Here is a 113774-nt window from a genome sequence, read left to right as displayed (position 1 = left end):
CCGGCGCGCTAGACGGGCCAGGGGAAGCGGCTGAGGACCCCGACCCTGCGGGAAATGCTGAGATAGACCCCATCTCGGCACGCCTCAGCGCCTTGATCGGGGGCATCGGTGCGGCGGCTACGAAGCCACCGGTCAGCGAGCCCCGCGATGCGACGTTCACGCCCGACCGGAATCTACAGCTCGATCCCTCATTTCCCCCTGAACTCGTCGGGGAAGCTCCGGACGATCCCTACGCGGGGCTCACTGACGAACCACCACCTGAGTTCGACGACGCGCGCGACGGTGCCGATCCACTGAATGGCGCGGGCACCGGAACACGCACCGAACACCGTGAAAGCCCGTCGTCGGGTCAGGCACTGGCGCAGGCGGAAACCGTCTCAAAGCCTGATCCTCCGGAGGCGCGGCCGATGACGAACGCCCCGACTTTCACACGGTACGGGGAGTCGGTCGTGCGCGAGGTACTCGGCGCAAAGTTCATCGAAGAGATTCCGCTCTCGAAACAATATGACAGTTAAGGCGAGGTAACTCATGTACGACGGCATCGTGCAGGATCTCATCGATGAGTTTGGCCGTTTGCCTGGCATCGGACCAAAGTCGGCGCAACGCATTGCGTTTCACATTCTGCAGACACAGAACTTCGACGTCACTCGACTGGCCGAACTCCTCACCGACGTGCGCGAACGGGTGCATTTCTGTGAGGTGTGCGGCAACATTACCGAGCAGGTGCGGTGTTCGGTGTGCCGCGATCCGCGCCGCGATCCGACGATGATCTGTGTGGTGGAGGAGCCGAAGGATGTCGTGGCGATTGAGCGCACTCGCCAGTTCCGGGGGCTCTATCACGTGCTGGGCGGCGCGATCAGTCCGATAGACGGCATCGGTCCCGATGACCTCAACATCGCCTCGCTGATGCGTCGACTGGGCGAGGCCGAGATTCGGGAAGTGATTCTCGCCACGGATCCGAATCTTGAGGGGGAAGCCACGGCCGCCTACCTCTCTCGGCTCTTAAGCGCCATTGAGGTACCGGTTTCGCGACTCGCGTCGGGGCTTCCTGTCGGGGGAGACCTTGAGTTCGCCGATGAGGTGACGCTGGGTCGAGCGTTCGAAGGGCGACAGCAGGTCTAGCGCCCTGGCCCCGGTTGCCGCGCTCAACGCGACAGAACCCTGGTGGAGCTGGCGTGAGGAGGGGCTGGACGCTTCCCCATGCGGGTCGCGGTAAGATGGTCGTTGGTGCAAACCCGAAATTTTTCCCCGACCGCATGCAGGAGGTCCCACCCGTGGCATTGATCGTGCAGAAATTCGGCGGGTCTTCTGTCGCTGATGCCGAGAGCATCAAGCGCGTTGCGAAGCGAATCGTCGAGACCCGGCGCGCCGGTAATGAGGTCGTCGTTGCCGTCAGTGCCATGGGTGACACCACCGATGAGTTGCTCGATCTCGCCGCCGAGGTCACCCCGATTCCGGCTCCGCGTGAGCTCGACATGCTCCTCACCGCTGGCGAGCGCATTTCGATGGCGCTGCTTGCGATGACGATCAAGGGAATGGGCGTCGAAGCGCTCTCGTTCACTGGCAGCCAGGCTGGCATGATCACGACAGCCGAGCACGGTGCTGCGAAGATCGTTGATGTCACACCCAAGCGCGTGCGCGAGGCGCTCGATCAGGGTGCGATCGCGATCGTCGCGGGCTTCCAGGGTTTCAACCGCGGAACGGGTGACATCACCACCCTGGGACGCGGTGGATCCGACACCACCGCAGTCGCGCTCGCCGCCGCGCTTGATGCCGACGTGTGCGAGATCTATACCGATGTTGACGGGATCTTCACCACCGACCCGCGAATCGTTCCGCTCGCGCGCAAGATCGATGCCATCACGTCTGAGGAGATGCTCGAGCTTGCCGCTTCCGGCGCGAAGGTGTTGCACCTGCGCGCGGTCGAATACGCACGCCGTCATGGGGTCGTGCTGCACGTCCGATCCTCGTTCTCGAACGAAGAAGGCACGATCGTCTACGACCCCGCGAAGGGGCACCCGAAGGGAGTTCAGATGGAAGAGCCGATTATCACCGGTGTCGCCGCTGAGAAGAACGAGGCCAAGGTCACGGTAGGCGGAGTGCCCGACGTGCCCGGCAAGGCCGCACAGATTTTCGAGTGCGTCGCGAAGACGAACGCCAATATCGACATGATCGTGCAGAACATTTCCGCTGCCGACACGAATCGCACCGATATCTCCTTTACCGTGCCGCTCGCCGAGGGCCGCAAGGTTGTCGAGGCGCTTGAGGCCGACCGTGATGAGCTGGGCTTCACGAGCCTGCTCTATGACGATCAGATTGCGAAGGTTGCCGTCGTGGGTGCGGGGATGCGCACAAGCTCCGGTGTCTCGGCGCAGCTATTCCGCGCACTCTTCGAGGCAGGCATCAACATCGAGATGATCTCCACCTCCGAGATCCGCATCTCTGTGGTGACTCACGCTGACGCGATGGAGAAGGCGGTGCGAGCCCTCCACACCGCGTTCGGCCTCGATGCAGAGTCAGAGGCCACCGTATACGGGGGAACTGGGCGCTAGCGTCCGCGCACAACCTTTTGCTGGTGGATCGCCAGGCGTGATCCACCCCCACCTCACAGGCAGGGTGACCGCACGGGCACCTCCTCACACGCAGACAGGAGCCTACGATGGCTGAGAGACAGAGTTTAACCGTTGCCGTAGTTGGCGCCACCGGCCAGGTTGGTGGCGTGATGCGTCGCCTGCTTGACGAGCGCGACCTGCCCTTCACGACGCTGCGTTTCTTTTCGAGCGCGCGCTCGGCGGGAACCACCATTGAGTTCCGCGGCGAGCCGATCGTGGTGGAGGACGTCGACACCGCCGATGTCTCGGGCATCGATATCGCCCTCTTCTCCGCTGGTGGCACCGCTTCGAAGCAGTACGCCCCGAAGTTTGCCGCCGCAGGTGCGGTGGTCATCGACAACTCCAGCGCCTGGCGTCTTGATCCCGAGGTTCCGCTCGTAGTGAGCGAGGTGAATCCGCACGCAATCGACGAGGCGCTCGCGGAGGGTGCCAAGCGCATCATCGCCAACCCCAACTGCACCACCATGGCTGCCATGCCGGTACTCAAGGCGCTTGACACCGAGGCCGGGCTGGAGCGACTCGTTGTGACGACCTTCCAGGCTGTCTCGGGCTCGGGCCTCGCCGGGGCAAAAGAACTCGCCGGGCAGGTCACCGCTGCGGTCGAGGCCGGGGGAATCGAGGGCCTCGTGCACGACGGGCGAGCCGTATCGATGCCGGAGCCCACGATCTACGCGAAGCAGATCGCGTTCGACGTGGTGCCGCTCGCGGGTTCGATCGTCGACGACGGCCAGGGTGAGACCGACGAAGAGAAGAAGCTGCGCAACGAGAGCCGGAAGATTCTCGAGCTGCCGGAGCTTCGGGTCGCTGGCACATGCGTGCGCGTGCCCGTCTTTACCGGACACTCACTGGCGATCAACGCCGAGTTTGCGCGCCCGCTGTCCGCGGCGCGCGCGACTGAGGTGCTGTCTGCGGCGCCGGGGGTCGCGCTCAGCGAGGTGCCCACGCCGCTTGAGGCAGCCGGGCAGGACCCGAGCTTTGTGGGTCGCATTCGCGAAGATCAGTCGGCTCCCGAAGGGCGCGGAATTGCGCTCTTCCTCTCGAACGATAACCTGCGCAAGGGTGCCGCGCTGAACGCAGTACAGATCGCGGAACTGGTCGCGCAGAAGCTCCTCGTCGCATAGGTAGGAGCCCCACTGGCAGTGCCCCCGGCAGTGCCAGTGGGAACGCCGCTGTCCCGATTTCGAGTGGCGTGTTTTCGAGTGGGCGTGAATGGTTGGTTCGCGAGTCCGGAAGCCACCATACGCGCCCACTCGAGGCTGAGCAAGTGGCAGGGCAGCACGAGCACAGGGTGCCGGTGCGCGAGCGGCACACGGGCGAACAGCGCACGGCTGTGCGAGGGGCAGGGCTGTGACGAAGCGCTAGTCGCGCACGGCTTCCAGTGTGATGAGTGAGGCCTCCGGCCGGCATGCGAATCGAATCGGTGAATAGATCGAAGCGCCGAGCCCGGCGCTGACGTTCAGGAACGCCGCCCGCTCCGCGTCGTACCAGACGCTCAGGCCGCGTGCCTGCTCGGTAGGGAGATCGCAGTTGGTGGTGAGAGCTCCCACCCCCGGCATGCGAACCTGACCGCCGTGCGTGTGGCCCGCGAAAATGAAGTCAGCACCCTCGTCGAGTAGATCGTTGAGAGCGGCCTGGTAGGGAGCATGCACCACTCCGAGCCGCGGTTGCTCTGAGGGCACTGGTGAACCCGGGGAATCTGAGGCGTCTGCTTCACCTACTGCTGTCGCGCCCGCGCCGCCGACGTCACGCAGCGCGGCGAGCGACGCGTGCATTTTCGCCGCGTCGTTGTAGCCAATGTGCGGATCGCCGAGTCCGAAAACCTCGAACGTGGTGCCGCGTAGCGTGAGCGACGTGGCCGCGTTGTTGAGGTTCACAAACCCCAGGTCATCGGTCAGGCCCCGGGTCAACGCTGCTGTGTCGATGTCTGGGGTGCGTGAACCCTTGCGGCTTGGCGCCCGCAGGTACTTTAGTGGGTTCTTCACAATGGGGCTGTAGTAGTCGTTCGAGCCGTGTACGAAGACACCGGGGATCCCCGCCTCGGACAATGTTTGGAGGGCGTGCAGCAGTGGTCCACGGGCTCCTCGATGACCCATCTGGTCGCCGGTGAGCACCACGAGGTCTGGCCGCAACTCGGCAAGGCTTCTCACCCAGTTGATCTTGCGGTGTTGCCAGGGCGCGAGATGCAGGTCAGACAGCTGTAGCACGCGCAGGGGAGCGTGCCCGGCGGGGAGAAGCGCAACCGTGTGACGCCTCAGGGTGAATAGCTGCGGTTCGACGGCGGTCGCCCAGAGGGCGACCGCACCCACGGCCAGGCCGAGGGCAGCGGCGGCCTTGCTGCCACCGCCGCCCGAGGCCTGACGCACTCTCAGGTGGGCTTCAGACGAGCCAGCACGACCACTCATGAACAGTTGACCGTAATACGCACCTGGTTGTCGCGCTTCGCTTCGGTGCCCACGCCCGGATCAACCGATACGAAGGGTTTGCTGCCAGGGTTGCCGGTATTGCCGGTGTCGCAGCGCAGGGAGACATCCGAGAACCCTGCGGTCTGCAGGGTTGCCCGGGCCGCATCGCCTGTGCTGCCAGCGGGGATTTCAGGAATCGTCGACATGCTCCCATTGCTTCGATACACCGTAATCGTGGAACCAGCGATTGTTTCCGCACCACCGCCTGGGTTTGTCGCTGACACAAAGCCAGCGGGCACCGAGGAATCTTGCTCGCCCCCATCTGTCACGTCAAACCCGGCCGAGGTCAGCAGCTGTTGTGCCTCTTCGAATGTCTTTCCCCGCACCTCGGGTACCTGGGAGGTCGTCACCTTGAGCGCCGACTGAGGGGGTGCTGGGAATGCCTCACCGCCGTACTTCGAATCCGCTACGTTCATGATCGCGGGCCAGATGGTCTGGTCAGCGACCATGATGCCCGTGAAGCGTCCGAACAGCATTGTTGATACCTTGCCGGTGACGTTGCCCACCCACGTCGCGGTCGCAACCCGGGTGCTCGATCCCACCGTCCAGTTGTCTACGACGTTGTCGGTCGTGCCGGTCTTAGCAAGGTGGGGAACGCCGATCGCCGAGCGCGCGTGAGTGGCGAGACCACTATTTACCGTGTACTCGAGGGCATAGGAGACGCCGGCCGCAACCTCAGGGGAGATGCCGCTCTGGCACTTGCTCTTGGTGAAGAGGACCTCTTCACCCTCCGGCCCGGTGATCGAGTCAATGGGTACCGGCGTGCAAACCTGGCCGCCGCCAGCAAATGCCGCAAATGCGCCCGCCATCGTGATCGGGGCGATCTCGTCGATGCCGCCGTACACGTTCGAGGGAACAATGGTGAGATCCGTCGTCCCGGTGTTCGTGAGCCCAGGCAGGGTCTGTGGGCTCGCCCGATGGATGCCGAGGTTCTTTGCGGTCTCGAACGTCTCGCACAGATCCATTTTCTGCTGCATAGAGACAATGCCGCCGTTGATGGACTGGGCAATCACGTTCAGCACCGACTGGTTGCCCCGCTGAGTGCCCTGGTCGTTCTGAAACTTGAAGGAACCAGTGCCGTAAATGCCGCCCAGACACTCGGCTCTGAAGGAACTTTCCTGAACGGTTCGGCCGTTCGCGTTCACAATGTCGCGTACCGAGTGGCCAGTGCGGAGCCACTCGGCCAGGGTGATGGGCTTGAAGGTCGAGCCGACCTGGAACCCGCTCGATCCGCCGTACTCGAAATCGGTGTTGTAATTGATGCTGGTATATCCGGGATTCGCTTCGAGCACCGCTGGGTCGTTGCTAAACGGACGATTCTGCACCATCGCAAGCACGCGACCGGTACCGACCTCGACGCTCGAACTCGCCGAACCGATGTCAATACCGTCCATTTGAGCCGGAACCACCGACTGCACCGCAGCCAGGCCCGCGGCCTGCATGTCGAGGTCAATCGTCGTCATGATCTTGTACCCGCCGCGCAGGAAGTTGAAGTTGCGCTCTTCGCCGGTGCTGCCGAAGCTCGGGTCGTTCTGAATGTAGAGCTGAACATAGTTGCAGAAGTGGCCGAGCCCGATGTTCTCTGCGACGGCACAACCAGAGGCGCGAGGGGTGATGACAGGTGTTACCGGAGTCGCCACCGCTTCGTCGTGCTGCGCCTGTGTGATGCGGTCCTCGCGAAGCATGGAGCCGATGATCTTGTCGCGGCGTTCCTGGTTGGCCGGAATGTTCTCAGAGAGGTCGATCTGGTAGCGCGAGGGGTTGTTGACGATTGCTACGAGGCTCGCGCCCTCTGCAATTGTCAGATCAGCCGCTGACTTGGCGTAATAATACTGAGCCGCCGACTCAATTCCATAGATTTGGCGGCCGAAGAGGGCGATATTCAAGTATCCGAGCAGGATCTCGTCTTTCGAATAAACTTTCTCGAGACTCACCGCGTAGCGCATTTCCTGCAGTTTGCGGTCGATCGACTGCTTCATCGCTGCGTCGTACGCGGCTTGGCTCTCTTCGGGGTCGGAGATTGCCTCCGCCTCTTGAATCAACACGTTGCGCACGTACTGCATCGTGATGGTCGAAGCCCCCGAAAAGCCCTGACCAGCAACGTTTTGCAGCACTGCGCGACTGGTCGCTAGCACGTCAACGCCGCCGTGCGTGTAAAACCGCGGATCTTCCTCCGCGACAGCGGCATCCTTCACGTACTGCGAGATCTGATCCCATCCCACCATTTCGCGATCCTGCGCGTAGAACGTCGCGATTTCGACTTCCGTGCCGTCTGACTGCTTGGCGTAGATGGTCGACGGCAGAGCCAGGCGGCCCGGATTGAGGTGGTTGGGGAGTTCTTCGAAGATGCTGATGGCGGAACTCGCTGCGGCGCCGCTAAGTGCGACGACCGGGGTGACGGCAGCAGTAAGGAGAATGCCAGCGACCACGCTCATGACGATGATGCCGAGGATTCCGCCGAGTGCACCGCCAGCGGTGCGAGGCTTTGCGGTGCGCAGGTTGCCGCGCTTCGCGCGCGATGATTGAGGTGACTGGGAGGCCATAGGATAAATCGTATGCGACGCACCTGATAATTCGTGCGCTGCGCACCTCAGGCGCCGAGCGCCGGGCATCACCTGAACCAGATCCACAGGAGGACATCGTGAGCGAAGGCCAGGAAATTGAACCGCAGCGCTGGGAGTACTTCGTGACCCCTCTCCTGCTTCATAATGAGGCACAGATCCTCAATAACTGGGGAGGCCAAGGCTGGGAATTGGTGCAGATCATCGCCGGCCCAGCCGGCGGCAATGTTGCCTACATGAAGAGAAAGGCCTGATCCATGGCTGTTATCGAAGATCGACTCCGCGAGCTTGGCTACGAAGTGCCGGTGGTTGCAGCTCCCGTGGCCGCCTATGTGCCCGCACTGCGCCGTGGAAACTTGGTCTACACGAGCGGTCAGCTGCCGTTCGTCGACGGTGCGCTGCCCGTGACGGGCAAAGTTGGCGATGGTGAGGGTCTCGTGTCCGCCGAGCAGGCAGAGGAGCTTGCCCGCCAGTGCGCTCTGAACGGTCTTGCCGCCGCACGTGGCGTGCTCGGTTCGCTTGACAAGATCAGCCAGGTGGTGAAAGTCACCGCATTCGTCGCGTCTGACCCCTCGTTTACCGGGCAACCGACGGTCGCAAACGGCGCCTCGGTATTCCTGGGGCGCGTGTTTGGTGACATCGGCATCCACGCGCGATCGGCTGTGGGCGTGGCCGTGCTGCCGCTCGATGCGCCGGTCGAGATTGAGTTTGTGTTCGAGGTCGAAGACTAACCTTTTTGCAGCAGAAGCGGGTGGATCACGCGCGGTGATCCACCCCCTTCTGCTGTGCGTGCCTCGTTACTGTACGGCCTGCTCGCTGCGCACCCGTTGCGAGATGACCTGCATCACGGAGGTGTCGGCAAGCGTCGTGGTGTCGCCGATGTCACGACCCTCGGCCGCGTCCTTGAGTAGCCGCCGCATAATCTTGCCCGAGCGAGTCTTCGGCAATTCGTTCACCACGAACACCTGGCGCGGGCGGGCGATCGCACCAATGGCTCCAGCGACGTGCTTCTTGAGCGCGGCCTCCGCATCGTCTTCGGTCAGCAGCTGCTGTTGTGACTTCAGGATCACAAATGCCACTACGGCCTGGCCGGTCGTCTCGTCATCGGCACCCACAACGGCCGCCTCGGCGACCGCATGATGCTCAACGAGTGCCGACTCGATCTCGGCGGTCGACAGGCGATGCCCCGACACGTTCATGACGTCGTCGACTCGGCCGAGAAGCCAGAGGTCGCCGTCCTCGTCCACTCGCGCGCCGTCGCCCGCGAAGTAGCGATCGTCGAATTTCGACCAGTAAGTGTCGACGAAGCGGTCGGGATCCCCCCAAATCGTGCGGACCATGCTCGGCCACGGGCGCGCGACAGAGAGCAGCCCGCCCTGGCCGCGATCCACCCGGTTGCCACCATCGTCAACGACATCGATCGAGATACCCGGCTGCGGAACCTGCGCGCTGCCCGGCTTTGCCGCAGTGAGTCCCGGCAGCTGGGCGATCATGATGGCCCCGGTCTCGGTCTGCCACCACGTGTCGACGATCGGGGCCTTGCCGCCGCCGATGACCTCGTGGTACCAGCGCCACGCCTCGGGGTTGATCGGCTCGCCCACGCTGCCCAGCACGCGAATGCTTGAGAGGTCGTATTGCTCGGGCACCTGGCGGCCGATCTTCATGAACGAGCGGATCGCGGTGGGTGCGGTGTACAGAATGCTGACGCGGTACTTTTGCACAATCTCCCACCAGCGACCCCAGTCGGGGGTGTCCGGGGTGCCCTCGTAGATGACCTGTGTGGCACCGTTGACGAGCGGCGCGTAGACGACGTAGCTGTGGCCGGTGATCCACCCGACATCGGCCGTGCACCAGTACACGTCGGTTTCGGGCTTCAGATCGAACACGTCGCGATGGGTCGTGCTCGTCTGGGTGAGGTAGCCGCCCGAGGTATGCAGGATGCCCTTGGGCTTGCCCGTGGTGCCGGAGGTGTAGAGGATAAACAGCGGGTTTTCGGCCGGGAATCCCTTGGGCTCGTGCTCGCCCTCGTAGGCGGTGATCTCCTCGTGCCACCACAGGTCACGGCCCTGCTGCATGTCGACGTCGTTTCCGGTGCGCTTCACGACCAGCACCTTCTGCACCGACAGCGGCTGACCGTCGCCTGCGAGCGCGAGGGCATCGTCGACCGTGGGCTTGAGTGCGGAGACGCGGCCCTTGCGGTAGCCGCCGTCGGCGGTGATGATGAGTTCGGCTTGCGCGTCGTCGATCCGTGAACGCAGGCTCTCGGCGCTGAACCCGCCGAAGACGACCGAGTGGGCCGCACCGAGACGGGCGACCGCGAGCATGGCGATCACGGTCTCGGGGATCATCGGCATGTAGATGGCGACGCGGTCGCCGGCTTCGACGCCCAATGCTGTGAGCATATTCGCGGCACGTTTCACCTCGTGGGTGAGTTCACCGTAGGTAATCGTGCGGGTGTCACCCGGCTCACCCTCGAAGTGGATCGCGACCCGGTCGCCCAGGCCGTTTGCGACGTGACGGTCGAGGCAGTTCGCGGTGACGTTCAGCTCGCCATCGGCGAACCATTTCGCGAAGGGAGGATTTGACCAGTCGAGCACGTCGGTGAATGGCTTGGTCCAGTGCAGCTTTCGCGCCTGATCCGCCCAGTACGCCTCGGGGTCTTCGGCGGCCTTCCAATAGATGGCCGGATCATTCTGGTTTGCTTGCGCCTTGAATTCGGCGCTCGGTGGGTAGGTCTCGACGTCGAGCGAGTGGCTTTCGATCTTGCCGTGGTCTGTCATGTCGGTCATGGAAGCCGTCATCCCATCTCTGTGATCCTGCACGTCAGTGTGCGCAGCGCACCCCGGTGTGCGTGTGCTCGAAGCTTAAAATATATTTCTCTTCGTAGCAACTTACCGAGGGCGGATCACCTCCGGTTGGGTGCGTTTGCGTGCGCTGATTGTGCGCTCACCGGGTGGAAATCCGGCAAGGTTTCCCTGACTTTTCCACAGATTCCAACTCTGGAGGCTGACGCGCCCAGAGGCTGATTGGCTGAGACAATGCCGGTCTTCAGCGACACATCTTCCCCCGTCACGCCCATTCGATCACCACCCGAGAGCCCACAGAAGAGATCCGCCGCGCTCTCGCTCGAGGCGCGGCGAGCGTTCGGCGGGCTCCTCCCGCTCATCGATGAGCCGGGGCTCCGAGACGTGCTGATCCAAGTTTCCGCGGGGGTTGGACGGCTCTGGATCGACGCGGGCGGAGCACTGCAGCGTTTGGAGAGTTGGCAGGTGGCACCCGACACCGTGCGGCGGCTCGCCGTGGCGCTGATCGCGGCCGGGGGTCGACATCTCGACGAGCTGAATCCGGCCGCGAACGTGCGCCTCGGCGACGGGATCAGAGTGCATGCGGTCTTGCCGCCGGTCTCGGCGCACGGAGCCGTGGTGTCGGTTCGCGTGCCGCGGCTGGAGCCACTCAGCTTCGACGCGCTCGTGCGGGGCGGCTTGTGTTCAGATAGGCACGATCGGTGGCTGCGACTCGCGGTTAGCCAGCGCAAGAACCTGCTCATTACGGGCGGGACAGGAAGCGGGAAGACCACGGTGCTGGGGGCGCTGCTCGATCTCGCTCCCGCGCACGAGCGCATCGTGACCATCGAAGACCTTGTCGAGTTGAGGCTTCGGCATCCTCACCATGTCGCGCTCGAGGCTCGGCAGTCAAATGCGGAGGGGGTGGGGGAATTTCCCCTCGATCGTCTCCTTCGGGAGTCGCTTCGGATGCGGCCCGATCGTCTGGTGCTCGGTGAGTGTCGTGGGGCCGAGATCGCGACACTTCTTGCCGCTCTCAACACCGGGCACGATGGAGGGGCAGGAACTCTTCACGCGAGCCGACTCGTAGACGTGCCTGCTCGACTCGAGGCGCTGGGTGCGATGGCCTCTCTCAGTCCAGAGTCGCTCGCCAGGCAGGTGGCATCGGCGCTGCACGCAGTCGTCCACCTTGATCGTTCCCCGGGGGGCGAGCACCGGGTGTCGGCAATCGGTCGCTTCGCCGTGCGCGAGGGGCTCCTGGCAGTAGACGACATTTCTGAGTCTGGACCCTGAATGATGCGCTCTCGCTTAGCTCAGACAGGAAGCCGCCTGCGCCGGATAGTTCTGCGAGGTGGATCGCGCGAATCTCTTCGCGCACCCCGTGGAGGCGCGAAGGATGCTGCGGCCGCAGAGAAACAGTGTTCTGCGGCGAGCCTACTCACGCGGGCGGTCTCCCTGCTCCGCGGAGGTGTGCCGAGTAGTCGGGTGTGGGCCGTACTCGCCGCAGACGGCATCAAGCCACCGAAACCTGAGGGCCCCGAATGGCGGGTGATTATGTCAGCGTGGCGACTAGCCGAGGAGAGTGGTGCGCCCCTCGCTGCGGCGTTGGAGCGACTCGCCGATGCACTTCGGGCGCTTGAACGGGTCTCCGAGCGGCGGGAGGTGTTGCTTGCGGGGCCGCGATCGACTGTTCGGTTGGTGGGGGCTCTCCCCGTCGTTGCCTTGGTCTTGGGGGCCCTACTCGGTTTCGACCCGCTCCCCGTGGTGTTGAGCCCATTGGGTGCGATCCTCGTCTCCCTCGGAGTGGGTCTCCTGGTGCTGGGAATCAGGTGGGCGAGAGCGCTCACAGCGAGCCTTGAGCGGGTGGACTGCGTCGCGGGCCTCGAGTGCGAGCTTGCGTGGATCGCGCTCGGTGGAGGTTCCCCGCCGTGGGTCGCGCTGCGACGCGTGGCGGACTGTGCTGACGCGGCCCGCGCTGAGTGGGTCCAGCTTGACAGGTTGCGCAGAGACGGCCCCGTTGCGGCCGTCTTTACTCAGTCCGAAGCGCTCGGCACCCCGGTTGGGCCCATGCTGCTGAGGGAGGCCGAAGACGCACGAGCACGAGCACAGGCAGACCTAGAAAGCGCCGCCGAGCGGCTCGGGGTGCAGGTGCTCCTGCCGCTCGCGGTCTGTGTGCTGCCGTCGTTCGTGTTGCTCGGAGTGATGCCCGTGCTGCTCGCGGTGTTGGGCGGAGTGCTGGAATAGCCCACATGCTCGTTCTCCGCGCACAGGTGCCGAGCCTCCGCCTCTTCTCCACAGATTCGGGTGGCACCGACAATCTGCCCGCACCACATCCTCTCGCCCGACACCATGGAGTGACCGGCAATCGCTGGGGCCGTGCCCGTTGAAAGGAAGCGACATGAGCACCTCACTCACCCTCGTGATTGACAATTCGGCGGCGGCGCGAAACGCCCGGGCTGAATCCGCGCCGGCCCCGGAGAGGGACCCGCGCTCTGCGCACCCGAGCAGTTCGAGCCGTCAGCGCCGCGCGCGCTGGCTGCAGAGCTCCAAGGTCTCACGGGTGGAGCGGTGGCGCATGGCATCTCCTCTGCGAGAAGAGCGCGGCGCCGTTACGGCAGAGTATGCGATCGTCATCATGGCGGCAGTCGCATTTGCCGGGCTTCTCGTGGCCATTATGCGGTCTGGCGAAATTCGCGCCATGTTGGTCGACCTCGTGCAGAACGCACTCGGCTCGGCAGGATGAGAGATGGCCAAGTGGGCCACATCTCGAGACCGTGATCACGACTCCGACCGTGGCTCGGTGACCGCCGAGTTCGTGGTGGTGTTGCCAGCTGTGCTGATCGTGCTCGTCATGATTATCGGGTCGATACTGATCGCGACTCAGCAACTGACGCTGACCTCGGCAGCGGGCGACGTTGCGAGGCTCGAAGCTCGGGGTGATGCCGCAGGGGCATCACTGCGAGTGTCGCAACTCATGCCCGGTGTCAGTGTCACCCGCCAAAGCCTCGGTCCACTGCACTGTGTTGCGCTGAGCGCTCAGCCTGGGGCGGGTCTGCTTGCCGCACTGCGCATCTCAGCCTCCGGGTGTGCGGCGCGAAGTGAGGCCGAGGCCGCGCCGAGCGCAGCGACGGTGAACGAACTGCGATGAGCGCACCGCTCCTCATCGCCTGCGCGGCCACAACACTCGCGCTCGGACTGCCGGTTCTCGGCGGGGCAAGCGCGCTCGAGACCCGGCACCGCGTCGCGGCGGCCGCCGATTCGGCGGCTCTCGCGGCGGCCGACGCTGCCGGTGGGTGGATCTCCGCCGACCCGTGTGCGCTCGCCGCCGAAGTCGCTGCAGCGACATCGGTCTCGCTTTCGGAGTGTTCGGTCGATGACAACACGGGCGTGGCGACGGTGGTCGTGCAGGCGAGCACGGTGCTCGGAGTCGTCGCGATCCACGCCCGTGCAGGGCCTGCGGGCATAGAGTAAGGGGGAGAACGCATCGCTGGTACATGCGCGGAAGACCGCGTGGCGGATCTTGACTGGCCGAACTTTCACCGTGTGGTGTGTATCGTGTCGAAGCAGAACCATCTTGTGTGCGAACCGAACCAGCGTCGGCGTGCAGGAACCCTACGTATGAATAAAGGAGAGCCGTGGCGGCCAAGAAGCTCGTGATTGTCGAGTCTCCCACCAAAGCGAAGACCATTGGTGGGTACCTCGGTGACGGCTATGAGGTAATCGCTTCCGTCGGGCACGTTCGAGACCTTGCCGAGCCCTCGGAGCTGCCGGCCGAGCTCAAAAAGGGTCCATTCGGAAAGTTTGCGGTTGACGTAGAAAACGGCTTCGCTCCTTACTACGTGGTCAATGCGAATAAGAAGAAGACGGTCAGCGAACTGAAGCGCGCGCTGAAGGGAGCGGACGAGCTGTGGCTCGCAACAGATGAGGACCGCGAAGGCGAGGCCATCGCGTGGCATCTGCTCGAGGTGCTGAGCCCGAAGGTTCCGGTTCGCCGGATGGTCTTTCACGAGATCACCAAAGAGGCCATCGAGCAGGCCAAAGCGAATACCCGCGACATCGATCTTGCTCTGGTGGACGCGCAAGAGACGCGACGCATTCTTGACCGTTTGTACGGCTATGACATCTCACCGGTGCTGTGGCGCAAGGTCGCTCCCAAGCTCTCTGCGGGTCGCGTGCAGTCCGCGGCAACGCGACTCGTCGTAGATCGCGAGCGCGAGCGACGCGCATTCGTGTCGGCCTCGTACTGGGATTTGACGGCCACGTTCCAACCTGACGCGAGCGCCCCTGATTCCACGAGCTTTGAGGCGCGATTGGTGAGACTCGACCAGTTGCGTCTCGCCACCGGAAGTGACTTCACCGATGTGGGTGAGTTGAAGCCGAAGGCACAGTCGGCGGGAGTCATTCTGCTGCAGCAGGAGCGCGCGGAGCGACTCGCCACTCTCCTGGCTGCGGGCACGGAAGCTCGAGTGCTCTCGATCGACACCAAGCCACACACACGTCGTCCGGCGGCGCCGTTCACGACCTCCACGTTGCAGCAGGAGGCATCGCGCAAGCTTCGCTACAGCTCACGCCAGACGATGTCGTTTGCCCAGTCACTGTATGAAAACGGGCATATCACCTATATGCGAACGGATTCGCCCACGCTGTCGCAGCAGGCGATTGCGGCGGCCCGCTCGCAGGCGGCCGAGCTGTATGGCGCCCAAACCGTGCCAGACGCTCCGCGTGTCTACACGGGCAAGGCGAAGGGCGCACAGGAAGCCCACGAGGCGATTCGCCCAGCGGGTGACACGTTCCAGCGCCCGAGCGAGCTCAAGAGCAAGCTCACCCAGGGCGAATTCGCACTCTACGATCTGATCTGGAAGCGCACGGTCGCGAGCCAAATGGCGGACGCGAAGGGATCGACCGACACGGTCACCCTTGGCGTCGCGCTTGACGAGCCGGGTCAGTCTTCACCGACCGAGGCCGAATTTACTGCCAGCGGCACCGTCATCACCTTCCCGGGATTCCTCCTCGCCTACGAGGAGGGGCGCGACGAGAAGCGCGGTGAGGCGGAGAAGAACGTGGCGCTGCCGCAGCTTTCCGAGGGTCAGAAACTGCGGGTCGTAGCACCCGAAGCAAAGGGCCACGAGACCAGCCCGCCGCCCCGGTTCACCGAGGCGAGCCTCACCAAGAGACTGGAAGAACTCGGCATCGGGCGGCCGTCCACCTACGCCGCGATCATCGGCACAATCAGCGACCGTGGGTACGTCACAAAGAAGGGGCAAGCCCTCGTTCCGAGTTGGATCGCATTCTCCGTGGTGCGTCTCCTCGAGGAGCACTTCTCTGCGCTCGTCAGCTACGACTTCACCGCCGAGATGGAGAGCGACCTCGACCGAATCGCCGCAGGAGAAGCCGACCGAAGCACGTGGCTGAACGAGTTCTACCACGGCCACGGCGATCATCCGGGCTTGCGAGGGGTCGTCGACAACCTGGGTGAAATTGACGCTCGGGCCATCAACACGATTCGCATCGACGACTCGATCTCGTTGCGAAACGGCAAGTACGGCCCCTATCTCGAGGTATTCGACGATAAGTGCGAGGCGGGCGAAGACGGGGCGCTCAAGCCGCGTAGCGTCAACATTCCCGAGGGGCTCGCACCTGACGAACTCACGACCGAGCGGGCCCACGAGCTTGCAGATGCGGAGCCCGCAGAAGATCGGGTGGTGGGGCTCCACCCCGAGACCGGGAAACGCATCATCGCGAAGATCGGTCGTTTCGGCCCCTACGTCACCGAACTCCCCGATGAGGGAGAAGAGCTGCCGAAGGGCGAAAAGCCCCGCACTGCGTCCCTCTTCAAGAGCATGGACCCAGCGACGATCGATCTCGACACCGCGGTGGCGCTCATCGGGCTGCCGCGCGTCGTGGGCATGGACGCCGAGTCTGGCGCCGAGATTACGGCGCAAAACGGTCGCTACGGTCCGTATCTGAAGAAGGGCACCGATACCCGGTCCTTGACCAGCGAGGACGAAATATTCTCAGTCGATCTAGCTGCAGCGCAAGAACTGTTCGCGCAACCCAAGTACGGGGCGCGCCGAGCCTCTAGCGCCCTGAAAGAATTCGACGCCGACCCGGTGAGTGGGAAACCCATCAAGGTCAAGGACGGTCGCTTCGGGCCTTACGTCACCGACGGCGAAACGAACGCCACGATTCCTCGGGGCGACAGCGTTGACGACATCAATTTCGAACGCGCGGTTGAGTTGCTCGCGATTAAGCGTGCGAAAGGTCCGGTGAAGCGCAAGGCCCCGGCGAAGAAGGCAGCCGCCAAGAAGGCTCCCGCGAAGAAGACAGCGGCCAAGAAAGCGTCGACCACAAAAATAGTGGATCCGGCCCGTTCGGCCGCGGCGAAGAAGGCAGCCGAAACGCGCAAGGCGAATGCGGCGGCGAAGGCCGCGGCTGCAGCTGAAGCCTGATCCACTTTCGAGATGATGACACGAAAAGAGAACCGGCAGTGAGCGGCATCTTCATCACCCTTGAAGGCGGAGACGGAGCCGGGAAGACGACGCAGGCCGAGTTGCTTGCGAGTTGGCTCGGGGAGCGTGGCCTGGAAGTGGTGCAGACACGCGAACCCGGGGGAACCATGCTTGGGGCATCGCTCCGCGAGCTTCTCCTGCACGGCGAGCACGTCGACGACCGCGCCGAGGCGCTGCTCTATGCCGCGGATCGCGCCCAGCACGTTTCCAAGGTCGTGCGCCCGGCGCTTGAACGCGGGGCTGCCGTGGTGCAGGATCGCTACATTGACTCGTCACTGGCGTACCAAGGTGCCGGTCGCCCCTTGGATCTCACCGAGGTTCGTCGCATCAGCGAATGGGCGACCGGGGGGCTCTGGCCGCACCTGACGGTGCTCTTGGATGTCACGCCCGAACTCGCTCAAGAGCGCCGCGAGGCCACGGGGGAGCGCGCGGACAGACTTGAGTCCGAAGCCGCCGAGTTTCATCGTGCGGTGCGCGAGGGGTTTCTCAGGCTCGCTGAGGCAGACCCCGATCGCTTTCTCGTGCTCGACGCTTCGCTCCCACGAGATGAACTCCACGCCGCGATTATCGCTCAGGTGGCGCCGCTGCTCGCATCCTAACGGGGCGCGCGCATGCGCCCGAGGCGATGCCGCCTGCGGCTATTCCTCCTGCGGCTACTCCGAGATCCCTCGGCCGAGACCGCTTCGCGCTGCCCGCCTGGCAGCCGCGTCGGTCGGGAGGTCGAAGGTGTCCTCGGCGATGATCGCTCCGAAGCGAGCCGGCAGCGTGTCGCGGTGTGCGGCACCGAGCTCAGCGAGCGGAATGGCGAAGCGATCTTGCACTTCGATCGCCTGCCCCACGGCATCGGTGACGCCGATCCGCAACGCCGGGTAGCCGCGACCCTCGCACAGCCCGCGGAACTTCACGTCCTCCTCCTGTGGCACCGAGACCAGCACGCGTCCCTGTGATTCCGAGAAGAGCGCCGCGGTTGCGTCGACCCCGTCGCGAGACAAGATTTCGTCGATCCACACGCGCACGCCCACGCCGAAGCGCAGCGAGCCCTCGGTCAACGCCTGCGCGAGACCCCCATCGGAGAGGTCGATCGCGGCCGACAGCAGGCCCTCCAGTGCGGCCGCGTGCAGCAGCTCTGCGAGGTTACGCTCGCCCGCGAGATCGACCTGAGGCGGCAGTCCGCCGAGGTGTGCGTGGATCGCCTCGGCCCAGGCCGAACCGTCCAGCTCATCGCGCGTTGTGCCGAGAAGGTACAGGTGGTCGCCCGCATCTTGCCAGCCGCTCGGCACGCGGCGCGCCACGTCGTCGATGATGCCGAGTACGCCGACCACGGGGGTCGGGTGAATCGGAACGTCGCCGGTCTGGTTGTAGAAGGAAACGTTGCCGCCGGTCACGGGGACCTCGAGTGCGAGGCAGGCATCGGAGAGGCCCTCAACCGCGCGCGAAAACTGCCACATCACCTCTGGGTTCTCCGGGCTGCCGAAGTTCAGGCAGTCGGTCACCGCCGTGGGAATCGCGCCCGAGGTCGCCACGTTACGGTACGCCTCGGCGAGCGCCAGCTGAGCGCCCGCGTACGGGTCAAGCTGGCAGTAGCGGCCATTCGCGTCGGTGGCGATCGCGACACCCAGCCCGGACTCCTCATCGACGCGGATCATGCCCGCCCCGTCGGGGAAGGAGAGCGCGGTGTTGCCCATGACGTACTTGTCGTACTGGTTGGTGATCCACGACACATCGGCCTGATTGGGTGACGCGGCGACCGCGATGACCTGAGCGCGAAGTTCATCGTCGTTCGCGGCCCGAGGCAGCGAAGCCGCCGAGTCAGCCTGCAGTGCGTCGATCCACGCGGGGTAGGCGACCGGACGCTCGTACACCGGGCCGTCGACGGCGACGGTCGAGGGATCGACGTTGACGATCTCTTCTCCGCGCCAGTTGATGATGAGTCGGTTGGTGTCGGTAACCTCGCCGAGCACGCTCGTCTCAACGTCCCACTTTGCGGTGACCGCCAGGAACGATTCAAGCTTCTCAGGCTTCACGATCGCCATCATGCGCTCCTGGCTCTCCGACATGAGGATCTCCTCAGCGGTGAGCGTGGGGTCGCGCAACAGCACGCTGTCGAGTTCGATGAACATGCCGCCATCGCCGTTCGCCGCGAGCTCGGAGGTCGCGCACGAGATGCCGGCCGCGCCGAGATCTTGGATTCCCTCAACCAGATCTCCCGCGAACAGCTCGAGACAGCACTCGATGAGCACCTTTTCGGCGAAGGGGTCGCCCACCTGCACGGCGGGGCGCTTGGTCGGGCCGCCCTCGCTGAAGCTGTCGGAGGCGAGAATCGAGGCCCCACCGATCCCGTCGCCGCCGGTTCGTGCGCCGAAGAGCACGACCTTGTTGCCGAGGCCCGAGGCGTTGGCTGTGTGCAAGTCTTCGTGCCGCAGCACGCCGACGCCGAGCGCGTTCACGAGCGGGTTCGCCTGGTACACGCCATCGAACACGGTCTCGCCGCCGATGTTCGGCAGGCCGAGGCAGTTCGCGTAGGAGGAGATGCCCGAGACGACGCCGTGCACCACGCGCGCGGTATCGGGGTCGTCGATGTCGCCGAAGCGCAGCTGATCCATGACCGCGACGGGGCGCGCACCCATCGAGATGATGTCGCGGATGATGCCTCCGACGCCGGTCGCCGCACCCTGAAACGGCTCAATGTACGACGGGTGATTGTGGCTTTCGACCTTGAAAGTCACCGCCCAGCCCTCGCCCACGTCGATCACGCCGGCGTTCTCGCCCATGCCCACGAGCAGGCGCTCGCGCATCTTGTCATTGACCTTCTGGCCGAACTGGCGCAGGTAGATCTTCGACGACTTGTAGGAGCAATGCTCCGACCACATCACCGAGTACATGGCGAGCTCGCCAGAGGTCGGGCGACGGCCCAGGATCTCGCGGATCTGCGCGTACTCGTCGGCCTTCAGGCCGAGAGCTTCGAACGGTTGTACGCGATCGGGCGTCGAGGCCGCGTCAGAGACGGTGTCGGGGCGGGGTTCAACGGGCGCTGCGGCAGTGGTGTCAGTCACCCCTCTAGCCTACCTTCGCAAATGAGTGCGTGGATCGCCCGGCGTACCGAAGCCACAACCACAGCCGACTCCGCTGCGCCAGGGGAAGCAATGCGGCGGGGTCGCTGGCGTTTCTCAGGCGCACCCACAAGACTGGGGGTATGACTACGCCGATTCACCCCCAGCCAGCCGCCGAGCAGCCGACCACTGAACTGCCGCCTCGCCTGGCAGACCCAGGAGCGGGAACCTCGCAGCCCTACCAGGCGGCGGCGATGCAGCACCGGGGGCTCTCTACTTTTCTCAAAGTGAGTATCATTTTGCTCGCTGCGCTGTCTCTTGCGTCGATTTCGCTGTTGTTTATCGGGGATTTCGAGGGCAAGTTCGAGCGGGTCTTTGCGACCTTCGTAGTCTTTGCGATCTTCGTGCTTCTCACCGCGATTGATACCCGCCGCGACCTGCGCAGCGACTGGTACGCGCCGGTGGCACTGATCGCGAACTCCTACATCCTCGCGCTGCTACTGATCGTCACCTGGATGACCCCGTTCGGTTTCTGGCTGGGCTGGGACATCTTCTGGAAGTCGCTGCTGGTCATCGCCGTCGTGCGCGCCGTCATTGGGTGCTGCCAGTTGCTTATTTCGATGGGTAACGGGCGTCCTGAGCCCCTCGTGCGCTTCGCTTTCATCACGAGCGTGCTCGCCGTGGTGGCTGGCATCCTCTTCACCGCGCCGGTGGCGATCGAGGTCTTCGACGTGATCGTGCCCGAACTGTACTGGCGCATCGCGGTGGCATCGCTGCTCCTGACCGCACTTGGCCTGGCGATTACCCTGCTGCTCCGGTGGTCATATGGTGCGAACGAGCGCGAGGCGGCGAGGAGCGCGCGGCAGGCACAGGTCGCCGCGCAGCAGTCGCAGCAGGCGCAGTCTCACCAGATGCAGGCGCAGGTGAGTGTGCAGTCGCAGCAGTTATTGCCGTGGCCCACCTTCCCCGACGGGCGTCCGCTGCCGGTCGGCCACGACGGTCAGCCCGACTTCTCAGCGTTGCGCGGACCGCAGGCCTGACCGGCCCGAACGAACTACACGTGCGCGGCGAGTGCGCGGATTGCGCTCGTGAAGATGCGCAGCCCATCAAGTCCCGAACGCATTGCCTCTGCGGTGTCTGGACCAAATCCGGGCTCGACCGCGTGCTCAGGGTGTGGCATCAAGCCAACAACGTTGCCACGCTCGTTGGTGAGCCCGGCGATCTCGTTCAGCGAACCGTTCGGGTTGACCCCGGAGTACCGGAACGCGATGAGCCCCTCACCCTCGAGCCGCTTCAATGTTTCGTCGTTCGCGATGTAGCCACCGTCGCCGTTCTTGAGCGGGATGATGATCTCTTCGCCGACCTCGAACTCGTTTGTCCAGTCGGTCCCAACGTTTTCGACGATCAGCTTCTGGTCGCGACGGATGAACTGCTGGTGTGCGTTGCGGATCAGGCCGCCGGGCAGCAGGTGTGCCTCAACGAGCACCTGAAACCCGTTGCAGATGCCGAGCACGGGCATGCCCGCGTTGGCGGCGTCGATGACCTCGGCCATGATGGGGGAGACCGCCGCGATGGCGCCGGGGCGCAGGTAGTCACCGTAGCTGAAGCCTCCGGGCAAGATGATCGCATCGACCTGGCGCAGGTCGTGGTCGCCGTGCCACAGCGCCACAGATTCGCCACCCGCGAGACGCACGGCGCGCTGCGCGTCGCGATCATCAAGCGAGCCCGGGAAGGTGATGACACCGAACTTGGGTGCCATTACTGGGCCGCCTCGCCCGTGCCGCCGAAGTCGATGTTCACCACGTCTTCGATGACCGCGTTCGACAGCACGTGCTCGGCGAGTTCGCGGATCTCTGCCCGCACCTCATCGGTGATGGGGCCGTCAACGGTGAGCTCGAAGCGCTTACCGATGCGCACATCATGAATCTTCGCGTGCCCGAGGCGCTTCAGCGCACCCGAGGTCGCCTTGCCCTGCGGGTCGAGCAACTCGGCCTTCGGCATCACATCAACAACAATCGTGGGCACCGGGGCCTCCGTCTTCGCGTCTCGACAGTCTCGACAGTGGATCGGGTGCGTGCGCACCCTCTCCCAGTCTACAAGCCCGGGAAGGGTGCCGAAGGCGCCCCGATCCACTGTAGGGGGAGACTACGCAGCGAGAACCCGCACCCGGTTGCGCCAGGGGTCAAGGAACACCAGCTCGTCGCCGTGCAGTTGGCGGTCGATGCCGCGTGACGCGAGGCGCTCGCTGAGCGCTCCGAGCGCGTCGCGCGCGGGCTGTGCCTCGGTGTCTGGCAACGCGATGGTGACCTCGCCGAGCCCGAGGGCCGGCGTGCGTTCGCCGGCACCGCGCGACTCCCACGTGTTCATGCCGAGGTGGTGGTGGTAGCCGCCGGCCGACACGAAGAGGGCCTGCGAGCCGAACTCGAAGGTCACCTCGAAGCCGACGGTGTTGACGTAAAAGTCCCGCGCCGCGGCGATACTGCCCACCTTGAGGTGCACGTGGCCGATCTCCGCGGGGGTGTCGGAAATCGCCTCCGCGCCCGCCTCGGTGAGGTGGGCGCGCAGGAACGCATTCGGGTCGAGGGCGAGGGTCGCCATCTGTACCTCGCCGTTCGGGCTGATCTGCCACTGGTCGCGCGGACGGTCGATGTAGAGTTCAACGCCGTTGCCCTCGGGGTCGCCGAAGTAAAACGCCTCGCTGACCAGGTGATCGCTCGAGCCCTGGAACTGGCCCGGGTACTGGCGCGCTACCGAGGCGACGACCGAGGCAAGCTCTGCGGCTTCGGGGAAGAGAAATGCCGTGTGGTAGAGGCCTGCCGCGCCCGCGGGGGCGTGGGCGAGGGTGCCGTCTTGATCGAGCACGAGCACCGGGCGGCCCTGGCGTCCGAGGGTGGCGGTGCCCTTGTCTTCCGCGAGGAGCTGCAGCCCCAGCCCGCCGCGGTAGAAGCCGATCATCTGGTCGAGGTCGCTCACCGCGAGGGTTACGGGGCCCATGCTGGTCGCCCCGGGGAGGAGATCCTGCGAGGTGGGTGTCTGGAGTTGTGTGCTCATGGGTTGGTGTCCTTTCCTGCTACCCCCATGATACTTTAACCTTCAACTAAATGGAAGGGTTGGGACGTCGCTAATTCGCCGCCGACACACTCGCTTCACCCTGCTGCCCCTCGTGATTGGGCGCAAACGGCTCTTTCGAGGGGCAGGAAGAAGCCACTCGCGCCCTACATAGGGGCTTATGGGAGCTTTGGGAGTGCCAGCAGTTGGGGGGGAGCTAAGTCGCAGGAACCTTCCCGGTCAACCGCGTGAACAGTTCGGCGTAGCGTCCGAGCGTGCGATCCACGATCTCGCGGGGCAGCACCGGCGGTTCCCCGGTCTTGTCCCAGTGTGCGGCCAGCCAGTCACGCACGATCTGCTTGTCGAAGCTCGCCATCTTCTCGGCGGGGGTGGATCCCGACTCGTACGTCGCCAAGTCCCAATATCGGCTCGAATCGCTCGTGAGTACCTCGTCGGCGAGAACCAGCTCGCCGGTGTGCGGGTCGCGGCCGAACTCGAACTTCGTGTCGGCAAGCACCAGACCCCGCGCTGCGGCGAGTTCACGAGCGCGGGTGAAGATCGCGAGCGAGACATCGCGCAATTGCGCGGCGACCTCGGAGCCCACAAGTTCCGCGCTGCGTTCGAACGTGATGTTCTCGTCGTGTTCGCCGAGCGGCGCCTTGTATGCAGGGGTGTAGATCGGCTCATCGAGCAGGTCACCATCGGTGATGCCTGCGGGCAACTTGATACCGCAGACGGCACCAGTCTCTCGGTACTCTGCGTACCCCGAGCCGGTGAGCGCGCCGCGCACCACGCACTCGATGGGATACATCTCGAGCTTGCGGGTGAGCATCGCGCGCCCACTCACCTCGTCGGGAACCGGCGGTGCTGCGGGGCGAGCGTGTTTGCCGCGGCGCACGGCATCCGCATCGACCAGGTGGTTGGGCACGTCGAGCTGGTCGAACCACCAGCGCGAGAGCCCGGTCAGCAGGGCGCCCTTGCCAGAGATCGGCGGTTCAAGCACGTAATCGAAAGCGCTGATGCGGTCGCTCGCGACAACGAGGAGGAATGTGCCGTCGCCTGTTTCTGCCTCGTACAGGTCGCGCACCTTGCCCGAGTAGGTGTGTCGCCAACCGGCGAGTGCGGGCGCGCTCATGCGTCGACCACCCGAAGGGCGATATCGGTGCGGTGCTGGCCGCCAGCGAGGGCGATGCGATCCACCCCGGCGTAGGCACGCGCACGCGCCTCGGCAAAGGAAGCCCCGCGACCGATGACCCCGAGCACGCGACCGCCGGTGGCGACCCATCCGCCCTCGGCATCGCGCGCGGTTGCCGCATGTACCAGGTGCGCGCCGGACACCGGCTCGGCAAGCTGGCCAGAGTCATCAAGCCCGGTGAGGGGGCGACCGGTCGAGGCGTCGCCCGGGTAGCCCTCGCTCGCCACGACCACGACCACGGTCGCCTCATTCGAGAACTCGGGTGCGGGGTGGGACGAGAGCGTGCCCGATGCCGCGGCGAGCAGGTACTCGCTCAGCGGCGACACCATTCGGGGGAGTACGACCTGCGTCTCCGGGTCGCCGAAGCGGGCGTTGAACTCGATGACGCGCACACCCTGCGCGGTCACGATGAGTCCGCAGTAGAGCAGGCCGATGAACGGGGTGCCCTCGTGTTCGAGCTGTCGCACCGTTGGCAGCGCCACGGTTTCGGTGATCTGGGCGACGAAATCGTCGGCCACCCAGGGAAGTGGAGAGTAGGCACCCATTCCGCCGGTGTTCGGACCCTCGTCGCCGTCAAAAATCCGCTTGTAATCCTGCGCGGGGCTCAGCGGTGCGACGTTGTGGCCGTCGGCGAAGAAGAACAGCGACACCTCCTGGCCATCGAGGAATTCCTCGATGAGCACCTCGCCATGCGGCGCCCACGTCACGACGTGAGCGAGTGCGGCATCACGGTCAGAAGTGACCAGCACACCTTTGCCCGCGGCGAGCCCATCTGCCTTCACCACGTACGGCGCGCCGAACTCGTCGAGCACGGGCGCTGCGTCCTGAACCGAGGCGACCCGCGAAGCCCGCCCGGTGGGCACCCCCGCCTCGGCCATGATGCGCTTGGCGAACGCCTTCGACCCCTCGAGCTGCGCGGCTGCCTTGCTCGGGCCAAAGACGGGAATTCCACGCTCACGCAGCGGGTCAGCCACGCCCGCGACGAGCGGGGCCTCGGGGCCGATGACCACGAGGTCGAAGGCCCGATCCACCACGAAATTTGCGACCGCGGTGGGATCATTCGCGTCGAGCCTGGGGGTCTCGACTCCCTCCGCGGAGATGCCGGCGTTGCCGGGCGCGCACACGATTTCGTGCCCCGCCTGCTCGGCAAGTAGCGCACGGACGATGGCGTGTTCACGGGCACCTGGCCCCAAGACAAGGATCTTCACACTCTTAAGGATAGTGTCGTGGGCATGGCGAAACGCAGGATCTCGGAGGCAGACGGACGAGAGGCGGTGCGGGCGGTGCTTACGGGGGAGGACTCGCGCACGACCGTCGCCACCGCGGTGCGATACCTGCTCGAAGAACTCGCGGAGCGTGCCCCCGGCAATTCCGTCGAGGTGCGGGTGCCCCCGTTTGGTGCGACCCAGTGCGTCGCGGGTCCGCGCCACACCCGCGGGACACCTCCGAATGTGGTCGAAATGCAGCCAGATACGTGGATCGCGCTGGCCACTGGGAGGCTGGAGTGGCAGGAGGCGCTCGATGCCGCGCGCGTGATCGCGTCGGGGGCGCGGGCCGACATCGCGCCGTTACTGCCGCTGATCCACCCGGCGCAGCCGTGACGCAGATGACGCACGGTGAAGCGGGCACCCAGCCGATGCTGCGAGAATGTGCGCATGAGTAACGAAGAGGCCGCCCCGCAGGTCGGTCTGCCAAGCGCAGAAGACGCACACGACGCGACCCCGGCAGTCGCCGACGAGCCCGCTCCCTACGAGCCAGTTGAGACCCGCACCGAGATAGAGGTCGGACTGCAGCGATCAGTGCGCACCGGGCGGGTCATCATCGGTACTGCGATCCTGGGCGCCGTGATCGCTGCGCTCGTCTCCCTCTTCTTTCCCCTCGCGCCGGACGCAGATTACGAGCTCGCACAGATCGCCGGTTTCATGTCGCTCATCGGTGCCGCGATCGGGCTCGCGGTCGGGGCGATCCTGGCGCTCGTGCTGGGCCAAGTGGCAAAACGACACCGGGGCGCGGCGATTGCCGTGCACACTGACGTACGATAAACACATTCCTCGATCGATCGGAGCGATCCACACATGTTCGGTAACCTAAGCGGCCCCACGCTGCTGGTCATCCTGTTTATTGTCTTGCTGTTGTTCGGTGCTCCGAAGCTTCCGGCGCTCGCGCGGAGCCTCGGCCAGTCGATGAAGATCCTCAAGAAAGAGGTATCGGGCGACGGAGACGACACTTCCGCTGGTGGATCAGGATCCGCGAATGCGCAGTCAGCGCCCCAGGCTCCCGTGGCGCCCCAGGCTCCGGCCCAGAGCACCACGCCGCCGGTGCAGCCGGCGCCTCCCGCTGAGCCCGCACCGCCCGCCGAGCCGCAGGCACCCGTGGCACCGCAGGCACCTGAAGCTCCGGGCTCAGACAAGTCCTGACACGGACAAGTCCTGACACGCAAAGCACAACGGCGTGCCGCTCATCTTGGCGGTACGCCGTTGTGCATTATTTGTGTGGCCCGCCGTTCAACGTGCGAGCCACACCGGATCAGCTTGTCTGCGTCGACTCAACCCAGGAAAGGTATTCCTCGTCGACGTTGCCAGCCAGGTACTCGCCGGTGAAGCAGCTTTCCTCGAGCTCCTTCACCGCGGTCTGCCCGTCGAGAATGGCGCGATTCATTCCATCGACCGTTTGATACACGAGGTGATCGGCGGCAAGTTCGGCCGCGATCTGATCGATGCTCCGCCCATGCGCGATGAGTTCGGCACGGGTGGGCATATTGATGCCGTAGACGTGCGGAAATAGCACAGGAGGCGCGGCCGAGGCGAAGGTCACCGAGTTGGCGCCGGCGGTGCGGGCCATCTCGACGATCTCGCGCGAGGTCGTGCCGCGAACAATCGAGTCGTCGACGATCAGGACGTTCTTTCCGCGGAACTCGGTGCTCATGGCGTTGAGCTTCTGGCGCACACTCTTCTTGCGCACGGCCTGGCCGGGCATGATGAAGGTACGGCCCACATAGCGGTTCTTGAAGAAGCCTTCGCGATACTCAATGCCGAGTTTCTGTGCCACCTGCATGGCGCTCGGCCGGGCCGAGTCGGGGATCGGCATGACCACGTCGATGCTGCCATTCGGCACCTCAAGCGCGACCTGTTCGGCGAGTACATCACCGAGGCGCAGGCGCGCATCGTAGACCGAGATGCCGTTCATCACCGAGTCTGGCCGGGCCAGGTAGATGTACTCGAACGCGCAGGGGAGCAAACGCGGATTCTTTGCACACTGTCGCGAGGACAGGGTGCCGTCTGGGGCGATGAGGATCGCCTCGCCGGGCTCAACGTCGCGCACGATCTCGTAGCCGCCAGACTCGAGCACGAGCGACTCTGACGCGACGACCCACTCGTCACGACCCTTTGCCCCATCGCGGCGGCCCAGTACCAGCGGGCGGATGCCCAGCGGATCGCGGAACGCGAGCAGCCCATGCCCGGCGATGATGGCGATCGTGGCGTATGAACCTTCGACACGCTCGTGCAGGCGCTCAACCGCGTCAAACACGTGCGCGGAATCGAGGGAGAGGCCGGTGACGCTCGACTGCAGCTCGTTGGCCAGCACATTGAGCAACAGCTCGGTATCGCTGTGTGTATTGAGGTGGCGCCGATCCACGTTGTACAGCTCTGCGCTGAGTTCGCGCGTGTTGGTGAGATTTCCGTTGTGCACCAAGATGATGCCGTAGGGTGCGTTGACGTAGAAGGGCTGCGCCTCTTCTTCGCGCGATGCTGATCCACTCGTCGCGTAGCGCACGTGGCCGAGGCCGACGGTGCCCAGCAGGCTGCGCATGTCGCGAGTGCGGTAGGCCTCGCGCACCTGCCCGCGCGACTTCACCATGTGGAACTGGCTGCCGTCAGCGGTAGCGATTCCGGTCGAATCCTGCCCGCGATGCTGCAACAACAGCAGACTGTCGTAGATCTGCTGGTTGACGGGTTCCTGCGAGACGATGCCGACAATGCCGCACATGCTAGATGTTGCTCCTGCGAACGAAGGGGGTGCCGCGCACCGCGGCTCATCAAGTCTCGCACACCTGGCCGAGTGCTCCTGCGACGTACCCAGTGGATCCCTGGGCCTATGCCGGGGCAGGGTAGGCTGGGGCGCGTGAGCGAGAACCCGTCGATCTATGCCCAGGCCGGTGTTGACACTGCAGCCGGAGATGTTGCCGTTGAACTGATGAAGTCGGCGGTGGCCCGTACCCACGGGCCCGAGGTGCTCGGCGGGGTGGGCGGCTTCGCCGGCCTCTTCGACGCGTCGGCGCTGACCGGCTACACGCGCCCGCTGCTCGCGAGCTCGACCGACGGCGTCGGCACGAAAGTCGCGATCGCGCAGGCACTCGACAAGCACGACACCATCGGCCAAGACCTGGTGGCCATGGTGGTCGACGACATCGTCGTGGTCGGTGCCAAGCCCCTGTTTATGACCGACTACATCGCCTGCGGCAAGCTCGTGCCGGAGCGCATCGCGTCGATTGTGCGCGGCATCGCCGAGGCCTGTGAAGCGACCGGTACGGCGCTCGTGGGCGGCGAGACGGCCGAGCACCCGGGCCTGCTGGGCGTCGACGACTACGACGTGGCGGGTGCCGCGGTGGGTGTCGTCGAAGCCGACCGGTTGCTCGGACCCGGTCGGGTGCGTGACGGTGACGTGGTGCTCGCGATGGGCGCTTCTGGGCTGCACTCGAACGGCTTTTCGCTCGTGCGTCACATCATGGCTGGACGCGACCTGCTCTACACCGACCACTCCGCGGAGTTGGGTACCACCTACGGCGAGGCGCTGCTCGAGCCGACGGCGCTCTACACCGCACCGCTGCTGCGCGTGCTCGATGACCCCGCGCTCGATGGCGCGATCCACTCGCTGAGTCACGTCACCGGGGGAGGCATCGCGGCGAACCTCGCGCGCGTGCTGCCGGTGGGCAGCTGGGTCGAAGTGGATCGCCAGGGCTGGTCGCCGCTTCCGGTCTTCCGGCACCTCGCCGACCTCGGCGGGCACTCCCTCGAGAGCCTTGAGGGAGCGTGGAACCTTGGGATCGGCATGTTCGCGGTGGTCGATGCCGCTCGCGCCGGAGTCGTGGCCGATCGCCTGCACGCCGAAGGTCTCACCACATGGGTGGCAGGCACGATCTCAACGAGCGAGCGGGATTTCACCGGCTTCGAGCAGGGCGCTAAGGGTGTCGACGGCGGGGCCGTGCGCCTCGTCGGCGGCTACGCCGGCTAAGCGAATGTCTGGGGGCACGGTAGATGCCCCTCCCGGGAACGGCGAACGCCCCGCATAGCTACGGGGCGTTCGTTCGCAGTGCTGATGATTCGCTACTTCTCGTCGTCCGAGTCGTCGTCATCGTTGTACTTGTCAGCGTACTCAGCCCAAGGATCAGCGCTCGCCTGACGTGCAGCGAGCTCCCGTTCGAGCTCAGTAAGGTTCGTATTCGGGCTGAAGTATTTCAACTCCCGAGCTACCTTGGTGTGCTTTGCTTTTTGACGGCCGCGCCCCATGCGTGACCCCCTTACACATTCGGGCCTCGCGAAAATGCAATTTCCGCGAGGCAAGGGTTGCTTGAAATAAACGTATGCGGCAAAGCTTATCATGCCTGACGCGGCCGCAGATGCGTCGATAGGATGGGGCCGTGGCCAGCTCACCCGAGAGACAACGTATCGTGCGTCGCGTACTGATCGTGGCGCTCGTTGCCGCCGTTCTTGTGTTGGCCGCAGCGGCGTGGATAGTCGTGCCAATCCTGACTCACAACAGTGCCGGAAGCTCGGGGCAAGATCAGCTGCCCGAGGGGTTCGTCAATGAGGCACGCGCCGAGGGTGCCGACGGGCGAACCCGCGAGCTCGTCGTCGAGACGACTGCCGGTTCGCCGGCAGACCTCGCCCAGCTTACGCCGGGAGATGAGCTCATTATTCGGGGTTCCGGCTTTGATGCTGGAATCGGAATATACGTGGCAATCTGCGCGGTTCCGTCAATTCCGGGTGAGAAGCCATCACCCTGTCTCGGTGGGATTCCCGAGACCGCCGAGGGTGCGGTGGTGGCCGAGACCAGCGTCTGGATCACGGACAACTTCGCCTGGGCGGCCTTTGCCAATCAGGGGTACGACGATGCCGGGGCGGGCATATTCACGGCGACCTTGCTAGTGCCCGAATCCTCCTCGAACGGTCTCGACTGCACGGTCTCGCTGTGTGCGATCACGACCAGGGCAGACCACACCGCGGCGAACGACCGGGTGCAAGACCTGCAACTTCCCGTCGCATTCACCCGCTGATCCGCCTACGAGGTCAGTGGGGCGATGACGAGCGACGCGAACGTGTAGATTCCGAGCCCCGCGAGCGCGCCCACCACGGTGCCGTTGATGCGGATGAACTGCAGATCCTTCCCGACCTGCAGCTCGATCTTCTCGGCAGCCTCCTGCGCGTCCCAGCGCTGCACAGTCTCGCTGACCACGCTCGCGATGTCGTGCCGATAGCTCCGCACTAGATGCTCGGCGACCTGCATCACCCACACATCGATCTTGAACTGCAGGGTGGGCTCGTCAAGCAGGCGGTGCCCGAAGTCTTGCAGCGCCAACACCATTCGTGTGCGCAATTCACTCGCTGGGTCTTCAAGCATCTCGACGAGGGCCGCGCGGGCGGTCACCCAGGTGCTCTCGGCAAGGCCGCGAATGCGCGGGCTGTCGAATACCTCGTGCTTGAAGGACTCCAGCTGACCCTGCAACTCGGGCTTTTCGCGCAGATCTTCTGCGAGGTCGGCGAGGAAGCCCGCGACGGCAAGGCGGAAGGGGTGGTGCTGATCCGCCCGCACAGCTTGCGCGAAACGCACCGTCTCTGCGTGAAGCCGACCATCGACGAACCGCTGCGCAACACTCGGCAGCCACGACGGAAGGCGCGACGACACCATGCTGTCGAATGCGTCGGGGTGGTGGATCAGCCAGTCCTCCAGGCGCGCCGCCGCCATATCGATCAGGGCTTCCTGATGTGATCCGGCGACGAACGAGTCGATCGCGCCGCCGAGCAGGGGGCTCCAAGCGGGCTCAACAACGTGGCGCCGCACGAGTGCCTCGAGCAGCTCCTGCACGTCGCTGTCGTTGAGCACCGTCAGGGCCCCGAGGCCAGCACTCGCGATCATCTCGCCGAGCCGCTCGGAGTGGTGGCGATCCACCAGCCAATCGCCCGCCATGCGCGCGCCACTGATCGTGCTGAGCTTCTCGTGCACGACCTCGTCGGCGAGGAAATTTTCTTCGATGAAGGAACCGAGCCCCTCACCAATCTCGTCTTTTTTGTTGGAAATCAGGCTGGTGTGCGGAATCTTGATTCCGAGCGGGTAGCGGAAAATTGCCGTCACCGCGAACCAGTCGGCGAGCGCGCCGACCATCCCACCCTCGCTTGCAGCGCGAACGTAGGCGAGCCAAGGGATTCGGTCTTGCAGGGCGAAGGACACGACGAACACCACCGCCATGAAGAGCAACAGCCCGAGCGCGAGTGCCTGCATGCGGCGGAGTTGCCGGAGCCGCTCGAAATCAGCCGTGGAGGTTGCACCCAGGGTGCGACGCGGCCGACGGGTGGCGGAGGTCGTTCCAATTCGTAAGCCAGGCATTCAAGTATTATCCCGCGCAGGTGCATTTCAGTCGTGCATGGGATGATGATCGGATGCATCTCCTTGCCGCAGCGAGCCTCAAAAACCGAGCGCTTATCGCACTGGTCACCATCGTCGCGTCGCTGTTTGGCCTCATAAGCGTCAACGCATTGAAGCAGGAGCTACTTCCCTCGGTGCAGTTTCCGGCGATCGTCGTCATCACCGCGTATCCGGGAGCATCACCCGAGGTTGTCAACTCCGACGTGTCGACCCCGATCGAGACCGCGCTGCGCGGGGTGCCGGGGCTCGAAAGCAGCACCGCGACATCCTCGACCGGTATCTCGACGGTACTGGCGCAGTTCACCTACGGTATCGACTTGGCGTCGACGGAGCAGAAGGTTGAGCGCGCGATCAGTCGCATCTCGCGGGTGCTTCCCGAGTCGGTTGATCCGCAGGTCGCGTCGGGCAGCATTGACGATTTCCCGGTGATTCAGATCGCGGTTACTCCGCCAGACGGGGTCGAACCAGAAGTCACCGCAGAGCTCGTGGATCGCATCGCCATTCCCGAGCTCGGCGAACTTGACGGCGTGCGCGAAGCGCAACTCGCCGGTGCGCGCGGCGACCGCGTCACGATCACGCCAGACGAGGCACGTCTGGCGGAGGAAGCCCTGACCACACAGTCGATCCGCGACGCGTTGCAGCAGAGTGGTGTGCTCATCGCCGCCGGCAGAGTGACCGAGGGGGAGCGAACGCTCGCCGTACAGGCCGGCTCGACCCTCGAGTCTGTCGACGATATCTCGTCGCTGCCGCTGACCCGAAGTGCCGAGATCCTTGCGGCTCGCGCGGAGGCCGCTGCCGCTCAGGCATCCGCGGCATCTGCAGCCTCCGCACAGTCGCCGCTGGCTGCCTCAGGCTTTGGCACCGGCGGGGCACTCGCTCAGGCGCCTCCCGCAGCAAGCGAGCCACTTCCCACCATCACGATCGGCGAGGTCGCCACGGTCGCGCTGGAACAGAACCCGGAACAGAGCATCTCTCGGGTCAACGGCAAGCCCGCGGTGACGATCGCGATCACCAAGCTGTCGTCGGCCAACACCGTTGATGTGTCGCACTCGGTGATCGAAGCGCTGCCCGGACTCGAAGAATCGCTGCAGGGTGCGTCGCTTGAGGTGATCTTTGATCAGGCCCCCTACATTGAGCAGTCCATCGAGACGCTCGCCGTCGAGGGTCTGCTCGGACTCGTGTTCGCCGTGTTCGTTATTCTGATCTTCCTCCTGTCACTTCGGGCGACGCTCGTCACCGCGATCTCGATCCCCGTCTCGGTGCTGCTCACCTTCATCGGCCTGAACTTCGCCGAGTACACCCTCAATCTGTTGACGTTGGGCGCCCTCACCATCTCCATCGGCCGCGTCGTCGATGACTCGATCGTGGTGATCGAGAACATTAAGCGACACCTGGCGTTCCAGAGCCCAGAAGGCCGACAGACGGTGATCGTGCGCGCAGTGCGCGAGGTTGCCGGAGCCATCACGGCCTCGACCGTCACCACCATCGCGGTGTTCCTCCCGTTGGCGTTCGTCTCGGGTACCGTTGGCGAACTCTTCCGACCCTTCTCGTTCACGGTCTCGATCGCGCTGGCCGCGTCACTCTTCGTGTCACTCACGATCGTGCCGGTACTCGCATACTGGTTCCTGCGCGACAGCTCCCGCAAGCGCACCGCCGACGGTGCGCGAGAACTCGTGCCCGTCGACGAAGAGCCCGACGCCAAGCGCGGGGTCTCCGGACTCGTGCTTCGCGGGTACCGCCCGATCATTGATTGGACGCTGAAGCATCCCGCAGTGACTCTGATGGTCGCCTTGCTGGTGTTCGGTGGCACGATCGCGACCGCGCCGCTGATGAAGACCAGTTTCATCGGCAGCGACGAACAGAACTCCGTCAACCTGAGTCAGACCCTTGCTGCTGGTACGAGCCTGGAAGCCCAGCTCGTCGAGGCCGAGCGAGTGGAGCAGGCCCTCGCCGGGATCCCTGAGGTCGACACCGTGCAGGTCACGATCGGCAGCGGGGGCGCTGGCCTCCAGGCCGCCTTCGGCGGCGGTGACGGCGTGATCCGCTACGCGATCACGACCGATCCCGATGCCTCGCAAACCGAGCTGCAAGACGAGATCCGCACCACGGTAGAGGCGCTCGACGATGCCGGAGAATTCTCAATCGCTTCGGGCGGTGGGCCGATCGGTGGCTCGAGCGCGATCGAGGTCTCCGTCGCCGCCCCTGATCAGGCGACACTGACCGAGGCGAATGACGCGGTGGTCGAAGCCCTCCGAGCGCAGGATGGGCTGGTGCAGGTCGAGAGCGACCTGGCAACATCCCGCCCGTACCTCGCCGTCGAGGTGGATCGCGGCAAGGCCGCCGACGCTGGCCTCAGCGAGGTCGCGGTCGCCACGCTCGTCGCGCAGCAGATGAGCCCCTCGCAGATCGGGCAGATCGTGATCGAGGCGACCTCGATCGGTGTCTACCTCTCCGCCGGTCCCGCGCCGACTGATCCTGACGGCGTCGCCGCGCTCCTGATTCCCACCCGCGGTGGCGAGGTGCGACTGGATTCGCTCGCTACCGTCGCGGTCACTGACGGCCCGGTGAGTATCAGCACCCAAGACACGGTGCGGATCGCGGTGGTCTCCGCACTCCCGGCCGGGGACGACCTGGGCGCCGCGGGCGCGCTCGTGGACGAAGCGCTCGCTGGCTTGGAGCTTCCGGCGGGTGCGTCCGCCGGGGTGGGCGGTGTGCTCTCTGAGCAGGCGGAGTCTTTCCAGCAGCTCGGACTCGCCCTGCTTGCCGCGATCCTGATCGTGTACGTGGTGATGGTTGCGACCTTCAAGAGCCTGTTGCAGCCGTTGCTCCTGCTTGTCTCGGTGCCGTTTGCGGCCACCGGCGCCATCCTGCTGCTCGTCGTCACCGGGATTCCGCTGGGGGTGGCCTCGCTCATCGGCGTGCTGATGCTCATTGGCATCGTGGTGACCAACGCGATCGTGCTCATCGACCTGGTGAACCAGCTACGAGAACGCGGCAAACCACTCTACGAAGCGGTGCGCAGCGGATCCCTGTTGCGTCTTCGCCCGATCGTCATGACGGCGCTGGCGACCATCCTCGCGCTCGTGCCGATGGGGCTCGGCATCACGGGTAAGGGTGGGTTCATCTCGCAGCCACTCGCAATCGTGGTGATCGGTGGACTGCTTTCCTCGACGGTGCTCACGCTGATCGTGCTGCCCACCCTGTACTTCGCGGTGGAACGCCGACGCGAGCGGGCGCGCGAGCGACGGCTGGAGCGCCGCGAGCAGCGGATCGAACATGGCGCGTAAGTCGGGCGGCGGGTTCCGCGCCCCCAAGAATTACGAGCCGGGCAGGGGCAGCAAGCCGAGCAAGGCTGGCTGGCGAGCCGAGCAATCGGGAGGCGCGAAGCCGACCGGAAGCGGGAAGTCCGCGTCCGGAAGGTCGGCCGCGCGGCCCACGGACCGGCAGGATGGCGAGCGTTCGCAGCGCGCACAGCGTACCCGCGACACTGCGCCCGCGGGTGCGCGGCGCGAGCCGCGCACCGATCCACCCGCCCTGCCCGCACTGCCGGCGGTTCCACCCGCGCCGCTCGAGGCACGCCGCACGACCCCCGCCGAGGTTTCCGGCACGTCGTTCAGCGATCTGGGTCTCGGTGGCAACATCGTGCGGGCACTCTCCGAACTGGGAGCGATCACGCCGTTTGCGATCCAGGCCGTCACGATCCCTGATATTTTGCAGGGCCATCACGTGCTGGGACGAGGGCGCACCGGCTCGGGCAAGACCATCGCATTCGGGGCGGCCCTCGTCGAGCGGCTCCTCCGGCTGAAGGCCGAGGGCGCGTTCCCCTCCGACGCACCCAAGGAGAAACCGCAGCGGGGTGTGCAGCAGAAGCGTCCGGCGAGGCAGGCCGCACGGGCGCCCAAGGCTCTCATCCTCGCCCCGACGCGGGAACTCGCGTTGCAGATCGACCGCACCGTGCAACCGATCGCGCGCGCCGTAGGGCTCTACACCGGCCAATTCGTGGGCGGTGCCCCGTTTGAGCCGCAACTGCATTCCCTGGCACGCGGGGTCGACATCGTCATCGGCACCCCCGGCCGCATCGAGGACCTCTCGATGCGTGGCCACTTGAACCTCGGCCAGGTCGCCGTCACGGTCATCGACGAGGCAGACCACATGTCGGAACTCGGGTTCATCGAGCCGGTCCAGCGGATCCTGCGCAGTACCCGGCGGCGCAGTCAGCGACTGCTCTTCTCAGCTACGCTCGATGGGCGGGTGGAGGCGCTGGTCGCCGAGTTCATGCCGCGCCCCGCGATACACGAGGTGGTCGACGATGCGGGATCGAGCGAAGAACCAGGCGGCACGAGCGACGTGACCCACCGGGTGCTGGTTGTGCTGCGCGAGCACAAAGACGACGTTCTGATGCAGCTGGTCGTGGGCGGCGGTCGTACGGTGGTGTTCTGCCGCACGCGCGCCTACGCCGAGATGGTCACCGAGCGGTTGACCGAGGCCGGGGTGAAGGCCCTCGCCCTGCACGGTGACCTGAGTCAGGCGCGCCGTGAACGCAATCTGGCGAAATTTACTGAGGGCAACGTTGATGTTCTCGTCGCGACCGACGTGGCCGCGCGCGGCATTCACGTCGATGACATCGATACGGTGCTGCAGGCGGATCCGCCGGACGACCCGAAAGCGTATGTGCACCGCGCAGGACGCACGGGTCGCGTGGGGAAGGCTGGCAGCGTGATCACCCTGATCCCGCGCACGCGGCAGAAGCGCACGCGCGAACTCTTCGAGGCGGCGGGCATCGAGCCCGATTACTTCGGCGACTTCGAGCCCGGAGCCTCTTTGTCCTAGCTTGCCGAGTTGGGGCGGTGGACTGGATTCGGCTCTCTCGGCAATCCGGTCGCATCCGCTTCGCGGACGCTCCTGCCAGACCCAGCCAGCCTCGTTCCCCGAACCCAGACCACCGCCCTGAGGGTCAACTATCTAAAGCGCCGCGGCGACCCGGTCGAGCGCCCGGCGCAGGTCGGCGATGAGGTCGCCCACCGACTCAATGCCGACAGACAGGCGCACGAGGCCCTCGGTGATGCCCAGTCGCGCGTTGAGCTCGGCGGGGAATGTCGCGTGCGTCGAGGTGGCCGGGTGGATCGCCATCGACCGGGTATCGCCGATGCCCGTCATGCGGGAGAACACGCTGAGGCCGTCAATAAACGCGCGCGCCCCGTCACGGCCTCCGCGCACCGTCACACCAAACACCGAGCCACTGCGCCCACCGTAATCGCGCACCGCGAGCTCGTAGAGCGGGTTTGACGGAAGTCCCGCATAATCGACCGACTCGACCTCGGCTTGTTCCTCGAGCCAGGTCGCGATCGTGAGCGACGACTCCACGTGCCGCTCCATACGCAGTGACAGCGTCTCCATGCCCTGCTGCAGGAGGAAGGCGTTGAACGGCGACAGCGACGGCCCGATATCGTTCACCACCGATTCACGCACCGCGCGCGCGTAGGCGGCGGTGCCGAAACGCTCGAGCATGGAGGCAACCCCGGGCCGGGGCCCGTCGGTGACCAGTGGGAAGTGGCGCGGCGAACCAGCCCAATCAAAGGTGCCACCGTCGACCACCGCGCCGCCGATCGCCGCCCCGTGGCCGGTCAGAAACTTCGTGGTCGAGTGCACCACGATGTGTGCGCCGTGTTCGAAGGGCCGAATCAGCGCAGGAGTGCCCACGGTGTTGTCGACGACCACCGGCAGCCCGTATCGTGCCGCCACTTCGGCCACTCGACGCAGGTCGACCACGTCATTGAGAGGGTTGGGGATCGACTCCGTGTAAATCGCCTTCGTCCGCGGCGTGATCGTGCGCTCCCACTCGGCATCGTCTGTCGCGTCCCACACGTAGTCAACGTTGATGCCGAATCGTTTGAAACTGCGCCCGAACAGGATGCGGGTTCCGCCGTAGATCGAAGCGGTCGAAACGATGTGGTCACCCGACCCAGCGAGTGCGAAGAGGGCTGCGCTAATCGCGGCCTGCCCGCTCGACACGGCGACGGCGGCGGTCCCGCGCTCCAGCGACGCGAGCCGCTCCTCGGCGACCCAGTTGGTCGGGTTGCCCTGACGCGAGTAGATCGGGTCGGTCGATTTCCCGGTGAAGCGGTCCGCCCCATCCTCGAAATCCGCGAACACGTAGCCCGCCGACATTGCGATCGGCGGCACCCGAAGGCCCGCGTTGAGATCGGGGTGCTCCCCAGCATGCACCTGGCGGGTGTCGAAGCCGAAGCCCTCCCAATCGGTCACTGGTGTTGTTGCGGGGTGTGGATCGCGTGGGGTCAAGAGACCGCTCCGTTCTGTGCCTGTGCCGTCGCCACGAGAGTGGCGATGCGATCCACTGCCTGGCGAATCGTGTCGGGTGCGCACGCGAGGTTCACACGCACGTGGCCCTCACCGCCGACACCGAAGGCCGTGCCTTTGCCAAGTGCGACCTTGGCCTCGGTGAGGATGCGCCGGAATGGATCGGGGCCCAGGCCAGCCTGACTGAAGTCGAGCCACGCGAGGTAGCCAGCGTGCGGCCGGGCGTAGGCCACGCCCGGAAGCTTCTCGGCGAGGAGCTCGGCGAGGAGCTCGGCGTTCGCCTCGATCTGCACGATGGCTCGGTCGAGCCAGTCAACCGCGTCTCGGAAGGCGGCGATATTGGCGTGGAGACCGAGAATGCTCACGCGTGTTGTGACTTCGGGCGGAAGCCGACGCAGCAGCTGATTCGCGCGCTCGTCGGCCGCGACGATGACCGAGCATTTCAGACCCGCGACATTCCAGCCCTTGCTGGCCGAGGTGGCGGTGACGGCGAGGGCCCCGGCCGCCGCGGCGAGTGGGGCGAACGGCGTGAACGTGTGGCCACGATGGGTCAGCGGCGCGTGGATCTCATCGGAGATCACAAAAACGTCGTACTGGGCGGCGAGCCGGGCGAGTTCCGCGAGATCGCTGGGGGAGTGCAGGAGCCCGTGGGGGTTGTGCGGGTTGCACAGCACCAGCGCGTCGATACCGGGCTCTGCGGCGAACGCACGCTCAATCGCAGCAAGGTCGAGGCGCGCCGCAATGCCCGGGGGCGCGGTGGTGGGCACCGCGTCTTGAACGAGCGGGATCTGCACAACCTCCACCGGAAGCTCCTCAAGCATCTCGAAGAAGGACGGGTACACCGGGGTAGTGATCGCGACTCGTCCGCCCGCGGGCAGGTGCAGACGAAGCGGCTCGACGATGCCGCAGCTCACGTCGGTCGCCAGGTGCACGTGTGCGGGATCCACCTGCCAACCCCAACGTTGCCGGGCAAATTCGGCGAATGCCGGCGCAAGCTCGCCGGGGCCGTCAAGATACCCGGTATCGCTCGCGAGCACCCGCGAGATGATGGCCTGTTGCACCTTCGGTGAGAGCGTGAAGTCCATCTCGGCAACAAAGAGGGGAAGGACGTCGGCAGAAAACCTGGTCCACTTGAGGCTCGTGCGCTGGGTGCGCAGGATCGATGGATCGAGCTCACTGAACGGAACGCCACTCGGGTCGGTGTCGGTGGGGGTCGAGTTGCTCCCCGGGCTGACGCTTGCGCCGGTGCCCGCTTGTGGGGTGTCGTGACAATCTGCTTCGGAGGCCATACCTCCATTCTCCACCTTCATCAGCTGGGTGGCACGCCAGGGCGTAAAGGAGCGTAAGAGGGGCGGCCGAGGCGTGCGTGGTTATCGGCCGCATCATCGGAGGTCGCGGTCGGCTAGCCGTTCGCGCGCGCGATGTGGCTGCGCGCGTGCTCGATCGCGGGGTCAAGCTCCGTGAACAGGTGGTTCGGGTGGCGCAACGATTCGATGACTCCGAGCTGGGCGAGCAGCTCCTTGTGTTCCGGTCTGATGCCCTTGATGAGGACGGTTGCTCCGCGCTGCTCAAGGGCGGTCACCATCTCTGCGAGCGCGTTTGCCCCCGTCGAATCGATGATTTGCAGCCCGGACAGTCGCAGGATCACAACCTCAACCTCGCCCGCATCAACCACCTCATCGAGCAGACGCTCCGCCGCTCCGAAAAACAGCGAACCCTCGAGTCTGAACAGTGCGATGCGCTCGTCGCCCGGCTGGGGTTCGCCAGGTAACGGTTCGCGGTGTGCGCCGCTGGTGCGGCTGAGAGTGCGCAGGGCAAAGAAAGCGGCCGCGGCGATGCCGATACCAACCGCCACGATCAGGTCGAAGGCGACCGTCACGAAGGCCGTGACGAGGAACACCAGGGCGCTTGACCCGCCGGAATTGAATACGCGGCGAATAGTCGACACCGACACCATTCGCGCCGCGGTCACCATCAGTACGCCCGAGAGCGCAGCGAGCGGGATCACCGAGACGACATCTGCCGCCACTAGCACGATCAGCAGGAGCAGGATCGCGTGCACGATTGCCGCCAGACGAGACCGCGCGCCACTGCGAACGTTCACCGCGGTGCGGGCGATGGCACCGGTTGCCGGCATGCCACCAAAGAGCCCTGCGGCAATAGATGCGAGCCCTTGCCCGAAGAGCTCGCGGTCGGCGTTCAACGGTCCGGTGGGTGCGAGCGTCGCCGCTACCCGGGCGGAGAGGAGCGATTCGATGGCTGCGAGGGCTGCCACAGCGAAGGCCGGCCCGATCAGCGCAATGACCATCGCCGAGTCAAACGCGGGAAGGCTCGGAGCGGGAAGAGAATGAGGAAGTGCGCCGATGGTTGCGAGCGGAAGCTGGAACAGGGTCGCCGACACGGCGACCACGACGATCGCGACGAACGATCCTGGAAGTGACGGCACCCACTTGGCGAGTGACACCATGATTACGGCTACCGCGATGACAATGCCCAATGGCAGAAATGCCTCCGGCCATGCCGCGGTCATAACGACTTGCCACGCGGCGACCACGGCATTGGTGGCGTGCGATTCACTCTGCACACCGAGCGCCGATGGCACCTGCTGGAGGAAGATAATGACGCCTATGCCGGCGGTAAATCCCTCGATCACCGGCCAGGGAATGTAACTTACCGACCGCCCGAGCTTGAAGAGACCCGCGGCAACCACGAGCACTCCTGCCATGATGCTGACGACAACCACTGCGCCGGCCCCATACATGACAACGATGGGGGCGAGCACCACCACCATCGCGCCGGTCGGACCCGACACCTGCACGCTCGATCCGCCGAATACCGCCGCGACGATACCCGCAACGATTGCCGTGATGAGTCCGGCCTCGGCTCCCACCCCGGAGCTCACCCCAAAGGCGAGCGCCAGCGGGAGGGCGACGATTCCGACGGTGATGCCAGCAATGAGGTCGGCGCGCCAGCTTCTTGGCACCCCGCTGTAGTCGTTCGCACTGGGAAGCATCGAGCGAAACGAGCGCAGTACGCCGGGTGTGTCGGTCACGTCGTCAGCTTCCCCACAACCGGAAAGTGGCCGCTCGGCATCTCACCCTCGTCGTACACATCATCGGGTCGGCCGATGATTTTCGGGTCGGGGGTGCCGACCACCCGGTGGTCCTTGTTCGGATAATCGAAGCGCGACAGTACCCAGCGCATGGCCTCCAATCGAGCGCGTTTCTTGTCGTTGGATTTCACCACCGTCCAGGGTGCGTGGGGCGTGTCCGTATAGAAGAACATGGCCTCCTTCGCCTCGCTATACGCATCCCACTTGTCGAGGCTCGCGAGGTCGGTGGGGGAGAGCTTCCACTGCTTGACCTCATCGGTGGAGCGTGCGAGGAACCGGTCGTGTTGCTCAGCGCGACCGACTGAGAACCAGAACTTGATGAGGTGGATCCCGGACTGCACGAGCATGCGTTCGAACTCAGGGGCCGACCGCGTGAACTCGAGATACTCCTGCGGAGTGCAGTAGCCCATGACGCGCTCGACACCCGCCCGGTTGTACCAGGAGCGGTCAAATAAGACGATCTCCCCGCCGCTCGGCAGGTGAGTGGCGTAGCGCTGGAAGTACCAGGAATTGCGCTCACGATCTGTCGGTATCTCAAGTGCCACGACGCGTGCGCCACGAGGGTTCATGTGTTCGGTGAACCGTTTGATTGCACCACCCTTGCCGGCGGCGTCGCGACCCTCGAACAGGATGACGATTTTCTGGCCGGTCTCTTTCACCCAGGCCTGCAGCTTGAGGAGCTCGATCTGGAGCTTGCGCTTCTCACGTTCGTAGACGCGCGCGCTCAGCTTGCTGTCGTAGGGGTAGCCCTGGCGCCAGGGAGCATCGGGGCCGTCGTCGGATCTGGGCTTGCCCTTGCGACGTAATTCGGCGATCTCGTCGATCTCGGGGGTGATGTCAACCTGATCAGCTGAGGCAAGAGTGAAGCCCTCGGCGTTGATGTCGGTAGTGGCAGCTTCATTCGGTCCACCGGGCTGAGTTGTGATGGTGGTGTTGTGATCGTCGGAACTGGGCACCAGGCCTCCTCGGGTGTGGTTTGTGATCCACAGCCCGCGCAACACATCGGGCCTCCCTTCAGAATATGCCTCAATGGGGGTGCAGATTTACTCCTGCTGAGCGTGCACTCGAAAAACCTTCAATGCTACCCTGAAGGTTCGCGCCGGCGACGGGATCGCGACGCGTTGGCCTGGTTCGAGGCCGAACGCCGCGGCACGTGTGAGACTGGTGGCGACCTAAAAGGGGTGGAACTTGATGCGCACGCAGTCACGAACGACACGCACGCGGTGGATCGCGGGTGCCGCTATCGCCGCGATCATTGCTACCGCGTTGGTGGGTGGCGGAACGGGATCCGTGCCCGCGCAGGCACTCGATCTGCCGAGCTGGGCAGACGTAGAGGCCGCGAAGCAGAACGAAGCAACCGCGGCCGCGAAGGTCATCGAAATTGAAGGTTTGATCGCTCAAGGCGAGGCGGAACTCGAGCGGCTGCGCAATTTGCACGCCGACGCGGTGAGCGCGTTCCAAGACGCGGAAGCCGCGTTCCAGGCCGCAGCGCGCAAGTCGGAAACCCTCGACGCGCAGGCCGAGCAGAGCCGCCTCGAGGCCGAAGCCGCCACCGCGCAGGCCGCCGCTCTTGTGTCGCAGATGTATCGATCCGGCGGAGTAGACCGCAACGTCGAGCTGTTTCTCGAGAGCGAGGGCGACACCGCCGACGCGCTGCTTGAACGGCTCGCGTCGATGTCGAAGGCGACCGAACGCAACACCACCATCTCGCAAGAGGCGCAGCAGGCGATGAACACGGCCGCTTCGCTCGGCGAACAGGCCGAGGTCGCTCGGCAGCAACGCGAGGTACTGCGCGCAGAGAAGGAAGCGGCCGAGCAGACCGCCGCTGAAGCGGTGGCGGGTCAGGCAGAGGCGCTGCAGGCGCAGGAAGAGCAGCAGGTCGTTCTGAACACGCAGCTTGCCGCGCTGAAAGACACCACCACCCAGACCGTCGCCGGATACCAGGAGCGCCTGCGCATCGAAGAGGAACAGCGCCGTGCCGAAGAAGCGCGTCGTGCCGAGGCTGCGCGATTGGCGGCCGAGGCTGCTGCTGCTGCTGCGGCTGCGGCTGCGGCGCAGAATCCGGGTGGTGGCGGTAGTTCTGCCGGTGGCGGCGGTGGAAATGGAGCTGGCGGCGGCGCTGTTGGTGGCTGGCTTCGCCCCACGTCGGGCTGGATTTCTACCTATTTCCAGCAGTGGTCTGGCCACACCGGTGTGGACCTTGCTACCGGGTGTGGCACCCCGATCGTGGCTCCGGCTGCGGGCACCGTCACATACGTCGGCTGGAAAGATAACATCGGCGGCAACATGATGCACCTCGACCACGGAGGCGGTGTGCAGACTCGTTATGCGCACCTCAGCGGATTCGCACTGTGGTACGGCAACTACGCCTACGCTGGCCAGATTATTGGCTACGTGGGAACCACCGGTATGAGCACCGGGTGCCACCTGCACTACGAAGTGCTGCGAGGCGGAATGTTCGTGAACCCACTCTCCGGCTACGGCGTCTAGCTCCCTCACACCACACAACCACGAACGCCCTGGCACTCTCTGAGGAGGCCAGGGCGTTCGTGCGTATCTGGGAGTTAGTGCCCTTGCGCCTGCAATCGCTCCTGTGCTTCCACGATCAACTGCTCCGCATCGGAGGCCGAGCCCCACGCGTCAACCTTGACCCACTTGCCGGGCTCGAGATCCTTGTAGTGCTCGAAGAAGTGCTCGATCTCCTTGCGGGTGTACTCGGGAATGTCGGTCACATCCTGAATGTGCGCCCAGCGCGGATCCTTGTGCTGCACGGCGATGACCTTGTCGTCGCCGCCGGCCTCGTCGCTCATCTTCAGCACGCCCACCGGGCGCACTTTGATGCCCACACCGGGGAATACCGGGTAGTCGAGCAGCACGAGCACGTCGAGTGGATCGCCGTCTTCGCCGAGAGTTTCCTCGAAGAATCCGTAGTCGGTGGGGTAGACGAAACCGGTGTAGAGCACGCGGTCGAGGTAGACGCGTCCGGTCTCATGATCGACCTCGTACTTGTTGCGGCTCCCCTTGGGGATTTCGATGACGGCGTCGAATGCGGCGGTCATGCAGACTCCTTGTGTTCGCGGGCGTGGCCCTCGCGGTGATGTGCGCTCTCAGAGTACCCGAGGGCGACCGGTAGCGTGGTCGTGTGACCAGACTGCCGCCGCTTGATCCCGCCGTTGCCCACACGCGCCTGGCTGTGCGCCGCGTGCTGGCCCGGTGGTCGACGCACCCGTCTCGAGTGGATCGCGCGGCGATGGCCCCCGATGCCCCGCTGGTGCTCGTTGCCCTATCGGGGGGTGCGGACTCGCTCGCGCTCGCCGCCGCCGTCGCGTTCGAGGCCCCTCGTCTCGGCTTGCGCGCCGGCGCGGTGGTGGTGGATCACGCCCTGCAGCAGGGCTCGGAGGAGGTCTCCCGTGTCGCCGCGGGTCAGGCGACATCGCTCGGGCTTGATCCGGTGGTGGTGCGCCGAGTGCGCGTCACCCGGGGCGATGCTGACGGGCCGGAGGCGGCGGCCCGAGCTGCCAGGTACGAAGCATTTGCGGTGGTTCGCGCGGAAACGGGTGCGGCCGCGATCCTCACCGCCCACACCCGCGACGACCAAGCCGAACAGGTGCTGCTTGCGCTGGCACGGGGGTCGGGTACCCGCGCCATTGCGGGCATTCCGCCCGAACGCGGCGCGATCCACCGCCCGTTGCTGGGCATCAGTCGAGGGGAGACGGAGCAGGCCTGCCGGGCACAGGGTCTCGAACCGTGGCAGGATCCACACAACACCGACCCGGCGTTCGCCCGCGTGCGGGTGCGCACCCGGGTACTGCCGCTGCTGGAGGAGGAGCTGGGGCCCGGGGTCGCGGCGGGCCTCGCCCGAACCGCGGATCTCGCGCGCGAGGATGCCGACGCGCTCGATCGTCTCGCCGAGCAACTACACGACTCGCTCACAGAGCGCTCGGAGACCGGCATCGCGCTGTCTGTCAAGTCGCTCGCGGAACAGCCCGACGCGCTGCGTAACCGCATAATCAGGCGTGCCGCAGGCGCGGCGTTCGGCTCGCACCTCAGCCGCGAGCACACCCGATCGGTGGCCGCCCTCGTCACCGACTGGCACGGTCAAGGTCCCATCAACGTTCCCGGCGCTACAGTTGAGCGTATTGCGGGTCGCTTGGAATTTCGAGCGGCCGGCCGATCCATTAGTTGATTGAACGAAGGCGGGCAGATGGACGTGAAGGATCTCGGAACCGATCTGAAGGTCGTGCTGCACACCGAGGCGGAGCTGCAGGCGCGTCTCGCGGAGCTTGCGCGTCAGATCGAAGCCGACTACGGGTTCGATACCCCGCCGCTGCTCGTGGGGGTGCTCAAGGGTGCGGTGATGGTGATGGCCGATCTCGCCCGTGAGCTGCGCTTCCACGCGGAGATGGACTGGATGGCGGTGTCGTCGTACGGAGCGGGAACGAAGTCGAGCGGCGTCGTGCGGATTCTGAAGGATCTCGACTCGGATCTGACCGGGCGTGACGTGCTGATCGTCGAAGACATCATCGACTCGGGGCTGACGCTGTCATGGCTGAAGGAGAACCTCGAAAGCCGCGGCGCAAAATCGGTGCGCATCTGCACGATGCTGCGAAAGCCCGATGCCTCGAAGGTTGACGTTGAGGTGACCTATCTCGGGTTCGATATCCCGAACGAGTTTGTGGTCGGATATGGGCTCGACTATGCCGAGCGCTACCGCAACCTGCGCGATGTGGCGATTCTCGCGCCGCACGTGTACGGCGGCGAGTGACGCTCGCACGCTGATGATTTTGCGCTGAGCGGACACACAGCAGCGGTGTCGATGCCAGCGGATACGCTTACACATATTCGCTGGTGACCGCAGAAAGGCCGCAACTTGGCTGACAAAGCACAGAAGGCCCCCAAAGGGAAGAATCTCTTCAAGGGGCCGTTGCTCTATTTGATCCTGGCTCCGCTCATCGTGTTGCTCGGGTGGTCACTGCTCTCCGGCACGGGAGTGCGTGAAATCACCACGCAGCGTGGGTTCGAAATGCTGGCCGACGGCGGCGTCACAAAGGCCGAGATCATTGATGGCGACCAGCGCGTCAATCTCACACTCGCCAAGGCTGACGAGAAGACCGGTTCGAGTGAGGTGTTCTTCTACTACATCACCCAGCGGGGTGAAGACGTGATCGCCGCGGTCAACGAGGCAGAGCCCAAGGACGGGTACACCGACCAGGTGCCCCAGGCGAACGCGCTGTGGTCAATCCTCGGTTTCATGCTGCCGTTGCTGCTCATCGGCCTGTTCTTCTGGTGGATGCTGTCGTCAATGCAGGGCGGCGGCAACAAGGTAATGCAGTTCGGCAAGTCACGCGCGAAACTGAATTCCAAGGAGATGCCCCAGGTCACTTTTGCTGATGTCGCCGGCGCAGACGAGGCGGTCGAAGAGCTGCACGAGATCAAGGACTTCCTGCAAGACGCGACGAGGTTCCAGGCCGTGGGCGCTCGAATCCCGAAGGGTGTGCTGTTGTATGGCCCTCCCGGCACGGGCAAGACGCTGCTCGCTCGGGCTGTCGCAGGCGAGGCGGGAGTGCCGTTCTACAGCATCTCCGGATCTGACTTCGTCGAAATGTTCGTGGGCGTCGGCGCGAGTCGTGTGCGCGACCTCTTCAAGGAGGCCAAGGCTAACGCCCCCGCCATCATCTTCGTTGACGAGATCGATGCGGTGGGACAGCGCCGTGGCCAGGGCATGGGTGGCGGCCACGACGAGCGCGAGCAGACGCTGAATCAGCTGCTGGTCGAGATGGACGGCTTCGACCCGAAGACCAACGTGATACTCATCGCGGCGACGAACCGCCCCGACATGCTTGACCCTGCGCTGCTGCGCCCTGGCCGCTTCGATCGCCAGATCGGGGTTGACCCGCCAGACATGAAGGGTCGCCGGGCGATTCTTGAGGTGCACTCCAAGGGAAAGCCGCTCTCGAAAAACGTCGACCTTGAGGTGGTCGCCCGGAAGACCCCGGGCTTCTCGGGTGCCGACCTCGCCAATGTTCTGAACGAGGCTGCACTGCTGACCGCGCGCTCGAACGCGCAGTTGATTGACAATCGCGCGCTTGACGAGGCGATCGACCGCGTGATCGCGGGGCCGCAGCGTCGCACGCGGGTCATGAAAGACCACGAGAAGTTGATGACGGCCTACCACGAGGGTGGACACGCCCTGGTTGCCGCGGCGCTGAACTACACGGATCCCGTGACCAAGATCACGATCCTGCCACGTGGGCGAGCCCTCGGATACACGATGGTGATTCCGCTCGAAGACAAGTACTCGGTGACACGAAACGAGTTGCAGGATCAGATCGCCTATGCGCTTGGGGGCCGCGTCGCGGAGGAACTCGTGTTCCATGACCCGACGACCGGCGCCGGAAATGATATCGAGAAGGCCACCTCAACCGCGCGGAAGATGGTGACCGAGTACGGCATGTCGGCGAAGCTCGGGCCGGTGCGACTGGGACAGGCGCAGGCCTCGCCCTATTTGGGCGAGTTCGGCTCGACCCGCGATTTCTCCGAGGGAGTGGCCGTCTCTGTCGACGAAGAGGTGCGCGCCATCATTGAGCAGGCGCACGACGAGGCGTACGAGGCGCTCGTGCTCAACCGCACAGTACTCGACCGGCTCGCCGCTGAGCTTCTCGTAAAGGAGACGCTCGACCACCTGCAGATTGCCGAGATTTTCGTCGACGTTGTGAAGCTGCCGGAGCGTTCGGTCTGGCTCTCAAGCGGCAAGCGGCCCGTTTCTGATCTGCCGCCGATTGCCGTGCCAGAGAGCGTGCGCACAGATGGTGCACTGTCTGACGCTGCGGGTGACGCAGACGCCCCGGTGGGTGCTGACGCTGCGGGTGAAGCAGATGCCCCGGCGCACACTGACGTGGCCGATGCCACCCCAGATCCCGACGCCGCGGCGGGTGAGGGCACGGCGAAGCCGTGACCCCTGGCGTCGACCGGCAGCGCATCGCCGCGGCGGTGCGAGAAATGCTTCGTGCGATCGGCGAAGACCCAGACAGCGAAACGCTGGCGGGAACCCCCGATCGCGTGGCCGACGCGTATTCAGAGTTCTTTGCAGGCGTCGGCGTTGATCCGCTGCAGCACCTGAGAGACGCGGTGCCCGTCGGCGATGAGACCGGAGAGCTCGTGCTGGTGCGCGACATTGCGCTGCGATCGACCTGCGAACATCATCTGCTGCCCTTTCGCGGGAGGGCACACGTTGCCTACCGCCCGGCGCAGCGGGTGGTCGGGCTCGGCGCGATTCCGCGGGTGGTCGACACGCTCGCCGCGCGCCCGCAGGTGCAGGAGCGTCTCGGCGAGCAGATTGCTGAGGCGTTGCAGGTCGGGCTCGAACCCGAGGGGGTGCTCGTCGTGCTGGAGGCTAGCCATGGGTGCATGGCCGATCGAGGCGGGCGGCAAACCGAGGCTCTGGTGGTCACCGTGGCTTCGCGCGGATCGCTGTCCCGGCCTGGTGAGCGGGCTGAGGTGCTCGCGCTCATCGGGGCCACCGATCGGGGTGCCCCGTGACCGATGCTCCCACTGCGATCGAGGAATTTCAGGTGATGGGCGTGCTGAACGTCACCCCCGACTCGTTCAGCGACGGGGGTGCCTTCTTTGACCCCGAAGCCGCGGTGATGCGCGGCAGGCTGCTCGCCGAGCAGGGTGCCGACATTGTCGACGTGGGTGGCGAGTCGACGAGGCCGGGAGCGCTGCCGGTGGACTCCGCGGAAGAGATCCGTCGCGTGCGTCCGGTGATTGCGGCGCTCGGCGCCGCCGGAATCACGGTGTCTGTTGACACCATTCACGCTGCGACGGCGCGTGAGGCGATGCAGGCCGGTGCCGCCATCATCAACGACGTCTCGGGTGGCCTCGCCGATCCGGAGATGTATCGGGTCGCAGCCGAAACCGGTGCCACGCTGATTCTTGGGCACTGGCGCGGTATTCCAGACCCCGCGCACCGTCGTTCCGAGTACGTCGATGTTGTGGCCGAAGTGCGAGACGAACTCGCACGCCTCGCAGCACGCGCGATCGCCGCGGGTGTCGACGCGAGCCGCATTGTGCTTGACCCCTGCCTCGGCTTCGACAAGACCGCCGAGCAGGGCTGGGAGCTCCTCCGCGGTCTGGATCGGCTCAGAGCGGCCGGTTTTCCCGTGCTCGTGGGCATCTCACGAAAGCGAATGCTCGGCGATCTGCTCGCCGCACTTCCGGGCGGCAGCGTGGATGTCCCCGCGCCCGGTCGAGACCTTGCCACCGCGGTCGTGAGCGCCTTCGCCGCGCGCGCCGGGGCCTGGGGCGCGCGCGTGCACGACGTGCCGGGCACGATGCAAGCCCTGGCCGTCGAACGCGCCTGGGGTCGTGCCGATCCGCCCGGATCACGCACCGGAGTGGACAGTGAAGCAGGGTTCACGGCGGGTGAAGCCCGCGAGAGTGTCCACTCGAACGGGGAGGGGCATGGTGCGGGGCAGGCCGGCCCACCCGCGAAGGTGCGCGACCGCATCACCCTGACCGGGCTCGAGGTGTTCGCGCATCACGGGGTCTTCGACTTCGAGCGCGAGCGGGGGCAACGTTTTCTCGTCGATGCCGAACTGGCGGTGGATCTCGGATCCGCGGCTCACACCGACGACCTGGCCCGCACCGTGCACTACGGCGAGGTGGCCGCCGCGATCGCTGGTGCAGTGCGACGCGACCCTGTCGACCTGATCGAGACAGTCGCGGAGCGAGTGGCGAGAGTGACGCTGGCCTTCCCCGGCGTTCGGTCCGCCCGCATCACGGTGCACAAACCCGACGCGCCGATCGACGAGGCGTTCGGTGACGTCTCGGTCACCGTGGTGCGCGACTCGGCTGGAGGTGGCGCATGACCCCCCAGGTCGTCACCGTGCTGCTCGCCTTCGGCGCCAACCTCGGAGACCGGGGCGAGACCATCATTGAGGCACAGCGCGAGCTGGCAATGACACCCGGGGTGACGCATCTGCGACCATCATCGCTGCGCGAGTCCATCGCGCTCACCCCGAGCGGCCCCGATCCCGATGCCCCCCGCTACCTGAACGGTGTGGCACTCGCAGACACCACGCTCACTCCGCATGAGCTGCTCGACGTGCTGCAGCGGCTTGAAGCACGCCACGGCCGGGTGCGCGACGCTCGCTGGGGCGACCGCACGCTCGACATCGACATCATCACCTATGGCGGCAAGCTCATCTCGGACGAGCGGCTGACTGTGCCACACCCCAGGGCGCACGAGCGTGACTTCGTGCTCGCTCCCTGGCTCGAGCTTGACCCGCACGCGGTGCTCATCGGTCACGGGCGGGTCGCCGAGCTGCTCGCAAGACTTGGCGACACCACCCGTCCGATCACCCAGACACGACAGGCGGTGGATCATGCCGAAGCTTGAACGCACCTCCGCGCTCACCGTTGCCGCGTTTAGCGTGGTAGGCCTCGCCGCGGGCGTGCTCCTGCAGGTGTTTCAGTCGACGCGGGGGGATGCGCCGTTCGTGCCGCCGGTGTCACTCCCGGCGACGCTTCTCGTCATTGCCGCGGTGGTGCTTGCGCTCGGGATCGCGTTGCGACGCGCGGTGACCCGTGCCTCTGCGCGGCCGGTCAACCCTTTTCACGCGGTGCGACTGCTTGCGGGTGCCAGAGCGAGCCAGTTTGCCGGGTCGCTCCTCGGCGGGTTTGGCCTGGGGCTCCTGACACAGGTGATGACCCGCTCGGTGATTCCCCCATCTTCATCTTGGCTGCCCATGTTGTTTGTCGGGGTCGCCGGAGTCGTGCTGCTCGTCGCTGGCGCAATCGCGGAGTGGCTGTGTCGAGTTCCCCCCGATGGGTCCGATGCCGAACTCGAGGATGATCCCGACCCGGAAACTGGCGAACAACTCGCCTAACCCGGCGCGTCCCGGCAGACCGGAGGCATGCGCCCTAGGCTTGCTGTTGGAGGTACGACTTGAGTGAGAATCAACCGGACGTGCAGGAAAGCACGTGGCCGAACCAGGTGCACGAGTGGCAGCGGGTGTCGACCAAGTACGCGTGGGCAGATCTCGCGCTGAACCTGATACTGACCCTGATCGTCGTGACGGTGTTCGTGCTCATCGTGCTGTTCGCCGATGAGAAGCCCCCACCGCTCGTGATCGCCATTTTCGCCGCGGTCACGCTCGGCCTGCTGCTGAGCGCGGCATTCGCGTTCCGCAGGGTGCGCGCAATCGGTTACATTCTGCGCGAAGATGACCTGCTCTTTCGCAAAGGCATCATGTTCGAGCGCGTCGTGGCAGTGCCCTACGGGAGATTGCAGCTGGTTGACGTGACGCGTGGCCCGCTCTTGCGCGCGCTGGGGCTCGCGTCCCTCAAGTTCGTGACAGCGAGCGCGGCAACCGGCGTGAACCTGCCCGGGCTTCCCCGGGAGGAAGCCGAGTTGCTCCGCGACCGCCTGGTCGAGCTTGCCGAAACGAGGCGGTCGGGCCTGTGACGAGCGACCCCTTATGGGAACGGCTGCATCCGCTGTCGCCGCTCCTTCGCGGCGGCCTGGCGATTCTCGTCATCGGCGGTATCCTCCTGGCCAATTTCCGCGATCGCATCCTCGAACTCTTTGTCGCGGAGCAATACCTCGGCGCGATGGGCCCCAATGAGGGCGACCTGATTGACATTCTGGTGGAGCAGCGACTCATTCTGGTGGCACTTGGGGTGGCGCTTGGGATCATCGTCATCATCATTTTCTTCTCGTGGCTGAGTTGGCGCTTTCACACCTACCGCATTACCGACGAGGCCGTGGAAGCGCGCAGTGGCGTGCTGTTTCGGCAGCATCGTCGCGCGCCCCTGGAGCGCATCCAAAGCGTCAATTTGCAGAGGCCGTTGCTCGCGCGCATTCTCGGCCTCACCCAGGTTGAGGTGCAAACAGCGGGGCAGGGCGGTAAGGTCTCGCTGAACTACCTCGGCCATCGCGTTGCGAAGGAGGTTCGCGAGCGGATCCTGCGCAGCGTCGCCCGGCGTCGAGGTGAGTCGGTGGCGCACACGCAGGCGCACGACGGTACCTCCGTGATGCCGGCAGTGCCAGCGGTGTCTGGCGGCACACCGTTCGAGGCAAGCCCCACGGGTTTGCCTTCGCGGCTCGACGAACGTGCGCGTGAGTTCGTGGACCTCGACATCGACCAGGCGGCGCGCGCGAGCGGGAGCCTGGTGAGCGTTCCCATCGGGCGGCTGCTGGGCAGCATCGCACTCAGCTGGGACATCTGGATCCCGGTGCTCCTCCTCGTGGCCAGCATCGTGTCTGCGCTGATTTGGAATCCCTTTTTCCTCGCGATGATCATCCCAGCGGTGTTGATTGCGGTGGGCACGAGCTACAGCTCGTTCAACAAGGGGTTCCGCTTCACGCTGTCTCGCAGTTCGGACGGCGTTCGGGTGGGGTCTGGCCTCACCGCCACACACACCGAGACGATTCCGTTTGGGCGGATCCACGCGATCGAAGCTCGTCAACCCCTCGGTTGGCGGCCCTTCGGCTGGTGGCGCGTGCGGGTCACGACGGCGGGGTACGGTGCCGCGGAAGCCGGTCAGAATAGCCTGCGGAATGTCATGTTGCCCGTCGGGCACATCGACGATGTGCTGCGCGTGATCGAGACGCTACTACCGGGTGTGGGCGATGAACCGGAAGAGCTCGAGTCGCTCCGAAGCGGGCTGCTCGGAGCGGGCAGTGCGGGCGGGTTCCTCGGCGCGGGGCCGCGCGCGGCGTGGGTGCTGTGGTTGGGAAAGCGCCGAGCGGGCCTGCGTCTGGAAGATGAGGCATCCGAGAACGCCACGCTCCGGGTGCGTCGCGGCTGGCTCACCCGCAGCTTCGTCGTCATGCCGATCCTTCGGGCGCAATCGATACAGTTTTCGAGGCCACTGCTACAGCGCTTCATTGGGCTCGCTACCCTACAAGCGCACACGGTGCTCGGCCCGGTGCAGGTGGTAATGCGGGGCATTGAGGTCGACCAGGCGCGCGCGGCCTTCGACACGATATCTCGTGCGATGGTACGGGTGCAGGGCGGCGAGGCGGTGCGCATCCGTGTTGAACGGGCAAAGCGGGCCGAGCGAGCGGAGCGAGTTGAGTGGGTCGGGCCGGCCGAACCGGGGGATCCGGCAACGTCAGTGGATCGGACCATACCGCTGGTTCAGGCCATGCCGCTAGCTGAGGCTGAACCGCCAGCTCACATCCCACCCGCGCTCGGAGAGCAAACATGACACCCGAGCCCCGTGCGGGCCGCCTGGGCATTGGCCTCGTCGGGGCTGGCCGGGTGGGCCCGGTGCTCGCGCTCGCGCTCGCGGGAGCAGGTCACGCGCTCACCGGCGTGAGCGCGGTGAGTGAAGAGAGCAGGGAACGCGCCGAGCTGCTGCTTCCCGGAGTACCGATTCTCGATGTGCCGGAGGTCGTCAGGCGGAGCGAACTCGTCATGTTTGCGATTCCCGGCGACGAACTCGTCGGCTTGGTGCGTGGCTTGACGGAGATCGGTGCGTGGCAACCGGGTCAGCTCGTGCTGCATACGGCACCCGAGCACGGCTACGGGGTGTTCTCACCCGCACTCGGCGTGGGAGTGATCCCGCTCGCGCTCCATCCGGCGATGGTGTTCACGGGTACCAGCCTCGACCTCGCCAGGCTCGCCGGTGCCACCGTCGCGGTAACCGCACCGACCCCGGTGCTGCCCATCGGGCAGGCGCTCGCCGTCGAGATGGGTGCCGAGCCCGTGCTTGTTGCGGAGCGGGATCGGGCGGAGTACGCGGAGGCGATCAGCGCCGCAACCGAGTTCTCGCGGGCCGTGGTGCGTCAGGCGACCGACGCGCTGCGCGAAATCGGCATCGAACGGCCCGATCACGTCGTGGGTGGCCTCGTACGAGCGGCCGTTGAGGAGGAGCTAAGAGCCGCGGCGGGCCTGGCCGATGATGCCGCGTTCGGTGAGGCGTGATCCGCTCGCACACGAAGGAACCGACGGCACGAGCCGCAGAGGAATCGTTGGGCCGAGACGCACGGTCAGAGTCGGGCTGTGGCTGATCTTGGGCGCAACGCAATGATCGCGCTCACGAGGGCCCCGGCACCGCACACGGAGATGGCGATGGCCATCGGCAGCGCAGTCGACTCGCCCCAGAGGCCCACGACCGGAGCCGCAAGCCCGCCGAGGAGAAATTGAATCGCGCCAAGAAGCGCCGAGGCTGATCCGCGCGCCGTCGGCACCCGGTCGAGTGCCAGCGCGCTCGCGTTTGCGAGCACGAACCCGCTCCCCGCTGTCAGCACAAACGCCGTGATAATGAACCCTGCGGGAGTCAGCACGCCGACCAGCGTCTGCAGCAGGAAGGCGAGCCCGGAGCCCAGCACTAACGCGATACCGGTGGCCAGCAGGCGCGGCGGACGGATCCGCGATACCAACCGGATGTTCACGAGGTTCGCGAGAACCATCGCTGAGGCGCTCACCGCGAAACTCAGGGCGAAACCCAGCGGGCTCATGCCGAGCACGCGCTGCGTAACGAATGGAGCCGCGGCGATGTACGACATGGCACCGGCGAAGCTCAGGGCAAAGCCGATCGCGAGTGCGACGAATCGCCCGTCGCGCAGAATTCGGCCGATGGGCCGGTAGGTGTTGAGAAGGCTGCCCACAGTGCGTGCCTGGGGTGGATGCGACTCGCGCAATACGGTGAACGCCAGGATGAGGATCATGAGGGAGACGCTTGCGAGGGTCGCGAGTGCGCCGCGCCACCCCCACCACTCGTGAGCGATGCCTCCCAGTAGGGGCGCGATCAGCGGGCCGAGACCGCTGATCATCACGATGAAGCTGAGTGCCTTCGCGGCCGACTGGCCGTGACTCAGATCGGCGGCGATCGCTCGTGAGAGCACGAGGCCGGCGGCACCCGACAGGCCCTGCACAAACCGCAGCACCATCAGTGCCTCGATTGTCGGGGCGAATACCATGGCCACACCCGCGCTGGCGAACACTACGAGGGCAAGAAGGAGCACGGGGCGGCGGCCGCGTCGATCGGAGATCGGACCGAGCAGGAGCTGCCCGGTCCCGACCCCGAAGAAAAACAGGGTGAGCGTGAGCTGCACCTCGGATGCGGTCGCCGACAGATCGGCGGCGACACTCGTGAACGAGGGCAAATACATGTCGGTCGATATCGAACTCACCATTGCGATGATGCCGAGGGTGACGAGCACCCCGCGCGAGAGTCGCGGTTCTGGGGGTGGTGTCACGGAGCTCCTTCAAGGTGCGTCGCTGCGTCGCTGCGTCGCTGCCTCGTGCTGTGGGCTGGGCCCGGGTGGTCTCTCGAGCCAGAACCGGCGACGCTATCGAATCGATCGTATACGTTATCGTGCGCGGTTCTCCTGTCGTGCGAGGTCTCTGGGAAAGGAGAGCCGTGTGCGCTGCCTGAAGTGCGTACCCACTCCGACGGAGCAACCTCTTCGCGATCCCCTCCCGATGCCCTCGCGATCCCCTCGCGATCCCCTCGCGATGCCCTCGCGATCCTTGAGGAGCCGCAGGTTCGCGGATCCCGAATAGACTGGGTCTCTACGCCAGAAACACGGAGGATCCCGCCCTATGAGCGAGCAGCACGCGCCCGATGTCGCGACCGAAGCGATCAGCGAAGCCGAGGTCTTCGAACAAAAGCGGGTGCGTCTGGAGAAGCGCGAGAAGCTGAATGCGCTCGCGGGGGAGGATCTCGCGGGAGGTGCCTACCCGGTTTCCGTGCCGGTCACCACAACGATTCCCGCGGTGCGCGAGGCGTGGGGCCACCTCGAGGGTGCACCAGACAGTCTCTCCGGCGAAACGGTCGGAATCGCGGGGCGCATTGTCTTTCAGCGCAATACTGGCAAGCTGTGTTTCGCATCGCTGCAGTCCGGCGACGGCACCCGCATTCAGGCCATGGTGAGCTTCGCAGAAATCGGCGCAGACTCGCTCGCGAGCTACAAAGAGCTGGTTGATCTGGGCGATCACCTCTTCGTGAGCGGCGAGGTGATCTCGAGCCGCCGGGGCGAGCTGAGCATCATGGTGACCGAGTGGCAGGTCGCGGCGAAGGCGATTGCGCCGCTGCCCAACATGTACGCCGAACTGAATGAAGAGACCCGGGTGCGCCAGCGCTACCTCGATCTCATTCAGCGTGATCAGGCCCGCATCAACGTGCGCACGCGTGCACTCACCATGGCGAGCCTTCGCGAGACGTTCGCCGGGCACGATTTCCTCGAGGTTGAGACACCGATGTTGCAGACCATGCACGGTGGTGCCTCGGCTCGGCCGTTTGTCACACACTCAAATGCGTTCGACACCGAACTTTTTTTGCGGATCGCGCCCGAGCTCTACCTGAAGCGGGCCGTCGTTGGCGGGCTTGAGCGGGTATTCGAAATCAATCGCAATTTTCGTAACGAGGGGGCCGACTCGACCCACAGCCCCGAGTTCGCGATGCTCGAGTCGTACCAGGCCTATTCCGACTATCAGGGGATAGCTGACCTCACGCAGGAACTCATTCAGAACGCCGCGCTCGCGGTCAACCGCGGGACCGAGCGCGAGGGGTCACACACGGTGCTGTGGGCAGATGGCACTCTGTTCGATCTGGGTGGCGACTGGGATCGCATCTCGATGTACGGCACACTGTCGGCGGCGGCTGGACGAGAGATTACCCCTGAGACATCCGTGGCGGAGTTGCGTGAGCTCGCGGATGCACAAGATGTTTACGTGACGCTGCCAAATCACGGAAAGCTCGTCGAAGAACTCTGGGAGCATTTCGTGAAAGACGGGCTCACGCGCCCGACGTTCGTCATGGACTTTCCGGTGGAGACGAGTCCGCTGACTCGGCATCATCGCACGATCCCTGGCGTGGTGGAGAAGTGGGACCTCTACGTACGCGGCTTTGAACTCGCCACTGGCTACTCCGAGTTGGTCGACCCAGTGGTGCAGCGCGAGCGCTTCGTGGAGCAGGCGGCACAGGGTGCGCAAGGCGACGATGAGGCGATGCGAGTGGACGAGGAATTTCTGCGCGCGCTGGAGCACGCTATGCCTCCCTCGGGTGGCATGGGTATGGGCATGGATCGCCTGCTGATGGCACTTACTGGGCTTGGGATCCGCGAGACCATCCTGTTCCCCCTCGTGAAGTAGGCGCACAGTCGTGGCGGGGCGGAGCGTGCGCAACACCGCCTCACTGGCAGAGCAGGTGGCCCATTGTCGCCTGAGTGCACCTTCGTGCTGAAGTGTTGAAGCGCCGATCAGGTAGGGCGCCAGGGGCTGGTTCCTGGGAGTGAAAGATCCACTTGCGCCCTCCGGCGCACTGCCTGACCGCCAATTCCCAGGACCCCGGCCCTGATCGGGCGCCAGGGGCTGGTTCCTGGGAATGAAGGAGCCACTTGCGCCCTATTGCATCGTATGAGTCGGCGTGTCGAGTCGACGCTCACAGTTGGAGGTCACGACGTCCGCTGGATCAGTTCTCCACAGTGTGATGTCTGTGGCTCACGGCGAATCAGGTGCGAGGCATCATCGTGGTCATGCCCCAACCGCGAACCCGCATCCCTGATCACCTCGTCCCGGCAACTTTCACAGTGGGGGAGGCCCGTTCGGCGGGAGTCTCGAGGGCGGTCCTGCGACACGAACGTTTTCGCACCAATTTCCGCGGGCTCCGGAGCACTCTCGAAAAACCCAACGGGACTGACTCCTTGATTGAGTCGACGCTCTATCAGTCGAAAGTCTTTCGTCCTGCGCTGCGCCCCGGCGAAGTGTTCAGTCACACCACCGCATTGCTGTTGATGCGCTGCCCGATCCGCTGCGATGAGACACTTCACGTGACCACACCAGGCAAGGATCTTCGCCATCGGCGACCGGGGCTGCGCGGACATCGGTCCAGTCGACCCTTCGAACCCATGGTGGATGCCGAGGGCATTCCCCTGATGCCACCTGCGAGAGCCCTCGAGCAAGCGGCAGCGATACTGCCACTTCGGGAGATAGTGGTGGCTATCGATCACTTGCTCAACCAGACGCAGGCATCATCTGAGGCCAACGGCGTATTCCCAGTTGATTTCGGCACCGTGTTGGATAAGCAGACCGGGTCTACCAGAAAGCGCCTTCGTGTGGCGTGCCATTTCGCGCGTCTGGGATCTGAGTCGCGAATGGAGACACTGACTCGGCTCGAGCTTGCACGCTGGGGCTTGGACTCGACGTTTGAGCTGCAGGTTGATGTGCGTGATGATGCAGGCGAGTGGATCGGGAGATTCGATCTGGTGGATCGCAGGCGCAAGATCATCATTGAATACGACGGCGAGCAGCACCGTACCAACCGCGCGCAGTACTTGAAGGATCTCAAGCGTCTTGAACGTGCCCGCGCTGCGGGCTATCGAGTGATTCGGGTTCACAAGGAGGATCTCTTTGACCGAACTCACACCTGGGTGAGGGATGTTGCTGAGCTTCTCGGGTCAACAATGTGCCCGGTTCGACCTGCGCTGATGCGTCTCTTCGAGGAAAACTGACCTTCGGCCATTCGATAAGTCGAGCACTGCGGGGTAACTGGCGGGTGCGCGCACACCGCGCACGATGCCCATCCATAGGGGCACTTGTGTCTGCGGCCCAATTCACGGTGGGTACGCCCGCGCATCGGGCGCAAGTGGCTGCTTCGTGGCTTTGGAAGCAGCCAGTGGCGCCCTACCCGACGAAGACACCATGTCATGGGCGAGCGCGGAGCCAACGTGAGCAGTCGAGCGAGCCGCAGAGAGCGAGCCGCCGGGAGCGTCAGCCGTCGAACTAGAGCAGGTGGCCCCCACCGGCGCCCTTCATGCGGTTGACGAGCTTCTTCACGTCTTGGGCGTGTGCCTTCGAGGTGACGAGCAGCACGTCTGGTGTGTCAACCACTACGACGTCCTCCATGCCTACGAGGGCGACCAGGCGGTCGCTCTCAGAGACCACGATGCCGCTCGACGCATCGGAGAGCACCTGAGCGCCGTCTCCCAGCACTGCCAGATCGTTGGATCGGCCGCGGGTAAGGAGGTTCGCGACGCTCGCAAAGTCGCCCACATCGTCCCACTCGAAGTGGGCGGCGACACAGACCATCTTGCCCGCGGCTGCGGCTGGCTCAGCCACCGTGTAGTCGATCGCGATCTTGGGAAGTCCCGGCCACAATTCCTCGCGAACCGCGGCGGCCTGGTCGGTATCCCAGGCGGCAGCAATTTCACGCAACGAGGCCACCATCTCCGGTTCCGTGAGCGCCATCTGGTCAAGGAGCACGTTCGCCCGTGCGATAAACATGCCCGCATTCCAGAGGTATCCGCCGCTGCGCAGATATTCCGTAGCTGTTGACTCGTCCGGCTTCTCCACGAACTCGGTCACGTCGTAGATGTCAAACGGTGCAAGATCGCCCCGCGCTCCGCCGCAGGCGATATACCCGAAGCCAGTGGCCGGGTGGCTGGGGTGGATCCCGATGGTCGCGATGTACCCCTGATCCGCAGCCTGCACCGCGGTGCGCACCGCCCGCTGAAACAGCACGTTGCCGCGGATCACGTGATCGGCGGCAAACGAACCGAGAATCGAGTCGGGGTCACGGCGTTCGAGAATTGCGGCAGCGAGGCCGATCGCCGCGGAAGAGTCCTTGGGTTGACTCTCAGTGACGAGGTTCTCTGACTGGAGATCGGGAAGCTGTTTCACTACGGAATCGCGATGCGCGTTGCCGGTGACCACCATGAGTCGTTCGGGTGGCGCGAGCGGTGTGAGCCGATTCCACGTTGCCTCGAGGAGGGAGTCGCCGCTGCCGGTGAGATCAAGCAGGAACTTCGGCGCGTTCGCGCGTGAGAGCGGCCAGAGTCTTGAGCCCGCGCCTCCGGCGGGGATCACACAGGTGAAACGGTCGAATGCCGGGGTCTGAGTCATAATCACCAGCCTATCCAGGCGCTCGCATCGCTGGGTGAGGCTATTCCTTTCGGCGTGCGAGAAGCGCATCGTCGATGTCAATAACCCCTACCAAATGGTGCCATAATGGTTTCGCGCTGTGTTCTGCGGAGATGTTGAAAATGCCTGCTTCATTTCCCGCATCGGATCCCGGAACAAGCCCGGTGCAACCCGACCCAAGGAGGAAGCTCGTGTCAGCCGAAACCGCGCAGGTCACGCCTGCAGCCGCGAAGAAGATCCGCCCCGGCGGCACCCTTTATCGCGGTAACGAAGGAATGTGGTCGTGGGTGTTGCATCGTATCACCGGTGTGGCCATCTTCTTCTTCCTGCTCGTGCACGTGCTTGACACAGCTCTCATTCGCGTGAGCCCAGAGGCATACAACGCGGTGATCTCGACGTACCAGACCCCGATCATGGGCCTCGGCGAAGTCGGCCTGGTTGGCGCCATCGCGTTCCACGCCCTCAACGGGTTGCGCATCATCCTCGTTGATTACTGGAGTAAGGGCACGAAATACCAGCGCGCGATGTTCTGGATCGTCATCGCACTCTGGGTCATCTTGATGCTCGGGTTCACCCCTCGCCACTTGATGAACGTCTTCGGGCACTAGGAAAGAGGAGCAGAACTCATGACACTCTCGATTGAATCTCCTCGCTCACAGGCCCCGGCCAAGAAGCGCACCAACTGGGAAAAGTGGGGATGGATCTACATGCGCGCCTCTGGCGTGCTGCTCGTCGTTCTCATCTTCGGCCACCTGTTCTCCAACCTCATGGTGGGCGACGGAGTAAAGGCCATTGACTTCGGCTTCGTGGGCGGTAAGCTCGCGAACCCCTTCTGGCAAGTGTGGGATCTCCTCCTGCTGTGGCTCGCGCTGATTCACGGCAGCAACGGCATGCGCACCATCGTGAACGATTACGTGGTGAGGCCGGGCCTTGCAAAAGGTCTGAAGATCGCACTGTTCCTCTCGGCAGCACTGCTGATTCTGCTCGGCACGCTGGTGATCTTCACCTTCGATCCCTGCCCCCCGGGTGCCGACCCCGAGTTGCTTGCCTCGTTCTGCACTGTGTCTTGATCTGACGCAGCCGCTCCCCAGACTTTTCACCGGAAGTTAGGAAACACGTGACCACCAACACCCACCAGGGCGAGGAAGTGACCGTCAAAGACGGCGTCACCTACCATCAGTTTGACGTCGTGATCGTCGGTGCCGGCGGCGCTGGCATGCGCGCCGCGATCGAAGCGGGCCCAAAGGCCAAGACCGCGGTTATCACCAAGCTCTATCCGACGCGCTCTCACACGGGCGCCGCGCAGGGCGGCATGGCCGCTGCGCTGGCGAATGTCGAAGACGATAACTGGGAGTGGCACACCTTCGACACGGTGAAGGGCGGCGACTACCTGGTTGACCAGGACGCGGCTGAGATCCTTGCGAAGGAAGCAATCGACGCGGTCATCGACCTTGAGAACATGGGTCTGCCGTTCAACCGCACGCCCGAGGGCAAGATCGATCAGCGTCGTTTCGGCGGCCACACCCGCGACCACGGCAAGGCGCCCGTGCGTCGTGCCTGCTATGCGGCTGACCGCACCGGCCACATGATCCTGCAGACGCTCTTCCAGAACTGCGTCAAGCTGGGTGTCAACTTCTTCAACGAGTACTACGTGCTTGATCTGGTGATGACAGGCGAAGGCAAAGACCGCAAGCCTTCCGGCGTCGTCGCCTACGAGCTCGCAACCGGTGACCTGCACGTCTTCCAGGCGAAGTCGATCGTCTTCGCCACGGGCGGGTTCGGGAAGATCTTCAAGACGACGTCGAACGCACACACCCTGACCGGTGACGGCGTCGGCATCATCTGGCGCAAGGGCCTGCCGCTCGAAGACATGGAGTTTTACCAGTTCCACCCGACGGGTCTTGCGGGCCTGGGGATCTTGCTCACCGAAGGCGCCCGCGGCGAGGGCGCCATCTTGCGTAACGCGAGCGGCGAGCGGTTCATGGAGCGCTACGCGCCGACCATTAAAGACCTCGCTCCCCGCGATATTGTGGCGCGTTGCATGGTGCAGGAGGTGCTTGACGGCCGAGGTGCCGGCCCCCACAAGGACTACGTCTACCTCGACTGCACACACCTGGGTGCCGAGGTGCTCGAGACGAAGCTTCCCGATATCACCGAGTTCGCGCGCACCTATTTGGGTGTGGATCCGGTCACGGAACCGGTGCCCGTGTTCCCCACCGCGCACTACGCCATGGGCGGCATCCCGACAAACGTTCACGCCGAGGTGTTGATGGACAACGACACCGTAGTGCCGGGTCTCTTCGCTGCGGGCGAGTGCGCCTGCGTGTCCGTGCACGGCTCGAACCGTCTCGGCACCAACTCGCTGCTCGACATCAATGTCTTCGGGAAGCGTTCGGGCAACCGTGCCGCCGACTACGCAAACGGAGCCTCCTTCGTCGAACTCCCGGCCGATCCGGCGAAGGAGATCCGCGAGCTCGTGGAGATGCTGCGCACGAGCACCGGCACCGAGCGCGTCGCCGACATTCGCAAGGAACTCCAGGAATCCATGGACCGTGGCGCCCAGGTGTTCCGCACCGAGGAGTCTCTCACCGAGGTCCTCCGCGTGATCAACGATCTGCGCCTGCGCTACAAGAACATCTCGGTGCAGGATCGTGGCAAGCGATACAACACCGATCTGCTCGAGGCGATCGAGCTTGGCTTCCTGCTCGATCTCGCCGAGGTGCTCGTGTTCACCGCGCGCAATCGCAAGGAGAGCCGTGGCGGTCACATGCGCGACGACTACCCGAACCGCGATGATGAGAACTACATGCAGCACACGATGGCGTACCTCTCGGGCGACCCACACTCGGCGAACCCTGAAGATCACATCCGCCTGGACTGGAAGCCGGTCGTCATGACGAAGAATGAGCAGGGCGAGTTGAATTACCCGCCGATGGAGAGGAAGTACTAAGCCATGAGCACCGCTACCGCTGAGGCTTCTGCCATTGTGGCCCCCGAGGCGCCGCAGCCCTTCAATGTCACCCTGCTCGTGCGCCGCTACGACCCCGAGACGGGCGCAGAGGCGTACTGGGAAGACTTCGACGTGCCGATGTACCCGACGGATCGCATCCTTGACGCCCTGCACAAGATCAAGTGGGATCAGGACGGCACGCTCAGCTTCCGTCGTTCGTGCGCCCACGGCATCTGCGGCTCCGACGCGATGCGCATCAACGGGCGCAATCGCCTTGCGTGTAAGACCCTCGTCAAGGATCTCGACATCACGAAGCCCGTCTACGTGGAAGCCATTAAGGGCCTTCCGCTGGAGAAGGACTTGATCGTCGACATGGAGCCGTTCTTCGCTTCATTCCGTGAGGTGCAGCCCTTCCTCGTGGCCGGGAGTAGTCCCGAGCCGGGGAAGGAGCGCGTGCAGTCGATCGAGGATCGCGAGCGTTTCGACGACACTACGAAGTGCATTCTGTGCGCGGCGTGCACCACGAGTTGCCCGGTGTTCTGGACGGACGGGCAGTACTTCGGGCCGGCCGCTATCGTGAATGCGCACCGCTTCATCTTCGATTCGCGCGACGACAATGCGCAGGTGCGCCTCGACATCCTGAATGACACCGAGGGTGTGTGGCGCTGCCGTACCACCTTCAACTGCACCGACGCGTGCCCACGTGGGATTCAGGTCACGAAGGCGATCGCCGAGGTCAAGGCCGCGATCCGCACCGGAAAGACCAGCTAACACCAGCGGCATAGACTTGCCGAATGACAACGCCCCGCGAACACGCTCCCTCATCTGAGGGGCTGGACGACGGGGCGTTGCTCGGTTCTGAGCGGATGGGCCAGTGGCGCAGCCAGGGCCGTCAGTGGTGGAGTGGGGTGCGAAGGCTACGGCCGATGCGCGCCTTCTTCCATTTCGTTGATGTCGGCGGCAACGTCCTCTCCGCGGGCATGAGTTACCAGGCGGTATTCGCTGTGTTCGCGGCACTGTGGGTCGGCTTCGGCGTGCTGGGGGTGTGGCTACGAACCCGCACCGAACTCCTCGCCTCGCTGATCGAGCAAATCAACCTGCTCGTTCCTGGTCTGTTGGGTGAAGACGGGGTAGTGTCGGTCAGCACACTGCTGAGCGAGCGCAGCTTCGACTGGACAAGCATTGCCGCCGGTGTCGCGCTGCTCTGGGTCACCATCACATGGTTCACCGGCACACGGCGCTCGATCCGCATCATCTTCGGCCTCGACGTGCGTGAGTACCGAGGGGCGTTCATCCTGAAGGTGCGCGACCTGATCCTGGCGCTGCTGTTCTTCGCCGCGCTCCTGGTCTCTGCCGTGCTCACCGTGTTCAGCAGCAACATCACCGAGTGGCTCTTGAGCGTCTTCAACATCAGCCCCGACAACTGGTTGATCGGAGGATTCGGAGTCACCGCGAGGTACGCGCTGCTCTACGTATTTGACGTTGCCGTGCTGCTCGGGATCCACGTCTTTCTTGCCGAAGTTCGCGTGCGTCGCTGGCACCTGTTGTGGGGGTGCGCATTGGGCGGAGCGGTGTTGCTCGGTCTGAAGGTACTCGGCACGTGGTTGCTGACCGGCACCTCCTCTAACCCGCTGCTCGCCTCATTCGCCGTGCTTATCGGGTTGTTGCTCTGGTTCAACCTGATTTGTCGCACGCTGTTGCTTACCGCGTCATGGATCGCGACCGGCGTCGATCGTGAACTCGGCACACTGGAGGAATCGCATTCGCGCGACCTACATGAGGAGCGGTATGTTCAGCGATCTCGCCGCTCGACAAGGAGCTGAGCGACAGTCGCAGGCAGCGCCCGCGCCACGTCGAAGGCGGTAATGGGGCCACCCAGGCCCCCCTGCCCGGGTTCTGGCGAGTGTCCGAGAGACTGTGGATCACCGCTCGCCCGGCGCGCGGCCGCATCGTGCAAGACCGCTGCGCTGGCACCGAGCGCTCCCAGGAGCTCGTGATCCTCACGCACCGAGTCTGCATGCGCGGCCACGAGCGCACCGAGTATGCCGGCCAGTACGTCGCCGGTGCCCGCGGTGGCAAGCCAGGGGGTGGCGGGGCCGGAGAGGAAGACCAAGCCGCCGGGCGTCGCAGTGACAGATGTTGAACCCTTCAGGAGCACGGACGCGCCCAGCTTTCCGGCGAGGGTCGTCGCGGCCGCGATGAGCGCGCTCTCGGCCGGCACCCGGTCTCGGCCGCCCCGCCCTCGGCTCGGCCAACCGGTGGGTCGCAGCCCAAGGCCCGCCGCGTTCCAGAGCGCCACAAACTCGCCGCGATGGGGTGTCAGTATGAGGGGCGCTCCGGCGTGATCCCGCACTGGGGTACCGTGGGAGGCGATCCTGCGCGGAGCGGGTTCGGTGCCCACGTTCGATTGCGCACGATCCACCACAAGATCTAACGCCCCGGCATCGATGACGACAGGCGTGTCGCCCGCAAGGAGCGCGCGCAACGCGTCCCGTTCCTGCTCGGAGCGCTGGGTGGGATCGGTGCCTGAGCCGATCAGCCAAGCATTTGAGGGTACGTGGGCTGAGGTCGGGTCGGCGAGAAACACCGTCTCAGGGCGCGCGGCGAGGACCGCTGCCGCTGGAGAAGGGAGGCCGAGCGTCCCGGCGATGTCGTCAAGGGGTGGGGTAAAGCGCAGCAGACCGAGGCCGGTGCGCCATGCCGCCTCTGCCCCGAGCACCGCCGCCCCAGGGTAGGCTGCGGAACCGGTGCGCAGGCCGAGTATCCCGCGACGGTACTTGTCGTCGGTGCTGCTGGGTTCCACCAGGAGGGCCGCGGCCTGCTGGAGGCCCCATCGAACCGGGGGGCCCGCAACGGGCGTGAGCTCCGACTGCTGTCGAGCGCGCCGCGCCCGACGGGCGCGCTCAGTGTTCACGATCCGATCTCAAGCAGATACGAGCGCAGCCCATGCTCAATGCGGCGAAGCCTGTCCGTGGCGACGGTGCGACGCTCGCTGGCGGTCCCCGTGGCGCTCACCACGTCGAGGTAGGCCTTCAGCTTGGGCTCCGTGCCGCTTGGCCGAATCATCACGCGTGAGCCATCCGCGAGATCGTAGGCGAGCACATTGGCGGGCACCGCCGAGTGGCCGGGCTGCAGGAAATCGCGAAGTCGCGAGACCTCGATGCCATCGAAGCGTGTGGGAGGGGCGTGGCGCACTCGTTCGGCCAGCGCCGCGACCGCCTCCGGAGATTCGAGTCGCACCACCACCTGGGTGCTCGCGTAGTGCCCAAACTGCTCGCTGGCGTCGTCGAGCAGTTGCCAGACGGTGCGCCCCTCGGCGTGTAGCTCCCAGGCCATCGCGCAGGCTTCCGCTGCTGCCGAGATGCCGTCTTTGTCGTGGACGACGCTGGGGTGCGTGAGGTAGCCCAGGGCCTCCTCGAAGCCAAACACGAGGTTCGGCACTCGAGAGACCCACTTGAACCCCGAGAGTGTCTCGACGTGATCGAGCCCGTATGCGCGGGCGATCGAGCCGAGGACGGGCGAGGAGACGATGGTGTTGGCGAGGGTGCCCGTGAGGGGGAGTCCCGCCGACTCCGCCGCGCGGCGTGCCCGCTCTGCCGCGCGCCACCCGAGAAGCGTCCCCAGCTCATTGCCCGTGAGACGCCGGTAGCCTGAGGGCTCGTCGGGGTGCGGGGCGGCGATGGCGAGGCGATCCGCGTCGGGATCGTTCGCGATGATGAGATCTGCGTTGCACTCCCGCGCGGTCTCGTAAGCCAGATCGAGGGCTCCCTCTTCTTCGGGGTTGGGGAAACACACCGTGGGGAAGGTGCTGTCTGGCCGGTCTTGCAGAGCGACCGTCGTCACCGTGGGCAGGCCGGCAGCGGCAAATACCCGCTGAGCCGTGGTGGATCCCACGCCGTGTAGGGCGGTGTAGACAATCTTGGGGGCGGATGCCGGCAGCGGGCCAGGGTAGCCCGCGAGGAGGGCGTCCGCTGTGCGTTCGACGTATGCATCTGCAAGCTCGGGGCCCGCGATCGTGTAGTCAGTGGATCGGGGCAACTCGGAATAGGGCAGCGCACCACGCTCTTCGATGAGCGCAGCGATTTCGGCATCGCTGGGGGGTGCGATCTGCGAACCCTGGTCTGAGTCACCGAGGTATACCTTGTAGCCGTTATCGCGCGGGGGGTTGTGGCTCGCGGTGATCATGACGCCCGCGGAGAGACCCAGGTGGCGCACCGCGAAAGCGGTCACCGGAGTGGGCAGAGGCTCGGGGAGGAGAATGGTTCGTACTCCGGCACCCGCCATGATCTCAGCAGTATCGCGCGCAAACACCTCGGAATTCACCCGACCGTCGTAGCCGATCACGATGGAGGGAGGGGTCGTTGCGGTGCCCTCGCGGGCGCGTCGATGCAGGTATTCGGCGAAGCCCGCCGAGGTTTGGGAGACGACGACTCGGTTCATGCGCCGCGGGCCCGCCCCGATTTCTGCGCGCAACCCGGCGGTGCCAAAGGCGAGTCGACCGGCAAATGCGTCGTGGAGCGCGCTCGCAGACTCGGCATCACCCTGAATTGCGCGGGCGAGAAGACCCTGGGCCTCTGCCCGGGTCTCAGGGTCGGGGTCGTTCGCGATCCACTGCGTGACGTCTGAGACCAGAGCACCGAGATCGGCTTCGCTCATGTAATTCCCTTGTCTCGCCCGACGCTCGCCGGGGCCGTTTGATTGAAACAAACTACCACGCGGCGAAGCGCGGAGACTGGCAGCGCGGCGGCTGGCAGCGCGGCGGCCAGATCACGCGATCCGGGAGGCCGGACTATGCGAGTGACAGGAAGAGCTTCTCGAGTTCGCCAGCGTCAAGTTCGCCTTCTCCGTCCGGGCTCGTGAGGCACTCCTTGAGCGCGGTCGAGACCACCAGGTACCCGGCGCGGTCAAGCGCCTTGGAGACAGCGGAGAGCTGCTGCACGACATCGCGGCACGGTGCATCTCCTTCCACGAGCGAGATAACGGCGGCCAGTTGCCCGTGGGCACGGCGGAGACGATTGGCGATCTTGCGCTGTGCGTCGACCGCTTCTGCTGACTTTTCGGATTCCATGCCCCAATGATACCCCTGCGGGTATCACGCGAGCATCTTCTGGGTTGGGATTTCGCGAAGAGAAGCTTGACGATTTATACCCTGGGGGGTATTCTTCAATTATGACAACCATGAATCTGACACTTGAGAACTTCGAAGAGACGGTTTCCCGGGAGGGCATCGTCATCGTCGATTTCTGGGCCGCCTGGTGCGGCCCATGCCGCGCATTCGCGCCGGTGTTCGACGCGGCGAGCGAGACGCACACAGACATCACATTCGCGAAGGTCGACACCGAAGCGGAACAGCAGCTCGCTGCCGGTTTCCGCATCACCTCAATTCCTACCCTGATGGTATTCCGAGACGGCATCATCGTCTTCAGCCAGCCAGGCGCGCTTGCGGCACCGCAGCTCGAGCAGGTCATCGCGGGTACCCGCGAGCTCGATATGGAAGACGTGCGTCGCCAGATTGCCGAGCAGCAAACGCAGGAGCAGCCTGCGTAAGAATGGTCGCGTAGGCATACATCACCAGCTCATCACCTCATCCCCATCAACCCCCCCACACGAAGGAGAACACCATGTGCGCACGAATCACCTGCAGCAGCTGCGGCAAGCCGACCTGGGCCGGTTGCGGCCAGCACGTTGAAGAAGCGCTGGCAGGCGTGCCCGAAGCGGATCGCTGCCACTGCAACGGCTAATTCACATCAGCCGTAACTGAGTCGCCCGGTTCCCAGACCCGGGCGACTCAAGTGCTTGGTCAGCGCATCTGCAGCGCGCCAGGGAGCACCCGTGCGCTGAATCCGGTCACCTCGCCGACTGCTTCCCCGTCAATTTCGAACAGCACCGGCTGAGAGAGCGTCACCCGCGCAGACCTCGCCTGGCGAAGCTGGATGGAGTTTGAGCTCTGCGCCTCTGAATCGTCTCGAAGCATCTTTCGCATGATGCCGTTATCCCAGACAAGATTGCGAAGGGTATCGAGCCAGTCCACGACGCCCTCGGCCCGAAGGAGCATGAGATCGAGAAGCCCGTCGTCGAGAAGTGCGTCGGGAAGAAGAGCCGCGCCACCCTGGAGGGTGCCGCAGTTTGCAATGAGAAGCGTGTGGCCACGGTCAGGAACCATGTCGCCCTCGTCGGTGCTGATGCTGAGATTCACGGGCTCGCTGTTTTGGAACGCCCTACCCAGCGACTCCACGTAGGCAAGCCACCCGGCGCGTGCCTTGAGCTCGTCGTCAGTTTCGGCGATCATCTGGGCATCGATGCCAAATCCGGCCATGACGGTGAATGCGTGACGCTCACGTCCGGTCTCACGTTCGAGCACCAATTCACCGATGTCGATCGGTCGCGCGCGTCGTTCGAGTATCCGCGCGAATGCCTGCTTCGGGTCGTTGAGTGGAACATCGAGATTTCGCGCGAAGAGATTGCCGGTGCCGAGCGGAATGATGCCGAACTCGGGACCGCCTGCGTCTGCAGTGAGGCGCTCGACGACCGCACGAACGGTGCCGTCGCCGCCGGCGGCCACAACCACGGTGCACCCTGCGCGGATGGCGTCTCCCGTGGCTTCTTGCCCCGGGTTGTCGACCGTCGTCGCGAACCAGAGCACCTCGTCGGGGGTGAAACCCGTCTGGCTCACCGCCTCGGCGAGCGCCGTGTGCAGGTCGTCTTCCTCGACCTTTGACGGGTTCCACACCAGTCCTATGACATCGCCCACGCGCAGGTCCCTTCGTCATCACCGCGGAGATGCAGCGGTGTTGCACCGAGCGTAGCGCTCAATGCGGGGTGTTAGCGCAGCTGGTGAATGATTCGAGCCAACATAACACCGAGACGTTCCGAGGCCGCTCGCCCCACCTCGAGTACCTCGAGGTGGTTCAGGGGTGCCTCCTGGATTCCGGCCGCGGGATTCGTGATGAGTGAAAGCCCCAGCACCTCCATGCCGCTTTGCCGGGCCGCGATTGCCTCCAGCGCGGTCGACATGCCAACGGCATCACCACCGATGAGCTGCAGGTAACGCACCTCAGCCGGGGTTTCGAAGTGCGGGCCGGGAAGCTGTACATACACTCCTTCACCGAGGCTCGGATCTGTGCCCTGCGCGAGTTTCCGAAGCCGCTCTGCGTACAGGTCGGTGAGGTCGATGAATTCGGCACCCTCAATCGGAGATAGTCCGGTGAGGTTGATGTGGTCGCTGATGAGGATTGCCTCACCCTCGCTCACCTCCGGATCGAGCCCCCCCGCGCCGTTCGTGAGCACCATGATGCGTGCGCCCGCCGCTGCCGCCGCGCGCACCCCGTGCACCACTGCGCGCACGCCATGACCCTCATAGAGGTGTGTGCGGGCACCAATGATCAGCACATGCCGACCGTCCGTGAGTCGCAGTGAGGTCAACTTGCCTGTGTGGCCGCCGACGGCGGATGCGCGAAACCCGGGTACCTGATCGGCCGGGATCTCGGCGACGATCTCGCCCAGATGGTGAGCTGTCTCGCCCCAGCCGCTCCCGAGAGTGAGCGCGATGTCGTGCTGCACCACACCGGTCAGTTCGGCGATGGTGCGGGCCGCCTCTTGGGCAAGGTCATGGGGAGAAAGGAGGTCTGGGTCAGTCATGTCTCCTAGCCTATGCCCGCGCCGAGCAGCGAACGGGGAGACGACGGCCCGATAGGCTGAGAACCGTGTGCTCCACCGATGACTTGCGCCCCCGCGGGGCCCCTGGGCTGGGAAATGCCCGGGTGAGAGTCGTCGGCGCCGGGCGTGTGGGCACCGCAATTGCTCGGAGTCTGCGCCAACTCGGTATCGAGGTGAGCGGACCTGCGGGCCGTGGCGATCGTGGCGAGAAAGCCGATATCGTCTTGCTCGCGGTGCCAGACTCAGCAATACGTGATGCCGCAAGGCTCATCACGCCGGGGGCCCTCGTCGGTCACTTTTCTGGAGCCACCGAGCTCTCTCCGCTTGCTCCACATGAAGCATTCAGTCTGCACCCGCTCACCAGCGTTGCTGACGCTGCACACGACTTCCGCGGGGGTTTCGCGGCAATCGACGGAACAACACCCCGAGCCGAGCAAACAGCGAGAGATCTCGCAGACCTGCTCGGAATGCGGTCATTCTGGGTCCGCGATGCGGATCGAGCCGCATACCACGCGGCCGCATCAATTGCCGCGAACTTCCTCGTCACTATCGAGGGTGCGGCGGAGCAACTGGCGAAGACCGCTGGCGTGGGCAGGGAAGCCCTCGTTCCGCTCGTGCGCAGTGCTGTGGAGAACTGGGCGGAACGCGGCGCGGCGGAGGCGCTCACCGGGCCGATCGCACGCGGTGACAGCGAGACAGTTGCGCGGCAGCGCCACGCGGTGGCTGAGCGCACGCCGGAGCACCTGCCGTTGTTCGATGCCCTCGCCGCGGCCACCCAGCACTTGGCAGATCCATCGCGAAGCGGAGAACACGCATGAGGGTTGTACGAACGGTTGCCGCCTTGCGCGATGCGCTTGCGGAGGCCGGGGCAGGGGGTGTCGGGCTTGTTCCCACCATGGGGGCGTTGCACGAGGGTCACCTCTCGTTGATCCGGGCGGCACGGCGGGATCACGAGCATGTTGTGGTCTCGATTTTCGTGAACCCTACACAGTTCAACGATGCCGCGGATCTCGAAACCTACCCGCGCGATGAGATGCGTGATGTCGAGCTCGCCGCCTCCGCGGGGGCAAGCTTCGTCTTCGCGCCCGAGGTCGCCGAGATGTACCCCGAAGGCTTCGTGACGACGGTCCGCGTCACGGGACGCATCACCGAGTCGCTCGAGGGGGCGATGCGTGGCAGCGCGCATTTCGACGGCGTCGCTACCGTCGTCGCTAAGCTCCTGATTGCGGCCAATCCCGACTCGGCGTACTTCGGTGCGAAGGATGCGCAACAGGTGGTCGTGGTGCGACGCATGGTTGCCGACCTCGGCATTCCGACGCGGATCGTCAGTTGCCCCACCTCCCGAGAAGAAGGCGGACTTGCTAGATCCAGTCGAAACACTCGCCTGTCGCCTGCGGCACGACTACGTGCGCTCGCCATTCCGAGCGCGCTGCGCGAGATTGAAACGGCGCTGAGTGCGGGTGAGGCCCGCGTCGACCAGCTGCGCAGGCGGGCGCTGACGGTGCTGCGCGCCCAGCACATCGATCCCGAATACCTCGAGATTGTGGATCCTGACGGGCTTGAACCCCTCGATGAAGTGACCGGCCCAGCGCTCTGCGTCATCGCCGCTCAGGTCGAAAACGTACGACTCATCGACAACGTTCTGCTCGCGCCCGCGCCCGCGATCGACGCCGAGCGGTAACCTGGGTGACACAGCCGGGTCACTCGCCTGGCGTTCGCATCACGTAACCGGAGGTTGCTCAGTGACTCGCCCAAGGCTCACGATTCCAGGTCTCTCCGAGATGAAGCTCCGCGGCGAGCAAATTGTCATGGTGACTGCCTACGATTTCCCGAGTGCTCGCATGGCGGATCGAGCGGGCGTCGATGTTGTTCTCGTCGGCGATTCGGGGGCCCAAGTGGTGCTGGGGCGTGATTCAACCGTCGCGATCAGTACCGACGAGATGATTATGCTGTCGGCGGCCGTTCGTCGGGGTATCTCGGAGGCACTACTCCTGTGTGACGTGCCCTTCGGCTCGACCGAACTTTCCGACGCGCAGGCGGTCGAGACCGCGATCCGCTTTGTGAAAGAGGCGGGTGCCGATGCGGTGAAGATCGAGGGGGCGACACCGGAACGACTCAGCCGCATCCGCGCGATCACGGCGGCAGGTATTCCCGTGGTCGGGCACATTGGTCTCACCCCGCAAACGGCGACCGCACTCGGCGGCTTCCGCGCGCAGGGTCGGACGGTCGAAACGGCGACCCGCTTCGTGACCGAGGCGCTCGCCGTTGAGCAAGCGGGAGCGGTCGCGCTCGTCGCCGAGGCAGTGCCCAGCGACATCGCGTCGCTTGCGACGCCGGAACTGCGGATCCCGGTGATTGGCATCGGTGCGGGTCCTGCCGACGGTCAGGTGCTCGTGTTGCACGACCTGCTCGGCATGACCGAGGGTCATACCGCGAAATTTGTGAAGCAATTCGCCACCATCGGAGATGACATGGTCGCGGGGATCTCGGCGTATGCCGCGGAAGTACGCGGCGGCGTCTTCCCCGCGCCTGAGCACCAGTACCCCGTCGACCCGCAGGTGGTCGAGGCCGCGCGTGCGGCGCTCGCGCAGGCCGCTGCCGAGCGCTAGGCAATACGGCGGGCCCTGGCCCCTTCTGCGTCACCCTACCGGGTGCAAGGATCCACGGTGACGGCAAAGGCATCGAGTCACTCGAGACAGGCAGACAGGAGACGAGATGCGGGCGGAACGGATCCAGCTCATCGACGAGCTGATTGAGGTGGGGCGAGATGCCGTGTCGCGCGGGCTGGTACTTGCCAGCGGCGGCAATCTCTCGGCTCGGCTGTCGGAGGATCGGTTCATTGTCACCGCCTCGGGAACCTGGTTCGATCGCTTGACTCGCGAGGATTTTAGCGAAATGACCCTTTCGGGTGAGGTGACTGGGGGCGCGCCAACACCGTCGAGCGAGTGGCGCCTGCACCAGCGTGCCTACGCCGCGCGCCCCGATGCCGAGTGCGTGATTCACCTCCACCCGCACCACGCGGTCGTGCTCGCAAGCCTCGGTCACTCCATTCGGCTGCTCACCCTCGACCACGCGCTGTATGTCGGCTCGGTGGGGGTGACGCCCTTCTATCCCAACGGGTCCGATGAGCTGGCAGACTCGGCGGCGGAGCAACTGAGGGAGCACGACTGCGTGATCATGCAGCATCACGGGTGTTCGGTCGTGGGCGACACGGTGCGTGCCACCTACCGTCGTGCCCTCAACCTCGAAGACGCCGCGAAGGCCACCGCGTTGGCGCTGCAGCTGGGGGACACGACGACCACCTTCCCCTCGCGCGCAGACACGACACACGCGTAGCTAGGGCCCGGCCGCGCAATCACCGCGTGATCAGAGCGTGATCGGGAACTCGCGGGAGCGATCCCAGTGCTCGGCCCACCCCACCGCATCAAAAATGTTGGATAACAGCATGCCGGTGAACCCCCACACGATGTGTCCCCCGAACTGGGGCCCGAGCTGAAATCCTGCGCCGCGGAAGGTGTGTGTTCCCCTGCGCAGCACAGAGGTGCCGCGAGCTGCAGGGCGCAAGAGCTCAGCCACCGGAACGCGAAAGACCTCCACAGACTCTGAGTGGTCTGCGACCACCGGGCTCGGCAGATGCCACCACCCGATGACGGGAGTGACGAGGTTGTTGCTCACCCGAACGTGGATCGCGGGCATGGAGCCGATGATCTCGACTCCTGACGGGTCCAACCCGGTCTCCTCCGCGGCCTCTCGCAGCGCGGTCTCTGCAAGGTTCGCGTCGCCCGGATCGACCCCTCCTCCCGGAAACGCGATCTGCCCCGGGTGATGTCTCATGTGGTCTGCGCGCCGCGTCAGTAGCACGTCAAGTTCGGTCGATACGGCGAGCTCGCCGTTGGGCCTGGCGGGCACGTCGTCGAGCGGGCCGAACAAGACGAGCACCGCCGAGTGTCGAAGTTCACGGCGCAGGGTGGTGGTGGTCTGCGGCGAAATGCCGTGATCGAACCCCTTCGCGAGCGCGGCAGCGAGCTGACGCCGTGCCTCGTCCGCCGTATTCGCCATGCGTTCCAGACTAGCCTTCGATGAGGAGGTCCCCGATACCCTCGGGCACGCGTTGGGACCTGACCCAGGGCTGAATCTCGCGTCGTTCCACGCGCTTCATCAGTTCTGTTTCCTCAGCACGCACCCGAGTGAGGACAGTGATGACCGCGGCTTGTTCTTCGTCGCTGAGATGGCGCGTCGCAAATCGGAAATCGTCACCACGAATTGCGCCATCGCCGTCACCGGAGCCGTCGCGCTTTGCGGCATCACGCGCGGCGGCATCTGGCGGGAGCGGGGGTGTTGCATTCACGTTTCGCCTCGATCCACCCGCTATAGCGGGATGTTTCCGTGCTTCTTGGCCGGCTGCTCTGCGCGCTTGCCACGCAGGCCCCGCAGCGCTTTGATGACGGCCAGACGGGTGCCCGCGGGTTCGAGCACGTTATCGAGCTCACCACGCTCGGCGGCGAGGAAGGGGCTGGTGACATCGGCGTTGTACTGCGCAGTGAGTTCGGCCCGGAGGGCCTCGACATCGCGACCCTCGGCCTCGGCCGCGGCGAGTTCTTTGCGGTACAGGATGTTGACCGCACCGGCACCACCCATCACTGCGATCTCTGCCGTGGGCCAGGCGATGTTGAAATCAGCGCCCATTTCCTTCGACCCCATCACGATGTACGCGCCGCCGTAGGCCTTGCGCGTGATGATGGTGACGAGCGGCACGGTTGCCTCGGCGTAGGCATACAGCAGCTTGGCGCCGCGGCGGATCACCCCCTGGAACTCCTGATCGGTGCCGGGCAGGTAGCCGGGCACATCGACGAGGGTGAGGATCGGGATCGAGAACGCGTCGCAGAAGCGCACGAAGCGGGCGGCCTTCTCGCTCGCGTCGATGTTCAGCGTGCCCGCCATCTGGTTGGGCTGGTTGGCGACGATGCCGACGGTGCGGCCCTCAACCCGGCCAAAGCCGATCAGCATGTTTGGCGCGAAGAGCGGTTGCACCTCAAGGAAATCGCCCGAGTCGAGGATCGCCTCGATGATCGTCACCATGTCATATGGCTGGTTCGGGCTGTCCGGGATGATCGTGTTCAGGCGCCGATCGGCATCGGTGATCTGCAGTGCCGTGTCACTGTCGTAAATCGGCGACTCGGCGAGGTTGTTGTCGGGAAGGTAGCTAATGAGCGCGCGCGCGTAGTCGAGGGCATCGAGCTCGTCGCTTGCGAGGTAGTGCGAGACACCGCTCGTCTTGTTGTGGGTGAGCGCCCCGCCAAGCTCCTCGAAGCCCACCTCCTCGCCGGTAACAGTCTTGATCACGTCGGGCCCGGTGACGAACATGTGGCTCGTCTTATCGACCATAATGACGAAATCGGTGAGCGCGGGGGAGTAGACCGCGCCGCCCGCGGATGGGCCCATAACGATCGAAATCTGCGGAATGACACCCGAGGCCATCGTGTTGCGGCGGAAGATCTTCGCGTAGTTCGAGAGCGAGACCACGCCCTCCTGAATTCGGGCACCGCCCGAGTCGAGAATGCCGAGAATCGGCGCGCCCGTCTTCAGCGCGTATTCCATGGCCTTTACGATCTTCTCGCCGGCTACCTCGCCCAGCGATCCACCAAACGTCGTGAAGTCTTGCGAGTAGACGACCACCTGGCGCCCGTGAATCGTGCCGGCACCGGTCACGACCGCATCGCCCACCGGGCGATTTGCGTCCATGCCGAAGGCCGTGCTGCGGTGTTTCACGAACTTGTCGAATTCGACAAACGATCCAGGATCGACGAGCGCTGCGATACGTTCGCGCGCGGTCATCTTGCCGCGGGGATGCTGCTTGGCGGCGGCCGCGGCATCGCGGTCTCCGACGGCCTCCTGATACTTGCGGCGGTGATCGGCGATCTTCGCCGCGGTCGACGGAGCGTTCGATGTCTCTGATGTCACGGATGCCAGCCTAGCGCGCCGCGCATGCCGCGGGTCGTAGGTAATCGCCAAAGAAGTAGGCTGATTCATCATGGAACTCACCAATACCCGCCGCGTCGTGCCGCGCGCCATCTGGATGGACAGCGCACCATCGACCAACGCAGCGCTGCGCGAGGCCGTGCGCAGCGAAGAACTTCCACACGGCACGCTTCTGGCGACCGCCGATCAAACCGCGGGTCGGGGGCGCCTCAGTCGCGAGTGGATCACCCCGCCCGGCACCGCGCTCGCCATCTCGGTGCTGATTCGTGCCTTCGGCGCGCGTGGCCTGGGTGTGAGCTGGCTGCCGTTGCTCGCAGGATCCGCGGTCACCGCGGCGCTGCAGCCGCTCTTCCCCGAGGGCCTGCGTGTCGGCGTCAAGTGGCCCAACGACGTACACGTGCGGGACGAGGATGACGCGGAGGACGGGCGACCCGGGCTGAAGCTGTGCGGGGTGCTGTGCGAGATGCTGCCCGACGGATCCGTCATCGTGGGGATGGGCGTGAACCTCCTCATCCCCGAGTGGGAGCTCCCCACCGATCGCGCCACCTCGGTGCTCGCCGCGGGCGGCAACGTGGGGGGTGCCGAGACGGTCGCCGATCCACTGGGTGAAGAACTCGCTGACCGGGTCATCGCCGCGCTCGCCGAAGAACTGTTGCGCCTCGCCGCGCTCGCCGCAGATCAGCCGCAGGCCGCTCGCGCGCTGGTGCTGCGGCACTCGCTCACGCTGGGCAGCGAGGTGCGCGTGCACCTGCCCGGCGACGAGGTGGTTGACGGCCGGGCCCGCGGCCTTGTCGATGACGGGTCTCTGCTGGTGGATCTTCCCACTGGTGGGCAGCTGACCGTCAGCGCGGGTGACGTCGAGCACCTCCGCTAGCGTCGCGTCGGCCCAGTCTCGCGCCAGGCGAACTACCGCGAGAGGTCAGAATACGCTCGGGAATGGGCGGCGTCGCCCGCATATTCTGACCTCTCGAGGACAGGGTGGCGCGAGCCTCTTTTAGGCGCGGTCGCCGAGAAGCGGGTATTTCTCCCCGAGTGCGTCGATCTGCTCGGTGCTGGGCTCGCCCTCGGAGAAGTCCATCTTTGGCACCGGACGCTTGAAACCGCCGGTGACGATTGCGATGATCCCGGCGCCGATGGCCAGCCAAATTGCCCCGACAAGCCAGGTTGCTGGCTGGAGTGAGGTCCACAGCCAAATGGTGAGCGCGAACCCAATGAGCGGGGCCACGCCGTAGGCCAGGACGGCGCGTACGGTGATCGGCTGCCGGCGACCGCCCTTCGGGAAAAGGTAGGTGCGAATGACCGACAGATTGACCATCGCGAAAGCCGCGAGCGCGCCGAAGCTGATCATGAAGGCCACTGCTTCGAGGCTGAGGAAGAGCGCCGACAGCGCGAACACGGAGACAGTCACCGCGGCGACGATCGGCGTGCCAAAGCGACGCCCAAGCCTCGCAAGCGGCTTCGGGAGCATGCCGTCTCGACCCATCGCGTAGAGGATTCGCGAGACCGACACTTGGCCAGTCATGCCCGAGCCGAATGCCCCGACCACGTAGATCGCAACGAAGAACGCAGTGAACGTTTCGCCTCCGAGCACGTCCATCACCGTGACACCTGCGGCCTCGATCTCGCCGGCGGAGAGCGTCGACCATTCCGGTTGGAACGCAAGGCCACCGGCCCAGGCAACGAGAATGAAGAGAAGCCCACCGGTCAGGGTGGAGAGGATGATCGCGCGAGGAATGTCCTTGCGGGGGTTCTTCGCCTCTTCCGACAGGGTCGAGACCGCATCGAAGCCGAGAAACGAAAGCGCGAGGATGGCCGCACCCGAGGCGATGGCACCGATGCCCCCCTCGCCGAAGGTGAAGGGCTCGATCAAGCTCACCGCGGTGTCACCGCCGAATGCCGTCTTGAACGCGAGCGCAACGAACACCACAACGAGGAGCACCGAGAGCCCGATGATGGCGAAGTTCAGTTTGTTCACCAGCGTGATGCCGAGGATGTTGAACAGCAGCACCAGCAGGAGCGCGACAAGGGTGAACACCCACACCGGAATTGCGGGGAACTGTGTGTTCAGATAGATCCCGATCAGCATGAAGTTGATCATCGGGATGAACAGGTAATCGAGCAGCATCACCCAACCGGTGAGGAAGCCCGCCGCACCTCCGAACGATTGCTGCGTGTAGGTGTATGCCGATCCCGCAACCGGATAGCGACGGACCATCGCCGCGTAGCTCGCCGCGGTGAACAGCATCGCGATAACCGCGAGGGTGTAGGCAGCGGGAAGGTGACCGTCGGTCACCTGGTTCACGATGCCATACGTGGTGAAGACCGTGATGACGGTCATGTAGGTCACCCCGAACAGGGTGAGTCCGGTGAGACCGAGCGCCCGCTTCAGTCGGGGTGGTTCGGTGGGGTGTGACACATTTACTCCTGAGTGCGGATGGTGGGTGGGAACAAGGGTGAAATTAGGAACCGAAGGTGCGCTCTCCGGCGAGCCAGGTGCCGAGCACCTGAATCTCGGGCACCGAGTGCGGGTCGATCGACAGCGGATCAGCCGAAAGCCAGACGAGGTCAGCGACCATGCCGGTTTCGAGCGTGCCGCGGTCGGTGACAAGTGCCTGCCGGGCGATGCCCGAGGTGTAGGCGGCGAGCGCTTGCCCGGGCGTGATCCGCTCGCTGGGGAGCCACGGGGCGGACTCTGGCTCGAGATGGCTGTGCCGCGTCACCGCGGTTGCGAACGCTGGGCGCCAGTCTTTGGTCGTCACCGGCCAATCGCTTCCGAAAGTGACCGTCGCGCCACTCCGAAGCACCGTGCCGATAAGGTACTGCCATCCCTCGCGGTCGTGACCGAGGTGCGGGATCGTGAGGTCGCGCATCACCGCATCGCACTGGGCCCAGTAAGGCTCGAAGTTCGCAATGACGCCGATCTTCGCGAATCGCTGCGCGTCTCCCGGGGCGAGCACCGCGACGTGCGCGATGACGTGAGCCCGCTCCCGAGCCGGGTTCCGCGTCGCGGTGGCTTCGAGCGCGTCGAGTGCCAGCCGGTTTGCGGCATCGCCGATCGCGTGCAAATGCAGCTGGAATCCCGCTGCATCGAACGCGAGCGCCGCGGCGGTCAGCTCGGCTTCGCTCCAGTTGGGCAGGCCGCGCTCGGTTGGGCGATCCGCGTACGGATCCAGCATCGCGGCGGTGTGGCTTTCGATCACCCCGTCAAGGAAGAACTTGATCGTTTCGGCGCTCAGGCGGTCATGCCCCAGTGAGCGGATCTCGTCGCGGAGACCTACGAACTCAGCGATCTGCTCCTTCCAGCGCGCGGGGTCGGCGCGGAACGCGAGATTCACTCGGGTGTGGAGCCGCTGCTGTGCCGCGGCGGCACGGTAGGTCTCGACATCCTGCGGATCCACCCAGGCATCTTGCACCCAGGTGGTGCCGTGCGCGGCGTACTCCCGCGTGGCCTGTTCAAGCGCTGCGACGCGCTGCTCGGTCGAGAACGGAGGAACGACGTGGGCGAGGAAATCGTTGGCGGCACTCTCCTGCAGGGTGCCCAGCGGGCTGCCGTCGTCGCGTCGTGGAATGCGACCCAGCGCGGGGTCAGGCGTGTCTGCCGTGATGGCACCCGCGGCGAGCGCAGCCGAATTTACCCATGCGGTGTGATAATCCCATGCGCGCAGGATCGTGGGGGTGTCGCCGGTCACTTCGTCGAGCCAGCGTGCGTCGAACAGGCCTTCGGTGGCAAACGTGGCGTCATAGCTCCCGCCGACGATCCACGATGCGTCGGGGTGCTCGCGTTTCCACGTGGCGACCGCCGCGAGGATCCCCGCGAGGTCGGACGCGTCACGAATCTGGGGCCCGGTGGCTTCGAGGCCGCCGAGCACCGGGTGGGCGTGTCCGTCTCCCATGGCGGGGGCGAGGATGCCTCCCGCGAGGTCGATCACCTCGGACCCGCGCAGTGCTGCGAGCTCGACCGCAGCATCGCCCTCTGCGACGACGCGGCCTTCTGCTATGGCCAGCGCCCGCGAGGTGATGACGTGCCCGTGACGGTCGGGGTCGATGATGACGGTTCCGCCGGTGAAGACAGTGATGGACACGAGCGCAGCTCCGTTCCCGGCAGCAGCGCCGGATCGGCGGTCAGGGACGACCGGAATAAATGAACAGTGTTCGTTAGTGTAGAGCGCATCGAGGCACTTCGCGAGTTTGTCTCACCCGCATGCGCTAGGTTCGTGACACAAGGGAGAGTGAGTGATGACCGCACCGGCGCGTCGCAGCGGCAGGCCCCGCGAGTCGGTGCTGACGCGCGAACTCATCATGAACACGGCCTTGCGCCTGCTCGACGAGCGCGGGGAACAGGGAGCCGGGATCCGAGAAATCGCCCGTGAGCTGGGTGTGCGGCCCTCCGCGCTCTATAACCACGTGCGAGGGCAAGATGACATTATCGGCGGCGTGCGTGAGCTGGTGAGCGACCGGATCGATACCAGTGGATTTGGCGTGCTCCCGTGGAACGAGGCACTCCACCGCTGGGCAGTTTCGTATCGCAACGCGTTCGCGGCGCATCCACCGACGATTGCGCTGCTCGCGGTGCGACCACTCGAGCCGGGCTTGCGCACGAACCACATGTACGACGAGGTCTGTGAGGGACTGACCGAGGCGGGCTGGCCGATTGAGCGAGTGCTGACCGTCATCGTGAGCCTCGAGTCATTCGTGCTCGGTGCTGCGCTCGACGAGGCCGCCCCCGACGACATGCTGGATCCCGGTAAGGGTGCTGGGCTGCCCCATTTTCGCGCCGCATATGTCGCGCGTGCGCGCGAACTCGAGACCCGCGGCATCAGCGCTTCAGAACTCGCGTTTCACACGGGTCTTGAGACGATGCTCGCGGGCCTCAGCGCGGAATTTGCCGGTTTGGTCGCAGCGAAAACTCCGATGGTGGGCTGACAGCAGCCCGCTGGGTCGCTACTCTGACCCTATGAACGCACCGGGGCTGCGCCTGTTTGTCGACGACCTGCACGATCAATTTGGCCGCTGGCCGCTGGCATATTCGAGTGCGGGAGGGCCCGAACTTGCAGAGGTGCTCGCCATCGGAGAGCGGGTGGGCGAGGGCAACGATGCGGACTTCGCGCGCGCGTTTCGGCAGGCGGGTGAGGCGAACGTCGCGCGGGCGGCCGAGGCTGCATCGGCCGGCCATTGGCACACCGCGTCGGATCTCTATCTGCGGGCCAGCGCGCTGTTCGGCACCGCACTGCATCCCCTGTACGGTGCTCCGGTGGATCCACTGTTGCTTGAGATCTTCGAGCGTCAGAGTGAGGCATTCGCCCGGGGCCTCGAGCTCCTTCGAGTGCCCGCGATTCCACTCACGATTCAATGTGATGGAGTCACTCTGCCCGGGTACCTGATCCCGGCGCAACACGAAACTCCAGGGACGGTGCGCCCACTCATTATCTTCACGAACGGATACGACGCGACGATGCCTGACGCGTACTTTGCTTCGGCCGTCGCTGCCACGCGGCGCGGGTATCACGCGCTGCTGTTTGACGGGCCAGGGCAGGGCGCGGTGCTCTACCAGCAGGGCGTGCCGATGCGACCCGACTGGGAAGCTGTGGTGAGCGCAGTGATCGATGTCGTCGAGCAACTGCCCATAGTGGATCCCCGCCGCATCGTGATCAGCGGCTGGAGCCTAGGTGGGTACCTTGCGCCTCGCGCGGCCTCCGGCGAGCATCGGCTGGCGGCTTGCATCGCCGATCCGGGCCAGTGGGATCTTGGCAAGTCCATCGCGAGCTTCGCGCGAACGCTGGGCGCGTCGCCAGAACAGGTGGACGACCTCTCGCTGCTGAGTGACGAATTTCTGGAAGGTATGCAGGAGGTGATCGAGTCGGACCCGCGTCTGCGCTGGAGCATCGTGCGGCGCGGCTTCTGGGTGAACGGTGTGGACTCGCTGCGGGATTTCATCGAGGTCACCCGCACCTACTCACTGGTGGGGCGGGAGGCGGACATCCGTTGCCCGACGCTGATTACCCTCGCAGAGGCGGATCCACTCGCGGCGAGCGCCGAGGCGCTCTTTGAGCAGTTGACGTGTGAGAAAACGCTGATGCGTTTCACCGCGGAAGAAGCCGCCGCCGACCACTGCGAGATGGGGAATCGAAGCCTGCTCAACACTCGAGTGCTCGATTGGCTCGACGGGGTATTCGCCGAACCTACCGGAAAATAATCGTGCGATCTCCGTCGAGCAGCAGGCGATTCTCGGCGAACCAGGTCACCGCGCGGCGCAGGGTCCGGGCTTCCTCATCCTGACCAAGCTGCTGTAGGCGCTCGGGCGTGTAGGAGTGATCGACGCGAGCCACATCTTGTTCGATGATGGGGCCCTCATCGAGGTCTGTGGTCACGAAGTGTGCGGTCGCGCCGATGAGCTTCACGCCGCGCGCGTGCGCCTGGCGGTAAGGGTTCGCACCCTTGAAACCGGGCAGGAACGAGTGGTGAATATTGATGGCCCGACCCTTGAGCGCCGCACACAGCTCGGGGGAGAGGATCTGCATGTATCGAGCGAGCACCACCAGTTCGATCTGCTGTTCTTCGACGATCTCGAGCACTCGCGCCTCGAAGGCCGCCTTCGCCTCGGGCCCGTCCACCACCCGGTGCTCGAACGGAACGCCGTAGAAATCGGCGATGTCTCGCACCGTCTCATGATTCGACAGTATGAGCGGCACCTCGATCGGGAGCTGACCCGTGCGCTGCCGGTACAGCAGGTCGTTGACGCAGTGCGTCGCGGTGCTCGCAAGCAACAGCGTGCGCGTGGGCCGTCCCACCGTGTCGAGCCGCCAGGTCATGTTGTACCGGGCGGTGACCGGCGTGAGGGCGTCGGAGAAGCGCTGCTCGAAGGTCTCCGGCTGCGCGACGGCTTCCACCTGCAGGCGCATGAAGAAGCGGCCGGTGTCATCGCTCGCGAACTGCTGACTCTCGGCGATGTTTCCGCCCGCGGCAACCACCGCTCCGCTGATTGCGTGCACAATTCCGGGTCCGTCGATGCAGCTCAGGGTGAGCACCCACTGGGTGCCTGTGGTGGCGGTGGCGTTCATCCCACCAACGTTAGTGGATCACTCCGGGCGCGCTGGTTTCGATGAGGCCGCCCTGCCCGCCCCTGCCTGACCCGCCCGCCCCTGCCTGACCCGCCCGCTCAAGGTGCGCTGTTCACCTCAGGGTGCCCTATTCGCGCAAACAAGGCTCCCTGGGCTGAAGAAGGGTGAGTGAGTTAACCAAACCCGGTTTCGCATGTGGATCGCGAGTTCGCTGGAACCCTGAGCGCCGGGTGCAGGTTTCTCGCTCCCAACTCTGGGAAACCCGGGTATCACCTGACTTATCCAGAGGCTTCCGGAAGCAGGTATGTGGTGGGCCGCCGGCCCGCACCATCAAAGGTATGGAAATGAGAGGTAAGCTCAGTGAGCTCGGATCGCAGCTTCGCAGTAGAGCCCAGATCCTCGCACTGGGAACCTCGGCACGCGAGCTGGAACAAGCTGTGTCCTCGGGCAAACTCAGACGCCTGCGACGCGGGTGGTACGCGGACGGCGAGGTATGGCGAATACTGCATGCCGAAGATCGCCACCTCATGCGAGTTGTGGCGGCCGCGAGGGCAGCTGTTCGACAGCCAGTGTTCTCCCACGTTTCGGCGGCAGCACTGCATGGGCTGCCGCTCTACCGGCACGAAGGAACTCGCGTACATACGATCGGCCCGACTCCCGCCTTCGCACGCAGTTCGACTCGGGTTCTTCAACACGCGGCCGTGATCGATGAGGCCGAGGTGCAGGTCATAGGTCCACTCAGGTTCACCTGCCTGGAACGGACGGTGATCGATGTTGCGCGGACTGAATCTCCCGAGCTGTCGGTTGCGTGTGCTGATGCAGCCGCTCGCCTCGCCGGAGAGGGCAGCGAGACTCGCCAACAGTGGATCGCCTCACTCAGGCAGCGACTTGTATCCCAGCCGGGCTTACCGGGCAACGCCGCCGCTCGACTGGCACTCGGGCACGCTGATGGGAGCGCTGACTCAGTGCTCGAGAGCGTCAGTCGACTGTACTTGCAGCTGCTTGGGTTTGAGGTGCGCAGCCAGGTTGAGGTTCCATCGCCAAACGGTGCCCCATTTCGCGTGGATTTTGAGCTCGTCGGGTGCGATGTGTTTGGCGAGGTGGACGGCATGGTCAAGTACTCCGACGACGGGATTCTCCGTGGCCGAAGCCCACATCAGGTTGTGATCGACGAGAAGAGGCGCGAGGACTGGATTCGTGGCACTACGGGCAAGCGGATCATCCGCTGGGGCGCATCAGATCTGGTCTCGCTTGAGACCTTCGCTAGGCTCCTGAGGTCTTACGGGGTTCTGCCGCCACTCGTGCCACCGCGCCCGCGCAGTTCCGGGAGCCTTGTTCACCTCAAGGGGTTGAATTCTCGCAATTAGGGGCCCTTGAGGTGAACAACGGTGGATCAGATCCCCCGTTCGGGAGCGCACCCACAAGCAACGTGGATCACTCCGGGCGCGCTGGTAGGATGGACACCGTCGTGACTGGCGAAAAAGTGGAGTACCACTGGGGAACGACACCTCCATACCTAATGGCCGCTCGCCTGGGCCGCATGAACCGCGAGACGAACACACCGTGTTCCGACAGGTTCGTGAAAACGGTGCACACTGCGCCGAGGAACATATTCGAGGAGTAGCTATGTCGAACCAGTCCGTATTTTTTAACGAGCCCATCGAGGTCGTGGATCCCGAGATCGCCGAGGTGCTCAAGAATGAGCTGAACCGCCAGCGCACCACGCTCGAGATGATCGCGAGCGAGAACTTCGTACCACGCGCGGTGCTTGAAGCCCAGGGGTCAGTGCTCACCAACAAGTACGCCGAAGGCTACCCGGGCCGTCGGTACTACGGTGGGTGCGAGTTCGTTGACGTGGCCGAAGAGCTCGCTCGCGAGCGTGCCAAGAGCCTGTTCGGAGCGGCCTATGCGAACGTGCAGCCACACTCGGGCGCATCGGCGAACGCGGCCGTGCTGTCGGCGATTGCCGAGCCGGGCGACACGATCCTGGGCCTCGAGCTCGCCCACGGCGGGCACCTCACCCACGGCATGAAGCTCAATTTCTCGGGCAAGCTCTACAAGGTGGCTTCGTACGGGGTGGATCCCGAGACGTTCCTCGTTGATATGGATGTCGTGCGGCAGCAAGCGCTCGAGCACAAGCCCAAGGTCATCATTGCGGGGTGGTCTGCCTACCCGCGCACCCTCGATTTCGCGGCGTTCCGCGCGATTGCTGACGAGGTGGGCGCCACGCTCTGGGTTGATATGGCGCACTTCGCCGGCCTGGTCGCCGCTGGTCTGCACCCCAACCCGGTGCCGCACGCGCACGTCGTCTCCTCGACCGTGCACAAGACAATTGGCGGCCCGCGATCGGGCTTCATCTTGACCAACGACCTCGAGATGCACAAGAAGCTCAACTCGAACGTGTTCCCCGGCCAGCAGGGCGGGCCCCTCATGCACGTGATCGCGGCGAAGGCGACTGCGTTCAAGCTCGCCGCGACCGACGAGTTCAAGGATCGCCAGGTCCGCACACTCTCCGGCGCAAAACTGCTTGCCACGGCACTCACGAGCGACGCATCGAAGGCTGCGGGCGTTGACGTGCTCACCGGCGGCACCGATGTGCACCTCGTGCTCGCAGACCTGCGCACGAGCGAGCTTGACGGGCAGCAGGCGGAGGATGCGCTGCACGCGGTCGGCATCACGGTGAACCGCAACTCGGTGCCCTTCGACCCGCGCCCGCCGATGGTCACGAGCGGTCTGCGCATTGGTACCCCCGCGCTGGCCACCCGGGGCTTTGGCGACACCGAGTTTGCCGAGGTCGCCGACATCATTGCGCTCACCCTGCAGCAGGCGGGCGACCTTGAGGCGTTGAAGGCTCGCGTGACGGCACTCGCCGACGCGTTCCCCCTCTACCCCGGTCTCGAGAAGTGGTAGTAGACAGTCACCATTCGCGCGCGCAGATGATCGCAGGATCGACACCTCGGGGAGTAACCGCATGACCGCACAAAAACTCGACGGCACAGCAGCGGCCGCATCGATCAAGAGGGAACTCGCGGATCGCGTGGCAGCCTTGGCCACACGAGGTATTGTGCCCGGACTCGCAACCGTGCTCGTCGGGAGCGACCCCGGCTCACAGTGGTACGTGGCTGGGAAGCATCGAGACTGTGCTGAGGTGGGAATTGCGTCGATCAAGCGCGAGCTGCCGGAGTCGGTCACGCAGGAGGAACTCGAGGCAGTCCTCGACGATCTGAACGCTGACCCTGCGTGCACCGGATACATCGTGCAGTTGCCGTTGCCGAAGCACATTGACACCGACCGCATCCTTGAGAAGATCGACCCCGATAAGGATGCCGATGGGCTGCACCCGACGAATCTCGGGCGGCTCGTGCTGAACGCGAATGCGCCGATTAGCTCGCCGTTGCCGTGCACTCCGCGTGGCGTGATCGAGCTGGTCGAACGCAATGGGCTGTCGTGGGCGGGGAAGCACGTTGTGGTGGTCGGTCGGGGTATTACGGTGGGTCGGCCCATTGGCCCGCTCCTCACCCGCCGAGAGAACAACGCGACGGTCACCCTGACGCACACGGGCACGGTGGATCTGGGGGCCGAGCTGCGTCGCGCCGATGTGATCGTCGCTGCCGCTGGAGTCGAAGGCATCGTGCGCGCCGAAGACGTGAAGCCGGGCGCGATTGTGCTGGACGTGGGTGTCTCACGCAAGACCGACCCCGAAACTGGCAAGAGCCGCGTCGTCGGTGATGTTGATCCCGGTGTTGCCGATGTCGCAGGGTATATCTCACCGAATCCCGGCGGGGTGGGACCCATGACTCGAGCGCTGCTGCTCAAGAACGTCGTCGAAATGGCGGAACGAGCCGTATGACATTGGCGCATTCGGTGCTCGCGCAAGCCTCGGGCGCGCCCGAGTACGACGGGGTCATCGGCTGGGTCCTCAGCCTGATGGACACCCTGGGCGAGGTCGGGGTGGGCCTGGCGGTTCTCCTCGAGACGTTCATCCCACCGATTCCTTCCGAGGCGGTGCTCCCCGGTGCCGGGTTCCTCGCCTACGAGGGCCGGATGAGCTTCTGGCTCGCGTGGGCGATGGCCACCACCGGCGCGCTCGTCGGCGCGATCATTTGGTACTACATCGGTGCCGCATTCGGGCGCGCGCGTACGCGCTGGCTCGTCGGCAAAGTGCCGCTCATGGAACACGAGGACTTCGATCGCGCGGAGGCGTTCTTCCAGCGCTGGGGCGGCGTCGCGGTGCTCGTGGGCCGCTGCGTGCCGCTCGTGCGATCGTTCATCTCCATTCCCGCCGGCATCGAGCGCATGCATTTCTTGAAGTTCGTGCTCTACACGTTCATCGGTTCGGGCCTCTGGAATGGCCTGTGGATCGGCCTCGGCTACGCCTTCGGCCCCGCAATCCGTCCGATTCTCGAGCAGTGGAGCGGACTCCTCTCAGACATCATCGTGATCGTCATCCTCGCGCTGCTGATGTGGTTCGTGGTGGCCAGGCTGATCCGCAACCTGCGTCGCAAGCGCCAAGCCGCTGAAGCGAGCTAGAACACCACGACAAAACGGGTCAGCGCGTCAATGAGCGTGTCCGCGAGGCCCGTCTCGTCACGCATTTCGCTGCGGGCACCCAGCGCACGGTCGGGGTGATCGGTGATGATCCCGTCGACATCGCGGCGGAGTAACTCCCGCATCCCGGTGTCTTCATTTACCGTCCACACCATGAACCCCAGCCCGGCCCGCTCCGCGTCATCCTGCATCTCTTGGGTGGCCGACCACTCCTCGACCACGATGAAATCTGCAGGGGTGTCGGGCACACCGAGGCCGGCGAATGCCATGGTGTAGCCCACGGTCAGGTCGGGGCGGAGCTGCTTTAATTTCGCGACGCTCGGTGCGTCGAGCGAGTGATAGATGTGGTTCTCGAGGGAGCCGATTTCTTCGAGCTCGGCAATGAGTCGCTCCACGTGGTCATCGGTGTCGCCGCCTCCGAGCTTGATCTCGACGAGGAGCGGTATGCCCAGTTCGTCCGCGCGTGTGACGTAGTCGCGGAAGCTGGGAATGGTGCCCGCGTGCCCCTCGAGGTTATGCACCGTGATGCTCGTCAGCTCATCGAACGTCAGATCCTTCACCGTGGAGTCGATGCCAGCCAGGCGAGACAACCCAGCATCGTGCATCGCGATGAACTGGCCGTCTTTCGACTGCATGACATCCATCTCGACGAGGTCGGCACCCGCCAAAGCCGCGGCCTCAAGCCCGCCGATGGTGTTCTCAACTCCGCCATCACTGAAACCGCGATGCGCGAGCACGAAGGTATCCGGTTGGCTCGCGAGCCGGTGCATGGTGTCAATCGCGAGTGCGCTGAGAATGAGGGCAAGCACGACGGAGCCCGCGGTGAGCACGAGCCGCGGCACGCGGGAGGTGAGGCGAGGAGACTGCGCGACCGAGAGCGGGCGGAGGGGCAGGCGCGCCGGGAGGCGATCCACATATCTGTGCAGAAAAGCGACCAGCACCGCGCCCAGAAAGGCGGTGATGAGGGCAGTGAGGAGCATGCCCACGACCTGCGCGATGCCCAGGCTGAACGCGGCGACCAGGGGAGAGGCATCGGGGGCAACTTCGTCGGTGATCGCGGTGGGGAGGATCGCGCCAATCGCGAGTGCGAGGGCGGCGATGCCCGAGATGGCGAGCACCGTGACCACCGCGCCGATGAGCGGGAGGATCGCCCGCCCACGCGTGAGCCGCCAGCTTGCGGCGAGTGCCCTTCCGCCGGTGGCGTCGGTGAGTGCGAATACCGGCAAGGTCAGAGCGAGTCGCACGTTGAGGAAGGCGAGGATGAGCATGAAGATCGTCAGTGCCACGGCCGAGCTCTGACTCTTCATTAGTTCGCCGGTGATGAACGAGGGAATTGAGATGCCCTGGGCGAAGGCCGTGGTGAAGCCGAAACCCGTGAGCGGGAGTACGACGAACAGGTACCCGAGGAGCGGAAATGACGAGGGGCGCACCAGTTTGCGGGCGAACTGCCGGAGATCAGTGAGGAGGTCTCTCGCGGTGAGGGGTAGTCCGAGGCTTGCGCGCCTGAGCAACACGACGAGCACGGCAAACTGGAGTGAGACGAGCCACAGCGCAAGCGCGCAGATGATCACAATGAGTCCGAGCGTCACAACCGTACCGCCGCCGATGCGGAGTGCAGCCAGATCGAGGGCGCGCATTCCGCTCGCTCTGAGCGCCTCACGGAAGAGCCAACTGATCAGCGGGAAGGCGAGAAGGAGCGTCGCCAGGTGAAACGCGAGCATGACGCCGAGCAGACGTGATCCACCCACCCGAATTACGTGAAGACCGTCGCGCAGAAGCCCTCTCCAAGTCGCCCACCCGCCGGGGTGCTCCGCAGCCTGTAAGCTCGCCATTCGATCCCTCATTCTCTACGGTTCGCGCTTCTATTCGTGGGCGTCTTCGGCGAATGCATCCTCGTCCGCGTTCGCGTCCGTATCCGCACTCTCAGACTCGGCGCGATTCGGGTGAAGCGAATCTGTGCGTCCGACGAGCGCGAGCAGCGGGAAGAGGAGCACCGTGACCAGTGCGGCACCCACCATTGCGGCCGCCGTGCTCTCGTCAATGGCGCCCTTTTCGACACCGATCTGCGTCACCGCGATCACCAGGGGCAGGGTAGTGGCGATGAAGAGTGCCGAGGTTCTGCGATCGGAAAACGAGGTTCCCCGCTCCGGGGTGAAGAATCCGGTCAGCCCCCGAATGACCAAGATGGCCAGCACAAATACCGGGACAAGTAGGAGCGCATGGGGATCGCCAAAGAGCGTAGCGAGGGGGAATGACACGCCGGTCGCCACGAAGAAGATCGGTACGAAGAAACCGAAGGAGACTGATTCAAGTTTGGCTTCGATCACATGCAGCTCATCGGGAGCGCCTCCGCGCAAGACAACGCGAGAGAGGAGGCCCGCAGTAAAGGCACCCAGGAGGAAGTCGACACCGAGCGCGAGTGCCAGGGCGACCATCGCCGCAAGGACAAGGATTAAGAAGCGGATCGCGAACTGGCCGCTCGTGTGGAGTGTGGCACTCACCATTCGGTGAAGCCACTGCTTCGGGCCGGATGATGCGAGCCAGAAAGAGAGCACCGCCACGGCGACGAAGAGCAGCAGGGTGATACTGCCAGCGAGGGGTTCGTGGCCGCTCAGGAACAGTGAGATTGCGATGAGAGGGGCGAACTCCCCGACCGCACCCGCCCCGCTGATCGTGGCTCCGAGTGGGCCGCGCGCGATTCCCGCGTCGCGAAGAATCGGTGTGATGGTGCCGAGCGCAGTTCCGGTGAGGGCGATCGCAATGATGCCGGTGGCCGCAAGACTGTCGCCGATGAGAAATCCGGCGACCAGTGCGAGCGCTGCCGAAGCGACCCACGCCCAGATGGCACGTTTTCCGGTTCGGCCACGCATTGACTGTGGATCGATCTCGCTCCCAGCCATGAAGAACAACATCGCGAGTCCCAGCTGTGACATCAATTCCAACGGGCGGCCGTCGGCGACTAGGCCAAGCCCGGCTGGCCCGATGAGCATACCCAGGCCGATCTCGAATACCACCAGGGGAACCACGAGTGCGCGACGCACGAGCGCGGCAAGGAGCGGCGCAACGACCGCGGCGAGAGGGACCAGCAAGATGGTGAGTTCGAACTGATCCACTCGCAGTTCCTTTCTCTCATTGAGCTGGCGCACGGGCTCCTCCACTAATTCTGGTGGACTCCGTCCAGCTCGGGCTTCAGGCGCGCCCGAAGTGATGCTCGTGAACTCCCGAGTAACGCCTGAAATGGACTTGCGTCACCATCTGCCGGGGCCCGGCACCCACCCAACGAGGCGAGGAATCTGCGTGACTCACGTGCCTGGAGATCAAGAGATCCCACCTGCCGAGCCGTCTGTGAAGAAGGAGACGAGCCGCGGCTCGCTCCTACGCCTCCACGTCGCACGGCTTCGTGACGAATAAGCACGGGGGCGGTCACAAGAAGCGGCTCGCGGCAGCACCCACGCCCACCGTCTTCAACCGTCTCGAAGATGCTGGCATCAGCTGGCGCATCTACTTTGACAAGCTGCAGCTGGTCTCCTTCGCCGGGGTCTTACACGCTCCGGTTCTGCAGCAGTTTTGGAAAACCGAGCGGGGAAGCGTGTTTTCGCACGAAATGCATCACGGGGCGCTCTCAGCGACGCTGAGCGAGCGGTGCGGACTCGAACCGTTGAGGCGGCGAGATGCGGCTGCGCGCACCCTAGCGAAGGCTTTCAATCGTAAGGTTCCGCGGCACATCGCCGACTGGCCGCAGACCTCACCCGCCTATGTGCCACCGAACCCCGAAGGTGGCACACATCCCGCGACTGCCCATCCAGATCGGCCGCTCAGCCCTCCCGCGCATGGGCTCATCAGGCTGTTGCTCGAGAAATACGGCACCCACGCAGAGCGTGAGAACCCGCCACAAACATTTGCTGACGCGTACGCGTTGCTCACGAAGCACGGCGCAGGTCTCTTCGGTGTCGAGAGATCAAAGTAGCTTCAAGGCTCCCGCGTAGCGTTGTGCAGCCTCACAACGCCTCACGATTCCTGTCTCAACATTCATAGAGAACTGTGACTCGCCAAGGTTACATCTGTGCTGACAGACTGACTTTATGACGAAAAACAAGTGGATCGCGCTCCTGTCCGTACTCGCACTCTCGACCACGCTTGCTGCCTGTGGCGCTAGCGCCGCGGAAGAACCGATCGGAGGAGATGTGATCGCGCCGGTCACCATGGAAGCGAACGATCTGCAGGGTGCCGAGGTGGAATTGCTGGTCGGCCAGGCGCTGAACATCAACACCGGCGACCTCGCCGTCGACAGCTACACGGGCAAGGTCGCAGACCCGTCAGTCGCCGAGTTCAGCCCGGGCCGGAATGACGGCAGCGCGGAATTCAACCCCGGAGTCATCGCACTCGCGACGGGCACCACCGAGGTCACGATGACCAATGAGCAGGGCGGGATCCAGCCGCTCGAGTTCACCGTTGTGGTAACGGAAAAGCCGTAGCCCGACTCGCCGGATTCCCGCACGAACGAGCGGTAGCGGTAACCAGAGTCGATCTTGCGAAGTACGCACCGTGTGACTCACACGAATCGTCAAATGACTGGCAACATTAGGCCATGGGGTATTTGATGTACAGCAACGCAGCAGAGTACGAGTTTGACGATCGAACCTTGGCACACTTGAAGGTCGCCATAAATATGAAGCTCCGACGTCAGGAGTGCTTTCTGATGAGTTGGACGAACCCGGTCGAGAAGGGAAGCGGTCGGGTCTCTCTGTGGCTCTCCCCAAATATTCCGCTGGTCTTTCGGTTTTCCGGTAGCCGTGCGCCGCAGATTAACGAAGCGTGGCTTCGCGTCTTGAATGAGCTTTCGCACACGCCTCGTGGCCTGGTGGTTGTCGATGAGAAGGAGGCGGAAGAATATCTAGCCAGGCAGGCTTCAAGTCAATCCTGATTGCCGAGCGACCGTACCAACACGAGGGGACACTCAGTGGGAAACCTGCACTACGCGCATGACCAAGTCTTCGGCTTCGACGACCGCACTCTGGCGCACCTGCGCACCGTAATTCTCGGGAAGTTCACGCTTCAAGAGAGTCTGGTCTTCACATGGAACGATTCGAGCCAGCAACGCAGCCTGTGGTTACATCCGGCTCAGACACTTTATTTTGAGTTTGACTCGCCTGGGATCCCCGAACTCAACCGGGAATGGATCGAATCGCTTATGGCGCTTGCGAACTCGTCGGCTGGATTGCGATTGGTCGACGAACCAGGCACCAACGAGTGAGTGGGTTGTGTATCACCCGCAAGTGATGCACAACCCACCCTGTTCGTGGTCACCCTGATCGATCTAGGCTCGCTTTGATCGACCCACAATCAGGCCGTAAATCAGGAGGACGACGATCGCGCCACCGATCGCGAGGAGCCAGGTCTGGATTGACCAGAACTCTTCGAGGCCTACGCCGAAGATGACCGAACCCAGCCACCCGCCCAAGAATGCTCCAACTACACCGAGCAAGAGAGTGGCGATCCACCCGCCGCCCTGCTTACCCGGCAGGATAGCTTTGGCAATGGCGCCAGCAATGAGGCCGAGGAGAAGAAAAGCTAAGAAACCCATTTCGGTGCTCCTATCGTTGAGCCGCGCGAGTATCGCCCGGATTACTTCCACGGTACGCCCCGGGTGTGATTCCTTCTAGGGGTTGCGTGTAGCAGTTGCGTTGCGATATCAAGGCCAAATGGCCGTCGGTCAGGGGTGAAAACGGCTAGTTTCCGCGTGACACAGCAGGCGGTGGGTTCTCGGGGACGATCTGCGTGGCCAGTTCGGTGGCGAAGTCGGTAGCGAAGTTCCGCAAATTCCCCGCCCATTCCTCTGGCGTGTAGGTTCCGTGACCGGGAACGATCGAAACGGAAATGGTGACCGAGCCGATCGGCGATTCCGCCTCGGGCAGGGTAGCGACCGCCGACTGGTACCCGCCGAAGAGTGGGGTCTGCATGACCCAGCTGTCGCGGAGGAACACGCCCAACCCGTAGTTCCACTCCTCGGTGAGCGTGTGGCACGAGCGACATCCCTCGAGCGGTGCGCCGAATCCGACGAGGCGCGGTGAAATCATCGCCTGGTACGACTCTTCTGAGAGCAATTCGCCCCGACCCACGATCGCATCGAAGCTGGAGGTCATGTCGCCGATAGTGGTGGTCTGGATCGCTCCGTGGGGAAGCGTCCATGACGGATTCCAGTAGGTGGAATCTTCAAAGACTCCCCGCTCGGCGGTGAAGCCGTGCACGACGGGATCGGGGATTCGCGCAGTGACGTCTGCGACCGTGCCCTCGAGTTCCAGCGGCTCGAGCACGTAGCGAGAGATCAACGCGTCGAGTGACTCGCCGCTTGCCGCTTCGAGCACATGGCCCAGGATGACGTAGCCCGCGTGCGAGTAGTCCCAGTTCTCGCCTGGGGCGAAAAGCCTGGGGCTAGCGGCGCTGTACGCCAGGAGTTCCTCCTCGCTAAATGCGCGGAAAGGATTCGCTTGCACGTCGGTCACAAAATCGAGATTGGCCACATGATCGGGGTAGCCCGAGGTCATAGAAGCGAGCATTCTCGGCGTTGCCGTGTCGGCCGCAGGGAGATCGGGGAGCCACCGGGCAATCGGCTCATCGATGTCGATGAGACCCTCATCGTCCATCGCGAGCATGGTCGCGGCAACGTACATGATGGCAACGGCGCCGTTACGAAACCTGCCGTCTTCGGTCACGGGGAAGCCGGTCATAGCTTCGCCGAGGGTGACGGTGGCCACCTCCGTGCCATCGATCGCCACCTGCGCCACCAGCGAGGTGAGCGCGTGGCGGTCAAGGTGTTCGAGCGCGAGCGATTCAAGCTCCGTGGCGGTGATGCGGTCGGCGGCGACCGGCGCGTCGGTCTCGGCGGTCGGCCGATCCTGCACGCCGGCCGATCCACCAGCTGTCGTGCAACCGGACACGACGAGCGCCACTGCGAGCCCAGCGAGCACGGCTGACCGGAGGGAAACACGCCGAAGTGACGGCCAGGGCTTCGGATAACGAATCGTGCGCATATGTGCAGAATAACGGTACCGGGTGCGCTGAGGTAGATCGGTGGTTGTCAGTCAAGGCTGAGACCGAGCCGCAGAAACACCTCTCGGCGGAAGGCCGCTCGAAGCGGCGAAAAATGGAGCCCGGGGTTACTGCGGCCCGGCGTTAGTAGTTTAGCGTGTGCGTCAGCGGTGTGTCAGTCGAGCGTGCCGTCGCGCCACCGACGAGCGCCGCCGTGCAATTCATCGGCGAAGGTGGCGTACCGCAGTGCGCGGGTCGTGAGTTCTGCGGCGTGCTCGTCGTCGAGAGAGTCGCGTGTATCAGCAACAAATGCCGCACCGAGCGACATCACCCGACAGTAGCTGGCCGCGCGTTCGAGCGCGACGGCGAGATCGCCCACGAATACACCGCGCAGCAGAGTGTCGCAGAGATCGGCGATCGAATCGGGGGTGACCGGCTCGGCTGCCCCGGCCACGACCGGGTCGATTGTCACCGAGACGTTCTGCCCCGCTCGGAACACATCCGCGGTGCCCTCCGGATCTGCGTGGACGATCCGGCGGAGCAGGTAGATGCGCCACAGCATGCCCGCGAGGGAGTGGGACCCGGCTCCTGACCAGAGCTCCGCGATGTCGTCAATGCCTTCCTCCGCGGCCAGGCCGAGTACGCGCTCAACCACCACGGGGTCGGCCACCCGTCGCACGCGATCAAGGAGCGCCCAGGACGTTTCCTGCGCGAGCCGATGCGCGGCCCCGGGCTCGTCAGAGCCAATCACCCAATCGAAACTTGCGGTGGGTTGCAGCACAGGCCGCTGAAAATTTCTCACGATGACCTCTCCCTGAATGCTCAACGGCGAGAGTCTACGCCGCCCGGTTTACCGGGTTGTGGATCGAGCATTGAGATTCACCCTGTAGATTAGTTCTGGGCCTGTAGCTCAGTTGGCAGAGCATCGGACTTTTAATCCGCGGGTCGCGGGTTCGAGCCCCGCCGGGCCCACTCGCTGTACTCGTGGGCCCGGGACCGGGACTCGCGCCGATTTCGATGAGAGCGTTGCTCTCATCTCGATGAAATCGACGCCCGCCGGGCCCACGACGTGCAGTCACGTACAGTTAGATGACGAGGTAGACGGCTCCCACCACGGTAAAGCCGATGACGGCCCATTCGAACACCGACTGCTTGATCCTTGCCCCGATCCATTTGCCGATGAGTGCCCCAATCACCACCGCGGGTGCGAGCACCAGGTCGAGCACCAGCGTTGCCGGGGTGATCAGGCCGAGCCCAATGGAAATCGGGACCTTGGTGAGGTTGATGACGGCGAAGAACCAGGCCGCGGTGCCGAGGAACGCCTTCACCGAGAAACCTGCCGTTAGCAGGTACATCGACATCGCTGCACCACCCGAGTTTGCGACCATGGTGGTGAAGCCGCTGAGCGACCCGTACCAGGCGCGCTCGAGCCGGCGTCGCCTCGGACTGCACGCCTGAATACGCGGACGGAGGCGCTGCCACAGCGTCGCCGCCATAAGGAGCAACAGGATGACCCCGATGCCGCGCCGCACCCAGGCATCATCGGCGAACGCCAGAAAAAAGGCCCCGACAATGAGGCCAGCCACCACCGCAGGAATGAGGCGAATCAGCGTGGGCCAGTCGGCGTGGCGCCGGTAGATCGCGAGCGCGAACACATCAGCAAGGATGAGCAGCAGCAAGATCGCCGCTGTCGAAGCCCGCGCCGGAAGCACCGCTGCAAAGAGCGCGACTGATATGGTGCCAAGCCCAGGCAGCGAGGTCTTCGACACGCCCACGAGCAGCGCAGCCACCGCGAGCACCGCCCAGGGCAGCGCCCCGAGAGTGGGCAGCGCGTCGAACACGCCTATCGCCCGCGTCGCTTGAGCTGGGCCCGTGCCCGCTTGGCCGCCTCGCGCTTCTCGGTGGCCGCTGCGAGCTGTGCGCCGCGAGAGTTTTTTGGAAGCTGCGGCTTCTTCGCCGTGGGCTTCTTCGTCTTACCTCCCGCACTCGGTGCTTTCGCTTGTGGATCGCCAGTCTTGGCCCCCGGGCGCTGGCTACGGGCGGTGCGGCCGCGCATGATGCCGACGAGCTGCTGCACGTCACCCGCGTCGCGTTCGACCGACCAGGTCGCCCAGATCTCGGTCCCCGCAAGTGGATTATCGTCAATCACAGGGATCACCGCATGGGTGCGCTTGCCAGCGAGGTGCCGGGCGAGTGGGAGGGGAAGCAGGATCGCCCCGGCGCCCGTGCCGACCAGTTCCATCGCGGCCTCGGCGTGCGCCGGTTCCCACGCCGAATCCTCCCAGGACGCAGCCGCAGGCCAGGCCGAGGAATGGTCTGGGTGCGCCAGGAGAGTGCTGAGTGCGAGGGTGTCGCGATCCACTGTCTGCTGCCCGTCGAGCTCGTGGTCTACAGACACGACAAGCGCAACCGTCTCGGTATAGAGGCGTAGTGCGTGGCGATCCGTTCCCGGGCCTGCATCACGGGGGCTGGCGCCGGGTGGTACCCGCTCAAGCACCACGTCGAGGGGTGCCTCGCGCGGGTCGGGTCGGCCGGAGAGCGGCAGCGGAACGAGTTCGAGTCGCACCGAGGGCACCGCCTCGGCCCAGCGTCTCGCCCACTTCGCGGGGGCAATTCCCCGAACGAAGCCGAGGCGCAGGGACGGGGTGGCCGGTGTCCCGTCTGGAGCGTCCGCCGGGAATAGATCAGTCGGGTCGCTCATGGCGCTACCTCCGTGAATATGTCGTGGTCGTAGCCCAGGCGGGCTGCGGAGAGTGCAATGCGATATTCGCCAGGAACGAGGGGTCCCCGCAGCGGGGTTCCCTCTTCGAGATAGCGCGGCAGAGCGAGACGGGAATGCCCTTGGGGAGGGTGCCCGCTTGCCGGCACCACGCGCCACCATGCCACGGCGTGTCCGTAGAGCGCCATGACTCGACCGACACCGCGCGGGGAATTCGATCCCAGTGACTCGGCGATGTCGCCGTAGGTCATCACGCGACCAGCTGGAATGCGAGCGACCACGTCGAGTACCGCGTCGACGAACTCTGGGCTGGGCACACCTCTAGCGTATGCCGCTGGAGTCTTAAGCGAACGACGATACCCCGAGCAGCATGCCAATTGAGTAGGTCGTGACCACCGCGACACCGCCGAAGAGCAGCTGTCGCCCGGCCCCCGCGAGCGGGCTTCGACCCGTGAACTTCGCGGCGAGGTAGCCAGCGAGCACGAGCCCCACCGCGCCGAAGGCAAGACCCCACCACAGGGTGCCAAACCCGAACAGGAAGGGGAGCACCGGGATAATCGCTCCGACGCTGAAGGCGATCAGCGAAGATCCCGCCGCGACCATCGGGGACGGGCGCTCATCGGTGCTCAGCCCGAGTTCGTGCGCAAGGTGCACTTTCAAGGCCTGCTCGGTGCTCGCGTGCACCTGCGAGGCAGCCGCTGTAGCTGTGGCGGGCTCCATGCCCAGGTGCGTGAACATCTCTGCGAGTTCCGCTTCTTCCCCCGTGGGGTTGCGCTCGAGCGCACGTCGCTCGGTCTCAACCTCCACCTCAAGCTGCTCGTTCTGGGTGCGCACCGATGTGTACTCGCCGAGGGCCATCGAGACCGCTCCCGAGATAAGGCCTGAGATGCCGGTGATCGCAATGATTCCCGCGCTGGCACCCGCTGCCGCGATGCCGGTGATGAGGCCGATGTTCGATACGAGCCCATCCATCGCTCCGAACACCGATGCGCGCAGCCAGCCCGTGCCCGCGGACGAGCTGTGCTGGTGGTCATAGTCGTGAGGATTGGCAAGGTTGAAGTCGGTCACGCGAGCTCCTGAGCGTTTGATCTCGGCGGTGCACGCCGGCTTTTCGGGCGCGGATTGTCGGGCCGAGTGGCAACGCTAGCAAGCAAAACGACTTGGTGAGAACCAGGTCGCAAAGCTTGCTGGGCTGCGCCTCGGATGTTCGTGGGGGCGAAGTTGTTCCGGACTCGTGGCCGCTCTCGTGTAGTCGAGTGCGACATGCTCAATGAACCCTGCGGCGCACCGGGCTAGTCTTGAGACATGACCGTCGTGATAGATCCAGCTTTTGACCCGGTGCCGTCGCTGGCACGTCAGATCACCGTCTCGGTTGCCGCGTCGGCACCTGATGCTGGCGCGGTTGCGCACTTCGTCCCTGCTGCGGGTGACCTGCCGCCGGGGCTCCCCAGCGCGCTCGATCGGGAGGCGCTCGCCGCCGCCGGCTTCGAGGGAAAGCCCGGACAGACACTGCTGCTGCCTGGGGCGCCACTGCGCGTGCTCGTGGGCGTGGGTAAGGGACTCACCACCGTCGCAAGCCTTCGCGACGCTGTTGCGAGCTTCACGCGCGCCGCACGCGAGATCGGGTGGATCGCGGTTGACCTCCGTGGGGTACTCGCTTTGGGCGCCTTCACAGCCCGCCTCGCGGCCCAGGCCGCCACTGAGGGCGCGATCCTGGCTCGCTACCGATTTGACGCGCTCAAGAAAGATCCCAAAACCGTGCAACTCGACAAGCTCACGCTCGTCACCGCGGAAGAGGCTGCGGCCGAGGTTGAGTCAGGCATCGAGCGAGGGCTCATTCTCGCCCGCACCGCGAGCCTTGCGCGCGACCTCGCGAACACGCCTCCGCGTCACCTGAGCGCGGCGAAATTCGCAGAGATCGCGGTTCGCGTGGGCCCTGAGTTCGGCCTCGAGGTCGAGGTGTTCGACCGACAGCAGCTCATCGATTTGGGCTGCGGCGGCCTCCTGGGCGTCAACGCCGGCAGCACCGAGGAACCACGTATGGTCAAGCTGCGCTACCGCCCCACCGCGGCCAGCGCGACGAGCCCGCACCTGGCGCTCGTGGGCAAGGGCATCATGTACGATTCGGGCGGCATCAGCCTGAAGCCGTCCAACGCGATGCACGCGGCGATGAAGCTCGACATGATGGGTGCCGCGGGTGTCTTTGCTGCGATGACCTCCCTCCGGGAGCTCGGGGTGGCATCCGTGGTCACCGGCTGGCTCATGTGCACCGACAACATGCCCTCGGGTAGTGCAACGAAGTTGGGCGACGTGCTCACGATTTGCGGCGGCACGACGGTCGAGGTAAAAAACACCGACGCCGAGGGCCGGCTCGTGCTCGCAGACGGGTTGGTGCTCGCCACCGAGGAGGAGCGTCGGCCAGATGCCATCGTCGACCTTGCGACGTTGACCGGGGCCGCAATGGCGGCGCTGGGCACGCGCACGGCCGCGATGCTCGCGAACAACGATTCGGTAGCAGAACAGCTGCAGGCTGCCGCTGATGTGACCGATGAAAACGTGTGGCGCCTGCCGCTCGACCACCGCTACCGCGAGCAGCTGAAGAGCGATGTTGCAGACCTCTCGAACATGGGCGGCCAGTACGCCGGGGCGATCCTCGCGGCTCTCTTCCTGAATGAGTTCGTCGACGGACTTCCCTGGGGCCACCTCGACATCGCCGGCACCATGCAGGCTGAGCGCGACGACCTGTGGCGATCCGCCGGGTCTACCGGGTTTGGCGCGCGTCTGCTCACAGAATTCGCCGCTGCGTTCGAGCCCCCTGTGGCCGAGACCGATGACGAAGCAGGGTTAGAGAGCGAGTAGACGTGAACACACCCGAAGCGAACGAAGCGGCAATCACCGCAGGCACGCTGGTGGTGGTCTCAAACCGTCTCCCGGTGGATCGCGTGACCGCCGAGGATGGCACCGTGACGTGGCGCACTTCGCCCGGTGGTCTCGTCACCGCGATGGAGCCTGTGGTGCGTGATCTCGGCTGCGTCTGGGTCGGATGGCCAGGCAACGTTGCGGAGGAGCTCGCGCCGTTTAGTGTCGACTCAATGGAGTTACGCCCGGTTTCCCTCGATGCGCAGGATTTCAAGGAGTACTACGAGGGCTTCTCGAATGACACGATTTGGCCGCTCTATCACGACGTGATATCTGCCCCCGCCTACCACCGGGAGTGGTGGGACAGGTACGTCGAGGTGAACCGCAAGTTCGCGTTGGCCGCGGCCGAGGTGGCGGAGCCGGGAGCGACGGTGTGGGTGCATGACTACCAGCTGCAGCTCGTGCCCGCGATGCTGCGAGAGGCCCGCCCCGACCTCACGATCGGCTTCTTCCTGCACATTCCGTTTCCGTCGGCCGGCCTGTTTAGCCAGCTACCCTGGCGACGGAGGGTGCTTGAAGGGATGCTCGGAGCCGATGTGATCGGCTTCCAGCGAGTGGTCGATGCCGCAAACTTTCGGGCCAGCGTGCGTCGGTACGTTGGTGCACCTTCGAGTGGCAACCTAATCCATCTGCCCGAGCGCGATGGCTCGGTCAAGCGTCGCGTGCTTGCGCAAGATTTCCCCATCTCGATTGACGCGAATGCGTTCCAGGCGCTTGCGCAGTCGGCGAAGGTTCGCAAGCGGGCGCGCGAGATTCGCAAGGAACTCGGCAACCCGAAGCGGGTCATCTTGGGGGTGGATCGCCTCGACTACACCAAGGGGATCCGGCATCGCCTGAAGGCGTTCGCTGAGATCCTGCGCGATGACGAGGTCGCCGCGAACGACATCACCCTCGTGCAGGTTGCCAGCCCGAGCCGGGAACGCGTCGAAGCGTACCGGCAGCTTCGCGACGAAATCGAAATCACGGTCAGCCGAATCAACGGTGATTACGGAACGATCGCGCACTCCCCGGTGATGTATTTGCACCAGGGTGTGCCGCGTGAGGAAATGGCAGCGCTGTATTTGGCCGCCGACGTGTTGGTGGTGACATCCCTGCGCGACGGCATGAATCTTGTGGCCAAGGAGTACCTGGCCTGTCGCTCCGACGAGCAGGGCGTCTTGGTATTGAGCGAATTCACGGGAGCAGCGGATGAGTTGCGCCGCGCGTTGCTCGTGAATCCGCATGACATTGACGGGCTGAAGGCGGCGATGCTGCAGGCGCTGCGCATGCCGCCCCGTGAGCAGCGTCAGCGTATGAAGGCACTGCGCAAGGTCGTCTTTCGCAACGACGTCGCGCGCTGGTCGGGGAGCTTCCTGCGGGCGGTCGCGGCGCAAGCGGCGCAGTGGCGCACGCATGCCGCTGAGACGGATCCGGCACTGATGGTCAACGATCCGGTATTCCTGTCGCCGGGCCTCGATTCTGCACTCCTGCGCCTCTCGGCCGAGCAGTCGATCCTCGTGGCCAGCGATTTCGATGGCACGCTGGCCCCCATCGTGCCGCGACCCGACGACGCTCGCATGTTGCCCCGCGCGGAGCGCGCACTCGCCACGCTGAATGAGGCTCCAGGGGTCCGTGTGGCCTTGATCTCAGGCCGCTCGCTGGAGAGCCTCAGGGCGACGGGTGTGCACCTTGACGAGTGGATCGTGGCCGGGTCGCACGGTGCGGAGCTCATGGGGCTTCCTGGTACTGAGTTGGCTGCTGGCGAGTTAAGGGCCGACGAACGCGGCCGCCTTGCGAGGCTTACCGAGGTGCTGCAGATGCTCGTTTCAGAGAACCCAGGGGCGCAGCTTGAGTTCAAGCCCTATGGCTGCGCGGTGCACGTGCGGCAGGTTCCCGACGAAAATGCGGGGGATCGTCTTCTCGACGCGTGCGCAGCCGCGGTTTCGGGCATGGGGGAAGACGCGACGCAGATCCAGTCTCGCACCGGAAAACGCGTGCTGGAGTTCTCGGTGCGGCGCGCCAGCAAGGGTGAGGTGCTGAGGCGCATTCGTGCGGAGTTTCCCGACGCGATGGTGCTCTTTATTGGCGACGATGACACCGACGAGGAGGCACTGCAGTCGCTTCGGCCCGGAGATGTCGGCGTGCGCGTCGGCGATGCCCCGAGCGTCGCCGAGTATCGGGTGGCTGACCCCGCGGCGGTTGCGGCGCTACTCTCTCGACTGGTCAACGTGCGCACGGGGCACGTTATCGGCTCGGAATGAGGACGGCTGCGTGCGCCTCTGCCAGCGCGGCCGAATGTTTCACCGAATCTACTGGGATGGAAAAATGACTGAACTATTGGTGGATCGCGACTCCTACATTGAAGGGTTCGCCCGGTTCGTTGCCGCCTCACCCACCTCCTTTCATGCGGCCAGGGTGTTAGAGGATGCGCTGGTTGCATCGGGCTTCTCGGTTCACGAAGAGTGCGATCCCTGGCCGCGTCTCACCCCCGGTGCTGCCGGATGCGTCCGCCGGGACGGGGCACTCATCGCCTGGCGGGCTGGCTCCGAAGTCAGCGCGACAAGCCCGGTGCGGATTCTCGGAAGCCATACTGACTCGCCGGGCTTTGTGCTTAAGCCACATCCGTCGTTCGCCTCAGACGGGTGGGCTCAGGCTGGTGTCGAGGTGTACGGTGGTCCACTGCTCAACTCGTGGCTGGATCGCGACCTCGCGCTTGCGGGCAGGCTCGTCACGATTGATGGGGCCGAGCATCAGGTGTGTACCGGGGCGATCGCGCGCATTCCACAACTCGCGGTGCACCTCGACCGCGAGGCAAACTCCGGGCTGGTGCTCGATCGGCAACGACACACCCAGCCCATCATCGGGGTGGGGGAGGTCTCAGTGCTGGGCTTACTCGCCGAAGAGGCCGGCCTGGAAGAGGCGCAGATTGCCGGTGTCGACGTCAGGCTCGTGGACGCGCAGCTTCCCATGCGGATCGGCGCCCAGGGTGAACTCTTCGCCTCGCCCCGGCTCGACAACCTCAGCGCTGTCTTCGCGGGCCTCATCGCGCTGCTCGACAGCGTGCCTGCCCCAGGCACAATCTCAATGATTGCCGCGTTCGACCACGAGGAACTCGGCTCGAGTAGTCGATCGGGTGCGGCCGGGCCGTTTCTCGCAGAGGTGCTAGAACGCCTGCTAGCCGGGCTTGGGGCTGATGCCGAGGCGCGCGCACGATCCTTCGCCGACTCATGGTGCCTCTCGGCAGATGCGGGGCACGCCGTGCACCCCAACTACCCAGAGAAGCACGACCCTCGCGTGCGGCCGCGGGCCGGCGCGGGTCCGATGCTTAAGGTCAACGCCAACCAGAAGTACGCGAGCGATGCCCACGGGGCGGCACTGTGGCGGCGCTGTGCGCTCGCCGCGGGAGTTTCGACGCAGGATTTTGTGTCCCACAATGGCGTGCCGTGCGGATCCACTATCGGACCGATCACCGCGACGCGGCTTGGAATTCGCACCGTCGATGTGGGTGTGCCGCTGTTGTCGATGCATTCGGCGCGTGAACTTGCTCACGTTGATGACCTGCACGGGCTCGCGCGTATTTCTGCGAGCTTCCTCTCTGGTGCCTGAGGGGGGAAGGTTGGCTAAGATCGAGCTTATGAGTGAGTTGAGCGAGTCGAAGAGGGGGGTCGTCACTCTCTCGACGCGCGCACTGGTGCCATCGGTGCAGCGCTTCGGAAGCCGAGAGATTGAGACGACCTTTTTGGGCAATAACAGCGATGGCAATCCCACGTGGATGCTGTGGAATCCCTTAGAGCCGTATCTCATTGGGATCCTGCGCCAGGGCAAGCTTGGGTTCACCCTCGAGCAGCGCACCGACCACGGGGTGATGTTGCACGAAAATATTTCACTCAAGCGCCTGCAGAAGGCGATCGGCGGCTAGATCTTGGCCTGCGTCTCGGCGGGATAGCCCGCAGGAGTCGCGCGAGACTCGCCGGTTTGCTGCTCGATTTGCATGCGGTTCGCATTTCATCGTAAGCTTACTTCTCGGTAGCCCAAGATGTGAAAGCATCTCGGCCCCATCGTTTAGTGGCCTAGGACACCGCCCTTTCACGGCGGCAGCACGGGTTCGAATCCCGTTGGGGTCACCACACAATTGAATAGAACATGGCCCTGTAGCGCAGTTGGTTAGCGCGCCGCCCTGTCACGGCGGAGGTCGCGGGTTCAAGTCCCGTCAGGGTCGCTGGTGAAGAACCCTTCTTCGGAAGGGTTTCTTCGTCTATGGCGATTAGCCATGGCTCTGTAGCTCAGTTGGTAGAGCGTTCGACTGAAAATCGAAAGGTCACCGGATCGATGCCGGTCGGAGCCACGTAGTGGTCATTACGCCACTGCTGAACCCCCGCGAGGCTTCTACTCGTGGGGGTTCCTTTATTTTCCCTGGTCAGGCGGTGGTTCTGCGTCGCATCGCCGTCACCCTGAGTGCCTCTACCGTCATCCTGCAAGTAGTCGCAGGATCCCTCGCGCCACTTATAGCCCGAGCCCTCCGCGACCTTGGGCCATTCTTGGGCCATTTCCGCGGCCCGTACTGTAGCCAGCGCCTCCGAACGGATCGCTGAGCGAGTCGGCAAGGTTCGGGCTCGCAGGCGAGCGCCGCGACTTCTTCGCGCCGTTCGTCATGCTGCTCTTCTTGGTGGTCTTCTTCGACTTCGGCTTTTCCGGCTCGAAGAGCCCGTCGAGCACCGACCCGGCCCGCCGCGCGACACCCTCGCGTGCGCGTGAGTAGCGCTCGGTGACTTGCAGGCTAGAGTGCCCGAGTACGGCTTGCACGTCGGGCGCAGAGGCTCCTGCGTCGAAGAGGATCGTGGCGAAGGTATGCCGGAGATCGTGCACCCGCAGATCGGGGCGGCGAAGCTCTTGCTTGATCTCCTCCCAATCGACGGCGCGGCGGAAGTTGCGTGCGGTGAGTCTGCCGCCGTTCTGTCCAGCCCACAACAGGTCATCTGGCTCTTTGCCCTCGACCGCCTCGACGACGAATGGAAGGAGTTGCTTCGTAATTGGGGCTTCCCGCTCCTTGTGGCTCTTGGGGCTCTGCTCGATCAGTTCGCCGTTCATGCCGGGGGAGAAGCTGCGGCTGATGCGGAGGATGTTCTGCTCCAGGTCGGCGTCGCGCACCCGCTGCGCGGTTGCCTCGCCAGCGCGCATCCCCGTGAATACGAGCGCTGCCGCGTAACTCCGGTACACGCCCTTTGGGATGAGTTCGAGCAGTCTCCTGATCTGCTGCACGGTGAGTGCCCGCGAGGTTGGGGAAGTGGAGGTGTCCTGGCTCGGGCGCTTCACTTCTCGTGCCGGGTTGTAGTCGATGATCCTTGCTCGGCGTGCACCGTCGAGCAGGCGGCTGAGCACGGCAAGCGAATCTACCTTGATCGACGGAGACCCCGCCCACGCCACCATCGCCGACTCGATGAGTGGCGAGGTGATCTCTTCGAGCTTCTTGTCGCCGAGCGTCGGCTGCACCCGCTTGCGCCACGACACGTCGTAGCCGCGCGCAGTTCCAATCCGCACTGACGCTGCGACAGCGGGCCAGTATCGCTCGTGCCATTGCGTGAGCGTCATGCCCGCGTTCGGGTTGCGACCAGCGACCTCTTTTGCCAGCTCGCGCTTCGCTTCCGCGAGCGTAAGGAGCATACGAGAACGATGCTGCTTATTCCCGGCAAGGTCGGTCACCGTCACACGTATCTGATACCGTTTGCGATCCGCCCGCCACCGTATCCCCTCGGGCAGCGGGCGACCTGTGTTCGGATCGACCCGAGCCGGGGAAGTGTTTGACGGACGCCCGGCCATCAGCGTCTCGTTCCGCCGACTTCGAGGAACTCTTCGATGGTGTCTGCGCGCCAAAGCTTGTGCTTGCCCACCTCGGCATCCGGCTCCGGGATCAGTCCGTCGCGACGCAGCTTGTCGAACGTTGGCAGTGGCACCCGGCAACGAGCGGCAGCTTCGGCGCGTGTGAGGTAGTCGGTCTGCGTCGTTGCCTCGGTCATGCCCATTCCTTTCGCCGGGGCGGTCGAGTGTCGCCAGGATCTAGCGTTATTGCGAATACCTGATATTGAAACACAAACAACACGTAATCGCAACTACATGAGACAAGCGGGTTCGTTCGCTAGACTGGGGCGCATGGCACTTCCGACGCCCCGCCCCTGGGATCAGACCGCAGATGGCCTGATCGCGCAGGCCGATCTGCCAGCTGGCTGGCACCTCGCTGCTCGGTTCCCCGGAGAACGTGCCGACGATACCAGTGACGAGATAGATCGCGTGCTCGGCTATGACGACCAGGCGAGCAATGCCAACTCGGAGCAGAACGAAGCCGCTGATGGTCGCTGGCGCTACATCGAGCATGAGGCCACCGCTACGCGGGTGATGATCCGTTTGCAGCGCCAGCTCTATGCGACCCCCGAGGAAGTGCGCATCACGGGAGTGATCTATCTGCCGTGGCGACCGGGCGACCCTATCACGAGCCATCTGCTACGTGAACTCCCGACAGCGAAGATCGAGGCCGCGATTAACAAGCGTCTCTTCGCGATGAAGCGCGTTGCTACCGTGACTGGCAACAAGGTTGTGCTCCCGAGCGGCCTTAAGATCAGCGACAGGGAACTATTGAAGCCACTCGGTAACCCCAAGCAGGTGCCCGACTTCTACGAACTCGTCGCCTTGCAGCACGGCAAGCTCTCAGGGCAAGGCGACGAGAACCCGTCAGCGACAATGGCTGACATCAACGGTGTCGCACTCAGCACGGCGCAGGGCTGGGTCGCTAAGGCCCGCAGTCGCGGACTGCTCCCGCCCGGGCGTCGCGGCCGTGCTGGGTAGCATCGTGGACTCGAACTGTTCCGTCCCCTTCGCACATGAAATCATGAACAGACGTTCTGCCTCACGATTCCAACATTTCGGCGCAACCTACCTGTGGGTAAATGCACTGTTCTTCACGACCCCCGAATCGCCGAAGAGCAGCGCAACGAGTTCAAGCACCAAGAATTTGCTACCTGGAAGCACGAGCAAAAGCGTGCATACGCTGACGACACGTGCCGCAATATTCTTCGCGCTGCGAATTCTTTCGATGACTTTGCTCTTCACCCCCAGCACGATTTCAAGAACGGCTTTGAGGAGGATCGCGGTCAAAAGGGCGAGGAGAAAAGATTCGGAAATCACCTCTGGGAACAGCTGGGTGAACGCGCCCAGAACCACGAGGTAGACGAGGACATCCACGAGATCAATCGGCTGGATTCTCATCGTGCAATCGTACCAACGAGCATCCTTGGCTCCAGCAAGGAAAAGCCGTCGCACCAGCAGTTCCGCTGCAGGGGCCGGCTTCTGCGGCACTCAATAACGGCTAAGCGCCAGAGCTTTGGCAGTGTTACTCTTTGGGCATGGTGGTACGCCGTTTGGAAAGCCTTGGTCTGATTATCGGACCCTTGCTGTTCGCCCTGTCACCGCTCTTCTGGATCGACGGACACTATGGAGTGACCGGCGGGCTTCTCATTGCCATAGCCGCCGTGCCCTGGGTGTACGGACTCATTGGGGAATACAACGCCCTCCGCCCCCGGTTTCCCCTTCTGTCGGGGCTATGGATGCTTCTGGTGCTGATCGGCATGTTCGGCACCGTCGCGTTCGGGCTGCAAGCCGTGTTTGAGAGTGTGTTCGGTATCACCGAGTTTCGCTCGCTAGCTACTTTCGACATCTACCCACTCCCGGTGGCTATTGTGCTGATTCTGGCCGGACCGCTCTTTCCGGTCGCGCTTTTGTCCTTGGGCGCAATGCATTGGTGGACCGGGCTCACGCCCCGCTGGAGCGCTGTGTTGTTGGTATTTGCGGCGGCTGCGTTCCCGGTTGCGCGGATATCTCGATCTGTCCCAGTTGCGTTCATCGCTGACCTCGTCATGCTCGCAGCCTTCTGTGTGGTCGCCTGGTTTGCCTGGCATCGAAGGGACGAGGAATCCATATAACTTGCGGCTTGCGCTCAATGATGCAGAACTCTGACCCTGATTTCCAGAACATCGCAAGAAAGGTGCGCTCCCATGACCACCCACTTCTATACTGCTTCAAGCCTCGACGGGTTCATCGCCACCCCCGAGCATTCCCTTGAGTGGCTGTTCAAGCAGGACTTCGATTTCGAAGGCCCCATGGCATACCCAGAGTTCGTGAAAGGAGTAGTGCCCCTTAGCGTGGTGTAGCCCTCTTTTGCCCGGACCGGGCCAGGACCTACCGAGATTGCGCAACAGCCTGTTGTGCAATTGCCGTAGGGCAACATCACCGTGCTCCTGGACAAGCTCCTCGGTCCCGAACTGCGGGACTGGTACGCCGGCCAAACCCTGACGCACGGATGGACCGGTGCCACGCTCGAGCACCCCATCAAGACCACCGCTCACCTGCGGTTCGGCGGGGCGCCGACGAACTTCGATCGCATCCTGGACCCGGGTGCGTCCGAGCTCGCGCAGCAGATCACGAAGGATCCGTACGTCTTCGACTTCCTTCGCATCGAGCCGGGCCACGCGGAGCGGGAACTCGAGCAGGCGCTGGTGGAACGCGCCATAAAGACCCTCGGAGAGTTGGGCAGCGGATTCAGCTTCGTCGGCCGGCAGGTCCCGTTCGACGTGGACGGCGATGAGTTCTTCGTCGACCTGCTGTTCTTCCATCTCGAACAGCTGCGCTACGTCGTAGTGGAGCTCAAGGCAGGTAAGTTCAAGCCGGAGTATGCCGGCCAGCTCGGCTCCTATGTGGAGCTTGTGGAGGGACAGCGACCCAGATCGCATTTGCTTCTGCCAGAACCGCCAGGACGCCAACCTAGAAGGCAGCCCGCCAACGCCGATTAGTCGCCCAGCGAGCAATGGTCCGAGCGTGTAGCCGAGGCTCTTCCACGACCCATAGCGACCGAAGTAGCGCCCCGTGCGACCAGCGCCGGCCAGGCGGGCAACCGTGGCAGACGACGCTGGCGAGAACGCTGCGGTGGCGGCGCCCTGCCCCCAGTCGTGCAACCGCCAGCATGATGGTGTTGTCAGCGCCAAGCCCGAACGGCGACAGTCCCGCAAACGCGAGGAGACCGCCGACGATCACGGGTTTGGCCCCGATCCGATCCGACAGGGATCCGAACAGCGGCTTCAGCAGGAGTTCGGCGACGTCTTACAGCGCCAGGATGTCCATCACCCGTGCGGCGGCGTTGGCACGGTAGCCGAATCATCATCGCCAGCCGAAGGTTGGTACGCTTCAGGAGTCTCCTGAGGGAGGGAGGGAGGACGGCGTGAACCTGGAGCTGGCGGTGGTCCTCGCACTTCTGATCGCGGCGATCGTGATGTTCGCGATCGGCCGGCCGCGCATGGATGTGGTTGCGCTATTGATGATCGTCGCGCTGCCGTTGACCGGCATTCTCTCCGTCCCGGAGACTCTCGCGGGTTTCGCCGATCCGAACGTCGTGCTGATCGCCGCGCTCTTTGTCGTGGGTGAGGGGCTCTCCCGCACGGGGGTCACGTACCGGCTCGGGGATTGGCTGGCGCGTACGGCGGGTGCGAGTGCGACGCGGGTGATCGTGCTGCTCATGCTCTGCGTCGCGCTGCTCGGCGCGGTGATGAGCTCGACGGGCGTCGTCGCGATCTTCATTCCGGTCGCGTTGAGCGTGGCATCCCGAACGGGCATCTCGGTCAGGCAGCTGTTGATGCCGATCAGCTTCGCCGGTCTCATCAGTGGCACGCTTACGCTGATCGCCACGACGCCGAACCTAGTGATCGACGCTGAGCTGCGGCGGCACGGTCTGAGCGGTTTCGGCTTCTTCGCCCCCACCCCGTTCGGGCTTGTCATCCTCGCCCTGGGCATCGGCTACATGCTGGTCGCTCGTCGGTTCCTCGGCGCGGAGGCGATCGCGGATGCCGGTTCGCGCACCTCCTTCGGGAGCCTGATCCTCGACTACGGTGTGGACGCCCGCACCCGCCGATATCGAATCAATGCAGGATCGCCGCTGATCGGCCAACGACTGGCGGATGCCGAGTTCGGCGGCGGCGCGATGGTCGGAGTCCTGGTGCTCGAGCGCACCCGCCTTTGGCGTAAGACCGTACGCACCTCCGACGGCGACACGATCCTCACGGAGGGCGACATCGTGGTGGTGGACCTGGAGGTGCCCAGCGCGGAGAGACGTCGTCTCCGGCTCGAAGAGCTGGCATTGACACCCGACTTCTTCGAATCGTACTCACGTCAGGTGGGTATGGCCGAGGTCATGATCGCGCCAGACTCGTCCGCGCGCGGCCTCAGCGTGCGGAGCATCCGGTTCCGGGAGAAGCACGATCTCGTCGTGCTTGGCGTCCGTCATCGGCGCGAGGCCGCCGGGCCGGCATTCCCCGTGATCCGCCTCGCCGCCGGCGACACACTGCTCGTCGCCGGCGGCTGGGATTCCATCCACCGGCTCCAGGCGCAGCGCCAGGATTTCATCATGCTCGACCTCCCGGCCGAAGTGAAGGAAGTGGCCCCCGCCGCCAACCAGGCCCCCTTTGCGATCGGCGCGGTGCTCGTGATGGTTGCGCTGATGATGACAGGCATCGTCCCCAACGTGATCGCCGCGCTCATCGCGTGCCTGCTGATGGGGCTCTTCCGCTGTGTCAACATGCCCAGCGCCTACCGATCGATCCACTGGCCGACGATCCTGCTCATCGTCGGAATGCTGCCGTTCGCGCTCGCCCTTCAGCGCACCGGCGGCGTGGACCTCGTCGTCGATGGCCTGCTCGGCGGGCTCGGCGACGCGAACCCGACGATCCTGCTTGGCGGCGTCTTCGTGCTGACCGCCGTCATCGGGCTCTTCGTGTCGAACACTGCGACGGCCGTGCTGATGGGTCCGATTGCGATCGGCATCGCAACACAGCTGGGGGTCTCGCCCTATCCGTTCGCGATGGTTGTCGCTCTGGCGGCTTCCGCCGCGTTCATGACACCCGTGTCTTCGCCGGTGAACACCCTCGTGGTCGAACCCGGCCGCTACAGCTTTCTCGACTTCTTCAAAGTCGGAGCACCCTTCACCATCGTCGTCCTCCTCGTCAGCGTGTTCATGGTGCCCCTCGTCCTCCCCTTCTGACCGACACCACGCGCCCGCCGAGGAGTGCACCCCGTCACGGTTTCACCCGCCAAAAAAGTGACGCCGCCCACCGACGGGTTCAGCGACTTCACTTCTCAACCTCGCGCAAGGATGACGGCGTTCCGAGCTGGCGGCGCGCGAGACCGGATCGAAGTGCGTATGCACTCGGGAAGCCCGCAACGCCGGATTCAGAGCGCTGGCGACGACCTCGTTGCACTCCAGCACGCTTCTTTGCGTGACGCACCGAATTGCCTCTGACGGACGCACGAGGAACCTCATATAAATATGCCCGCGAAACACCACCGGTGACTCACATAAGAATGCCCGCGTAATTCTCGAGCTTAGCTTGCCTGTTTCCTGCTCGCGCGGGCCGGCTTGACCCCGGCTGCCGCGTTTGGTGCTTTCGCGAGTTCGATCGCTTCGAGCGTGCGAGTCTTCTCGGCCGCGAGGTAGGTGAGGCGCTGCTGGATTCGGTCGATCTCGCGAGCGATGTGGGCCGGGTTCAAGCTGTCACGGTACCCGGTCAACTCGGCGGTCTTCTCGGCGCTGAGCACACCGGAACGCTGGAGCCGGTCGAATGGTGTCGCGAGCTCATCGTAGACACGTTTACGGCGCCCCCTTTGATCGGTCGCCCAACCGATGGGTTTCTTCGTGGGGGTGAGGAAATTATGGCGATCGTTCACCAGCGGCCATAACTCGTTCAATAGCTTCAGCAGAGGCGCGGTGTCGTACCTCCAGTAGAACGCGTACCGGCGCACGATCTGATTGTTTTTCGACTCGATCGTGGCCTGATCATTCTTCTTGTACGGCCGGGACCTCGTGAAGTAGATGTCAAGTTCTGCAGCCCAACCGATGACGTCGTAGTTGATGAACTCGGACCCGTTATCAAAATCCACCCCGGTCACCTCGAACGGCACTTCGCTGATGAATCGGTCGAGGGCGTCACGAATGTGCAGGTGTGCGTTGTTCCGGATCGAGCGCGTGTACGTCCAACCGGTGTGCATGTCGGTGAGATCAACACTGCGACAGAACTCACCCTTCAAGACGGGCCCGCAGTGTGCGACGGTGTCGCCCTCGAAGAACCCGGGTACGGCCTCGATCTCGTCACCGGCTTTCCTGATCGTGATCGAGTTCCGCAGCAGCGGGCCTGGCGTGGTGGTGGCGATCCCGCGGAGTGGGTCCCTCGCGCGGGCTGGGGCGAGGTAGCGGTCGATCGTGGCCGGTGACATTGCCAGCAACTCGTCCGCGACGTGGTGACTGTACCTGCCCCGGCCTGGGACCAGTTCGCCGTGCGCTTCCAGCAGCATGAGTTGGAGTTCCATTGACGCGGCCAAGTATTTCCCGCTGATCCCGCCCGCGAACGCCCACACTTTCTGCAGCACTTTCAACGCGTCATGTGAGTACTTCAGCGGGCGCGGCTTACGTTGCCGGGCCCCTACCCGACGCGGTTTCAGCGCAGCTTGTAACTGTCTGCGCGCGTTGTCTCTGGACCAGCCCGTGATCGCGCATACCTCGTCAAGGAGACGGCTCTTCTCCTTCTTGGCCGCTGCGGCATACTGCTTCGCGAACTTTCGTGTGATCTCGTGTCTGGCACGCATTGATAGCCCACTTCCCATGAAACTGATGATTCCGTTTCGCGGGCATTTTTACGTGATGCACCGGAAGTGTTTCGCGGGCATATTAGGTGAGGCACGTCG

The 113774-nt window shown here is 64.7% G+C and carries 109 protein-coding genes, 4 tRNA genes and 1 riboswitch (1 of these 114 running past the window's edge); of the genes, 70 read left to right on the top strand and 43 right to left on the bottom strand.

The genetic code is table 11. The features are described 5' to 3' along the window. From ACR0R4_RS07690 to ACR0R4_RS07675, 4 genes are all read left to right on the top strand, one after another. Window positions 1-515, top strand: partial view of a DNA polymerase III subunit gamma and tau gene (locus tag ACR0R4_RS07690; RefSeq protein WP_433646753.1) — the 3' portion only. 1765 nt of this gene lie to the left of the window's left edge; 515 of the gene's 2280 nt are visible here — the last part of the coding sequence; the start codon falls outside the window, past its left edge; the stop codon is at window positions 513-515. A gap of 13 nt (window positions 516-528) precedes the next feature. Further along, window positions 529-1122: a recombination mediator RecR gene (gene recR, locus ACR0R4_RS07685; RefSeq protein ID WP_433646752.1), complete on the top strand. Its 594-nt coding sequence runs from the start codon at window positions 529-531 to the stop codon at window positions 1120-1122. Window positions 1123-1274: 152 nt separating this feature from the next. Beyond that, window positions 1275-2552: an aspartate kinase gene (locus tag ACR0R4_RS07680; RefSeq protein WP_433646751.1), complete on the top strand. Its 1278-nt coding sequence runs from the start codon at window positions 1275-1277 to the stop codon at window positions 2550-2552. A gap of 107 nt (window positions 2553-2659) precedes the next feature. Then, window positions 2660-3733, top strand: a complete 1074-nt coding sequence (locus ACR0R4_RS07675; RefSeq protein WP_433646750.1) for an aspartate-semialdehyde dehydrogenase — start codon at window positions 2660-2662, stop codon at window positions 3731-3733. A gap of 237 nt (window positions 3734-3970) precedes the next feature. On the opposite strand, the gene ACR0R4_RS07670 is transcribed toward ACR0R4_RS07675, so the two are convergent. Next, window positions 3971-5014, bottom strand: coding sequence for a metallophosphoesterase (locus tag ACR0R4_RS07670; RefSeq protein WP_433646749.1), 1044 nt, complete (start codon window positions 5012-5014; stop codon window positions 3971-3973). Beyond that, on the bottom strand, window positions 5011-7617 hold the full coding sequence (locus ACR0R4_RS07665; protein ID WP_433646748.1) for a transglycosylase domain-containing protein: 2607 nt from the start codon (window positions 7615-7617) through the stop codon (window positions 5011-5013). The genes ACR0R4_RS07670 and ACR0R4_RS07665 overlap by 4 nt, the downstream gene beginning before the upstream one ends. Before the next feature lie 98 nt (window positions 7618-7715). Between ACR0R4_RS07665 and sp36 the strand changes: the two genes are divergently transcribed. Both sp36 and ACR0R4_RS07655 read left to right on the top strand, forming a co-directional pair. Continuing rightward, window positions 7716-7889 (top strand): Sp36 family protein, encoded by a 174-nt coding sequence (gene sp36, locus ACR0R4_RS07660; RefSeq protein ID WP_433646747.1) that lies wholly within the window; start codon window positions 7716-7718, stop codon window positions 7887-7889. 3 nt (window positions 7890-7892) lie between these two features. Beyond that, a complete protein-coding gene (locus ACR0R4_RS07655; protein ID WP_433646746.1) occupies window positions 7893-8366 on the top strand; it encodes a RidA family protein in 474 nt (157 codons plus the stop codon). 66 nt (window positions 8367-8432) lie between these two features. Here ACR0R4_RS07655 and acs read toward each other — a convergent pair whose 3' ends face one another. Next, window positions 8433-10424 carry an acetate--CoA ligase gene (gene acs / locus ACR0R4_RS07650; protein ID WP_433646745.1) on the bottom strand — a complete coding sequence of 664 codons (1992 nt, stop codon included), beginning with the start codon at window positions 10422-10424 and terminating at the stop codon, window positions 8433-8435. A 249-nt stretch (window positions 10425-10673) separates the two neighbouring features. On the opposite strand from acs, the gene ACR0R4_RS07645 reads away from it, so the two are divergent. From ACR0R4_RS07645 to tmk, 7 genes are all read left to right on the top strand, one after another. After that, window positions 10674-11711, top strand: coding sequence for a TadA family conjugal transfer-associated ATPase (locus tag ACR0R4_RS07645; protein WP_433646743.1), 1038 nt, complete (start codon window positions 10674-10676; stop codon window positions 11709-11711). A 177-nt stretch (window positions 11712-11888) separates the two neighbouring features. Beyond that, window positions 11889-12662 (top strand): type II secretion system F family protein, encoded by a 774-nt coding sequence (locus ACR0R4_RS07640; RefSeq protein ID WP_433646742.1) that lies wholly within the window; start codon window positions 11889-11891, stop codon window positions 12660-12662. Between the two features lie 154 nt (window positions 12663-12816). Further along, window positions 12817-13161, top strand: a complete 345-nt coding sequence (locus ACR0R4_RS07635) for a DUF4244 domain-containing protein (protein ID WP_433646740.1) — start codon at window positions 12817-12819, stop codon at window positions 13159-13161. Window positions 13162-13164: 3 nt separating this feature from the next. Continuing rightward, window positions 13165-13566 carry a TadE family type IV pilus minor pilin gene (locus tag ACR0R4_RS07630; protein ID WP_433646739.1) on the top strand — a complete coding sequence of 134 codons (402 nt, stop codon included), beginning with the start codon at window positions 13165-13167 and terminating at the stop codon, window positions 13564-13566. Continuing rightward, entirely contained in the window at window positions 13563-13889 is a 327-nt protein-coding gene (locus ACR0R4_RS07625; protein ID WP_433646737.1) for an Rv3654c family TadE-like protein, read from the top strand. Before ACR0R4_RS07630 ends, ACR0R4_RS07625 begins: the two co-directional genes overlap by 4 nt. A 164-nt stretch (window positions 13890-14053) precedes the next feature. Then, complete coding sequence (topA, locus tag ACR0R4_RS07620; protein WP_433646735.1) at window positions 14054-16867, top strand: type I DNA topoisomerase; 2814 nt, start codon at window positions 14054-14056, stop codon at window positions 16865-16867. A gap of 38 nt (window positions 16868-16905) precedes the next feature. Beyond that, entirely contained in the window at window positions 16906-17526 is a 621-nt protein-coding gene (gene tmk, locus ACR0R4_RS07615; protein WP_433646733.1) for a dTMP kinase, read from the top strand. 54 nt (window positions 17527-17580) lie between these two features. On the opposite strand, the gene purL is transcribed toward tmk, so the two are convergent. Then, on the bottom strand, window positions 17581-19980 hold the full coding sequence (gene purL / locus ACR0R4_RS07610; RefSeq protein WP_433646732.1) for a phosphoribosylformylglycinamidine synthase subunit PurL: 2400 nt from the start codon (window positions 19978-19980) through the stop codon (window positions 17581-17583). Window positions 19981-20120: 140 nt separating this feature from the next. Between purL and ACR0R4_RS07605 the strand changes: the two genes are divergently transcribed. Next, window positions 20121-21017, top strand: a complete 897-nt coding sequence (locus ACR0R4_RS07605) for a hypothetical protein (RefSeq protein WP_433646731.1) — start codon at window positions 20121-20123, stop codon at window positions 21015-21017. 14 nt (window positions 21018-21031) lie between these two features. Here the strand turns inward: ACR0R4_RS07605 and purQ are convergent, their stop codons facing one another. The 5 genes from purQ to purD form a co-directional block, all read right to left on the bottom strand. After that, window positions 21032-21736 carry a phosphoribosylformylglycinamidine synthase subunit PurQ gene (gene purQ, locus ACR0R4_RS07600; protein WP_433646730.1) on the bottom strand — a complete coding sequence of 235 codons (705 nt, stop codon included), beginning with the start codon at window positions 21734-21736 and terminating at the stop codon, window positions 21032-21034. Beyond that, window positions 21736-22002 carry a phosphoribosylformylglycinamidine synthase subunit PurS gene (gene purS, locus ACR0R4_RS07595; RefSeq protein WP_433646792.1) on the bottom strand — a complete coding sequence of 89 codons (267 nt, stop codon included), beginning with the start codon at window positions 22000-22002 and terminating at the stop codon, window positions 21736-21738. The genes purQ and purS overlap by 1 nt, the downstream gene beginning before the upstream one ends. A 120-nt stretch (window positions 22003-22122) precedes the next feature. Beyond that, on the bottom strand, window positions 22123-23028 hold the full coding sequence (locus tag ACR0R4_RS07590; protein ID WP_433646729.1) for a VOC family protein: 906 nt from the start codon (window positions 23026-23028) through the stop codon (window positions 22123-22125). A 214-nt stretch (window positions 23029-23242) separates the two neighbouring features. After that, window positions 23243-24160 carry a phosphoribosylaminoimidazolesuccinocarboxamide synthase gene (locus ACR0R4_RS07585; RefSeq protein WP_433646728.1) on the bottom strand — a complete coding sequence of 306 codons (918 nt, stop codon included), beginning with the start codon at window positions 24158-24160 and terminating at the stop codon, window positions 23243-23245. Beyond that, window positions 24157-25428, bottom strand: coding sequence for a phosphoribosylamine--glycine ligase (purD, locus tag ACR0R4_RS07580; protein ID WP_433646727.1), 1272 nt, complete (start codon window positions 25426-25428; stop codon window positions 24157-24159). Before purD ends, ACR0R4_RS07585 begins: the two co-directional genes overlap by 4 nt. Before the next feature lie 24 nt (window positions 25429-25452). Here purD and ACR0R4_RS07575 point away from each other — a divergent pair, with 24 nt between their 5' ends. Genes ACR0R4_RS07575 through tatA form a run of 3 tightly spaced genes read left to right on the top strand, consistent with a single transcriptional unit; the run spans window position 25453 to window position 26637 of the window. After that, complete coding sequence (locus ACR0R4_RS07575; protein ID WP_433646726.1) at window positions 25453-25821, top strand: sterol carrier family protein; 369 nt, start codon at window positions 25453-25455, stop codon at window positions 25819-25821. Between the two features lie 54 nt (window positions 25822-25875). Then, window positions 25876-26262 (top strand): hypothetical protein, encoded by a 387-nt coding sequence (locus tag ACR0R4_RS07570; RefSeq protein ID WP_433646725.1) that lies wholly within the window; start codon window positions 25876-25878, stop codon window positions 26260-26262. 33 nt (window positions 26263-26295) lie between these two features. After that, a complete protein-coding gene (gene tatA, locus ACR0R4_RS07565) occupies window positions 26296-26637 on the top strand; it encodes a twin-arginine translocase TatA/TatE family subunit (protein ID WP_433646724.1) in 342 nt (113 codons plus the stop codon). A gap of 109 nt (window positions 26638-26746) precedes the next feature. Here the strand turns inward: tatA and purF are convergent, their stop codons facing one another. Beyond that, complete coding sequence (purF, locus tag ACR0R4_RS07560; protein WP_433646723.1) at window positions 26747-28207, bottom strand: amidophosphoribosyltransferase; 1461 nt, start codon at window positions 28205-28207, stop codon at window positions 26747-26749. Between the two features lie 108 nt (window positions 28208-28315). Here purF and purM point away from each other — a divergent pair, with 108 nt between their 5' ends. Continuing rightward, on the top strand, window positions 28316-29452 hold the full coding sequence (gene purM / locus ACR0R4_RS07555; protein ID WP_433646722.1) for a phosphoribosylformylglycinamidine cyclo-ligase: 1137 nt from the start codon (window positions 28316-28318) through the stop codon (window positions 29450-29452). Between the two features lie 92 nt (window positions 29453-29544). On the opposite strand, the gene ACR0R4_RS07550 is transcribed toward purM, so the two are convergent. Further along, window positions 29545-29727, bottom strand: a complete 183-nt coding sequence (locus tag ACR0R4_RS07550) for a DUF3073 domain-containing protein (protein ID WP_433646721.1) — start codon at window positions 29725-29727, stop codon at window positions 29545-29547. Between the two features lie 131 nt (window positions 29728-29858). Here ACR0R4_RS07550 and ACR0R4_RS07545 point away from each other — a divergent pair, with 131 nt between their 5' ends. Then, complete coding sequence (locus ACR0R4_RS07545; protein ID WP_433646720.1) at window positions 29859-30494, top strand: hypothetical protein; 636 nt, start codon at window positions 29859-29861, stop codon at window positions 30492-30494. 5 nt (window positions 30495-30499) lie between these two features. On the opposite strand, the gene ACR0R4_RS07540 is transcribed toward ACR0R4_RS07545, so the two are convergent. Next, complete coding sequence (locus tag ACR0R4_RS07540) at window positions 30500-31822, bottom strand: DUF445 domain-containing protein (protein WP_433646719.1); 1323 nt, start codon at window positions 31820-31822, stop codon at window positions 30500-30502. A 53-nt stretch (window positions 31823-31875) separates the two neighbouring features. Here ACR0R4_RS07540 and ACR0R4_RS07535 point away from each other — a divergent pair, with 53 nt between their 5' ends. Together ACR0R4_RS07535 and ACR0R4_RS07530 are read left to right on the top strand one after the other, a co-directional pair. Further along, window positions 31876-35148, top strand: coding sequence for an efflux RND transporter permease subunit (locus ACR0R4_RS07535; protein ID WP_433646718.1), 3273 nt, complete (start codon window positions 31876-31878; stop codon window positions 35146-35148). After that, the gene (locus ACR0R4_RS07530) at window positions 35138-36691 is read left to right on the top strand and encodes a DEAD/DEAH box helicase (protein WP_433646717.1); all 1554 of its coding nucleotides are present in this window, start codon (window positions 35138-35140) and stop codon (window positions 36689-36691) included. The genes ACR0R4_RS07535 and ACR0R4_RS07530 overlap by 11 nt, the downstream gene beginning before the upstream one ends. Window positions 36692-36823: 132 nt before the next feature. Here ACR0R4_RS07530 and ACR0R4_RS07525 read toward each other — a convergent pair whose 3' ends face one another. From ACR0R4_RS07525 to ppk2, 4 genes are all read right to left on the bottom strand, one after another. Continuing rightward, window positions 36824-38161, bottom strand: coding sequence for an O-acetylhomoserine aminocarboxypropyltransferase/cysteine synthase family protein (locus ACR0R4_RS07525; RefSeq protein WP_433646716.1), 1338 nt, complete (start codon window positions 38159-38161; stop codon window positions 36824-36826). Continuing rightward, a complete protein-coding gene (locus ACR0R4_RS07520; protein WP_433646715.1) occupies window positions 38158-39468 on the bottom strand; it encodes a MalY/PatB family protein in 1311 nt (436 codons plus the stop codon). The genes ACR0R4_RS07525 and ACR0R4_RS07520 overlap by 4 nt, the downstream gene beginning before the upstream one ends. 113 nt (window positions 39469-39581) lie before the next feature. Beyond that, window positions 39582-41192: a SulP family inorganic anion transporter gene (locus ACR0R4_RS07515; protein ID WP_433646791.1), complete on the bottom strand. Its 1611-nt coding sequence runs from the start codon at window positions 41190-41192 to the stop codon at window positions 39582-39584. Window positions 41193-41227: 35 nt separating this feature from the next. Next, the gene (gene ppk2 / locus ACR0R4_RS07510; protein ID WP_433646790.1) at window positions 41228-42172 is read right to left on the bottom strand and encodes a polyphosphate kinase 2; all 945 of its coding nucleotides are present in this window, start codon (window positions 42170-42172) and stop codon (window positions 41228-41230) included. A gap of 310 nt (window positions 42173-42482) precedes the next feature. Between ppk2 and ACR0R4_RS07505 the strand changes: the two genes are divergently transcribed. Continuing rightward, window positions 42483-43781: a peptidoglycan DD-metalloendopeptidase family protein gene (locus ACR0R4_RS07505; RefSeq protein WP_433646714.1), complete on the top strand. Its 1299-nt coding sequence runs from the start codon at window positions 42483-42485 to the stop codon at window positions 43779-43781. A 74-nt stretch (window positions 43782-43855) separates the two neighbouring features. Here ACR0R4_RS07505 and ppa read toward each other — a convergent pair whose 3' ends face one another. Continuing rightward, window positions 43856-44350 (bottom strand): inorganic diphosphatase, encoded by a 495-nt coding sequence (ppa, locus tag ACR0R4_RS07500; RefSeq protein ID WP_433646713.1) that lies wholly within the window; start codon window positions 44348-44350, stop codon window positions 43856-43858. A 92-nt stretch (window positions 44351-44442) separates the two neighbouring features. Between ppa and tilS the strand changes: the two genes are divergently transcribed. The 10 genes from tilS to ACR0R4_RS07450 all read left to right on the top strand — a co-directional run bounded on the left by tilS (window position 44443) and on the right by ACR0R4_RS07450 (window position 54226). Next, window positions 44443-45477 (top strand): tRNA lysidine(34) synthetase TilS, encoded by a 1035-nt coding sequence (gene tilS / locus ACR0R4_RS07495; protein WP_433646789.1) that lies wholly within the window; start codon window positions 44443-44445, stop codon window positions 45475-45477. 18 nt (window positions 45478-45495) lie between these two features. Then, complete coding sequence (hpt, locus tag ACR0R4_RS07490; protein WP_433646712.1) at window positions 45496-46056, top strand: hypoxanthine phosphoribosyltransferase; 561 nt, start codon at window positions 45496-45498, stop codon at window positions 46054-46056. Between the two features lie 105 nt (window positions 46057-46161). Then, window positions 46162-48246, top strand: a complete 2085-nt coding sequence (ftsH, locus tag ACR0R4_RS07485; RefSeq protein ID WP_433646711.1) for an ATP-dependent zinc metalloprotease FtsH — start codon at window positions 46162-46164, stop codon at window positions 48244-48246. Next, window positions 48243-48830 (top strand): GTP cyclohydrolase I FolE, encoded by a 588-nt coding sequence (folE, locus tag ACR0R4_RS07480; protein WP_433646710.1) that lies wholly within the window; start codon window positions 48243-48245, stop codon window positions 48828-48830. The genes ftsH and folE overlap by 4 nt, the downstream gene beginning before the upstream one ends. Next, entirely contained in the window at window positions 48827-50161 is a 1335-nt protein-coding gene (gene folP, locus ACR0R4_RS07475; RefSeq protein WP_433646709.1) for a dihydropteroate synthase, read from the top strand. The genes folE and folP overlap by 4 nt, the downstream gene beginning before the upstream one ends. After that, window positions 50158-50691, top strand: a complete 534-nt coding sequence (folK, locus tag ACR0R4_RS07470) for a 2-amino-4-hydroxy-6-hydroxymethyldihydropteridine diphosphokinase (protein ID WP_433646708.1) — start codon at window positions 50158-50160, stop codon at window positions 50689-50691. Before folP ends, folK begins: the two co-directional genes overlap by 4 nt. Continuing rightward, window positions 50678-51181, top strand: coding sequence for a DUF3180 domain-containing protein (locus ACR0R4_RS07465; protein ID WP_433646707.1), 504 nt, complete (start codon window positions 50678-50680; stop codon window positions 51179-51181). Before folK ends, ACR0R4_RS07465 begins: the two co-directional genes overlap by 14 nt. Before the next feature lie 59 nt (window positions 51182-51240). After that, window positions 51241-51759, top strand: a complete 519-nt coding sequence (locus tag ACR0R4_RS07460) for a PH domain-containing protein (protein ID WP_433646706.1) — start codon at window positions 51241-51243, stop codon at window positions 51757-51759. Then, window positions 51756-53507: a PH domain-containing protein gene (locus tag ACR0R4_RS07455; protein WP_433646705.1), complete on the top strand. Its 1752-nt coding sequence runs from the start codon at window positions 51756-51758 to the stop codon at window positions 53505-53507. Before ACR0R4_RS07460 ends, ACR0R4_RS07455 begins: the two co-directional genes overlap by 4 nt. Further along, window positions 53504-54226 carry a DUF2520 domain-containing protein gene (locus tag ACR0R4_RS07450; RefSeq protein WP_433646704.1) on the top strand — a complete coding sequence of 241 codons (723 nt, stop codon included), beginning with the start codon at window positions 53504-53506 and terminating at the stop codon, window positions 54224-54226. Before ACR0R4_RS07455 ends, ACR0R4_RS07450 begins: the two co-directional genes overlap by 4 nt. Window positions 54227-54291: 65 nt before the next feature. Here ACR0R4_RS07450 and ACR0R4_RS07445 read toward each other — a convergent pair whose 3' ends face one another. After that, window positions 54292-55503, bottom strand: a complete 1212-nt coding sequence (locus tag ACR0R4_RS07445; protein ID WP_433646703.1) for a multidrug effflux MFS transporter — start codon at window positions 55501-55503, stop codon at window positions 54292-54294. 346 nt (window positions 55504-55849) lie between these two features. Between ACR0R4_RS07445 and lysS the strand changes: the two genes are divergently transcribed. Further along, a complete protein-coding gene (gene lysS, locus ACR0R4_RS07440) occupies window positions 55850-57400 on the top strand; it encodes a lysine--tRNA ligase (protein ID WP_433646702.1) in 1551 nt (516 codons plus the stop codon). A 677-nt stretch (window positions 57401-58077) separates the two neighbouring features. Beyond that, on the top strand, window positions 58078-58758 hold the full coding sequence (locus tag ACR0R4_RS07435) for a DUF559 domain-containing protein (protein ID WP_433646701.1): 681 nt from the start codon (window positions 58078-58080) through the stop codon (window positions 58756-58758). 271 nt (window positions 58759-59029) lie between these two features. On the opposite strand, the gene ACR0R4_RS07430 is transcribed toward ACR0R4_RS07435, so the two are convergent. After that, window positions 59030-60148 (bottom strand): mannose-1-phosphate guanylyltransferase, encoded by a 1119-nt coding sequence (locus ACR0R4_RS07430; RefSeq protein WP_433646700.1) that lies wholly within the window; start codon window positions 60146-60148, stop codon window positions 59030-59032. Between the two features lie 209 nt (window positions 60149-60357). Between ACR0R4_RS07430 and sdhC the strand changes: the two genes are divergently transcribed. The 5 genes from sdhC to ACR0R4_RS07405 are packed head-to-tail and all read left to right on the top strand — an operon-like array spanning window position 60358 to window position 64939. Next, window positions 60358-60774 carry a succinate dehydrogenase, cytochrome b556 subunit gene (gene sdhC / locus ACR0R4_RS07425; protein ID WP_433646699.1) on the top strand — a complete coding sequence of 139 codons (417 nt, stop codon included), beginning with the start codon at window positions 60358-60360 and terminating at the stop codon, window positions 60772-60774. 18 nt (window positions 60775-60792) lie between these two features. After that, the gene (locus tag ACR0R4_RS07420; protein WP_433646698.1) at window positions 60793-61236 is read left to right on the top strand and encodes a succinate dehydrogenase hydrophobic membrane anchor subunit; all 444 of its coding nucleotides are present in this window, start codon (window positions 60793-60795) and stop codon (window positions 61234-61236) included. Window positions 61237-61283: 47 nt separating this feature from the next. Further along, window positions 61284-63116, top strand: coding sequence for a succinate dehydrogenase flavoprotein subunit (gene sdhA, locus ACR0R4_RS07415; RefSeq protein ID WP_433646697.1), 1833 nt, complete (start codon window positions 61284-61286; stop codon window positions 63114-63116). Between the two features lie 3 nt (window positions 63117-63119). Continuing rightward, window positions 63120-63887, top strand: a complete 768-nt coding sequence (locus ACR0R4_RS07410; protein WP_433646696.1) for a succinate dehydrogenase iron-sulfur subunit — start codon at window positions 63120-63122, stop codon at window positions 63885-63887. Window positions 63888-63910: 23 nt separating this feature from the next. Beyond that, window positions 63911-64939, top strand: coding sequence for a YihY/virulence factor BrkB family protein (locus ACR0R4_RS07405; RefSeq protein ID WP_433646695.1), 1029 nt, complete (start codon window positions 63911-63913; stop codon window positions 64937-64939). Here the strand turns inward: ACR0R4_RS07405 and ACR0R4_RS07400 are convergent. From ACR0R4_RS07400 to ACR0R4_RS07390, 3 genes are all read right to left on the bottom strand, one after another. Next, window positions 64909-66030 (bottom strand): ADP-dependent NAD(P)H-hydrate dehydratase, encoded by a 1122-nt coding sequence (locus ACR0R4_RS07400; RefSeq protein WP_433646694.1) that lies wholly within the window; start codon window positions 66028-66030, stop codon window positions 64909-64911. The genes ACR0R4_RS07405 and ACR0R4_RS07400 overlap by 31 nt on opposite strands. Next, a complete protein-coding gene (locus ACR0R4_RS07395) occupies window positions 66027-67772 on the bottom strand; it encodes a phospho-sugar mutase (RefSeq protein WP_433646693.1) in 1746 nt (581 codons plus the stop codon). The genes ACR0R4_RS07400 and ACR0R4_RS07395 overlap by 4 nt, the downstream gene beginning before the upstream one ends. A 133-nt stretch (window positions 67773-67905) precedes the next feature. Beyond that, window positions 67906-68184, bottom strand: coding sequence for a metal-sensitive transcriptional regulator (locus ACR0R4_RS07390; protein ID WP_433646692.1), 279 nt, complete (start codon window positions 68182-68184; stop codon window positions 67906-67908). A 101-nt stretch (window positions 68185-68285) separates the two neighbouring features. Here ACR0R4_RS07390 and trxA point away from each other — a divergent pair, with 101 nt between their 5' ends. Both trxA and ACR0R4_RS13075 read left to right on the top strand, forming a co-directional pair. Further along, entirely contained in the window at window positions 68286-68663 is a 378-nt protein-coding gene (gene trxA, locus ACR0R4_RS07385; RefSeq protein WP_433646691.1) for a thioredoxin, read from the top strand. Window positions 68664-68737: 74 nt separating this feature from the next. Next, complete coding sequence (locus ACR0R4_RS13075; RefSeq protein WP_504362686.1) at window positions 68738-68857, top strand: DUF8730 family Cys-rich protein; 120 nt, start codon at window positions 68738-68740, stop codon at window positions 68855-68857. Between the two features lie 59 nt (window positions 68858-68916). Here ACR0R4_RS13075 and ACR0R4_RS07380 read toward each other — a convergent pair whose 3' ends face one another. Both ACR0R4_RS07380 and ACR0R4_RS07375 read right to left on the bottom strand, forming a co-directional pair. After that, entirely contained in the window at window positions 68917-69867 is a 951-nt protein-coding gene (locus ACR0R4_RS07380) for a diacylglycerol/lipid kinase family protein (RefSeq protein ID WP_433646690.1), read from the bottom strand. A 71-nt stretch (window positions 69868-69938) separates the two neighbouring features. Next, the gene (locus tag ACR0R4_RS07375) at window positions 69939-70754 is read right to left on the bottom strand and encodes a purine-nucleoside phosphorylase (RefSeq protein WP_433646689.1); all 816 of its coding nucleotides are present in this window, start codon (window positions 70752-70754) and stop codon (window positions 69939-69941) included. Between the two features lie 65 nt (window positions 70755-70819). On the opposite strand from ACR0R4_RS07375, the gene ACR0R4_RS07370 reads away from it, so the two are divergent. The 4 genes from ACR0R4_RS07370 to ACR0R4_RS07355 all read left to right on the top strand — a co-directional run bounded on the left by ACR0R4_RS07370 (window position 70820) and on the right by ACR0R4_RS07355 (window position 74108). Beyond that, window positions 70820-71590 (top strand): DUF2520 domain-containing protein, encoded by a 771-nt coding sequence (locus tag ACR0R4_RS07370; protein ID WP_433646688.1) that lies wholly within the window; start codon window positions 70820-70822, stop codon window positions 71588-71590. After that, complete coding sequence (gene panC / locus ACR0R4_RS07365; protein WP_433646687.1) at window positions 71587-72453, top strand: pantoate--beta-alanine ligase; 867 nt, start codon at window positions 71587-71589, stop codon at window positions 72451-72453. The genes ACR0R4_RS07370 and panC overlap by 4 nt, the downstream gene beginning before the upstream one ends. A gap of 61 nt (window positions 72454-72514) precedes the next feature. Further along, window positions 72515-73381: a 3-methyl-2-oxobutanoate hydroxymethyltransferase gene (gene panB / locus ACR0R4_RS07360; RefSeq protein ID WP_433646686.1), complete on the top strand. Its 867-nt coding sequence runs from the start codon at window positions 72515-72517 to the stop codon at window positions 73379-73381. A gap of 106 nt (window positions 73382-73487) precedes the next feature. Further along, a complete protein-coding gene (locus tag ACR0R4_RS07355; protein ID WP_433646685.1) occupies window positions 73488-74108 on the top strand; it encodes a class II aldolase/adducin family protein in 621 nt (206 codons plus the stop codon). A gap of 30 nt (window positions 74109-74138) precedes the next feature. On the opposite strand, the gene ACR0R4_RS07350 is transcribed toward ACR0R4_RS07355, so the two are convergent. Genes ACR0R4_RS07350 through ACR0R4_RS07340 form a run of 3 tightly spaced genes read right to left on the bottom strand, consistent with a single transcriptional unit; the run spans window position 74139 to window position 76742 of the window. Continuing rightward, entirely contained in the window at window positions 74139-74831 is a 693-nt protein-coding gene (locus ACR0R4_RS07350) for an NUDIX hydrolase (RefSeq protein ID WP_433646684.1), read from the bottom strand. Window positions 74832-74841: 10 nt separating this feature from the next. Then, entirely contained in the window at window positions 74842-75120 is a 279-nt protein-coding gene (locus ACR0R4_RS07345) for a hypothetical protein (protein WP_433646683.1), read from the bottom strand. A 20-nt stretch (window positions 75121-75140) separates the two neighbouring features. Next, window positions 75141-76742, bottom strand: a complete 1602-nt coding sequence (locus tag ACR0R4_RS07340) for an acyl-CoA carboxylase subunit beta (RefSeq protein WP_433646787.1) — start codon at window positions 76740-76742, stop codon at window positions 75141-75143. Between the two features lie 61 nt (window positions 76743-76803). Here ACR0R4_RS07340 and ACR0R4_RS07335 point away from each other — a divergent pair, with 61 nt between their 5' ends. Further along, window positions 76804-77625, top strand: coding sequence for a biotin--[acetyl-CoA-carboxylase] ligase (locus ACR0R4_RS07335; protein WP_433646682.1), 822 nt, complete (start codon window positions 76804-76806; stop codon window positions 77623-77625). A gap of 120 nt (window positions 77626-77745) precedes the next feature. Here ACR0R4_RS07335 and ACR0R4_RS07330 read toward each other — a convergent pair whose 3' ends face one another. Together ACR0R4_RS07330 and ACR0R4_RS07325 are read right to left on the bottom strand one after the other, a co-directional pair. Next, window positions 77746-79167: an APC family permease gene (locus tag ACR0R4_RS07330; RefSeq protein ID WP_433646681.1), complete on the bottom strand. Its 1422-nt coding sequence runs from the start codon at window positions 79165-79167 to the stop codon at window positions 77746-77748. Window positions 79168-79210: 43 nt separating this feature from the next. Further along, window positions 79211-80833 carry an amidohydrolase gene (locus ACR0R4_RS07325; RefSeq protein WP_433646680.1) on the bottom strand — a complete coding sequence of 541 codons (1623 nt, stop codon included), beginning with the start codon at window positions 80831-80833 and terminating at the stop codon, window positions 79211-79213. Window positions 80834-80987: 154 nt separating this feature from the next. On the opposite strand from ACR0R4_RS07325, the gene ACR0R4_RS07320 reads away from it, so the two are divergent. Continuing rightward, window positions 80988-81674, top strand: a complete 687-nt coding sequence (locus ACR0R4_RS07320; RefSeq protein WP_433646679.1) for a TetR/AcrR family transcriptional regulator C-terminal domain-containing protein — start codon at window positions 80988-80990, stop codon at window positions 81672-81674. Between the two features lie 31 nt (window positions 81675-81705). Beyond that, window positions 81706-82944 (top strand): alpha/beta hydrolase family protein, encoded by a 1239-nt coding sequence (locus tag ACR0R4_RS07315; RefSeq protein ID WP_433646678.1) that lies wholly within the window; start codon window positions 81706-81708, stop codon window positions 82942-82944. On the opposite strand, the gene purU is transcribed toward ACR0R4_RS07315, so the two are convergent. Next, window positions 82931-83809 carry a formyltetrahydrofolate deformylase gene (gene purU / locus ACR0R4_RS07310; protein WP_433646677.1) on the bottom strand — a complete coding sequence of 293 codons (879 nt, stop codon included), beginning with the start codon at window positions 83807-83809 and terminating at the stop codon, window positions 82931-82933. The genes ACR0R4_RS07315 and purU overlap by 14 nt on opposite strands. A gap of 338 nt (window positions 83810-84147) precedes the next feature. On the opposite strand from purU, the gene ACR0R4_RS07305 reads away from it, so the two are divergent. The 4 genes from ACR0R4_RS07305 to ACR0R4_RS07290 all read left to right on the top strand — a co-directional run bounded on the left by ACR0R4_RS07305 (window position 84148) and on the right by ACR0R4_RS07290 (window position 88339). Continuing rightward, the gene (locus ACR0R4_RS07305) at window positions 84148-85176 is read left to right on the top strand and encodes a hypothetical protein (RefSeq protein WP_433646676.1); all 1029 of its coding nucleotides are present in this window, start codon (window positions 84148-84150) and stop codon (window positions 85174-85176) included. A 91-nt stretch (window positions 85177-85267) separates the two neighbouring features. After that, window positions 85268-85353, top strand: a riboswitch (ZMP/ZTP riboswitch). 82 nt (window positions 85354-85435) lie between these two features. After that, window positions 85436-86719 carry a serine hydroxymethyltransferase gene (glyA, locus tag ACR0R4_RS07300; RefSeq protein WP_433646675.1) on the top strand — a complete coding sequence of 428 codons (1284 nt, stop codon included), beginning with the start codon at window positions 85436-85438 and terminating at the stop codon, window positions 86717-86719. Between the two features lie 61 nt (window positions 86720-86780). Next, window positions 86781-87659, top strand: a complete 879-nt coding sequence (locus ACR0R4_RS07295; protein WP_433646674.1) for a bifunctional methylenetetrahydrofolate dehydrogenase/methenyltetrahydrofolate cyclohydrolase — start codon at window positions 86781-86783, stop codon at window positions 87657-87659. Beyond that, window positions 87656-88339, top strand: a complete 684-nt coding sequence (locus tag ACR0R4_RS07290; protein ID WP_433646673.1) for a DedA family protein — start codon at window positions 87656-87658, stop codon at window positions 88337-88339. The genes ACR0R4_RS07295 and ACR0R4_RS07290 overlap by 4 nt, the downstream gene beginning before the upstream one ends. Here the strand turns inward: ACR0R4_RS07290 and ACR0R4_RS07285 are convergent. After that, window positions 88336-90189, bottom strand: coding sequence for a glycerophosphoryl diester phosphodiesterase membrane domain-containing protein (locus ACR0R4_RS07285; RefSeq protein ID WP_433646672.1), 1854 nt, complete (start codon window positions 90187-90189; stop codon window positions 88336-88338). The two genes, ACR0R4_RS07290 and ACR0R4_RS07285, sit on opposite strands and share 4 nt — an antisense overlap. Before the next feature lie 30 nt (window positions 90190-90219). Next, window positions 90220-91470 (bottom strand): cation:proton antiporter, encoded by a 1251-nt coding sequence (locus tag ACR0R4_RS07280; RefSeq protein ID WP_433646671.1) that lies wholly within the window; start codon window positions 91468-91470, stop codon window positions 90220-90222. Between the two features lie 287 nt (window positions 91471-91757). On the opposite strand from ACR0R4_RS07280, the gene ACR0R4_RS07275 reads away from it, so the two are divergent. The 4 genes from ACR0R4_RS07275 to ACR0R4_RS07260 all read left to right on the top strand — a co-directional run bounded on the left by ACR0R4_RS07275 (window position 91758) and on the right by ACR0R4_RS07260 (window position 93611). Continuing rightward, complete coding sequence (locus tag ACR0R4_RS07275; RefSeq protein WP_433646670.1) at window positions 91758-92324, top strand: hypothetical protein; 567 nt, start codon at window positions 91758-91760, stop codon at window positions 92322-92324. A 115-nt stretch (window positions 92325-92439) separates the two neighbouring features. After that, a complete protein-coding gene (locus tag ACR0R4_RS07270; RefSeq protein WP_433646668.1) occupies window positions 92440-92832 on the top strand; it encodes a hypothetical protein in 393 nt (130 codons plus the stop codon). Between the two features lie 125 nt (window positions 92833-92957). Continuing rightward, window positions 92958-93281: a DUF7882 family protein gene (locus ACR0R4_RS07265; protein WP_433646667.1), complete on the top strand. Its 324-nt coding sequence runs from the start codon at window positions 92958-92960 to the stop codon at window positions 93279-93281. 36 nt (window positions 93282-93317) lie between these two features. Then, on the top strand, window positions 93318-93611 hold the full coding sequence (locus ACR0R4_RS07260; RefSeq protein ID WP_433646666.1) for a DUF7882 family protein: 294 nt from the start codon (window positions 93318-93320) through the stop codon (window positions 93609-93611). A 63-nt stretch (window positions 93612-93674) separates the two neighbouring features. On the opposite strand, the gene ACR0R4_RS07255 is transcribed toward ACR0R4_RS07260, so the two are convergent. From ACR0R4_RS07255 to ACR0R4_RS07245, 3 genes are all read right to left on the bottom strand, one after another. Continuing rightward, a complete protein-coding gene (locus ACR0R4_RS07255) occupies window positions 93675-93941 on the bottom strand; it encodes a GlsB/YeaQ/YmgE family stress response membrane protein (protein WP_433646665.1) in 267 nt (88 codons plus the stop codon). A 145-nt stretch (window positions 93942-94086) separates the two neighbouring features. Beyond that, window positions 94087-95388, bottom strand: coding sequence for a serine hydrolase domain-containing protein (locus ACR0R4_RS07250; RefSeq protein ID WP_433646663.1), 1302 nt, complete (start codon window positions 95386-95388; stop codon window positions 94087-94089). Window positions 95389-95561: 173 nt separating this feature from the next. Continuing rightward, complete coding sequence (locus tag ACR0R4_RS07245) at window positions 95562-96212, bottom strand: hypothetical protein (RefSeq protein ID WP_433646662.1); 651 nt, start codon at window positions 96210-96212, stop codon at window positions 95562-95564. Between the two features lie 73 nt (window positions 96213-96285). Between ACR0R4_RS07245 and ACR0R4_RS07240 the strand changes: the two genes are divergently transcribed. After that, window positions 96286-96358: transfer RNA gene (locus ACR0R4_RS07240), tRNA-Lys, on the top strand. A gap of 113 nt (window positions 96359-96471) precedes the next feature. On the opposite strand, the gene ACR0R4_RS07235 is transcribed toward ACR0R4_RS07240, so the two are convergent. The 4 genes from ACR0R4_RS07235 to ACR0R4_RS07220 are packed head-to-tail and all read right to left on the bottom strand — an operon-like array spanning window position 96472 to window position 99173. After that, window positions 96472-97227: a sulfite exporter TauE/SafE family protein gene (locus ACR0R4_RS07235; RefSeq protein WP_433646660.1), complete on the bottom strand. Its 756-nt coding sequence runs from the start codon at window positions 97225-97227 to the stop codon at window positions 96472-96474. A 2-nt stretch (window positions 97228-97229) separates the two neighbouring features. Then, the gene (locus ACR0R4_RS07230) at window positions 97230-98087 is read right to left on the bottom strand and encodes a LysR substrate-binding domain-containing protein (RefSeq protein ID WP_433646659.1); all 858 of its coding nucleotides are present in this window, start codon (window positions 98085-98087) and stop codon (window positions 97230-97232) included. Continuing rightward, window positions 98084-98422, bottom strand: a complete 339-nt coding sequence (locus tag ACR0R4_RS07225) for an MGMT family protein (RefSeq protein WP_433646658.1) — start codon at window positions 98420-98422, stop codon at window positions 98084-98086. The genes ACR0R4_RS07230 and ACR0R4_RS07225 overlap by 4 nt, the downstream gene beginning before the upstream one ends. A 25-nt stretch (window positions 98423-98447) precedes the next feature. Next, window positions 98448-99173, bottom strand: a complete 726-nt coding sequence (locus ACR0R4_RS07220; protein ID WP_433646657.1) for a VIT1/CCC1 transporter family protein — start codon at window positions 99171-99173, stop codon at window positions 98448-98450. Between the two features lie 237 nt (window positions 99174-99410). Between ACR0R4_RS07220 and ACR0R4_RS07215 the strand changes: the two genes are divergently transcribed. The 7 genes from ACR0R4_RS07215 to ACR0R4_RS07185 all read left to right on the top strand — a co-directional run bounded on the left by ACR0R4_RS07215 (window position 99411) and on the right by ACR0R4_RS07185 (window position 105348). After that, the gene (locus tag ACR0R4_RS07215; protein WP_433646656.1) at window positions 99411-100964 is read left to right on the top strand and encodes a leucyl aminopeptidase; all 1554 of its coding nucleotides are present in this window, start codon (window positions 99411-99413) and stop codon (window positions 100962-100964) included. A gap of 2 nt (window positions 100965-100966) precedes the next feature. Continuing rightward, window positions 100967-103264, top strand: coding sequence for a bifunctional alpha,alpha-trehalose-phosphate synthase (UDP-forming)/trehalose-phosphatase (locus ACR0R4_RS07210; protein WP_433646655.1), 2298 nt, complete (start codon window positions 100967-100969; stop codon window positions 103262-103264). 64 nt (window positions 103265-103328) lie between these two features. Further along, window positions 103329-104609 (top strand): M18 family aminopeptidase, encoded by a 1281-nt coding sequence (locus tag ACR0R4_RS07205; protein WP_433646654.1) that lies wholly within the window; start codon window positions 103329-103331, stop codon window positions 104607-104609. A gap of 28 nt (window positions 104610-104637) precedes the next feature. Beyond that, window positions 104638-104922: a hypothetical protein gene (locus ACR0R4_RS07200; protein ID WP_433646653.1), complete on the top strand. Its 285-nt coding sequence runs from the start codon at window positions 104638-104640 to the stop codon at window positions 104920-104922. A 132-nt stretch (window positions 104923-105054) separates the two neighbouring features. Next, window positions 105055-105130: transfer RNA gene (locus ACR0R4_RS07195), tRNA-Glu, on the top strand. 18 nt (window positions 105131-105148) lie between these two features. Continuing rightward, a tRNA-Asp gene (locus ACR0R4_RS07190) sits at window positions 105149-105222 on the top strand. Between the two features lie 53 nt (window positions 105223-105275). Further along, window positions 105276-105348 (top strand) — tRNA-Phe (locus tag ACR0R4_RS07185). A gap of 158 nt (window positions 105349-105506) precedes the next feature. Here the strand turns inward: ACR0R4_RS07185 and ACR0R4_RS07180 are convergent. Then, window positions 105507-106820 carry a tyrosine-type recombinase/integrase gene (locus ACR0R4_RS07180; protein WP_433646652.1) on the bottom strand — a complete coding sequence of 438 codons (1314 nt, stop codon included), beginning with the start codon at window positions 106818-106820 and terminating at the stop codon, window positions 105507-105509. Next, window positions 106820-107017 carry a helix-turn-helix domain-containing protein gene (locus ACR0R4_RS07175; RefSeq protein ID WP_124969193.1) on the bottom strand — a complete coding sequence of 66 codons (198 nt, stop codon included), beginning with the start codon at window positions 107015-107017 and terminating at the stop codon, window positions 106820-106822. Before ACR0R4_RS07175 ends, ACR0R4_RS07180 begins: the two co-directional genes overlap by 1 nt. 133 nt (window positions 107018-107150) lie before the next feature. Here ACR0R4_RS07175 and ACR0R4_RS07170 point away from each other — a divergent pair, with 133 nt between their 5' ends. Next, on the top strand, window positions 107151-107840 hold the full coding sequence (locus ACR0R4_RS07170) for a hypothetical protein (protein WP_124969191.1): 690 nt from the start codon (window positions 107151-107153) through the stop codon (window positions 107838-107840). A gap of 87 nt (window positions 107841-107927) precedes the next feature. Here ACR0R4_RS07170 and ACR0R4_RS07165 read toward each other — a convergent pair whose 3' ends face one another. Next, the gene (locus ACR0R4_RS07165; protein ID WP_433646651.1) at window positions 107928-108350 is read right to left on the bottom strand and encodes a hypothetical protein; all 423 of its coding nucleotides are present in this window, start codon (window positions 108348-108350) and stop codon (window positions 107928-107930) included. Window positions 108351-108397: 47 nt separating this feature from the next. On the opposite strand from ACR0R4_RS07165, the gene ACR0R4_RS07160 reads away from it, so the two are divergent. The 5 genes from ACR0R4_RS07160 to ACR0R4_RS07140 all read left to right on the top strand — a co-directional run bounded on the left by ACR0R4_RS07160 (window position 108398) and on the right by ACR0R4_RS07140 (window position 112077). After that, complete coding sequence (locus ACR0R4_RS07160; RefSeq protein WP_433646650.1) at window positions 108398-108973, top strand: hypothetical protein; 576 nt, start codon at window positions 108398-108400, stop codon at window positions 108971-108973. Between the two features lie 72 nt (window positions 108974-109045). After that, on the top strand, window positions 109046-109201 hold the full coding sequence (locus tag ACR0R4_RS07155) for a hypothetical protein (protein ID WP_433646649.1): 156 nt from the start codon (window positions 109046-109048) through the stop codon (window positions 109199-109201). Window positions 109202-109282: 81 nt separating this feature from the next. Continuing rightward, on the top strand, window positions 109283-109840 hold the full coding sequence (locus ACR0R4_RS07150) for a PDDEXK nuclease domain-containing protein (protein WP_051526156.1): 558 nt from the start codon (window positions 109283-109285) through the stop codon (window positions 109838-109840). A 103-nt stretch (window positions 109841-109943) separates the two neighbouring features. After that, window positions 109944-110246 carry a hypothetical protein gene (locus tag ACR0R4_RS07145; RefSeq protein WP_433646648.1) on the top strand — a complete coding sequence of 101 codons (303 nt, stop codon included), beginning with the start codon at window positions 109944-109946 and terminating at the stop codon, window positions 110244-110246. 19 nt (window positions 110247-110265) lie between these two features. Then, complete coding sequence (locus ACR0R4_RS07140; protein ID WP_433646647.1) at window positions 110266-112077, top strand: SLC13 family permease; 1812 nt, start codon at window positions 110266-110268, stop codon at window positions 112075-112077. 341 nt (window positions 112078-112418) lie between these two features. Here ACR0R4_RS07140 and ACR0R4_RS07135 read toward each other — a convergent pair whose 3' ends face one another. Next, window positions 112419-113675, bottom strand: a complete 1257-nt coding sequence (locus ACR0R4_RS07135; RefSeq protein WP_433645266.1) for an integrase catalytic domain-containing protein — start codon at window positions 113673-113675, stop codon at window positions 112419-112421. Between the last annotated feature and the right edge of the window lie 99 nt (window positions 113676-113774).

This window comes from Leucobacter fengyongliangi, from assembly GCF_050971685.1.
GTDB lineage: Bacteria > Actinomycetota > Actinomycetes > Actinomycetales > Microbacteriaceae > Leucobacter.
The sequence above is the reverse complement of the archived record's forward strand: the minus strand, read 5'-3'. Positions and strand labels throughout refer to the sequence as shown.

Coding starts and splice junctions, on each gene's coding strand:
- recR (WP_433646752.1), top strand. CDS start 529: ATGTACGACGGCATCGTGCAGGATCTCATCGATGAGTTTGGCCGTTTG.
- ACR0R4_RS07675 (WP_433646750.1), top strand. CDS start 2,660: ATGGCTGAGAGACAGAGTTTAACCGTTGCCGTAGTTGGCGCCACCGGC.
- ACR0R4_RS07670 (WP_433646749.1), bottom strand. CDS start 5,014: ATGAGTGGTCGTGCTGGCTCGTCTGAAGCCCACCTGAGAGTGCGTCAG.
- ACR0R4_RS07665 (WP_433646748.1), bottom strand. CDS start 7,617: ATGGCCTCCCAGTCACCTCAATCATCGCGCGCGAAGCGCGGCAACCTG.
- ACR0R4_RS07655 (WP_433646746.1), top strand. CDS start 7,893: ATGGCTGTTATCGAAGATCGACTCCGCGAGCTTGGCTACGAAGTGCCG.
- acs (WP_433646745.1), bottom strand. CDS start 10,424: ATGACCGACATGACAGACCACGGCAAGATCGAAAGCCACTCGCTCGAC.
- ACR0R4_RS07645 (WP_433646743.1), top strand. CDS start 10,674: ATGCCGGTCTTCAGCGACACATCTTCCCCCGTCACGCCCATTCGATCA.
- ACR0R4_RS07635 (WP_433646740.1), top strand. CDS start 12,817: ATGAGCACCTCACTCACCCTCGTGATTGACAATTCGGCGGCGGCGCGA.
- ACR0R4_RS07630 (WP_433646739.1), top strand. CDS start 13,165: ATGGCCAAGTGGGCCACATCTCGAGACCGTGATCACGACTCCGACCGT.
- ACR0R4_RS07625 (WP_433646737.1), top strand. CDS start 13,563: ATGAGCGCACCGCTCCTCATCGCCTGCGCGGCCACAACACTCGCGCTC.
- ACR0R4_RS07605 (WP_433646731.1), top strand. CDS start 20,121: ATGACTACGCCGATTCACCCCCAGCCAGCCGCCGAGCAGCCGACCACT.
- purQ (WP_433646730.1), bottom strand. CDS start 21,736: ATGGCACCCAAGTTCGGTGTCATCACCTTCCCGGGCTCGCTTGATGAT.
- ACR0R4_RS07590 (WP_433646729.1), bottom strand. CDS start 23,028: ATGAGCACACAACTCCAGACACCCACCTCGCAGGATCTCCTCCCCGGG.
- ACR0R4_RS07585 (WP_433646728.1), bottom strand. CDS start 24,160: ATGAGCGCGCCCGCACTCGCCGGTTGGCGACACACCTACTCGGGCAAG.
- ACR0R4_RS07575 (WP_433646726.1), top strand. CDS start 25,453: ATGGCGAAACGCAGGATCTCGGAGGCAGACGGACGAGAGGCGGTGCGG.
- ACR0R4_RS07570 (WP_433646725.1), top strand. CDS start 25,876: ATGAGTAACGAAGAGGCCGCCCCGCAGGTCGGTCTGCCAAGCGCAGAA.
- tatA (WP_433646724.1), top strand. CDS start 26,296: ATGTTCGGTAACCTAAGCGGCCCCACGCTGCTGGTCATCCTGTTTATT.
- purF (WP_433646723.1), bottom strand. CDS start 28,207: ATGTGCGGCATTGTCGGCATCGTCTCGCAGGAACCCGTCAACCAGCAG.
- purM (WP_433646722.1), top strand. CDS start 28,316: ATGCCGGGGCAGGGTAGGCTGGGGCGCGTGAGCGAGAACCCGTCGATC.
- ACR0R4_RS07550 (WP_433646721.1), bottom strand. CDS start 29,727: ATGGGGCGCGGCCGTCAAAAAGCAAAGCACACCAAGGTAGCTCGGGAG.
- ACR0R4_RS07540 (WP_433646719.1), bottom strand. CDS start 31,822: ATGCCTGGCTTACGAATTGGAACGACCTCCGCCACCCGTCGGCCGCGT.
- ACR0R4_RS07535 (WP_433646718.1), top strand. CDS start 31,876: ATGCATCTCCTTGCCGCAGCGAGCCTCAAAAACCGAGCGCTTATCGCA.
- ACR0R4_RS07530 (WP_433646717.1), top strand. CDS start 35,138: ATGGCGCGTAAGTCGGGCGGCGGGTTCCGCGCCCCCAAGAATTACGAG.
- ACR0R4_RS07520 (WP_433646715.1), bottom strand. CDS start 39,468: ATGGCCTCCGAAGCAGATTGTCACGACACCCCACAAGCGGGCACCGGC.
- ACR0R4_RS07515 (WP_433646791.1), bottom strand. CDS start 41,192: ATGCTTCCCAGTGCGAACGACTACAGCGGGGTGCCAAGAAGCTGGCGC.
- ACR0R4_RS07505 (WP_433646714.1), top strand. CDS start 42,483: ATGCGCACGCAGTCACGAACGACACGCACGCGGTGGATCGCGGGTGCC.
- ppa (WP_433646713.1), bottom strand. CDS start 44,350: ATGACCGCCGCATTCGACGCCGTCATCGAAATCCCCAAGGGGAGCCGC.
- hpt (WP_433646712.1), top strand. CDS start 45,496: ATGGACGTGAAGGATCTCGGAACCGATCTGAAGGTCGTGCTGCACACC.
- folK (WP_433646708.1), top strand. CDS start 50,158: ATGACCCCCCAGGTCGTCACCGTGCTGCTCGCCTTCGGCGCCAACCTC.
- ACR0R4_RS07465 (WP_433646707.1), top strand. CDS start 50,678: ATGCCGAAGCTTGAACGCACCTCCGCGCTCACCGTTGCCGCGTTTAGC.
- ACR0R4_RS07450 (WP_433646704.1), top strand. CDS start 53,504: ATGACACCCGAGCCCCGTGCGGGCCGCCTGGGCATTGGCCTCGTCGGG.
- lysS (WP_433646702.1), top strand. CDS start 55,850: ATGAGCGAGCAGCACGCGCCCGATGTCGCGACCGAAGCGATCAGCGAA.
- ACR0R4_RS07430 (WP_433646700.1), bottom strand. CDS start 60,148: ATGACTCAGACCCCGGCATTCGACCGTTTCACCTGTGTGATCCCCGCC.
- ACR0R4_RS07420 (WP_433646698.1), top strand. CDS start 60,793: ATGACACTCTCGATTGAATCTCCTCGCTCACAGGCCCCGGCCAAGAAG.
- ACR0R4_RS07410 (WP_433646696.1), top strand. CDS start 63,120: ATGAGCACCGCTACCGCTGAGGCTTCTGCCATTGTGGCCCCCGAGGCG.
- ACR0R4_RS07405 (WP_433646695.1), top strand. CDS start 63,911: ATGACAACGCCCCGCGAACACGCTCCCTCATCTGAGGGGCTGGACGAC.
- ACR0R4_RS07395 (WP_433646693.1), bottom strand. CDS start 67,772: ATGAGCGAAGCCGATCTCGGTGCTCTGGTCTCAGACGTCACGCAGTGG.
- ACR0R4_RS07390 (WP_433646692.1), bottom strand. CDS start 68,184: ATGGAATCCGAAAAGTCAGCAGAAGCGGTCGACGCACAGCGCAAGATC.
- trxA (WP_433646691.1), top strand. CDS start 68,286: ATGACAACCATGAATCTGACACTTGAGAACTTCGAAGAGACGGTTTCC.
- ACR0R4_RS13075 (WP_504362686.1), top strand. CDS start 68,738: ATGTGCGCACGAATCACCTGCAGCAGCTGCGGCAAGCCGACCTGGGCC.
- ACR0R4_RS07375 (WP_433646689.1), bottom strand. CDS start 70,754: ATGACTGACCCAGACCTCCTTTCTCCCCATGACCTTGCCCAAGAGGCG.
- panC (WP_433646687.1), top strand. CDS start 71,587: ATGAGGGTTGTACGAACGGTTGCCGCCTTGCGCGATGCGCTTGCGGAG.
- ACR0R4_RS07355 (WP_433646685.1), top strand. CDS start 73,488: ATGCGGGCGGAACGGATCCAGCTCATCGACGAGCTGATTGAGGTGGGG.
- ACR0R4_RS07350 (WP_433646684.1), bottom strand. CDS start 74,831: ATGGCGAATACGGCGGACGAGGCACGGCGTCAGCTCGCTGCCGCGCTC.
- ACR0R4_RS07335 (WP_433646682.1), top strand. CDS start 76,804: ATGGAACTCACCAATACCCGCCGCGTCGTGCCGCGCGCCATCTGGATG.
- ACR0R4_RS07320 (WP_433646679.1), top strand. CDS start 80,988: ATGACCGCACCGGCGCGTCGCAGCGGCAGGCCCCGCGAGTCGGTGCTG.
- ACR0R4_RS07315 (WP_433646678.1), top strand. CDS start 81,706: ATGAACGCACCGGGGCTGCGCCTGTTTGTCGACGACCTGCACGATCAA.
- purU (WP_433646677.1), bottom strand. CDS start 83,809: ATGAACGCCACCGCCACCACAGGCACCCAGTGGGTGCTCACCCTGAGC.
- ACR0R4_RS07305 (WP_433646676.1), top strand. CDS start 84,148: ATGGAAATGAGAGGTAAGCTCAGTGAGCTCGGATCGCAGCTTCGCAGT.
- glyA (WP_433646675.1), top strand. CDS start 85,436: ATGTCGAACCAGTCCGTATTTTTTAACGAGCCCATCGAGGTCGTGGAT.
- ACR0R4_RS07295 (WP_433646674.1), top strand. CDS start 86,781: ATGACCGCACAAAAACTCGACGGCACAGCAGCGGCCGCATCGATCAAG.
- ACR0R4_RS07290 (WP_433646673.1), top strand. CDS start 87,656: ATGACATTGGCGCATTCGGTGCTCGCGCAAGCCTCGGGCGCGCCCGAG.
- ACR0R4_RS07285 (WP_433646672.1), bottom strand. CDS start 90,189: ATGGCGAGCTTACAGGCTGCGGAGCACCCCGGCGGGTGGGCGACTTGG.
- ACR0R4_RS07270 (WP_433646668.1), top strand. CDS start 92,440: ATGACGAAAAACAAGTGGATCGCGCTCCTGTCCGTACTCGCACTCTCG.
- ACR0R4_RS07265 (WP_433646667.1), top strand. CDS start 92,958: ATGTACAGCAACGCAGCAGAGTACGAGTTTGACGATCGAACCTTGGCA.
- ACR0R4_RS07255 (WP_433646665.1), bottom strand. CDS start 93,941: ATGGGTTTCTTAGCTTTTCTTCTCCTCGGCCTCATTGCTGGCGCCATT.
- ACR0R4_RS07250 (WP_433646663.1), bottom strand. CDS start 95,388: ATGCGCACGATTCGTTATCCGAAGCCCTGGCCGTCACTTCGGCGTGTT.
- ACR0R4_RS07230 (WP_433646659.1), bottom strand. CDS start 98,087: ATGAGCGACCCGACTGATCTATTCCCGGCGGACGCTCCAGACGGGACA.
- ACR0R4_RS07215 (WP_433646656.1), top strand. CDS start 99,411: ATGACCGTCGTGATAGATCCAGCTTTTGACCCGGTGCCGTCGCTGGCA.
- ACR0R4_RS07205 (WP_433646654.1), top strand. CDS start 103,329: ATGACTGAACTATTGGTGGATCGCGACTCCTACATTGAAGGGTTCGCC.
- ACR0R4_RS07200 (WP_433646653.1), top strand. CDS start 104,638: ATGAGTGAGTTGAGCGAGTCGAAGAGGGGGGTCGTCACTCTCTCGACG.
- ACR0R4_RS07180 (WP_433646652.1), bottom strand. CDS start 106,820: ATGGCCGGGCGTCCGTCAAACACTTCCCCGGCTCGGGTCGATCCGAAC.
- ACR0R4_RS07175 (WP_124969193.1), bottom strand. CDS start 107,017: ATGACCGAGGCAACGACGCAGACCGACTACCTCACACGCGCCGAAGCT.
- ACR0R4_RS07170 (WP_124969191.1), top strand. CDS start 107,151: ATGGCACTTCCGACGCCCCGCCCCTGGGATCAGACCGCAGATGGCCTG.
- ACR0R4_RS07160 (WP_433646650.1), top strand. CDS start 108,398: ATGGTGGTACGCCGTTTGGAAAGCCTTGGTCTGATTATCGGACCCTTG.
- ACR0R4_RS07155 (WP_433646649.1), top strand. CDS start 109,046: ATGACCACCCACTTCTATACTGCTTCAAGCCTCGACGGGTTCATCGCC.
- ACR0R4_RS07135 (WP_433645266.1), bottom strand. CDS start 113,675: ATGCGTGCCAGACACGAGATCACACGAAAGTTCGCGAAGCAGTATGCC.